The sequence below is a fragment of the Pseudidiomarina sp. genome (assembly GCF_048267825.1).
Taxonomy (GTDB): Bacteria; Pseudomonadota; Gammaproteobacteria; order Enterobacterales; family Alteromonadaceae; genus Pseudidiomarina.
In genome coordinates, this window is the sequence record NZ_JBLWWR010000005.1 from 1 (window position 1) to 115,343 (window position 115,343).

At 49.0% G+C, this 115,343-nt stretch carries 106 protein-coding genes and 2 pseudogenes (1 of these 108 running past the window's edge); 46 read left to right on the top strand and 62 right to left on the bottom strand.

Translation table 11 applies throughout. The features are described from left to right. A pseudogene (locus tag ACN0UN_RS05685) lies at positions 1-234 on the bottom strand (S9 family peptidase); the annotation flags it as partial. A 117-nt stretch (positions 235-351) separates the two neighbouring features. Here ACN0UN_RS05685 and ACN0UN_RS05690 point away from each other — a divergent pair. The 3 genes from ACN0UN_RS05690 to ACN0UN_RS05700 are packed head-to-tail and all read left to right on the top strand — an operon-like array spanning position 352 to position 1,888. After that, the gene (locus ACN0UN_RS05690) at positions 352-1,149 is read left to right on the top strand and encodes a DODA-type extradiol aromatic ring-opening family dioxygenase (RefSeq protein WP_417659132.1); all 798 of its coding nucleotides are present in this window, start codon (positions 352-354) and stop codon (positions 1,147-1,149) included. 11 nt (positions 1,150-1,160) lie between these two features. Next, positions 1,161-1,439: a peptidylprolyl isomerase gene (locus ACN0UN_RS05695; RefSeq protein WP_128352736.1), complete on the top strand. Its 279-nt coding sequence runs from the start codon at positions 1,161-1,163 to the stop codon at positions 1,437-1,439. An 8-nt stretch (positions 1,440-1,447) separates the two neighbouring features. Beyond that, positions 1,448-1,888 carry a VOC family protein gene (locus ACN0UN_RS05700; protein ID WP_417659133.1) on the top strand — a complete coding sequence of 147 codons (441 nt, stop codon included), beginning with the start codon at positions 1,448-1,450 and terminating at the stop codon, positions 1,886-1,888. Between the two features lies 1 nt (position 1,889). Here ACN0UN_RS05700 and ACN0UN_RS05705 read toward each other — a convergent pair whose 3' ends face one another. The 3 genes from ACN0UN_RS05705 to ACN0UN_RS05715 all read right to left on the bottom strand — a co-directional run bounded on the left by ACN0UN_RS05705 (position 1,890) and on the right by ACN0UN_RS05715 (position 5,390). Further along, the gene (locus ACN0UN_RS05705) at positions 1,890-2,135 is read right to left on the bottom strand and encodes a DUF1653 domain-containing protein (RefSeq protein WP_417659134.1); all 246 of its coding nucleotides are present in this window, start codon (positions 2,133-2,135) and stop codon (positions 1,890-1,892) included. Between the two features lie 115 nt (positions 2,136-2,250). Then, on the bottom strand, positions 2,251-4,137 hold the full coding sequence (locus ACN0UN_RS05710; protein WP_417659135.1) for a DUF885 domain-containing protein: 1,887 nt from the start codon (positions 4,135-4,137) through the stop codon (positions 2,251-2,253). A gap of 122 nt (positions 4,138-4,259) precedes the next feature. Beyond that, positions 4,260-5,390 (bottom strand): Fic family protein, encoded by a 1,131-nt coding sequence (locus ACN0UN_RS05715; RefSeq protein WP_417659136.1) that lies wholly within the window; start codon positions 5,388-5,390, stop codon positions 4,260-4,262. Between the two features lie 257 nt (positions 5,391-5,647). Between ACN0UN_RS05715 and ACN0UN_RS05720 the strand changes: the two genes are divergently transcribed. Beyond that, complete coding sequence (locus tag ACN0UN_RS05720) at positions 5,648-5,920, top strand: hypothetical protein (protein WP_417659137.1); 273 nt, start codon at positions 5,648-5,650, stop codon at positions 5,918-5,920. Between the two features lie 46 nt (positions 5,921-5,966). Here the strand turns inward: ACN0UN_RS05720 and ACN0UN_RS05725 are convergent, their stop codons facing one another. Then, entirely contained in the window at positions 5,967-6,401 is a 435-nt protein-coding gene (locus tag ACN0UN_RS05725) for a hypothetical protein (protein ID WP_417659138.1), read from the bottom strand. Between the two features lie 132 nt (positions 6,402-6,533). Between ACN0UN_RS05725 and ACN0UN_RS05730 the strand changes: the two genes are divergently transcribed. After that, positions 6,534-7,415, top strand: a complete 882-nt coding sequence (locus tag ACN0UN_RS05730; RefSeq protein ID WP_417659139.1) for a LysR family transcriptional regulator — start codon at positions 6,534-6,536, stop codon at positions 7,413-7,415. A 192-nt stretch (positions 7,416-7,607) separates the two neighbouring features. Here the strand turns inward: ACN0UN_RS05730 and ACN0UN_RS05735 are convergent, their stop codons facing one another. The 10 genes from ACN0UN_RS05735 to ACN0UN_RS05780 all read right to left on the bottom strand — a co-directional run bounded on the left by ACN0UN_RS05735 (position 7,608) and on the right by ACN0UN_RS05780 (position 19,223). Continuing rightward, positions 7,608-9,353, bottom strand: coding sequence for a DUF2326 domain-containing protein (locus ACN0UN_RS05735; protein ID WP_417659140.1), 1,746 nt, complete (start codon positions 9,351-9,353; stop codon positions 7,608-7,610). After that, complete coding sequence (locus tag ACN0UN_RS05740; RefSeq protein WP_417659141.1) at positions 9,350-9,577, bottom strand: ABC-three component system middle component 6; 228 nt, start codon at positions 9,575-9,577, stop codon at positions 9,350-9,352. The genes ACN0UN_RS05735 and ACN0UN_RS05740 overlap by 4 nt, the downstream gene beginning before the upstream one ends. Continuing rightward, positions 9,574-10,338, bottom strand: coding sequence for an ABC-three component system protein (locus ACN0UN_RS05745; protein ID WP_417659142.1), 765 nt, complete (start codon positions 10,336-10,338; stop codon positions 9,574-9,576). Before ACN0UN_RS05745 ends, ACN0UN_RS05740 begins: the two co-directional genes overlap by 4 nt. Before the next feature lie 9 nt (positions 10,339-10,347). Beyond that, complete coding sequence (locus tag ACN0UN_RS05750; protein WP_417659143.1) at positions 10,348-11,562, bottom strand: restriction endonuclease subunit S; 1,215 nt, start codon at positions 11,560-11,562, stop codon at positions 10,348-10,350. Between the two features lie 2 nt (positions 11,563-11,564). After that, positions 11,565-13,049 carry an N-6 DNA methylase gene (locus ACN0UN_RS05755; protein WP_417659144.1) on the bottom strand — a complete coding sequence of 495 codons (1,485 nt, stop codon included), beginning with the start codon at positions 13,047-13,049 and terminating at the stop codon, positions 11,565-11,567. A gap of 3 nt (positions 13,050-13,052) precedes the next feature. Then, positions 13,053-14,828, bottom strand: coding sequence for an ATP-binding protein (locus ACN0UN_RS05760; protein ID WP_417659145.1), 1,776 nt, complete (start codon positions 14,826-14,828; stop codon positions 13,053-13,055). Position 14,829: 1 nt separating this feature from the next. Then, a complete protein-coding gene (gene hsdR, locus ACN0UN_RS05765; protein WP_417659146.1) occupies positions 14,830-17,148 on the bottom strand; it encodes an EcoAI/FtnUII family type I restriction enzme subunit R in 2,319 nt (772 codons plus the stop codon). A 233-nt stretch (positions 17,149-17,381) separates the two neighbouring features. Then, positions 17,382-18,755 carry an ATP-dependent nuclease gene (locus tag ACN0UN_RS05770; protein ID WP_417659147.1) on the bottom strand — a complete coding sequence of 458 codons (1,374 nt, stop codon included), beginning with the start codon at positions 18,753-18,755 and terminating at the stop codon, positions 17,382-17,384. A gap of 23 nt (positions 18,756-18,778) precedes the next feature. Then, the gene (locus ACN0UN_RS05775) at positions 18,779-19,000 is read right to left on the bottom strand and encodes a helix-turn-helix transcriptional regulator (protein WP_417659261.1); all 222 of its coding nucleotides are present in this window, start codon (positions 18,998-19,000) and stop codon (positions 18,779-18,781) included. Further along, positions 18,984-19,223 carry a helix-turn-helix domain-containing protein gene (locus ACN0UN_RS05780; RefSeq protein ID WP_417659148.1) on the bottom strand — a complete coding sequence of 80 codons (240 nt, stop codon included), beginning with the start codon at positions 19,221-19,223 and terminating at the stop codon, positions 18,984-18,986. Before ACN0UN_RS05780 ends, ACN0UN_RS05775 begins: the two co-directional genes overlap by 17 nt. Before the next feature lie 567 nt (positions 19,224-19,790). Between ACN0UN_RS05780 and ACN0UN_RS05785 the strand changes: the two genes are divergently transcribed. Beyond that, a complete protein-coding gene (locus ACN0UN_RS05785; RefSeq protein ID WP_417659149.1) occupies positions 19,791-20,093 on the top strand; it encodes a hypothetical protein in 303 nt (100 codons plus the stop codon). 48 nt (positions 20,094-20,141) lie between these two features. Here the strand turns inward: ACN0UN_RS05785 and ACN0UN_RS05790 are convergent, their stop codons facing one another. Together ACN0UN_RS05790 and ACN0UN_RS05795 are read right to left on the bottom strand one after the other, a co-directional pair. Beyond that, entirely contained in the window at positions 20,142-21,275 is a 1,134-nt protein-coding gene (locus ACN0UN_RS05790; protein WP_417659150.1) for a Fic family protein, read from the bottom strand. Positions 21,276-21,544: 269 nt separating this feature from the next. Then, entirely contained in the window at positions 21,545-22,408 is an 864-nt protein-coding gene (locus tag ACN0UN_RS05795) for a YicC/YloC family endoribonuclease (RefSeq protein WP_417659151.1), read from the bottom strand. Between the two features lie 122 nt (positions 22,409-22,530). Between ACN0UN_RS05795 and rph the strand changes: the two genes are divergently transcribed. Together rph and pyrE are read left to right on the top strand one after the other, a co-directional pair. Continuing rightward, entirely contained in the window at positions 22,531-23,244 is a 714-nt protein-coding gene (gene rph, locus ACN0UN_RS05800) for a ribonuclease PH (RefSeq protein WP_128352607.1), read from the top strand. 53 nt (positions 23,245-23,297) lie between these two features. Continuing rightward, positions 23,298-23,942: an orotate phosphoribosyltransferase gene (pyrE, locus tag ACN0UN_RS05805; RefSeq protein ID WP_417659152.1), complete on the top strand. Its 645-nt coding sequence runs from the start codon at positions 23,298-23,300 to the stop codon at positions 23,940-23,942. Positions 23,943-23,959: 17 nt separating this feature from the next. Here the strand turns inward: pyrE and ACN0UN_RS05810 are convergent, their stop codons facing one another. Next, positions 23,960-25,645: a cyanophycinase gene (locus ACN0UN_RS05810; RefSeq protein WP_417659153.1), complete on the bottom strand. Its 1,686-nt coding sequence runs from the start codon at positions 25,643-25,645 to the stop codon at positions 23,960-23,962. A gap of 126 nt (positions 25,646-25,771) precedes the next feature. Here ACN0UN_RS05810 and ACN0UN_RS05815 point away from each other — a divergent pair, with 126 nt between their 5' ends. Beyond that, entirely contained in the window at positions 25,772-27,196 is a 1,425-nt protein-coding gene (locus tag ACN0UN_RS05815) for a hypothetical protein (RefSeq protein WP_417659154.1), read from the top strand. A gap of 3 nt (positions 27,197-27,199) precedes the next feature. Here ACN0UN_RS05815 and ACN0UN_RS05820 read toward each other — a convergent pair whose 3' ends face one another. Beyond that, a complete protein-coding gene (locus tag ACN0UN_RS05820) occupies positions 27,200-27,667 on the bottom strand; it encodes a tRNA (cytidine(34)-2'-O)-methyltransferase (RefSeq protein WP_417659155.1) in 468 nt (155 codons plus the stop codon). A gap of 77 nt (positions 27,668-27,744) precedes the next feature. Between ACN0UN_RS05820 and ACN0UN_RS05825 the strand changes: the two genes are divergently transcribed. Next, complete coding sequence (locus ACN0UN_RS05825; protein WP_417659156.1) at positions 27,745-28,725, top strand: cation diffusion facilitator family transporter; 981 nt, start codon at positions 27,745-27,747, stop codon at positions 28,723-28,725. Here the strand turns inward: ACN0UN_RS05825 and ACN0UN_RS05830 are convergent. From ACN0UN_RS05830 to ACN0UN_RS05885, 12 genes are all read right to left on the bottom strand, one after another. Beyond that, a complete protein-coding gene (locus tag ACN0UN_RS05830; RefSeq protein WP_339878303.1) occupies positions 28,649-29,632 on the bottom strand; it encodes an alpha/beta hydrolase in 984 nt (327 codons plus the stop codon). The two genes, ACN0UN_RS05825 and ACN0UN_RS05830, sit on opposite strands and share 77 nt — an antisense overlap. Next, positions 29,633-31,021: a sensor histidine kinase gene (locus ACN0UN_RS05835; RefSeq protein WP_417659157.1), complete on the bottom strand. Its 1,389-nt coding sequence runs from the start codon at positions 31,019-31,021 to the stop codon at positions 29,633-29,635. 7 nt (positions 31,022-31,028) lie between these two features. Further along, on the bottom strand, positions 31,029-31,706 hold the full coding sequence (locus tag ACN0UN_RS05840) for a response regulator transcription factor (protein WP_417659158.1): 678 nt from the start codon (positions 31,704-31,706) through the stop codon (positions 31,029-31,031). A 123-nt stretch (positions 31,707-31,829) separates the two neighbouring features. Further along, positions 31,830-33,227, bottom strand: coding sequence for a nitrogen regulation protein NR(I) (gene ntrC / locus ACN0UN_RS05845; RefSeq protein ID WP_417659159.1), 1,398 nt, complete (start codon positions 33,225-33,227; stop codon positions 31,830-31,832). Next, entirely contained in the window at positions 33,224-34,381 is a 1,158-nt protein-coding gene (gene glnL / locus ACN0UN_RS05850; RefSeq protein WP_417659160.1) for a nitrogen regulation protein NR(II), read from the bottom strand. Before glnL ends, ntrC begins: the two co-directional genes overlap by 4 nt. After that, positions 34,365-34,970, bottom strand: coding sequence for a DUF4124 domain-containing protein (locus ACN0UN_RS05855; protein ID WP_417659161.1), 606 nt, complete (start codon positions 34,968-34,970; stop codon positions 34,365-34,367). The genes glnL and ACN0UN_RS05855 overlap by 17 nt, the downstream gene beginning before the upstream one ends. A gap of 14 nt (positions 34,971-34,984) precedes the next feature. After that, a complete protein-coding gene (glnA, locus tag ACN0UN_RS05860; protein ID WP_220445678.1) occupies positions 34,985-36,397 on the bottom strand; it encodes a glutamate--ammonia ligase in 1,413 nt (470 codons plus the stop codon). A gap of 291 nt (positions 36,398-36,688) precedes the next feature. Continuing rightward, a complete protein-coding gene (locus ACN0UN_RS05865) occupies positions 36,689-39,817 on the bottom strand; it encodes an efflux RND transporter permease subunit (RefSeq protein ID WP_417659162.1) in 3,129 nt (1,042 codons plus the stop codon). Then, a complete protein-coding gene (locus ACN0UN_RS05870) occupies positions 39,810-40,760 on the bottom strand; it encodes an efflux RND transporter periplasmic adaptor subunit (protein ID WP_417659163.1) in 951 nt (316 codons plus the stop codon). The genes ACN0UN_RS05865 and ACN0UN_RS05870 overlap by 8 nt, the downstream gene beginning before the upstream one ends. Before the next feature lie 110 nt (positions 40,761-40,870). Next, positions 40,871-42,541 carry a 2Fe-2S iron-sulfur cluster-binding protein gene (locus tag ACN0UN_RS05875; RefSeq protein ID WP_417659164.1) on the bottom strand — a complete coding sequence of 557 codons (1,671 nt, stop codon included), beginning with the start codon at positions 42,539-42,541 and terminating at the stop codon, positions 40,871-40,873. After that, positions 42,538-43,281, bottom strand: coding sequence for a PepSY domain-containing protein (locus ACN0UN_RS05880; RefSeq protein WP_417659165.1), 744 nt, complete (start codon positions 43,279-43,281; stop codon positions 42,538-42,540). Before ACN0UN_RS05880 ends, ACN0UN_RS05875 begins: the two co-directional genes overlap by 4 nt. Positions 43,282-43,351: 70 nt before the next feature. Beyond that, a complete protein-coding gene (locus ACN0UN_RS05885; RefSeq protein ID WP_417659166.1) occupies positions 43,352-46,054 on the bottom strand; it encodes a TonB-dependent receptor in 2,703 nt (900 codons plus the stop codon). Between the two features lie 420 nt (positions 46,055-46,474). On the opposite strand from ACN0UN_RS05885, the gene ACN0UN_RS05890 reads away from it, so the two are divergent. Together ACN0UN_RS05890 and typA are read left to right on the top strand one after the other, a co-directional pair. After that, positions 46,475-47,506, top strand: a complete 1,032-nt coding sequence (locus ACN0UN_RS05890) for a CNNM domain-containing protein (protein ID WP_417659167.1) — start codon at positions 46,475-46,477, stop codon at positions 47,504-47,506. A gap of 158 nt (positions 47,507-47,664) precedes the next feature. Beyond that, positions 47,665-49,506 (top strand): translational GTPase TypA, encoded by a 1,842-nt coding sequence (gene typA / locus ACN0UN_RS05895; protein WP_417659168.1) that lies wholly within the window; start codon positions 47,665-47,667, stop codon positions 49,504-49,506. A 65-nt stretch (positions 49,507-49,571) separates the two neighbouring features. Here typA and trhA read toward each other — a convergent pair whose 3' ends face one another. Together trhA and ACN0UN_RS05905 are read right to left on the bottom strand one after the other, a co-directional pair. Beyond that, positions 49,572-50,228, bottom strand: a complete 657-nt coding sequence (gene trhA / locus ACN0UN_RS05900) for a PAQR family membrane homeostasis protein TrhA (RefSeq protein ID WP_417659169.1) — start codon at positions 50,226-50,228, stop codon at positions 49,572-49,574. 11 nt (positions 50,229-50,239) lie between these two features. Beyond that, positions 50,240-50,524 (bottom strand): DUF3081 family protein, encoded by a 285-nt coding sequence (locus ACN0UN_RS05905; protein ID WP_417659170.1) that lies wholly within the window; start codon positions 50,522-50,524, stop codon positions 50,240-50,242. 148 nt (positions 50,525-50,672) lie between these two features. On the opposite strand from ACN0UN_RS05905, the gene ACN0UN_RS05910 reads away from it, so the two are divergent. Next, positions 50,673-51,296 (top strand): TetR family transcriptional regulator, encoded by a 624-nt coding sequence (locus ACN0UN_RS05910; protein ID WP_417659171.1) that lies wholly within the window; start codon positions 50,673-50,675, stop codon positions 51,294-51,296. Positions 51,297-51,308: 12 nt separating this feature from the next. Here the strand turns inward: ACN0UN_RS05910 and ACN0UN_RS05915 are convergent, their stop codons facing one another. Genes ACN0UN_RS05915 through ACN0UN_RS05925 form a run of 3 tightly spaced genes read right to left on the bottom strand, consistent with a single transcriptional unit; the run spans position 51,309 to position 53,226 of the window. After that, complete coding sequence (locus ACN0UN_RS05915; protein WP_417659172.1) at positions 51,309-51,821, bottom strand: NADPH-dependent FMN reductase; 513 nt, start codon at positions 51,819-51,821, stop codon at positions 51,309-51,311. Continuing rightward, on the bottom strand, positions 51,821-52,474 hold the full coding sequence (locus tag ACN0UN_RS05920) for a DUF2959 domain-containing protein (protein ID WP_417659173.1): 654 nt from the start codon (positions 52,472-52,474) through the stop codon (positions 51,821-51,823). Before ACN0UN_RS05920 ends, ACN0UN_RS05915 begins: the two co-directional genes overlap by 1 nt. 59 nt (positions 52,475-52,533) lie before the next feature. After that, positions 52,534-53,226, bottom strand: coding sequence for an SDR family NAD(P)-dependent oxidoreductase (locus ACN0UN_RS05925; protein ID WP_417659174.1), 693 nt, complete (start codon positions 53,224-53,226; stop codon positions 52,534-52,536). 133 nt (positions 53,227-53,359) lie between these two features. On the opposite strand from ACN0UN_RS05925, the gene ACN0UN_RS05930 reads away from it, so the two are divergent. From ACN0UN_RS05930 to ACN0UN_RS05945, 4 genes are read left to right on the top strand one after another with little or no spacing between them, the layout of a single operon-like run. Beyond that, complete coding sequence (locus ACN0UN_RS05930; protein ID WP_417659175.1) at positions 53,360-54,256, top strand: virulence factor BrkB family protein; 897 nt, start codon at positions 53,360-53,362, stop codon at positions 54,254-54,256. Next, complete coding sequence (dtd, locus tag ACN0UN_RS05935) at positions 54,253-54,702, top strand: D-aminoacyl-tRNA deacylase (protein WP_417659176.1); 450 nt, start codon at positions 54,253-54,255, stop codon at positions 54,700-54,702. The genes ACN0UN_RS05930 and dtd overlap by 4 nt, the downstream gene beginning before the upstream one ends. 2 nt (positions 54,703-54,704) lie before the next feature. Beyond that, positions 54,705-55,610, top strand: coding sequence for a YiiD C-terminal domain-containing protein (locus tag ACN0UN_RS05940; protein ID WP_417659177.1), 906 nt, complete (start codon positions 54,705-54,707; stop codon positions 55,608-55,610). Between the two features lie 13 nt (positions 55,611-55,623). Further along, positions 55,624-55,872, top strand: coding sequence for a TraR/DksA family transcriptional regulator (locus tag ACN0UN_RS05945; RefSeq protein WP_417659178.1), 249 nt, complete (start codon positions 55,624-55,626; stop codon positions 55,870-55,872). Here the strand turns inward: ACN0UN_RS05945 and hutH are convergent. The 3 genes from hutH to hutC are packed head-to-tail and all read right to left on the bottom strand — an operon-like array spanning position 55,869 to position 59,806. Next, a complete protein-coding gene (hutH, locus tag ACN0UN_RS05950; protein WP_417659179.1) occupies positions 55,869-57,410 on the bottom strand; it encodes a histidine ammonia-lyase in 1,542 nt (513 codons plus the stop codon). The two genes, ACN0UN_RS05945 and hutH, sit on opposite strands and share 4 nt — an antisense overlap. Further along, a complete protein-coding gene (gene hutU, locus ACN0UN_RS05955; RefSeq protein ID WP_417659180.1) occupies positions 57,410-59,086 on the bottom strand; it encodes a urocanate hydratase in 1,677 nt (558 codons plus the stop codon). The genes hutH and hutU overlap by 1 nt, the downstream gene beginning before the upstream one ends. A 21-nt stretch (positions 59,087-59,107) precedes the next feature. Next, on the bottom strand, positions 59,108-59,806 hold the full coding sequence (gene hutC / locus ACN0UN_RS05960; protein WP_417659181.1) for a histidine utilization repressor: 699 nt from the start codon (positions 59,804-59,806) through the stop codon (positions 59,108-59,110). Between the two features lie 126 nt (positions 59,807-59,932). Here hutC and hutI point away from each other — a divergent pair, with 126 nt between their 5' ends. Next, complete coding sequence (hutI, locus tag ACN0UN_RS05965) at positions 59,933-61,126, top strand: imidazolonepropionase (RefSeq protein ID WP_417659259.1); 1,194 nt, start codon at positions 59,933-59,935, stop codon at positions 61,124-61,126. Here hutI and ACN0UN_RS05970 read toward each other — a convergent pair. From ACN0UN_RS05970 to rpmE, 9 genes are all read right to left on the bottom strand, one after another. Further along, positions 61,108-62,154 carry a formimidoylglutamase gene (locus tag ACN0UN_RS05970; RefSeq protein WP_417659182.1) on the bottom strand — a complete coding sequence of 349 codons (1,047 nt, stop codon included), beginning with the start codon at positions 62,152-62,154 and terminating at the stop codon, positions 61,108-61,110. The genes hutI and ACN0UN_RS05970 overlap by 19 nt on opposite strands. Positions 62,155-62,160: 6 nt before the next feature. Continuing rightward, positions 62,161-62,646 carry a ribonuclease E activity regulator RraA gene (rraA, locus tag ACN0UN_RS05975; protein WP_417659183.1) on the bottom strand — a complete coding sequence of 162 codons (486 nt, stop codon included), beginning with the start codon at positions 62,644-62,646 and terminating at the stop codon, positions 62,161-62,163. Between the two features lie 92 nt (positions 62,647-62,738). Continuing rightward, entirely contained in the window at positions 62,739-64,076 is a 1,338-nt protein-coding gene (gene hslU / locus ACN0UN_RS05980) for an HslU--HslV peptidase ATPase subunit (RefSeq protein ID WP_339880463.1), read from the bottom strand. Beyond that, positions 64,069-64,605 (bottom strand): ATP-dependent protease subunit HslV, encoded by a 537-nt coding sequence (gene hslV, locus ACN0UN_RS05985; protein ID WP_417659184.1) that lies wholly within the window; start codon positions 64,603-64,605, stop codon positions 64,069-64,071. Before hslV ends, hslU begins: the two co-directional genes overlap by 8 nt. A gap of 68 nt (positions 64,606-64,673) precedes the next feature. Next, the gene (locus ACN0UN_RS05990; RefSeq protein WP_417659185.1) at positions 64,674-65,225 is read right to left on the bottom strand and encodes an SPOR domain-containing protein; all 552 of its coding nucleotides are present in this window, start codon (positions 65,223-65,225) and stop codon (positions 64,674-64,676) included. A 2-nt stretch (positions 65,226-65,227) separates the two neighbouring features. Next, entirely contained in the window at positions 65,228-66,970 is a 1,743-nt protein-coding gene (gene argS / locus ACN0UN_RS05995; protein ID WP_417659186.1) for an arginine--tRNA ligase, read from the bottom strand. A gap of 150 nt (positions 66,971-67,120) precedes the next feature. Then, positions 67,121-69,295, bottom strand: coding sequence for a primosomal protein N' (priA, locus tag ACN0UN_RS06000; RefSeq protein WP_417659187.1), 2,175 nt, complete (start codon positions 69,293-69,295; stop codon positions 67,121-67,123). 85 nt (positions 69,296-69,380) lie between these two features. Then, positions 69,381-70,625: a malic enzyme-like NAD(P)-binding protein gene (locus tag ACN0UN_RS06005; RefSeq protein ID WP_128352647.1), complete on the bottom strand. Its 1,245-nt coding sequence runs from the start codon at positions 70,623-70,625 to the stop codon at positions 69,381-69,383. 258 nt (positions 70,626-70,883) lie between these two features. Continuing rightward, on the bottom strand, positions 70,884-71,105 hold the full coding sequence (rpmE, locus tag ACN0UN_RS06010; protein ID WP_128352648.1) for a 50S ribosomal protein L31: 222 nt from the start codon (positions 71,103-71,105) through the stop codon (positions 70,884-70,886). A gap of 291 nt (positions 71,106-71,396) precedes the next feature. On the opposite strand from rpmE, the gene argC reads away from it, so the two are divergent. From argC to argH, 5 genes are read left to right on the top strand one after another with little or no spacing between them, the layout of a single operon-like run. Beyond that, positions 71,397-72,428 (top strand): N-acetyl-gamma-glutamyl-phosphate reductase, encoded by a 1,032-nt coding sequence (gene argC / locus ACN0UN_RS06015; protein WP_417659188.1) that lies wholly within the window; start codon positions 71,397-71,399, stop codon positions 72,426-72,428. Further along, complete coding sequence (gene argB, locus ACN0UN_RS06020; protein ID WP_417659189.1) at positions 72,425-73,189, top strand: acetylglutamate kinase; 765 nt, start codon at positions 72,425-72,427, stop codon at positions 73,187-73,189. Before argC ends, argB begins: the two co-directional genes overlap by 4 nt. A gap of 43 nt (positions 73,190-73,232) precedes the next feature. Continuing rightward, positions 73,233-74,147 (top strand): ornithine carbamoyltransferase, encoded by a 915-nt coding sequence (gene argF / locus ACN0UN_RS06025; protein WP_417659190.1) that lies wholly within the window; start codon positions 73,233-73,235, stop codon positions 74,145-74,147. Next, a complete protein-coding gene (locus ACN0UN_RS06030; RefSeq protein ID WP_417659191.1) occupies positions 74,144-75,367 on the top strand; it encodes an argininosuccinate synthase in 1,224 nt (407 codons plus the stop codon). The genes argF and ACN0UN_RS06030 overlap by 4 nt, the downstream gene beginning before the upstream one ends. Before the next feature lie 3 nt (positions 75,368-75,370). Further along, positions 75,371-77,212: an argininosuccinate lyase gene (argH, locus tag ACN0UN_RS06035; RefSeq protein WP_417659192.1), complete on the top strand. Its 1,842-nt coding sequence runs from the start codon at positions 75,371-75,373 to the stop codon at positions 77,210-77,212. Between the two features lie 23 nt (positions 77,213-77,235). Here the strand turns inward: argH and metJ are convergent, their stop codons facing one another. Next, complete coding sequence (gene metJ, locus ACN0UN_RS06040) at positions 77,236-77,565, bottom strand: met regulon transcriptional regulator MetJ (protein WP_417659193.1); 330 nt, start codon at positions 77,563-77,565, stop codon at positions 77,236-77,238. A gap of 218 nt (positions 77,566-77,783) precedes the next feature. Between metJ and metL the strand changes: the two genes are divergently transcribed. Then, positions 77,784-80,234 (top strand): bifunctional aspartate kinase/homoserine dehydrogenase II, encoded by a 2,451-nt coding sequence (metL, locus tag ACN0UN_RS06045; RefSeq protein WP_417659194.1) that lies wholly within the window; start codon positions 77,784-77,786, stop codon positions 80,232-80,234. 21 nt (positions 80,235-80,255) lie between these two features. Here metL and ACN0UN_RS06050 read toward each other — a convergent pair whose 3' ends face one another. Then, positions 80,256-82,718: a penicillin-binding protein 1A gene (locus tag ACN0UN_RS06050; RefSeq protein ID WP_417659195.1), complete on the bottom strand. Its 2,463-nt coding sequence runs from the start codon at positions 82,716-82,718 to the stop codon at positions 80,256-80,258. A 214-nt stretch (positions 82,719-82,932) separates the two neighbouring features. On the opposite strand from ACN0UN_RS06050, the gene pilM reads away from it, so the two are divergent. The 12 genes from pilM to ACN0UN_RS06110 all read left to right on the top strand — a co-directional run bounded on the left by pilM (position 82,933) and on the right by ACN0UN_RS06110 (position 93,414). Continuing rightward, entirely contained in the window at positions 82,933-84,000 is a 1,068-nt protein-coding gene (gene pilM, locus ACN0UN_RS06055; protein WP_417659196.1) for a type IV pilus biogenesis protein PilM, read from the top strand. Then, positions 83,988-84,581 carry a PilN domain-containing protein gene (locus ACN0UN_RS06060; protein ID WP_417659197.1) on the top strand — a complete coding sequence of 198 codons (594 nt, stop codon included), beginning with the start codon at positions 83,988-83,990 and terminating at the stop codon, positions 84,579-84,581. The genes pilM and ACN0UN_RS06060 overlap by 13 nt, the downstream gene beginning before the upstream one ends. Before the next feature lies 1 nt (position 84,582). Beyond that, positions 84,583-85,173, top strand: a complete 591-nt coding sequence (locus tag ACN0UN_RS06065) for a type 4a pilus biogenesis protein PilO (RefSeq protein WP_417659198.1) — start codon at positions 84,583-84,585, stop codon at positions 85,171-85,173. After that, positions 85,170-85,706: a pilus assembly protein PilP gene (locus ACN0UN_RS06070; RefSeq protein WP_128352658.1), complete on the top strand. Its 537-nt coding sequence runs from the start codon at positions 85,170-85,172 to the stop codon at positions 85,704-85,706. The genes ACN0UN_RS06065 and ACN0UN_RS06070 overlap by 4 nt, the downstream gene beginning before the upstream one ends. Continuing rightward, positions 85,706-87,853, top strand: coding sequence for a type IV pilus secretin PilQ (pilQ, locus tag ACN0UN_RS06075; RefSeq protein ID WP_417659199.1), 2,148 nt, complete (start codon positions 85,706-85,708; stop codon positions 87,851-87,853). Before ACN0UN_RS06070 ends, pilQ begins: the two co-directional genes overlap by 1 nt. 124 nt (positions 87,854-87,977) lie before the next feature. After that, positions 87,978-88,496 (top strand): shikimate kinase AroK, encoded by a 519-nt coding sequence (gene aroK, locus ACN0UN_RS06080; RefSeq protein WP_128352659.1) that lies wholly within the window; start codon positions 87,978-87,980, stop codon positions 88,494-88,496. 31 nt (positions 88,497-88,527) lie between these two features. Further along, complete coding sequence (aroB, locus tag ACN0UN_RS06085) at positions 88,528-89,628, top strand: 3-dehydroquinate synthase (RefSeq protein ID WP_417659200.1); 1,101 nt, start codon at positions 88,528-88,530, stop codon at positions 89,626-89,628. 14 nt (positions 89,629-89,642) lie between these two features. After that, positions 89,643-90,512 carry a Dam family site-specific DNA-(adenine-N6)-methyltransferase gene (locus ACN0UN_RS06090; protein WP_128352661.1) on the top strand — a complete coding sequence of 290 codons (870 nt, stop codon included), beginning with the start codon at positions 89,643-89,645 and terminating at the stop codon, positions 90,510-90,512. Next, positions 90,509-90,955, top strand: coding sequence for a GNAT family N-acetyltransferase (locus ACN0UN_RS06095; protein ID WP_417659201.1), 447 nt, complete (start codon positions 90,509-90,511; stop codon positions 90,953-90,955). Before ACN0UN_RS06090 ends, ACN0UN_RS06095 begins: the two co-directional genes overlap by 4 nt. Further along, positions 90,952-91,737: a class I SAM-dependent methyltransferase gene (locus ACN0UN_RS06100; protein ID WP_417659202.1), complete on the top strand. Its 786-nt coding sequence runs from the start codon at positions 90,952-90,954 to the stop codon at positions 91,735-91,737. The genes ACN0UN_RS06095 and ACN0UN_RS06100 overlap by 4 nt, the downstream gene beginning before the upstream one ends. Further along, the gene (locus ACN0UN_RS06105; protein WP_128352663.1) at positions 91,730-92,215 is read left to right on the top strand and encodes a peroxiredoxin; all 486 of its coding nucleotides are present in this window, start codon (positions 91,730-91,732) and stop codon (positions 92,213-92,215) included. Before ACN0UN_RS06100 ends, ACN0UN_RS06105 begins: the two co-directional genes overlap by 8 nt. A gap of 8 nt (positions 92,216-92,223) precedes the next feature. Continuing rightward, positions 92,224-93,414 (top strand): NAD(P)/FAD-dependent oxidoreductase, encoded by a 1,191-nt coding sequence (locus ACN0UN_RS06110; RefSeq protein ID WP_417659203.1) that lies wholly within the window; start codon positions 92,224-92,226, stop codon positions 93,412-93,414. Between the two features lie 176 nt (positions 93,415-93,590). Here the strand turns inward: ACN0UN_RS06110 and ACN0UN_RS06115 are convergent, their stop codons facing one another. From ACN0UN_RS06115 to ACN0UN_RS06145, 7 genes and pseudogenes are all read right to left on the bottom strand, one after another. Further along, complete coding sequence (locus tag ACN0UN_RS06115; protein WP_417659204.1) at positions 93,591-96,047, bottom strand: endonuclease; 2,457 nt, start codon at positions 96,045-96,047, stop codon at positions 93,591-93,593. Between the two features lie 359 nt (positions 96,048-96,406). Continuing rightward, the gene (locus tag ACN0UN_RS06120; protein WP_417659205.1) at positions 96,407-97,147 is read right to left on the bottom strand and encodes a DsbA family protein; all 741 of its coding nucleotides are present in this window, start codon (positions 97,145-97,147) and stop codon (positions 96,407-96,409) included. A gap of 11 nt (positions 97,148-97,158) precedes the next feature. Beyond that, complete coding sequence (locus ACN0UN_RS06125) at positions 97,159-97,653, bottom strand: protein disulfide oxidoreductase (protein WP_417659206.1); 495 nt, start codon at positions 97,651-97,653, stop codon at positions 97,159-97,161. Beyond that, a complete protein-coding gene (locus tag ACN0UN_RS06130) occupies positions 97,650-99,722 on the bottom strand; it encodes a protein-disulfide reductase DsbD family protein (RefSeq protein WP_417659207.1) in 2,073 nt (690 codons plus the stop codon). The genes ACN0UN_RS06125 and ACN0UN_RS06130 overlap by 4 nt, the downstream gene beginning before the upstream one ends. Before the next feature lie 73 nt (positions 99,723-99,795). Continuing rightward, positions 99,796-100,149, bottom strand: coding sequence for a hypothetical protein (locus ACN0UN_RS06135; protein ID WP_417659208.1), 354 nt, complete (start codon positions 100,147-100,149; stop codon positions 99,796-99,798). 26 nt (positions 100,150-100,175) lie between these two features. Beyond that, a pseudogene (locus ACN0UN_RS06140) lies at positions 100,176-100,946 on the bottom strand (SDR family NAD(P)-dependent oxidoreductase). Positions 100,947-101,043: 97 nt separating this feature from the next. Then, on the bottom strand, positions 101,044-101,601 hold the full coding sequence (locus ACN0UN_RS06145) for a TMEM165/GDT1 family protein (RefSeq protein WP_417659209.1): 558 nt from the start codon (positions 101,599-101,601) through the stop codon (positions 101,044-101,046). A 163-nt stretch (positions 101,602-101,764) separates the two neighbouring features. Between ACN0UN_RS06145 and ACN0UN_RS06150 the strand changes: the two genes are divergently transcribed. After that, the gene (locus ACN0UN_RS06150) at positions 101,765-102,361 is read left to right on the top strand and encodes a hypothetical protein (protein WP_417659210.1); all 597 of its coding nucleotides are present in this window, start codon (positions 101,765-101,767) and stop codon (positions 102,359-102,361) included. A 73-nt stretch (positions 102,362-102,434) separates the two neighbouring features. Beyond that, positions 102,435-103,349, top strand: coding sequence for a surface lipoprotein assembly modifier (locus ACN0UN_RS06155; RefSeq protein WP_417659211.1), 915 nt, complete (start codon positions 102,435-102,437; stop codon positions 103,347-103,349). Positions 103,350-103,359: 10 nt separating this feature from the next. On the opposite strand, the gene ACN0UN_RS06160 is transcribed toward ACN0UN_RS06155, so the two are convergent. Further along, positions 103,360-104,721 carry a S8 family serine peptidase gene (locus ACN0UN_RS06160; protein ID WP_417659212.1) on the bottom strand — a complete coding sequence of 454 codons (1,362 nt, stop codon included), beginning with the start codon at positions 104,719-104,721 and terminating at the stop codon, positions 103,360-103,362. A 158-nt stretch (positions 104,722-104,879) separates the two neighbouring features. Between ACN0UN_RS06160 and ACN0UN_RS06165 the strand changes: the two genes are divergently transcribed. From ACN0UN_RS06165 to fnr, 4 genes are all read left to right on the top strand, one after another. Beyond that, positions 104,880-105,416 (top strand): RNA polymerase sigma factor, encoded by a 537-nt coding sequence (locus ACN0UN_RS06165; protein WP_417659213.1) that lies wholly within the window; start codon positions 104,880-104,882, stop codon positions 105,414-105,416. Then, the gene (locus ACN0UN_RS06170; protein ID WP_417659214.1) at positions 105,406-106,116 is read left to right on the top strand and encodes a hypothetical protein; all 711 of its coding nucleotides are present in this window, start codon (positions 105,406-105,408) and stop codon (positions 106,114-106,116) included. Before ACN0UN_RS06165 ends, ACN0UN_RS06170 begins: the two co-directional genes overlap by 11 nt. A 29-nt stretch (positions 106,117-106,145) precedes the next feature. Beyond that, positions 106,146-106,664, top strand: a complete 519-nt coding sequence (locus ACN0UN_RS06175; RefSeq protein ID WP_417659215.1) for a CC0125/CC1285 family lipoprotein — start codon at positions 106,146-106,148, stop codon at positions 106,662-106,664. Between the two features lie 131 nt (positions 106,665-106,795). Continuing rightward, positions 106,796-107,500, top strand: a complete 705-nt coding sequence (gene fnr / locus ACN0UN_RS06180; protein WP_417659216.1) for a fumarate/nitrate reduction transcriptional regulator Fnr — start codon at positions 106,796-106,798, stop codon at positions 107,498-107,500. Positions 107,501-107,528: 28 nt separating this feature from the next. On the opposite strand, the gene ACN0UN_RS06185 is transcribed toward fnr, so the two are convergent. Beyond that, the gene (locus ACN0UN_RS06185) at positions 107,529-108,065 is read right to left on the bottom strand and encodes a hemerythrin domain-containing protein (protein WP_417659217.1); all 537 of its coding nucleotides are present in this window, start codon (positions 108,063-108,065) and stop codon (positions 107,529-107,531) included. Positions 108,066-108,229: 164 nt separating this feature from the next. Between ACN0UN_RS06185 and norR the strand changes: the two genes are divergently transcribed. Together norR and ACN0UN_RS06195 are read left to right on the top strand one after the other, a co-directional pair. Continuing rightward, positions 108,230-109,786, top strand: coding sequence for a nitric oxide reductase transcriptional regulator NorR (norR, locus tag ACN0UN_RS06190; protein ID WP_417659218.1), 1,557 nt, complete (start codon positions 108,230-108,232; stop codon positions 109,784-109,786). A gap of 44 nt (positions 109,787-109,830) precedes the next feature. After that, positions 109,831-110,235 (top strand): YbaN family protein, encoded by a 405-nt coding sequence (locus ACN0UN_RS06195; RefSeq protein WP_417659219.1) that lies wholly within the window; start codon positions 109,831-109,833, stop codon positions 110,233-110,235. Here ACN0UN_RS06195 and ACN0UN_RS06200 read toward each other — a convergent pair. Genes ACN0UN_RS06200 through ubiU form a run of 3 tightly spaced genes read right to left on the bottom strand, consistent with a single transcriptional unit; the run spans position 110,232 to position 113,326 of the window. Then, positions 110,232-111,437, bottom strand: coding sequence for an NnrS family protein (locus tag ACN0UN_RS06200; protein WP_417659220.1), 1,206 nt, complete (start codon positions 111,435-111,437; stop codon positions 110,232-110,234). The two genes, ACN0UN_RS06195 and ACN0UN_RS06200, sit on opposite strands and share 4 nt — an antisense overlap. Before the next feature lie 12 nt (positions 111,438-111,449). Then, on the bottom strand, positions 111,450-112,328 hold the full coding sequence (locus tag ACN0UN_RS06205; RefSeq protein WP_417659221.1) for a U32 family peptidase: 879 nt from the start codon (positions 112,326-112,328) through the stop codon (positions 111,450-111,452). A gap of 2 nt (positions 112,329-112,330) precedes the next feature. Continuing rightward, positions 112,331-113,326, bottom strand: a complete 996-nt coding sequence (ubiU, locus tag ACN0UN_RS06210; RefSeq protein ID WP_417659222.1) for a ubiquinone anaerobic biosynthesis protein UbiU — start codon at positions 113,324-113,326, stop codon at positions 112,331-112,333. 87 nt (positions 113,327-113,413) lie between these two features. On the opposite strand from ubiU, the gene ubiT reads away from it, so the two are divergent. Both ubiT and hemN read left to right on the top strand, forming a co-directional pair. Then, a complete protein-coding gene (ubiT, locus tag ACN0UN_RS06215; protein WP_417659223.1) occupies positions 113,414-113,920 on the top strand; it encodes a ubiquinone anaerobic biosynthesis accessory factor UbiT in 507 nt (168 codons plus the stop codon). Between the two features lie 125 nt (positions 113,921-114,045). After that, positions 114,046-115,343, top strand: the 5' portion of a protein-coding gene (gene hemN / locus ACN0UN_RS06220) for an oxygen-independent coproporphyrinogen III oxidase (protein ID WP_417659224.1). 82 nt of this gene lie beyond the right edge of the window; only the first 1,298 of its 1,380 coding nucleotides appear in the window; its start codon is at positions 114,046-114,048; the stop codon falls past the right edge of the window.

Consider the following 115,343-nt stretch of genomic DNA (forward strand, 5'->3'; position numbering starts at 1 on the left):
CGATGCGTCACTGGTTACCAAAACTGCGGTACCGTCGTGATTAATGGATGAACCATACAACGTGATGGTATCGAAAAATGTCTGGGCGCTGTATTGCGGTACCGTCACTTCTGACGTGGTTTGCTGCACAGGCTCCGCAGCTGACGATGTTGGCTCTGGCGCTGGCGCTGGCTTACCGCACGCCACAAGCAGCAGGCTGCCAATAGTCGCTTGAAGGAGTAATGAAGTTCGCATGTTGAGTTCCTTGTTGTATTATCTCTTCGATATGGCCTGTTTTACTGCTTCAACAGAATTTAAAAAGTGTAGTCTAAATTTACCGGTCAACAAGGGTGTCGATAAGGAGATTCATAAATGAAACAAATCTTGTATATTGCTCACGGTGGCGGACCCATGCCGTTGCTTGGTGACCGGAGCCACGACGATTTGAACAATGCGCTGCGCAAAGCTGCTACCCGCATGTCGAAGCCCACAGCCATTATCGTGGTCAGCGCGCACTGGGAAACCGACGTACCCCACGTAACTACGGGATCGCAACCTGAGCTTATTTATGACTATTACGGTTTCCCGCCTGAGTCTTACACCATTCAGTATCCAAGCCCTGGCGCCCCCGAGCTCGCCGAAAAAGTGCTGAGTGCAATAACCAACCAAGGCCTGAAAGCCGTCGGTGAACCCCAGCGTGGGTTTGATCATGGCCTGTTTGTACCGTTGAAAATTATGTATCCAGCCGCCGATATTCCGTGCGTTCAATTATCGCTGCAAAACACATTGAACGCTGAAGCGCACATTAAACTAGGTAAGGCGCTACAAGCAGTTGACCACGACGGCTTATTGATTCTGGGTTCTGGCTTATCATTTCACAATATGCGCGCGTTTTTTGCGCCCGATACCAGCGATGCCGATAATAAAAATGCCGAGTTTCAAGCGTGGCTGCAGCACACCTGCTGTGCAACGGACATTTCAGAGCGAGAACGCCAACAGTTGCTGATTAACTGGCAACAAGCTCCCCATGCGCGATTTTGCCATCCACGCGAAGAGCATTTATTACCATTGCACGTGTGCTATGGTGCTGCCGAACGCGCTTGCGACCAAGCAACCACGGTATATGCGTTGAATAAAGAATCACGTATGTTTTACTGGCAAATTAATTAAGGTAGAAATTCATGGCACGCGCCCACGCATTGCATATTTTGGTGAAAACTCAGGAAGAAGCCGAAGCGTTGAAAAAACAACTCGCATCTGGCAAGAAATTTGGTGACCTTGCGCGGAAGCATTCGCTTTGCCCTTCAGGCAAAAAAGGCGGCGACTTAGGTGAGTTTGGGCGTGGCCAAATGGTACCGGCGTTTGACAAAGTAGTATTTGGTAAGCCCACGCTGGAAGTGCATGGGCCCATAAAAACCAAGTTCGGGTGGCACTTAATTAAAACGCTTTCGCGTACATAGGAAAAACCATGAAACACGTAGTCATCATTTTTATTTTATTAGTAGGCCTAGGCTCTGCTATGGCAGCTGACCGCGAAAGCGTACTTGGTTTTGGCGGCGTATTTTTTAAAGCGGAAAACCCGGCCGTACTAGCCAAATGGTACGAAGAACACCTAGGCGTGAAGCAAACACCCACCACTTATGAAGAACAACCGTGGGTGCAAGCTGGCGGTAACACCGTATTTGGCGTGTTTAATGCGAAAACCAGTTATTTTGGTGCAGACGATCAGCAGTTTATGTTCAATTTTCGCGTGCGCGATCTTGATGCCATGGTGGCGCAATTGCGCCAAGCTGGCATAGAGGTTGAAGTTGACCCAGAAACCCACCCCAACGGGCGTTTTGCGCGCCTCGCTGACCCAGAAGGCAACCCGATTCAACTGTGGCAAGAGATGACGCCTGGCGCTCATTAATTTATTCTGAAACCTCCTGCTCGTCACCCCATTCTTCGCCTAAGTATTTAAAGCGCGGTACCTCTAGGCCATCTACGCTAACTGACTGCAAGAACATGTCATAGGGGCGTACCCACAAACCCTGCTCGTCGCCGTATAACGGCCGATACAGCACCATCCACTCTTCAGTTTCAGAATGCCTGACGGTATCAATCACTTCATATCGGGGGCCTTTATAGTGTTGATAAGTGCCAGTCTTAATTTTCATTTCGTTCCACCCATAAAGAGTTTCATTAAAATTGGGAATAAAAAAATCCCGTCCGTTGCAGCTACCAAGCTTCAACTGAACGGGATTTTTTATGCGGTTATACGATCAACCGTAATTACATAGCTTGGTTTTCAGCAAGCGTTTCGCTGATGTATTCATCAATAAACTGCTCGAGAATATTCAACGGCACTGGGCCATTTGCAAGCACAGCGTCGTGGAATTCACGAATATCGAACGCATCACCAAGTTGAGTTTTGGCTTTTTCACGTAGCTCAAGAATCTTCAGCATACCAATTTTGTAAGCTGTCGCCTGGCTTGGCATAACGATATGACGCTCAACCATTTTCTTCGCATCCGCTTCAGCGTTTGGCGTGTTGGTTACGTAGAAATCGATACCTTCTTCGCGCGTCCATTTCTTCGCATGAATACCCGTATCAACCACTAAGCGCACTGCACGCCAAAGTTCCATCGCTAAACGGCCGAAATCAGAATATGGGTCTTCATAGAAGCCAATCTCTTTTGGCAACAGCTCGGTGTAAAGTCCCCAACCTTCGCTGTACGCGGTGAATCGGCCAAACTTGCGGAACGACGGAATGCCTTCAAGCTCTTGCTGAATAGCAATTTGCATGTGGTGACCCGGAATACCTTCGTGGTAAGCCAAGGCTTCCATTTGGTAAGTTGGCATAGATGCCATGTCGTACAAGTTCGCGTAGTAAACGCCTGGACGTGTGCCGTCCATTGACGGTTGCTGATAGAACGCCTTGCCAGCTGACTTCTCACGGAAAGGTTCAACCGCTTTCACAATCATGTCGGCTTTTGGCTTGGTGATAAACAGCTCGTCTAAGCGCTCGCGCATAGTGTCGATAAGCGCAGTGGCTTCATCTAAATAACGCTGACGGCCTTCGGCAGTGTCAGGGTAGATAAAGTCCTTGTTGTTACGCATGTGCACGAAGAACTCTTGCAACGTACCTTCAAAACCTACTTTTTCCATGATGACACGCATTTCGTCGTGAATACGCGCCACTTCGCTTAAACCAATTTCGTGAATTTCTTCAGCGGTTAAGTCAGTGGTGGTGGTGCGTTGCAATGCGTTATTGTAGAAGGCTTCACCATCTGGGAATTTCCAGGCACCGTCTTTGGTGTCAGCTTGCGCGGCAATGTCTTCAACCGTGCTAATCAAGTTCTCATAAGCTGGTTTAACGGATTCAACCAAAGCTTCTTCAGCAGCACTCATCAGTGCGTTGTATTGGTTTTCATCAATGTCTAGGTTATCCACTTTCTTGGTGAAATCTTCTAAGAATACGCTTGGCTCACCGTCTTCAAACGGCGCACCCGAGATGATGTTTTGGCTGTCGCTAATAACATATGGGTACACAAACTTCGGTGCGATAATGCCCTTCTCAGCACGAATTTTTAAGTTCTCACCAAGTTGCTCAAACAGTTTTGGTAAACCATTTAAACGCGCAACATAGGCTTCAGCGTCAGCCACTTCACTAATGCGGTGTTGATTGATGAGCAACGACGCAACACTTGAGTGCATGCCGAACATCTGATTTACCGGATAGTTATAATGACGCCATTTGAAGTCAGCAATCTCTTGCTCCAAATTTTGCTTCATCAGCAACCAGCTCACCTTGGTTTGATCATCCAGCTTGGCTTCGTCAATTTCCATAACGCGCGCCAGCTGTTCTTTTTGTAGGGCTAAATCTTCTTCAGCGCGTTGCTCAGAAATATCGTCCCACTTGTCTTGGTCTTGTTTGATTCCCAAGTACGACTGGTACATTGGGCTGCGCATAACATTTTCCATGAAAATGTCTTCAAACAGCTTGTTGGCTTTTTCCGATTCCGCTTGAATTTCAGCTTGGCTAACGGCTTGATCAGTCGTTGCCGTTTGGCTCTCTGCGACAGGCGCTGTCGCATCTTGTTGTTTCGGTGCTTCTGAGCACGCGGTGGTCATTAATACCAGCGATACCGCCAGCGCAATGCGTTTATACTCAAACATGTATGTTCTCCTGTAGTTCGTATTTTTATTTTTTGAATGGATTTAGATTAGCACGTATTGGCGATTTTGTGCTGCAGCTTGACCCTATCGCCTGTGCAATTCAGCTGTTTTGTTAGCTGCGGTTAACGAATGCTGGAAGTTAATTGATACCGCGTACTGCGGCCGCCACCGGGCAATCTTTCCAAAATACCCTGTTCTACCAAATCACTCAAATGGCGGGTGGCTGTCGCTTTGCTGACTTTAGCAACCGACTGGTAGCGGTTTGCATTGATGCCGTTTTCAAAGTCGCCATCGAGTAGTCTATTGAGCACTTTGCGTTGCGGTTCTGACAATTGTTTGTTGGCATGTTGCGCCCAGAACTTGGTTTTAGATATCGTGCGCTCAATTTTTGCCAGTGCACCGTCTATTGATAATGTCAGTGTTTCGATAAACCAAACGAGCCAGGCGGTGATATCGGTGTCGTGCTTTTGGGTATGCTCTAGAATGTCGTAATAGGCCTTGCGGTGCTCCAGAATTGCCTCAGACATAGCAAACAGTCGAATGCTGTTTTGGTCCGCTTGCGCCAGCGCTCGGTCAGTGAGCGCACGGGTGATGCGCCCGTTACCGTCTTCAAATGGGTGAATGGTCACAAACCAAAGGTGTGTGATTCCAGCACGAACGAGCGGATCAACACCGCTATTCGCGGTGTCGTTGAACCAACTTAGAAATCGCTCAAGCTCACTTTCGATAGCCGCTCTTGGTGGCGCTTCAAAATGTACCTTTGGTTTTGAAATGGGGCCTGAAACAATCTGCATCGGCGCATCACCGCGCAGCTCTTCAGGCAGCACTTTTCGAAGAAGCGAATCCTGCCCTTGAAATAGCCACCGATGCCACTGCAACAGCGTATCGGTGGTTAGCGGTTGTTGCCAAGATGTCACTGCATCGCGCATTAAATTGGCAAGACCTTCACTGCGCTCTGAAACCTTAACGGGGTGTTGGTCAGCAACACCAAGCTGTCGCGCAAGTGAAGAGCGTACGCCATAAACATCAACCTTCTCGCTTTCAATAGCCGATGAAGCAACTATATTGGCTAGTAGAGCATCGAGCGTAAATTCCTCATGTCCGTCAACCAAAGTCATGCGACCTTTAAGCTGACCCAGCAGATCATAGGCACGCCGAAGTAATGGCTGCAGCTTGTCTTGCTGCCATTGAAAATCTGGCCACTGCGGATGCTGCCAAAGCCATTTTTGTCCGTAATTTTCCGAAGTTGTCATAAGTGCGCCATAGAGATTGCTTCGTGATGAGCCGAATGCGATGGATATTTGGCTCACTATATGAGCCAAATAATAGGTGTATTCGGCTCATTATGCAAATATTGAACGACTAGAGCATGCATCTAACTTTAGCCAAGTTGAATCAGTTTACGCGGATGCGTTGAAGTAAAATCGTTTTTAGTTAAAAATTTGTTGACTAACTTTCAATTACAAAGTCAAATCAATTTTAGTTTTCATAACAAAAAGGCAAAGGAAAGATGTCTACTCGTATCCAAGGATCGTTCGCTTCACTAATTACTGTACTTCTCCTTTCGGGCTGTAACCCAAGTATGGATTCCATCTATCAGCAAGTTATCGATGATTCGGTACGCCAATACCAATTAGCTAAAAAGGGTGGTGATAAAATCGATATCTGCGTAATGGCCAGCGTTGTAGTTGCTAGCTATTTACAAGCCAACGATGAGGCAAACTACCTTAAATGGAAGCGCATCGAAAAAAGTGATTGTAAGCAAGCTGGCATAAGCTATTAATTCGCTCGATTGTTACGGCAATAGGAAATAGCATTCGTCACCACAGTTACATCCGATAACCATGGTGGCTGACCAAATCAACAAACACTTTATTCAAACCTGACCAAAATGATGAGCGCGATGTGTTTTCAGCTTTTGGCTCTGCAACACACTCTTGGCATAAACGTACATCGGAATGGCCTGGCACCCGCAAGCGAACGGGCAACTCACAATTGCGTGCCGCACCTAATACGAACTGATGGCTGAACAAGCCGCCATTGCGCTCTAATGCTGAAAGTAAACGCTTACTTAATGGTAAGCATTTTGCTGACCGGTCAATGACACTCGAAGCCGAAGATGAGCAAAGTGCTAACCGTGAGTCATCGGCTAACTCAAACTCAGCACATTGTGAATTTTGCGAAACCAACGGCAAACGAAGTTGGTTTTGAACATAATGAATACTTTCAGATAACTGACGAACAACTAGTGAATAGGTTTTCATGATCAACACTCCCAATGGATTAGATTCAACTCGATGTAGGGAGTATACTGTTTCCTAAATAAATGATTAGATAGCCAAAATAGAATTCATTGTTTCCACAAAGAAACAGTTAAATATTTAAAGGGGGCTTACATGTTGAACCGCTTAGCCGATATGGCCATTTACGCCACCGTGGTCGAACAACAATCGTTTACAGGAGCGGCTGAGCATCTTGGTATTTCTAAGGGCGCCGTGAGTAAAGCAATTAAGAAGCTTGAGCAGGAATTAAATTTAAGGCTGCTGCAACGCACCACGCGAACCATGACGGTTACTATTGAGGGGCGCGCGTTTTACGAATATTGCCGCGAAATGATGACCCAAGCAGAAGCAGCTGAGCAGCACTTAGGGAGTTTGCGGGATACGCCCGGCGGACTAATCCGCATCACCGCACCGGTTACATTCGGCAGCGTACAAATTGCACCGTTAATTCCTGAACTACTTCAGCAATATCCTGAGATAAACGTTGACCTGCTGCTTGATGACAAACGTGTCGACTTAGTGACGCAACAAGTTGATATTGCCATTCGATGTGGCCAGCTTGAGAGCTCTTCACTTATTGCCAAGCGATTAAATGACTTACCTCTGGTGGTGGTTGCCACCCCAACGTTTCTAGCCAAACACGGAACACCAACACACCCGCACGAGCTTGCTAACTTACCGTGTTTAAGCCACAGCTCACACGCAGTTGATAGACGATGGACATTTCTAGAAAACAACCAAGAAATAACGGCGCGCATTAAGGGGCCGATGAACGCCAACAATAACTTTGCTCTGAAACAAGGTTTGTTGGCATCACTCGGCATTGCTTACTTACCGAGGTACCAAGTGACGGAGCAGCTTGCCAACGGTCAGTTGGTGCCACTACTGGAAGATTATTTGCCCACGCCAACTCCAGTGCATGCGGTTTATCGCCACCGGCAACACCTGAGCGCAGCGATGCGCGCCACGCTTGAGTTTTTTACGGCGCGGTTGTGAAGGTTATTCGATGTTTTGGATCTGCTTGTTGAGCACTTCGTAATTTATATTAAAATCAGGGACTTGCGATTTTTTTGTCATGCTTGTTGAATGAGGCTCACCGATCAACCCACCCAACCTTCTTTGACTGAAAATTCGATTATTACGGCTCTTAAACCACGTTTTTAGGCGATGACTATCATTCAGTCAATTTTAACCTCTATTTTTCACTAATTCAAAATGGAAGCCTAGCGCTGCGTCTTTTGGCTTCTGATCCTTCAAAATTAATCGCACAAAATTAGCAATTTCAAACCCTTCTTTGAAGTCATCACTTGGAATCATGTCTGAATTCAGCGCACAAATATACTGAAAGTTATTCTCAAGTGCTTTTTCGTGCGCGAACATTAATGCTAAGGCTCTTTGTCGAGAATCAACACCATCAAATATGCTGCTATCATGAAATAGAAAATCTATGCCGCCTCTTTGTCGCATCAACTCAACAAGCATCAAGTCATAGCAAAATATTTTCATTTTACCGACTCCCTCACTACTACTCTTGTTAATTTCAACTTCAAACTTATAGCCATTATCAGTGGTATTGATAATCAAATTTCCCGGTTCATCATACAATGCCTGCGAATTCTCACTGAATAGTGAAACTGCCTTTTCCCACTCAGATCGATTTTGTTCATAATCACGCTGCAACTTAGTTTCTAATTCTATTCTCGATGCTTTGATATTCTTTTTATGCAGAGTCACATCGCGAATATCTGCGATCTTATTTTTAATTCCCTCAAGCTGCCCTTTTTTTTCAACAGTACGTTCTTGGAGGACCGAAAATTCTTCCAGCGCCCCATGAGCTTCTAATAGGCTCAAGAGCTCTGCTCGCGTGTCGCATGTTGTCTTCATGATTTCTTCATTGGAAGAGAGCTCATTTTTAAGTTGGGATATTTCCACCTCAAGAAAAAATTTTCGATTACGTATAATTGCCTTATGAAAGCCTTTCGCCTCTTCAAGAGATCTTCTAATGTTTTCAGCGAAATGAATACCAGCTTCTGAAAAAAGCCTCTCAACCGATTCGCTGTCAGGCGCTTTTTCTTCCGCTACCGTTTGTTCATATCTTTCCAACTTACGTCTAAGCACTAGATTTTTGTTGGTAAGATCGTGCGCTGTCATAGTTAGTTGATTTGCCTGATCTTGGAGTTCTTTATACTGCGGATGAACATTGAATTTTTTTAAAGCATCAGATTCGCGCTTAAGCTCTCGCTCTATTCGAACCCTCTCTGCTTCAAGTTCCCCCTGTGTCGCTGCGATACCCACTTTGATTGCAGAGTCTAACGCTTTAATAGCACTTTCTTTATCCCTGATCTCTTGTGCCTCTGAAGCCAGCACCCAATTCAAGCCAAGAAGATAGGCATTGTGTATTTGCAAATCATATATCTTCTGATTTCTAAAATGCTTGAAGGGATCTGTATAAGCATCCGCCCCTTTCCTTGTAAAATATGAAACTAAGCTTCTGAACGAAGGCACATACTTTGTTGACGATTCCCCTCTTATCTTGAATAGACACTTTCCTAGTAGATTTTTCCAATCGTCATTCTTGTAAAAGGTAGTGCCCTTAGAATCGACTTCTGGAGGTAAAGCAAGCTTGGACACGTCGCCCATAATCTCTATTATCTTAGCGTTCGAAATACTGCGCTTGGCAGTAAATGTTTCTCCACACAGGTCAAGGCTGATATAAAATACCCAATCCTCCAACTCATCTTTTGGCAAACTTAAACGGTGGAGATCAGCTCCAAGACAAAAATGCATAACATTCAGTAGCGTAGTTTTACCTGCCCCATTACGAGTATCTTTCTGACCAGACTCAAGAGTTCTTTCTGCAAGAATCACATTTAGCCCAACTGAAAACTCAACGCGCTTAAACCGTTTATCATTTGACCAGATTTTGTGAATCATTCCTGTACTCTCACTATTTTATCATTGTGCAAATCGACGAGACCCAGCAGATACAAAAAATCTAGCGCTAAAATAAATCGTTCAAAACTTCCGATAGTATCAATTTTTTTTGCCGACTCCCAAAGTGCCGTTAAATTGTCATTTTTTTGGACAAGCGGTAGCAATGCTGCGCTAATCCCAACCAAAGCTTCGTCTTCACGTAGATACTTTGATGGCATGATCATTTCTCAAATACCTCACACAAATGAAAAAGATGGCTCAATATTGCCAACCCAGCCGCCTGCTGTCGAAAGCCCTTCTTCCCCGCTTGCGCAAATTCCAACATTGAAGCAAAAAGCTCATCACCAGATAAGGACTGTTTCAATTCAAGGTACTTTTTCTTGAATCCATTTTTAAGCCTGTCAGGAAATTCTCCATCCACATTGGTAGCCATATTCGCAAGAAACCTTTCTACCTCATGACTCTTACTCAATCCCATAGCAATATCTGAACGCACAGCATCAGAGAGTCCATTTTTATGTATTTTCTCTTCTGGCGGGAGAACTTCAAAACTATCGTTACTTGAGGAGTGTTTACCTGACGCCAATGCGGTAGCTGCAACCTCAAGCTCCGCGAAAGATATTTCAGACATACATTGGTCAAGCTGCTCTGCAACCCAGGATTCATGCTCTTTTTTTAAAGAGAACAGAAATTCTGGGGGGTAATCCTTCTCCTGCTTATCTATCTTCGTATGGCAGGTCGGACATAAATAAATCAAGTTTTCGCAATGGTTTCTTTGCTCATCAGTCATATCCGAGCGATAGCGAGCAGAGGCAGGCTTGGTTTTTGTGCCAGGGCTTTCACCATAAATATGAGCGGCCTCCCCAATGACAGCAGGGTTAGAGTTCTCCCCATCCGCTGTCAATGCCTTATGGCAGTCCTTGAACGCACAAACGTTGCCGCTTTTCATAGCAAGAATGACTTTGGTTGGGTAGGTTGCGCTCATAAACTTTCCTCAGAGCTCGCCTTTAAAGGCGGAATCGAGAATCGAACTTTTAAGAGCAAGTAACTCATTCAGCTGGCTTTGGATTTCAGAATTCATAGCCTCAACCTTTTGTACCAGCATATTGACTCGTCTAACCACGTCAGTCTGCTCATCCAGACTTGCCAGTGGAATTTGCATTTGATCAATGTGTTTGTTGTTCACTTGCGGAATCGTGCTTGCGTCGACAAAGTTCGCCAGATCTATGATGCGCATAAAAGCGAAAAGGTAGTCATCAGTAATTTTAGATTCGTCAGCCTTTAATCCCATGATATTGCTGTCATAAGAAGCATCCTCTAACAACATTCTTTTTTTATTGGTCAGAATAGCACCGCCCCTTTTGGGAATTAAAGTACTGCCCTTTGGGAATAATTTTATTTTATGTTCTTTGGCGATCTTTTCATTAAATTTGATTTCTGGTGCGACCATGTTTTCATGATGGTTATTCATTTGTGCCACTTTAAAAAATGGAATATCTCCATCATTAAAGCCATTTTTAAACAGCTTCGGTAGAGAAGTGCCGCTGTTAATTTTAACAACAGATGACAGTGGTACAACTTCATGATTCTTTTTTAACTCCACAAATATTTCTGAAAGACCGCTTTTCGAAAACGCATCAGTCAATTCCACGCTTTCCTGCAAATACTCAATGGCCGTGTCGATACGAGTGAGCAGCGCGTCAAGTTTTCCGACGATACGCTTTTGTACCTCTTGGGGTGCCACAGGAACAATAAATTCAGAAAGCTTGGTGCCGTTGATATTAGGCTGAGCCGCTCCAGCGGCATTCTGGCTAACGACCTCCCAATAGGCTGGTGTTAAAAAGAAGTAGCTCAGGTACTCAGGAAAGATTTTCTCTTGATTTGGAACAACCCGAATCAAGTAAGATGCGAATACGGCATCTTTGGGCGCATTCTTGATTAGAATAGATTTTCCGGCAGTTGCACCACTACGGGCAAAAATCAAGTCATCATTATTCAGCGCGTACTTGCTGATTTCTTTCTCTTGAAGAGATACTGTTGGAACGCCCTGCCAGTCGATCTTTCCGCCTTGAATATCAGTGATACGCAAGAACTTTGCGTTACCGTTACTTGCTGCTTTAGCTGTGTGTCCATACTGGATATTATGACTAAGTTTCTTGACTGGGTGCCATTCCCAGCTATCCGGCAATTGATACAGAACTTGATCCATCGCTATTTCTCCGCCAACAGATCTTCAATTTCATCCAACAGGCCAGACACTAACTTTTCCTTAGTACGGATCTGCTTGAGAATTTCACTTGGCGCTAAATGCTCGGCATCTTTTTGCTTGGCTGGGTTCTTGGCCGATAGATCATAGTCTTCAGCCAATTTACTGGCTGAAACTGTCCAGGAACGCTCAGTGGTTTCGCGGCTGTTATACAGCCCAACAAACTCTTTTAGGTGATCATCGGTGATCGGTTTGTTTTTGGTGAGCTTTTGCTCGGGCTCACATTCGTAATACCACACATCGCTGGTGCCGCCGCTACGTTCAAAAAACAGCACATTGGTTTTAACGCCTGAATACGGCAAAAATACTCCGGCTGGTAGGCTTAGAATGCTGTGCAGGTTAAAGTTTTCCAGCAGCTCTTGTTTGACTTGCTTGAAAGCGCTGTTGGTCTGGAACAGCACACCTTCTGGCACTACGATGGCTGCCTTGCCACCACTTTTTAGAGTTTTCATAAAGTGTTGCAAAAAAAGCAATTCTGTTGCATTGCTTTGGATAGGAAAGTTTTGCTGGATTTGCGACTTCTCTTTTCCACCGAATGGTGGATTCGCGAGAATTATGTCGTAACGATCTTTTTCCTGAATATCGCGGATATTTTGAGTCAGTGTATTACCACGAAACAGGTTGGGCGACTCGATGCCATGCAAAATCATGTTCATCATACCCATGACATACGCCAGCGAGGTCTTCTCGAAGCCAAAAAAAGTATCGCGCTGAATAAAATCCCACTGTTGAGTTGAAAGATCGTTTCTCTTTGCTTTTAGGTGCTCAAAGGCTTCCACTAAAAAACCACACGAACCCGCGGCAGCGTCGTAAATCGTCTGACCAGCCTGTGGGTCAATAACTTGAAGCATCGCTCGGACAAGTGGGCGAGGAGTGTAGAACTCCCCCGCGTACCCTCCAGCATCGCCCATGTTCTGTAATAGGCCCTCGTATACTAATGACAGTTCAAACAGGTCTGTCTCTGACTGAAAATTCAAGTTATCAACAATATCTAACACTTCTCGCAACGTGTGACCAGAAGCGATCTTATTATCCAAATACTGAAAGATGGCACCTATTTTATAAGTAAACGATTTCGGGTCGGCCGCTGCGCCCGTCGCCGTCGCATTCGCAAATCCTTTTAAGTACGGAAACAGTTCATTATTAACGTAATTGGTCAAATCATCGCCAGTACGAGCTTTATTAATATCCGGTTTCCCATTGTCTGTTTTCGGACAGGCCCAGTTAGACCAACGGTGCTCGTAATCAAGAACTGGTTGATACTCTTTACCGGATAAGACCGCCTCGTCCTCTTTTTCAGACTCATAATCATCCAGAAACTTTAAGAACAGAACCCATGAGGTTTGCTCTGTATAGTGCATAGCACCGCTGATGCCATCATCGCGACGTAGTACGTCGGTAATACGATCGATCTTTTGCTGTAATGACATAATTTACAGTTTTCCAGTAATAAAATTATACATATTTGTGATGTCTTCACTGATCTCTTGAGGTGGAATCAGGTCAATGTAGGCTTGGAGCTTTTCTGGATCTAAGCCTTTACCCTCGGTATTTATCAGCTCATCTATAATAGATTTCGCATTAATACGGCGAATTGAATCATTATCACCTGCCTCACCTGCAACTAGATGGTCAACCGCGGCTAAGTTCGGCCCGTTGATTTTATCTAGTTTGCCGAAATGATTGAGTGCAGTGTATGAAAGTAAATAATTCTTTATTTCGCGTCTCTTCCAGGCAAGCAAAAAAGTTTTAGCGTTTAAGCCATGTGGCCAGCGAATTGTTTTCAGCAATTCTTTATAAGGTTTTCCCGCTAACTCAACTCCATTTTGATTCCAGGTTGGATTAGCTTCATCTCTATCACAAATCAGAAATATTTTAGTCGTATTTATCAGTGAACCCGACTGGCTGAGGCCTTTCACCCACTCTACTTTTGCTTGCCCTAGACGCTCTGCGTCACTTGCACAACTTGAAGTCTTCTTTATTGCATGAACTTGGAGCAAGCGGTCGGCATTCAAGCCTTTTCGCGCTGCGAGCTTGCTAAAAATAACCCAATCATTGTAATCATCTAATAAAGCAATATTTGGAAGCTTACTGCAAACTTCAAACTCCACAGATTTAGCACGTGATAGTACACTCAGGCGATTTATCAATTGTTTTATCTTGTTGTCGTCGTTAATACGACCGTTCTCCACGACTTTTAGGTGTTCTATACGGTTTTCTTTAGCAGAAATAGAATCGAGCAAATGCGTAGTGGTAATTGCATACCCTTGTATACTGTGTAGTAACGACCAGAGCTTCTCGACGTTTTGATAGTGGAGGTGTGAGTCAGCTTCATCTAGCAAAAAAAGCGTATTTTCGGCATCAAAAAGATCTATTAAGGCGTACAAAAACAATAGCTGGTATTCACCATCGCTTAGGTCATCTAGGTCTAAGCCATTTTTGAATGTCAATCCTATTCTAGCTCTGGGTATAAAGCTATCCGTCCTCGCCGCTTGCGTAAAAAAGTCCACCGCAGGAAGCTCTCTGTAGACATCTGGTATAGGCTCCTCTCTTGTCGGATCGTCAAATAAGTTTGATAAGAAATGTATACGAGTAATCTTTGCCGATTTTAGCTGCACCGTGCGGCTTCTCATCGTCTCTTCAAAATCGTAATCCTCGTCGATACACTCCTCTATGAAATTTGCCAAATTGCGATGAAATACCGTTTGCCGAAATGTGTCTTTTTCACCTAATGCTTCTCGTTTCAACGCTTGTTGAATCTGAGTTACATACGCGCTTTGAATTCGAAATTGGATAGAAAGAGTTGAATGCAGGTCATCTTTAAACCCATCCTGGCTTTCCTCTGTATACCCATTTTCGATCAAGAACTCTCTGACCTTACCTGTTTTCATTAATGTGCTAGCAAGGAAAATAAGTATCTTAGACCAGGATTTATCGTAAAAATACGCATAAACTTGCTCCGCATCATTCGTATTCTTCAGCTTCTTCAAATACGACGAAAACTCTTTTGAGAACGACTCGTTTTGTCCACTAGAAAAGCAAACGACTCGATAGTCACGAGCTTGGCCTGCTTTGATGCGGTCTTCAAAAACAGACTGTAAGATACTTGATTTACCGCTACCATTTTCACCAATCAACGCCGCCACTTTGTCGATTGTCAAAGTTTGCGTCTGATCATGGAGTGGGTTCGGGGCTAAAGTTAATTCCATTTTAACTCACGTGATATAGCTGTTGCTGTAATTGTTTAAAAGCGGCCAGCAAGTATGCTGGTTTACCGCCGAACGCTTTGGATGCATCTTTTGTTGTGCCCAACCCCGACAGTTCTATCAACGCAGGTAGACGTTCACGAGATAACTCTGCGCTGCCGCTTTGTTCATATCGGTTGAGTACAAAGTGCAAAAATTTCTGGGCTTTTTCATGCTGGTATTGGCTAAAGAATGCACTGTTAGTACGTACGTTATCGGCTCGTGCTTTTCTGGTTTCCATTGGCTGCTCAAAAGCAAGAAACGCTAATAAATCAAAGATGTCGCAATCTTCGGCTTCAAACATACGTCGAAGAGTAGCTAACTGCTCTTTGTCGAACCCCGCTTGCACCAGTTTCTCAAGCAAAGTCTCGCGTTCATCTGGATCAGACCAAGTTCTTCTCAGTTCGTCAGCTGACTTAAACAACCCAGGTAACTGATTGATTAGACGTTCGACAAACTCCTGTACGGTGAGAGGTTTCCCGTTTTCATCAATGTAACGAGTCTCTACATCAATGACTTTAATCTCACGATGTTTGCTCAGTTTTACCTTTAATCGCGTTTTAGGCTCTTTTCGTTCAGTATCTGAAGTGTTACCACTTTCGTCAGCTTCTGATGGTGGATAGGGAGTTGGTGTCGGTTCACGCGCTTCATTTGGCTCAGGAGGCTCTGGCTCGCCATCCCAATCTTTGTCATAGAACTTATTGGTCGCACCACGAAAATCGATAATAGTGAAATAATCTTTACCATCAAAAACACGGGTTCCGCGACCAACAATTTGTTTAAACTCAACCATTGACCCAACGGTACGATCAAGCACCACGTTTCGGACGTTACGTGCATCCACGCCAGTGGTAAGCATCTGTGACGAAGTGAGAATGGTTGGAATGTCTTTATCGTTGTCTTGAAATTTTTCCAAAAGCTCCCGACCAACCTTTCCCTCATCGCTGGTCACTCGAACGCAGTAGTGCGGATCTTTTATTTTTTTATATTTATTAATCATGTCGCGCATGGTGAGTGCATGGTTCTGGTCTTCGCAGAAGACTATGGTTTTATCAAGTGGCTTGATATGGTCAACAATTGCTTTTGCGACTAAATCTGTTCGATCATCAACAGTGATTTTTCGATCGTAATCTTTTACTTCATAGACGTCTTGTCCCGACTCACCCTCGATAATCTGATCTTCTTTTGTCAGAACCAGCTCATCTAAATTAGTACGTATTCGTTTCACCCTATATGGCGTTAAGAAGCCATCATTTATGCCTTCTTTTAGCGAATATTCAAACGCTGGCTTGCCGAAGTAATCATAAGTATCAACGTTCGCTTCACGTTTTGGGGTAGCAGTTAAACCGACATGCACGGCATTGCTGAAATGGTCAAGAATTGCACGCCAGGAGCCTTCTTCATTGGCGCTGCCTCGGTGGCACTCATCTATCATGATGAGATCAAAAAAGTCACTTGGATAAGACCTGTAATAGCCTTCAATGTTTTCACGCTCGGCAATCGCTTGATAGATCGCGAAGAAAATATGCGCATTAGTTGGGACAACGCCTGACCGTTTACGAACCTCTTCTCCGTTAATTTTAATGAGATCTTTTTCGTAGGGATTAAAGGTGTTTATTGCTTGGTCAGCGAGTATATTTCGATCAGCTAAGAATAAAATTCTGGGGCGTCTCGAACCCGGGTCATCTTTATTCCAGCGAGACTGAAATAGCTTGTGAACAATCTGGAACGCGATGAAAGTTTTGCCGGTTCCTGTAGCCAACGTCAAAAGTACTCGGGATTTACCTTGCCCTATTGCGTCGGTAGCGGCATGTACAGCAAGCTCTTGATAATATCGCGGCTGCATAGCGCCTTCTAAATGAAAAGGCACGTTCCGAAGCTCTTGGCCTAGATTGGAGTTTTTACCAGCGTAACGTTTCTCCAACTCCTCAGGTGTCGGATAAAACTCGACATACTCACCTTTTCCCGTTTCGAGGTCGAACTCATACGTCTGTTTACCGTTACTTGAGTAGACGAAACGCACCAAAAGTTTGTTGGCATAATCTATGGCTTGTTGAAGACCTTTAGTGGGGTGCTCCGACTCCTTTTTAGCCTCGACAATGGCGAGATAGCGATTGTCTTTATGAAGCAAATAATCGACGAAACAACGTCGTCCACGAACACCTCCGGCAAGTTTTCTGCCGTCGGTAAAATAATGTTCGCGAATTACGTTCACGGGCTTCCAATCTGCCGCCGCAAGAGCGGGGTCAATATAATTTGCCCTAGTATCAGCCTCTGACTGCATCCCTGTGCTCCATGTTCACTAATCCAAGTCGGACCTGACCTTTCCCAAACTGCCTTGATTGAAGAAACGTGATGGTTTTAAAAATTGTAAGTTATGACGTACATTACCAGAGTTTGTTGATAATTTGGATCTGATTCAAAAGTGTGCACGAGTCATCGCCCATAAGACAGGCTGATTACTTTTAAAAAGCTGTATATCTGAAGGGATTAATCTTCTGGCACTAGCTACCCTAATCAGGTTTGTTTTGAAATAAATTGGTTAAGTTCGGTAAGTAAATTTACGGTTGATTCTCTATGTTCATCCCTAATTCGTCGTTTGGAATCAAGCAAGCCTTCAACGCCGCGGGTCTCCTTCCGAGGCTGTTTTGTGCGAATATCATCAGCAGAGATATGTGCAAAATAATAGTTGGGAAAGTCATCTCTAAGCTGCGGAATCTCATCAATTTTGTCTCCATCAAGTATACCGGCGACTTTTTTGAATCCTAGCTCATTCAAAAAATAGCAGATGTAGCTAATATTGGATGCGCCTCCAGCTCCCCAGCCAAAAAAAGAGGCAGAAATCGACGTGCCAAGTTGATTAGCGATATCCGGAAAAAGCAGAACATCTTCCTGACCCTCAACTACGATGATTCCGTCTTCTTGGAAAAACAACTCTCTAGCGTCTAAACCGAAAGTGTGCGGGTTGTACAAGTTACCTTTTGACAATTTATCTAAAATTGTCCGACCAGTGTCAGATAGCTGGAAAATTTCTGTTCCTTTGCCTGTATTAACGACTCTAGCAAGGTTTGCTCCATTTATAATCGACGGAATATCTACAAAGTACGGAGAATGTGTCGACAATATTATTTGTCTATCTTGCGAGTATTCTTTTAGTAAGTGGAAGACTCTCTTTTGAAGAGCGGGGTGCAATGATAGCTCTGGTTCATCAATTACGATTACGTCATTTGGCTTCGAATCATACAATGAATCTACAATGGCAAATATGCTCACAACACCTTCGCCCATGCCGTCGCTGGTGTGTGAAAATTCGCCATTATAAAACTTGAGAAAATACTGGCCTTGATCTGACTGGTCAATCGCCCACTCAGGCTTAAAGGTTAATACTCTATGCAATATTTTATTAAACGCTTCCTGATTTTCGAGAATATTGAACAACCGATATTGAAAATCGCCAAGCATTGCACTTCGCTGCGGAGACAGATGGCTATTACCTAAGTGCTGTTCTCTCGAATGGCTTCCTCTTCCAAAAAACGGCTCAAACGCTCTGCGGGATGGAAGAACAAAGATATGAAAGTTACCATCAACATCGACTTTTTTTGATTCACTACTACCTTTTTTGAGTGAGACAACTCGCTCCTCTGTTCCATTAATGAAATACTTAATTTCAACATGGTCAACAGCTGCGTTTCGCGCCCCTACAGTAAAGCTTGGTGATTGATAGCCTCCTCTTGCTTTTAAGCATTCGATGATGGATGACTTTCCCGAATTGTTCGCGCCTGTGATTATTGTCAGACCACTTCCAGGATCACCATTCGGCACCGAAAAGCTCAAAGCTTGACGTGTGCTGAACCCTCTAAATCCTACAATTTCCACCCTTTCTATAGCCATGCCTTCCTCTAGCTAAAACCAGCTCACACATTTATTCCAGTTATACGCCATTGTAAAACCTCCGACAACAACCACCGTTTCATCTGCCCAATCCGATAAACCGGTGGCATTTTGTCTTGACGCTCTAGCCGCCACCACGTTGTCCGGCTGGTGCCGGTTATTTCCGCCCGCATCTTTTCATCGATGTATTGATCAAACGGCGCTGATAGTGATGTTTGAGTCTGCTTTTTACTTTGTTGGGACATAGCTCTTTTGAATCCATGCATCAACTTCAGAGCGTTTGAACATGACACGCTTGCTGGGCTTTAAATGCAGTATCTCTTTTCGATGCGTGAGCTTGTAAATGGCCGAGCGTGATAGCCCGTTTGGGAACGCCGCCAAACTTTGATTACTCGTAAATTGTCTATGTAGTTGAAACCAACTGACGCGAGTAGCCAGCTTTGTCAACGATAAAACTCGCCAAACCAACCAAGTATATAAATCGAATGCGAACGGCGTGTCAATAAGAGCGTCATAAGCAGCCTTAATCTACTGCACAAACAACAAGCTCGGCTGCTAAAGCTAATGCAACGTTGAAGAGCATTGCAAACTAGCTTAAAACAGCGATTCAGCGTCGCTTCCAACCTGTCACCATTCGCGTATAACAGCCCAAAAACCGGCAATACCTCCATCGCAAACACACTAAAACCTATTGCAGTCCAAGAGAAGTCAACCATATCACTCTCCGTTGAAAAATAATTGTGAATAAATCTGTTTAAGTGTTGAATTTTTAACCCGAAAACCCCACTTAATCCACAAGGCAAGGATCTGGTTTGTACCTCGCTGATACCTTTAGTCTAAATTTCCATGAGGATGATCGCATGGCTAAGACGACAAGCGGCAAAAAGAAGGTTCACGTTCCTGCGCACACCAAAAAAGATGGCACGAAGGTTCCTGAACACTATCGCTCGACGCCGAACTAACGTTATCAGGGGCAGTTTGCAGTCGCCCCTTCCTTAACCCCAGTAAATAGCAAATCTATTACAAGGAAGGGCAATGATAAAAGTCATAATCAACGAGCAAGACCGAATTTGGGATAGCAGCCAAGCAGGGTGGCTTAACGGCACAATAAATGAGTTACAAAAAGCAGGTAAGCCTGTCTGTGTAAGAGTACTAATCGAGTATGGTGATATCAACTTATGTCTCAGTGCCGGAACTTGCAATAAGTCAGGTGGTGGTGGCGGTCGCCCATTAAATACTCACGAGGACGATATTGTTGACTACTGGAACAAACTGGACGTTGACGCTACTCCTTTGAATAGCGGTAAGCTTGTTGCTTTTTTGAATTCTATTAAGTAAAGGCGTGACAGCAACCATGCGTAACCATGTGGTTGCTGTTAAGGTTATTTAACTATTAATCGACGGGATGAAATCTTCCCTCTCAAGCACCTGAATCAAGCTTCTCATCAAATAATTATTCATAAAGCTAACGCTGTATGTGCGACCGTTGGGTTTTAGTGGCCTAATAAAGCCAGCGTCCTTCATTTTTGCTATCAAATGTGTTCTCTGTCGCACGGTGAGGCTATCCAAAGTATCATCGAGTTCACCAGCTTTAAAGTGCTGCTTTTCAATTCCGATACTGAGCACCCTAGCCTCTTCCTTTGTAAGGTACCCGCGCTCCTTCGCTAAATCTAACGTTGGAACAAGAATTTTCCCATATAGAAACTCAAAATCGAGTAACTTGTTTACTTTAGTGACCTCGTGCAAGATCCCCGTTAACACATAGTCACACCAATTGAGTACTGACTCATCTGTTCCTTGGTCAGCATCAGCTAGCCGTTCATAATAATAGTCGCGGTCATTACAAAAGACTGCGGTCGGATTCAAAATTTTACCGTCCTTCACATTGAACCCATACTTAATCAGCAATGCGTAGGTGAGCAAACGAACAACTCGCCCATTGCCATTTCCAAATGGGTGTATCCACGTGAATCGGTGGTGTGCAATGGCGGTTTTTAGTAAGTCATATTTTTCCGAACTCTTTTCATTAATAAAAGCAAGCAACTCGTCCATGTAGGTTTGTACATTAATTGCATCCGGAGGCAGGTGAGCAGACTGAGATATAGCAACATTCCAAGATCGATAAGCACCAGGAGTTCGATCACCCTCTACGGTCAAATCTCCAACAACCAATTCATGTAGTTGTCGAATAAAGTGATGCGTAATATCAGAACCTTCTTCGATGGTCTCTTCAATGAAATCCATCGCTGCTTCAACATTAGCTATCTCGGAAAATCGCTCAGAAACGTGCTCATTTTTCTCTATTTTGCGTTCAATATATTCCGATATGGTTGTCCGATTTCCTTCGATGCGAGCCGAACCCACACTCTCAAGGATGTGAAATATTTCTTTTAACTGAAAAAATATCCATGGCGCTGTGGTTCCGTGCAACCGAAGCTTCCTTAGATGGTTTAATTCCATCAAGGTATCGGTCAAGGCAGAATCGAAACTTGGACTCACAACACGAAGCGGGAACTCCATAAGATAAATCCTTTATTTACAAAATAAATTAAAATTATTAAATAATTCAAGTTTTTGGCGATTACACTAAAAACAACTAATTACATTATAGCTGTTATATTAATTACACAAAAGTTTTTATAGAAATACAATTTAGAATCACATACTAATCATTTTCGGGAACGGAGGGCTTACCAAGAATTAGTTACTAGAAAAGAAAAACCGCCAAGGTTTCGCGTTACTCTCTCGAGCACTAAGCGTGGCGGTTGTGTTACGGAGAGAGCGACGGGCTATTCGATATTCTGGATCTGCTCCCGCATCTGCTCAATCAGCACCTTCAACTCAACCGCTGCTGCAGTGATGTCCGCATTAATCGACTTCGATCCCAAGGTATTCGCTTCGCGGTTAAATTCTTGCATCATGAAGTCTAAACGGCGGCCGCAAGCGCCGCCTTTGCGCAGAATTTTGCGGGTTTCCACAACGTGGGCGTTTAAGCGGTCTAGCTCTTCGGCTACGTCCACTTTCTGCGCCAGCATGACCATTTCTGCTTCAAGGCGGGCTGGGTCAAGCTCTACTTTCGCCTCTTCGAAGCGTGCGAACAGCTTGTCGCGCTGCCATTGCAATACTTCTGGCATATGTCCGCGCACGAAAGTCACTTGCTCAGAAATGCCCTCTAGGCGCGTTGCAATCATGCTTTCTAACGCCTTGCCTTCGCTGCCACGGTTGGCAATAAACTCTTGTAGGCAGGCTTCAAACGCGCTCAAAATGTCGGCTTGAATGGTGTCCATGTCTTCTTCTTGCTGGGCCACCACGCCAGGCCAGCGCAATACGTCTAACGGGTTCAGTTGGGCGCTTGAACTTTGGTTCGCCACCCAATTGGCCGATGAAATGACGCTGCGCGCCAGCTCTTCATTTAAGTTCAGGCCGCCTTCGGCTTTTTGTTCAATCTGTAAGCGCAGGTTGCACTCTACTTTGCCGCGTTGCAGTTGCTTACGCAGCCTGTCGCGCAGGCTGTTTTCCATAGAGCGAATTTGTTCTGGCAAGCGAAAATACGTTTCTAAAAAGCGTTGATTTACCGAGCGCATTTCCCACGTTGCTGTGCCCCATTCGGCTTTGAGTTCGTGACGCGCGTAGCCAGTCATTGATTGAATCATTGGTATTCCTCTAAATTTTAATTGCGGCTAGTTTAGCACCTCTCGCATAGCAACGGAATTTCGCCAGCACTTCTGATATAATTGCCGCCACAAATTTAGCGCCAACAGCAGAGGAATACATCATGCGTCCAAGTGGTCGTACAGCTCAACAGATTCGTCCAGTAACTATTACTCGGAATTACACGCGCCACGCCGAAGGTTCGGTGCTTATTGAGTTTGGTGACACCAAAGTGTTGTGTACCGCCAGTGTGGATAAAAGTGTGCCGCGCTTTTTAAAAGGCAAAGGGCAAGGCTGGGTCACTGCTGAATACGGCATGCTGCCACGTTCTACCCATTCGCGCATGGACCGTGAAGCGGCGCGCGGCAAGCAAGGTGGCCGTACCGTTGAAATTCAGCGCTTAATTGGTCGCTCGCTGCGTGCCTGTGTCGACATGGCGGCATTGGGCGAGAACACCATCACCATCGACTGTGACGTGTTGCAAGCCGACGGCGGCACGCGTACTGCGTCAATTACCGGCGCTTGTGTTGCACTCGTGGATGCGCTGAACTGGATGCGCAAGCAAGGCATTGTTAAAACCAACCCGTTGAAGGGTTTGGTGGCTGCGGTTTCTGTGGGCATGTACAACGGTCACGCAGTGGCTGATTTGGACTACCCAGAAGATTCAAAAGCACAAACCGACATGAACGTGGTGATGACTGAAGCTGGCAAATTTATTGAAGTTCAGGGCACCGCAGAAGGCGAGCCTTTCTCAAGCGAAGACATGACCGAAATGCTGGACTTGGCCAAGCACGCCATCCGCGAGCTCATGGACTTGCAAAAGCAAGCCCTTGCATAACGAATAACGAAGCGGACGAACAGCGCAGCGCACGAATAACGAGAAACGTACTTATGAAAGCTTATCAAAAAGAATTTATTGAATTCGCCATTGAACGTGGCGTACTGAAATTTGGTGAATTTACGCTGAAGTCGGGCCGTACAAGCCCGTATTTCTTTAATGCGGGGCTGTTCAACCAAGGCTCTGACTTAGCCCGCCTTGGTCGGTTTTATGCTGCCGCGCTGCAAGACAGCGGCGTGCAGTATGACCTGCTGTTTGGTCCAGCGTACAAGGGCATTCCAATTGCCACCGCAGCGGCAATTGCGCTGTATGACACCTACCAGAAAGACGTGCCGTATTGCTTTAATCGCAAAGAGAAGAAAGACCACGGTGAAGGCGGTAACTTGGTGGGTTCACCACTGAAAGGCCGCGTGATGTTGGTTGACGATGTGATAACGGCCGGTACTGCAATTCGCGAGTCGATGGAAATTGTGCAAGCCAATGGCGCCGAGCTAGCGGGCGTATTGATTGCGCTCGACCGGCAAGAAAAGGGCCAGGGTGAGTTGAGTGCCATTCAGGAAGTTGAGCGTGATTACAATGCCACGGTTATTAGCATTGTGAAGCTCAATGACGTGATTGCTTACTTACAAAATTCAGCAGACTTTGCTGAATACTTGGACGCGGTAACTGCGTACCGCGCCCAATATGGTGTTGCATAACCAAGTAAGCGAAAGGCTTACCAGGTTTCGGGTTGCCAAGACACGCCGATGCGCGCATCGGTAACTTGGCATTCCCCGCCGGCTTTTTGGCGCTTGGTGCTCTCGTCACCCACCACCATTAAGCGAAATTCGTTTTGTACCAAGTTAAAGCTGTCGCGTTTTTGGCACAGCAACCGCAGTGAATCAACCATGCCGCGATTGTTTAAGAAACGCGTAGTTGGTTGTTCTTGCACCACCCCTTCACCTTTGGCAAATTCAATGTTACGCACGCTATTGTCGGTTATTTCGCCCGACGCGCCGCTCACTAAATAGTGAAAGGTTGCGGCAACTGCAGTCTCGGTTTGCTGCGCGCCAATACCGAAGAACACGCCACGCTCACCAAGCACCTTAAATTTCCCATTCAACACGTTCACGGCTAACGCTGTGCGCGTATCAATGCCGATTGCCAGTTGGGTATTGGTGGTTGCTGCAACGCGCAACAACCGGCCGTGGCGACCTAACTCTGCGAATTGCCCGTCAAGCGTTGCCTGGCTCAATAAGCCCACGCCGCCAAGCGGATGATAAGTGGTGCTTTCGGCATTCATGTTGCGCGGGCAGCTGTCGTCTTTGTCACAGGCAAACGGCGGTGCTTCGCCAGCAATCGCACCGGCACGCAGCGCTTCAGCACTGGTACCGCTGGCCACCATAGACCGCCCAGCCATGGCATTCATGGCATCGCTGGTTGCGCCCACCACCAATTTGTTGGCGCGCATTTTCAGATAAATGCTGGTCATCAAATCCGTTGGTTGGCTAAGCGGGTCTAAAAAGGCTTTACGCACTAAGTTGGGTTCGTTACCAACAATCAGTACAGCGTCGGCCCAGTCGACAATTTTTGCACCTTGCAATGGCGCCTTGCAGAACTCAACTTGCTGTTTATGTTGGTTCGGGAATACTCGCGCCCGCTTCCAGGTGCCAAGTTCTTCTTCACGAATCTCATCCAGCTCGTCGCACTTACCGGTGCGCTGCGCGGTATTTACCGCTGCGTCTATCGGCAACCAACGCACTTCTGCGCCTAAGCTGACAAAGGCACTGATAAACGGTTCTACAGCGGTAATCGGGTCACGTGCGCCAGCAGCGGCAATCGCAATGCGCGGCATGTCGTCACCACTGCGCACTTGGTCAGCTTGCACCAGCATGGCCTGCAAAATATCGCGCTTAGCACGTACTTTGGTCAGGTTAATGCGCGCGGTGTCATGCTTACCTTTTGGCTCCGGCATTTCTAAATGATCAACAATCAGGTTCCATTCGCGCTCCGACAAGCTGTCGTACAAATGTCGTGTGGCGCGGCGTGTAAACTCTTCTTGAAAGCTTCGCTCAGGCACTACTTCCGAGCGCATACGTTCATACAATATCTCTATCGCCATTTTCACGTCGTCACGGGTTTTGCGTCGGTGCGCTGGCCATAGTTCGTCATCAAGCATGGGTTTTACGTAGTTATCGCCCAAGTTAATGTAGCGATCGGTCCGCATGCTTTCACCGTCTAGCCAGTCGGTGTCGTTACAATGGGTCCAGGCCATGCTTGAGCACAGCGCCATTTCATCGCCCATTAAAAACAATTGATAGTCTGGCCCGCTCGCTTTCGCAGGTTCTGATTCCTGCGCCTGCGCTGAATTGGCAATAACGGCGCCACCCACTATGAGTGCAGCAAAAATGGAAGCTTTCATGGTTTACTCCTACAACTTAAGGCGCTCAACCTAACGGCATTAGCCGCTACAGTCAATTCTAGTTTAGTTTCATAAGTTGTACGACCTGATATACTGCTAAAGGTTTAAAGCGAAAGGAACGTTGTATTGCGTAACCTGATAAAACAACTTGTTTATATACTTGCAGTGGTGATTGCAGCCAGTCCCCTTGTGCCTGCGCAAGCACAAGAAACCACCCTGACCTTCCGCGAGCCTGACGCAGGCCCAGTTGTTTACGCGGTACAAGAAATTCTTGAAGAAGCCTATGCGGCGCTGGGCATTACCCTGCGCTACGTTGATATGCCACGTAACCGTAGCTTGGTAGAAGCCAACAACGGGCGTATAGCAGGTGAGTTGGGGCGCTATGGCGAGCTCGATGACGCCTTCCAAAACCTGAAGCGCGTACCCTTTCCGTTATTTGCGTTTGAAATTGTGCTGGTCGCCGACCGACGCAACTGCGGTTTGTGCAGTATCAACGACGTTGAAAATCTGGCGTTTATCAGCGGTATGCAAACCGTCATGCAACTGCTAAAAGACAACAACTTCACCCGTCCAACGGTGCAAGCACTCGATATTCAGCAACTGAACCTAATGTTCATTAATAATCGAGTTAACGCGGTACTCATGAATGACTTTGAGGCGCGCCAACTCGGTTACTACGACAATCCGCACCTTATTATTACGCCCATGCTGTCGTTAATTGGCTACCATTATTTGCATGATAACTATGCGCACTTAATTCCAAAGTTAGATGAGGAACTTGAACGCATGCATGCCGAAGGCCGGGTAACCACTATTTATCGTGAGCACGGCGTAGCGTTTGAGCGCATGAGCTTGTTTGAAGAAACACCATTTTATCCGACAGTTTCCATCACTGCCGGGCTGATGCGTGATCGCACCCATGTTGACGGCAGCGGCAGCTACTGGGCCTTGATGAAACGTGTGTTTGAGCCAGTTACCGACACGTTGGAATTGCATACCAACAGTTATCAGCGCGCGGTATTGGGTTTAAATGAAAACCGCTTTGATGTGTTAGTGGGTGGTACCCAAACACAGTCATCCATTAAAGGCATCGCGTCGTACACGCACTTTGACTATGACCGCGACGTGCATGCGTTTACGCTGACACAACAAGCCATGGATGACCTGTTGATGGCACGTTTGGAACGCCCCGTCTGTTTTGTTGCAGGGTATGAGTACGACACTTTTTTTCAGCAGGGCCTAACCTACTATCGTGCCAACAACACGCTAGACTGCTTTGCCATGTTGGATATGAAACGGGTGGGTGCGGTAATTACTTTTCATGACAATACGCCGGACTGGAACACCACGCCATACGTAGAACACAAGTTGCGTGAAGCCTACCCGATTCACGTCATGTTTCACGACACCCCGCGCGGTCGCGAATTGCGCGACTGGTTCGATAAACGCATGCGTGAACTGGTGCACAGCGGTGAAATTCGAGAACTATTCGACGAGACAATGCTGCGGCGTTCGTACCTTTATCGCAGTTTACCTGCCAGTTCAAACTAGCCGTTACAGCGGCTCAGCAGCAAAGCTTTGTTGACGCCACGCTTCATAACTCACCAACGCCACGGCGTTGGATAAATTCAGTGAACGGTTATTTGGCATCATGGGAATCAGCAGGCGCTGACCGGGTTCTATTTGTGCCATCACATCGGGGTCGAGCCCACTCGTTTCAGAACCAAACAACAACACATCGTCCGGTTGAAACGCAACGGAAGCGTAACTGCGCGTGCCTTTGGTGGTAATGGCGTAAATTGTCCGTTCGCCCATCGCTTGCTTGAAGGCGTCAAAATTTGGATAGCGTTGCACGCGGCTTAGGTCATGATAATCCAACCCTGCACGCCGTAACTTCTTTTCTTCAAAATCAAAGCCCAATGGTTCAATTAAATGCAACACACAGCCGTTATTTGCACACAAACGAATGATGTTGCCGGTATTTGCGGGCATCACTGGATTGAACAGCGCTATATGAAACATCCAATTTCTCCATCGGTTGTAAAGGGTGTATTCTATCTTATTAACACGGTGAATACAGAGAGAAATCAAGGGTAGGTATGTCGACCGCACAGCAAGCAAAACAAGAAAATTATGCGTTTTGGGTAAAGCTGGCGACGCGCGCGTCGGTGACTGTTGCGTTCGTATTAATCAGTGTGAAGGTTGTGGCATGGCTGATAACAGATTCGGCCAGTATGATGGCCTCACTTACCGACTCTATGCTCGACAGTCTGGCCAGCTTGTTTACTTTTTTTGCCGTACGCTACGCCATACAGCCTGCCGACAACGAACACCGCTTTGGTCATGGCAAGGCCGAGTCGTTAGCCGCAATGGTGCAGTCAGCATTAATTACTGGCTCAGCTATGCTGCTGGTTATTCACAGTGTGCAGCAATGGATACAAGGCACACCGGTACGCCAAGCTGAAATTGGGGTGTATGTGTCACTGCTCGCCATTGCGCTTACGTTAGCGCTAGTGATTTTGCAACGCATTGCCATACGCAAAACGGGTTCGCAGGCAATTGCCGCCGATGCGCTGCACTTTTCCTCCGACTTGCTACTGAACAGCGCGGTTATTGTGGCACTCATTTTAAGTGCTTATGGCATGCTGTGGGCCGACAGTGTGTTCGCAATCTTAATTGCGATATTCTTGGCCCAAGGTGCCATTCGTATTGGTTGGGATGCGTTTCAAAGTTTAATGGACCGCGAGTTGCCGGATGCTGAAAAGCAATTGGTGATTACCACCATTAAAGAAGTGCCTGGCGTACGTGGCTTGCACGGGTTACGCACCCGCTCTGCTGGCCCCATGCGCTTTGTGCAAGCACACATTGAGCTTGACGATCATTTAAACCTGCGCCAAGCACATGACATTGCCGATATGGTTGAAGTGCGGGTTGAAGCCTTATTTGACCATACCGATGTGATCATTCACATGGACCCACTGTCGGTGGTGCCGCAAGAGCTTCCTACTGAGACGCGTCCGGCTGAAACCAGCGCAATACCGCATCAAGAGCCGGCTGACGGTAACGATCAGACTCCATAAATAGCTCGTGCCTTGCACCGTCGATGCATTTTATCTGGCTGCGTTGGTCTTGCAGACGCGCCACGAAACGCTGATGGCTGTGATTATCCACTACGCTATCTGCACCTGACTGCAAGACCAATACCGGTATCTCAATTTTGTCGGCCTGCTGCTGCGCTGCACGCATTGCTGCGAAGGCCTGCGCCAGCCAATTAAACGTTGGGCCACCCAATTGCACTTCGGGATTTTGTTCGTAGGCGTCACGAAACATTTGATAGCGGGCTTCACTGTGAGTCAGTTCATTTTCATCAAAAGGCACGTACCGATAGTCAGTCATGCCGAAGAAATACCACGGCTTGCGTGGGCTAAATAAACGGTTCAACAGAGCGCCTGCAACGACCATGGTTTGCGCATACCACTTAGGCTTATTGCCGGTTAGCACGCCCAGCATGGGCGACGATAATACGGCTTTTTCAATGCGGTGTTCATGCTGCGCTAAATATAAGGCGGCAATCGCGCCTCCCATTGAGTGGGCAAGCAGATATTGGGGCACCTTCGGATAATAGCTGGTTACTTGCTGCACCACGGCATCCAGGTCATCCACAAAGTCCTGAAATTGGTCAATGTGACCATGATGCGGATTATTACTGAGCCTATCTGAGAAGCCTTGCCCGCGATGATCAACCACTGCGACCGCGTAATTAGACTGGGCCAATTGCCAGACTAATTCTTGGTATTTTAGTGCAGCTTCAATGCGGCCTGGACAAATCAATACCAGCCCTTGCGGATGCACCGGGCGGTGCAAGTACCAATGCAATAATACGCCGTCGGGGCGCTCTAACTGATGCGACTCAACGTGGTCGCGCCAAAAGGGTTCAATTTGTTGGGTGTAAAAACGAATCCACTGCGGATCATCATCCGTGTACATCTAAGCGGGCTCCTGTTGCTCCTGTTGCAACGTGTCAATGGCCACAACTGGCAGGTGTATGGATACCTCGAGCCCTCCCTCAGGATGATTGCGCGCTGTAACCGAACCGCCAAGTACGTTTGCTGCCCTTAAGCTTAATGCCATACCTAAGCCAACGCCAGCTTTGTGATGCCGCGACGGGTCACCACGGAAAAAGGGTTCAAATAATTGCACCAGTTGGTCTTCTGGCACGCCGTCGCCATGGTCACGCACAATAATTGTGAAATTGGCGTCATCGTGACGCTCACAGCTGAGCTCGATAATTCCGGCGGTATACTGCAGTGCGTTGCGCACTAAGTTTTCCATGACCAATCGCAATAACTCTTCGTCAGTACCCGTGACCAGCCAACCGCCATCCATAACAATCACGCGTTCGCCATGCCTGGCGTCGGCATAGGCCAAGTCGGCCGCGAGTGTGTTGGCAAGGGCGTGGGTATCAACCGGTTGCGGGTTCATTTTCACCAAGCCGTTTTCCAACCGCGACAGTGACAAAATGCGTTCAATGATGGTGCCCAGGCGGTCCACATCGCGGCTCATTTGCACTAAGTGCGGGTTGGCATCAAGGTTATCTTCGTCCTGGCTAAGCATTAAGGCCACTTGCATACGGGCAAGCGGTGAGCGCAGCTCATGTGACACGTCGCTCAATAAGCGGCGCTGGGCGTCGCGGGACACTTTTAAGTCATGGGCGGCAGTTTCTAATGCACGTGCGAGTTCACCTAACTCGTCAGTGCGGCGTGGTAGGCGTTTCAGGTGCAAGTGATCAGCGCCTGCGGCAATTTCTCGCGTCGCGCCAATAAGGCGTTTTAATGGCAGCACCAACCAAAAGCCGAGCAATACTGCAATCAGCAACGAGCCAAACAACAGCGTCATGGTTTGCGCTTTATCAGACTGTTTCTGCGAAATAATTTGCTGCTGGCGTTCGTCATCGGTTAACGGTCGAATCAGCAAAATACGCTGCTCGCCCAGCACGAACGGGCCGAGCAACATACCATTGGGCATCCGCAACTGTTCCGGCTGTTCGGCGTCGAGTTGACGCATCAGCTCGCGCCTGTGGGTATTGGCTAGGTTGGGTTCTAACTGTAACCGGCTTGGCCCTTCTTCAGGCGTAACGGCGGCAGCAACGCGATAATTGCCCGCCAGTAAGCGACCAGGAGTTAAAGAGCTGAAGGTGATTTGGTCAGTCAGTAGAGGCGATAGGGTTTCACGCACATCTTCCGAGAGTGGTTTAGCTGTTTCCGGCTGTGCATACCAAATCGCCAACAGGAAACCGCTGCTGGCTACTGCGAAAAGCAGCGCCCAAAACAGCAGCAACAAACGAAGCGTTAGCGAATGGTACCAGCGGATTTGCATGCATCCCTCAAGCTAACTGAAGTAGGCGATAACCTCGACCGCGCACGGTTTGAATACGCTCTGGATTATGATTGATTTTTTTGCGGATGTTGCTGATGTGCACGTCTAAGCTGCGATCGAATGGCGCTAATTGGCGGCCAAGAGCTGCCACGGACAATTGATCTTTGCTGACGACCTGACCTTTGCCCTGCACCAGGGAGCGCAGAATATCGAATTCAGTTGGGGTTAGTTCCAATACCTGCTCGTCGCAGCGTACTTCGTTTTGCAACGGATCAACGTGGAAGCCGGCAAATTCTAGTGGTTCTGGGCGTACTGAGGTATTCGGGGTGCGACGCAGTAGAGCGCGTACGCGCGCAACCAGTTCACGTGGGTTAAACGGTTTCGGCAGATAGTCATCGGCGCCTAGCTCAAGACCTTGCACCCTATCTTCGTCATCGCCACGCGCGGTTAACATTAATACTGGTGTGCTGCGGGCTTGTTGGCGGAGGCGTTGTAACAGCTGGAAGCCGTCAATACCTGGTAACATCACGTCAAGTAGAATCAAATCAAACGAGCCGCTTAACGCGCGTTGTAAGCCAATTTCACCATCCGGCGCCAAGGTAAGTTGGTAGCCTTCTTTGGTAAGAATTTGTTCCAGCATACTGCTTAGTTCTGCGTCATCATCTACAAGTAAAAGCTTGGTCATTTGGATGTTGTCCTGCGTCATTCGTTACAGCTTATATTAGGTGGTCTTGATTATGTAAAGATCCGCTGCGGCTGCATACCCTGTTTACTGAACTTTTACTTGAAGTTAGTTACTTGAAATTAGTTACTTAGATTCGTTCAGTTTTCGGGCGAGGGTATTGCGTCCCCAACCTAATAATTCGGCTGCTTTTTGTTTATGCCCGTCGGTATGCTCTAAGGCAATCTCAAGGGCTAAATGTTCAATGGTGGGTAACAGGTTATCTAAGATGTGGGTGTCACCTGTTTCGCACCGGTTTTTAATTTCGTTACGTAACAGTGTATACCATTGGGCGGAATTTGCTTGGGTATTTTTTACCTCGTCGTTTGATAAATCGTGAGGTAAATCAGCAACATCGATAGTTTGCCCCGGCGCCATGACAGTCAGCCAGCGGCACGTGTTTTCAAGTTGTCGGACGTTCCCCGGCCAGGCGGCGTTCACCAGTATCTGCTCTGCGGCAGCAGTAAGTCGCTTCGGGCTGCCTCCTAATTCTTGGGCCGCGCTTTGTAAAAAGTGCTGCGCCAACTGCGGGATATCTTCACGACGCTCCGCCAAAGTCGGCAGTTGCAGCCGAATCACGTTCAGCCGGTGGAATAAGTCCTCACGAAAGTCGCCCTGACTTACCCGCTGCTCCAGATGCTGATGGGTGGCGGCGATAATACGTACATCAACTTTCACTGGCTGGTAGCTACCTACTGGGTAGAACTGTCCTTCAGCCAACACCCTGAGCAAGCGCGTTTGAACAGCTAATGGCATGTCGCCAATTTCATCTAAAAATAAGGTGCCGCCATGAGCTTGCTCGAAGCGCCCTTGGCGCTTTTGCGTCGCGCCGGTAAACGCTCCTTTTTCATGACCAAACAGCTCTGACTCAATCAAGTCGGCAGGAATTGCGGCCATGTTCAGTGCAATAAATGGCTTCTTCGCGCGCGGGCTGTGTAGGTGCAATGCGCGGGCAACCAGTTCTTTACCACTGCCCGATGCGCCAGTAATTAATACGGTAACGCTGGAATGTGACAAACGACCAATGGCGCGAAACACGTCCTGCATGGCAGGCGCGTTGCCGATAATTTCTTGCACGTCGTTGGCTTGCTCAGCGGCATCAGCCGGGCTAGCTGTGTGTTCGGTTTCACGCGCAAGTGCGCGGCTGACGGTATGCACCACTTCGTCAATATCGAACGGCTTGGCCAAGTACTCGAATGCACCGCCTTGAAAGGCGCTTACAGCTGAGTCTAGGTCAGAATGTGCCGTCATCACAATCACCGCTATATGCGGGTAGTCGTGATTCAGTTTGCGCAGCACAGCTAAGCCGTCATCGCCCGGCATACGAATGTCTGTCAGCAATACTTTGGGTTGCTCTTCGGCAAGCGCAGCATACAGGCTTTGTGCATCCGCAAAACTGGTGCAGCTTAGCCCGGCTCGCGCCAAAGCACGTTCCAGCACCCAACGAATCGAGCTGTCATCGTCCAGAATCCAAATCGAGTTCATGCTTTGTCACCGTTTGCTTTATCCCCGTTTGCTTTGTCACCGCAAAGGGTTTCACTATAAGGCAGGTACACGCAAAATTCGGTGTGGCCTGGTTCAGATTGCACTTCAATTTTACCGGCATGTTGGTGCACCAAGTTTTGCACAATCGACAGCCCTAAACCTGTGCCGCCAGCGCGGCCACTTACCATTGGATAAAACAAAGTGTCACGCAATGCTGCTGGAATGCCGGGGCCATTGTCCTGAATAACCACCACCGCGCACTGACGGTAGCGCTTGCCATGAATGGTCTGCTGGTGGGCGATGCGCGTGCGCACCGTGACGGTTGGCTTGCTGATATTTTCGCTCTCCAGAAGCGCATCACAAGCGTTCATCACTAAATTCAAAAACACCTGTTCCAGTTGTTCAGGGGCCATGGTCAGTTCGGGCAGACTGGGGTCGTAGTCACGCAGCCATTCGATACCCGTACCGGCACCTAAACGTGCCACTTTTATCACTTGCTCAAGCAGCGCGTGCAGGTTGGCTTCTTTGCGCTGTGGCAATTGATGCGAGCCGAGCATTCTGTCCACCAAAGTGCTCAGGCGGTCAGCTTGGCGAATAATTAAATCGGTGTATTCCTGCAGGGCGCTGTCGTTTAATTCACCAGCCAGTAACTGCGCGGCGCCGCGCAAACCACCCAGCGGGTTCTTAATTTCATGAGCCAGCCCACGCACCATACTTTGCGCAGCTTGCAGTTGTTGCTGCTGCGTTGTTTCCTGATTAATACGGCGAATTTGGTCAATTTGGCGCAGCTCAAGCAGAATACTCAAACGCCCGTCCGGTTGGCGCAGCGGCTGTGCGATAAACTCAATGGTAATGCGTTGACTGTCGTGCAACACCAGCGTTACATCGCTGTCGGAAACCGACTGCTCGTCGCGCAATGCGTGTTGTATTACCATGGGGTCCAGACTGCTGAAATGGAATAAACTAAAAAACGGCTGCAACTGAAAACGCCGCAGGCTGCCATCTAAAATAGCTTCAGCCGCAGCGTTCATATATTGAATTCGAAGTTGGTCGTCCAGCAGTACAACCGCAGTAAGCAATTGGTCAAGGTGCGGTTGCACCAAGTTGGTGCAATCGCTGAGTGGCGTTAGTTCGCGATCAGGCTCCGCCGCCATTGCCACCACTACCTGCGCCTACACCATTGATGGCGACACGCAATACAAACACGACAAAGGTATCCGAACGTGCAACTTGATTGCCTTGTGCATCAACAATACGCACATAAATACGCCGCTCGCCGCGACTAATTTCTGCCAAAGTGACCTGATTGCTATCGCTGCCACGCCATGCCGGTTGCCCGTCAACGAACAACTCATACACGTAACCTTCGGGTAGACGCTCAGGATCAGACTGCCACAACACATCGAACTGACCGTTGTTGGCACGAATCGGTTGTTGCTGCTCAGGCGAGGTAATCGCTACCGAAAACTCAGTGGGAATCGCCTTAGCTTCGGCGACGCTGTCACCGCCAGTCGCTGAAACTTCAGGTTCATCCGGCTGTGTGGCCACAGCCGGCTTCGCAAACTCAGTCACCGGCGCCTGCTCAATCTCTACCTGTTCAGCGCCTTCCAGCGGCTTGTCCGTGTAGGTGATTGAGCCATCGGCATTCCGCTTCTTGTAAACTTGCGCATCGCTCGGTTCAACGTGCAACGCAGTGCCTACCAAAAAGATTAATAAAATTGCCAATAACGCCAGTGGTTTCATCGTTGCTCCAAACCTTACACGCTGTAGTACAAGTCAAACTCAATTGGGTGCGTGGTCATTTTCAACTTCATCACTTCTTGGTGCTTCAGTTTAATGTACGCATCAATCATCGCGTCAGTCATCACGCCGCCCGCAGTCAAGAACTCACGGTCTTTGTCCAACGCTTCCAACGCCATTTCTAACGAGTGACATACCGTCGGAATTTCTTTCGCTTCTTCCGCTGGCAAGTCATACAAGTCTTTGTCCATTGCATCGCCAGGGTGAATCTTGTTTTTAATACCGTCAAGACCAGCCATCAACAACGCCGCGAAACACAAGTACGGGTTTGCCGCCGGGTCAGGGAAACGCACTTCAATACGACGTGCTTTTGCACTTGCAACAACCGGAATACGAATTGACGCAGAGCGGTTACGCGCCGAGTAGGCCAACATAACTGGCGCTTCATAACCTGGCACCAAACGCTTGTACGAGTTGGTGGTTGGGTTACAGAACGCGTTCAGCGCACGTGCGTGCTTGATGATACCGCCAATGTAATACAACGCCATTTCGCTCAAACCACCGTACTGGTCGCCAGCAAACAGGTTTTTACCGTCTTTGCTAATCGACATATGCACGTGCATGCCTGAACCGTTATCGCCAACAATTGGCTTCGGCATAAAGGTAGCCGTCATGCCGTATGAATGCGCGACGTTGTGCACTACATACTTATAAATTTGGATTTCATCCGCTTTTTTCACCAAGGTGTTAAAGCGTGTTGCCACTTCGTTTTGACCCGCAGTTGCAACTTCATGGTGATGCGCTTCAACAACTAAGCCCATGTCTTCCATAACCGTACTCATGGTGCTACGAATGTCGTGCGCCGAGTCAACTGGTGGCACTGGGAAGTAACCGCCTTTCACACCTGGACGGTGCGCCAAGTTACCTTCTTTGTATTCTTTTCCTGAGTTCCATTTCGCTTCGTCTGCTTCGATTTTGTAGAACGAGCCGCTCATATCAGTATGAAAACGCACATCGTTAAACAAGAAGAACTCTGGCTCTGGGCCGAAAAACGCCGAATCACCAATGTTCATGCTTTGCAGATATTCTTCCGCACGACGCGCAATTGAACGCGGGTCACGGTCATAACCTTGCATGGTGTCTGGCTCAAGGATGTCACACACCACGTTCATGGTGATTTCATCCGTGAACGGGTCTAAAACCACAGAGTCACAATCTGGCATAAGCACCATGTCTGACTCGTTGATGCCTTTCCAACCGCCGATGGACGAACCATCAAACATTTTGCCTTCTTCGAAAAACTCTTCGTTGATTTGCGAAACCGGGATGGTCACATGCTGTTCTTTACCTTTAGTGTCGGTAAAGCGTAAATCCACGAATTTGACATCGTGTTCTTCAATGTAAGCCATAACGTCTTGTGGTGTTGCCATGTGATCCTCCGCGATCGTGCATGTACTAGGTTCAGAATGAGTATAGCAAGCATCGAATGAAGTGCTTGCTTCTTTGCACCAAATTAAAGCAAAAACGATGCCAAGATTATATTTGACACATTTTTCAATAGGTTAACTTGTTTTATATGCATTGAAGGTGCTGGCTAATGACTCAATTTGCACCATTATAGTGCAAATTAATGCACCACGGAAGTGCAAAGGATTTGAAGGCGTTGTTCGTTATTGGTTATTCGTTATTCGGAACAACCAATAACGATTAACGATTAACGATTAACGCTCTTCAGCAATTCGGCGTCGCAGAAGCGACGCGTACAACAACGGAATAACCACGAGCGTCAACGCCGTGGAAACCGCGATACCGAAAATCAGGCTGACGGCAAGGCCGTTAAAAATGGGGTCGTCGAGTATAAAGAACGCACCCATCATAGCGGCAATTGCGGTTAGGGTAATCGGCTTGGCGCGCACCACTGCGGCTTCGATTACGGCGGTATTGAGATCTTTGCCGGCGGCGACTTCTTCCCGAATGAAGTCCACCAGCAAAATCGAGTTACGCACGATAATGCCTGCCAGCGCTATCATGCCAATCATGGAGGTGGCTGTGAATTGCGCTCCCAATAACGCATGGCCTGGCATGATGCCAATTAACGTTAGTGGTATTGGCGCCATGATCACCAAGGGCGTCATGTAGCTGCCGAAGTGGCCGACCACAAGCACATAAATCAGCAGCAATCCGACCGCATAAGCCAGGCCCATGTCGCGGAAAGTCTCATAAGTAATTTGCCATTCGCCATCCCACTTCAGTGCAGTTTGATCCCAGATATCGGGTTGCGCAATGAAGGTTTGGGGAATATCAATATCACTGGCGGCGTCGAATAAGCCGTACAGTGGGCTGTCGAGTTCACCGGCCATGTCGGCGGTTACATACACAACAGGCCGCAGATCTTTGTGATATATCGGCTGGGCATAGGCCAGCTTTTCTCGGTCAATCAATTCAGCAATAGGAATCGCTTCACCGGAGGTTTGGCTGGTCACCGACAGGCTTTCCAGTTGTGCTAACTCCCCTTGCCAATCGGCCGGCAAACGCAGTTTTACGGGCACCGGCTGGGTTTGTCCGGGTGTCGCCAAAAAGGTGACATCCATACCGGCCAGCGCTGTTTGTAGAACCTGTACCACTTGCCCCGCAGATACGCCAAGTTGCGCCGCACGTGCGCGGTTTACTTGCCAGATTTCTTGCGAGGCATCGGCGACGAGGGTGCTGTCAATGTCCACCACACCTTCGGTAGCGCGCAACTGTGCAAGCAAGTCACGCGCACCCTGTTCGCGGGCATTGGCCGATGGGCCATAGAGCTCGGCGACAATCGGTGCCAGCACGGGCGGCCCCGGTGGCACTTCAACAATCTTCAACGAAGCGCCTACGGCATCCGCAATAGGTGTCAGCATGGGGCGAAGGGCCAAGGCAATGTCATGGCTGGCGCGGTCACGGTCGCCAAGGCCAGCAAGGGTGACTTGTATGTCGCCCATATTGGCGCCTTGCCGCAAGTAATACTGACGCACTAAGCCGTTGAAACCTATCGGTGATGCCGTTCCCGCATAAATCTGGGTGGCGACAACTTCGTCCACTTCATCGAGCTTCTGCGCTAATTGCATCAATACGGCATTGGTGTCTTCTAAGGTGCTGCCTTCTGGCATATCCAGCACCAGTTTAATTTCGCTTTTGTTATCAAACGGCAGCATTTTCATAACCACGGCTTGCACAAAGGCCAGCCCCATCATCAACACAATCAGGGCAATTAAGCCAAAGCCCATAAAGTAGCGCCGCTTGCGGTGGGTTAGCAGTGGCTGCATGATTTTTTCAAAAAAGTTATGCAGCTTGCTGCTATGTGCTTCGCCTTCGTGGTGTTCGTCTTTCAATAAATGACGGGCCAGCCACGGTGTAACGGTTAACGCAATAATCAGCGAGAGCAACATACCCAACGACGCATTAATCGGAATTGGGCTCATGTACGGGCCCATCAGCCCGCTCACAAAGGCCATCGGTAGCAATGCGGCAATAACGGTGAAGGTGGCCAAAATCGTCGGCCCACCCACTTCGTCAACGGCAGCTGGAATTGCTGTTTTTAATGACTTCCCTAAGCCAAGGTGGCGATGTATGTTTTCCACCACAACAATGGCGTCATCGACCAAAATACCGATTGAAAATATCAGTGCGAATAACGACACGCGGTTCAGGGTAAAACCCCAAGCCCAGGATGCAAAGAGTGTCATGGCCAAGGTCAGCACCACCGCACTACCCACCACAACGGCTTCGCGCTTGCCCAGCGTTAACAGCACCAAGGCAACCACCGAGATGGTTGCAAAAATGAGCTTTTGAATCAGCTTGGAAGCTTTATCATCGGCGGTTTGCCCGTAGTTACGGGTCACGTCGATGGTGATTTCAGGGGGTAGCCACTGCTGCTTGAGGGTGTCTAATCGGGCCAGCACTTCTTGGGCCACCACCACCGCGTTTTCACCGGTTTTTTTGGTCACGGCCAAGGTCACTGCAGGTTGTGCTTCACCGCCTGCGGGGCGCGACCATACATAGCGCGACGGCACCACTGCGCTGTCACTTATTTCAGCAACTTGCTCCAAGCGCACGGGCTTGCCGTCAACGTTAGCAACAATCAAGTTACGCAAGGTGTAAACGCTGTCGATAAAGCTACTGGCTTGCACTGGAATTTGTTGCCCGTCTTGCAAGCGATAGCCCGCTTGAGCACTTTGATTTTGTCCTGATAGCGCTTGGCTGACAGCATTAAAGTCGAGGCCAATACGGCTTAGTGCGGTGTTATCCAGAGTCACATTGATCTGTTCTGGCTCGGCACCAATAACGGCCACTTCACGCACACCGCTCACATTTTGGAGCGGTTCAATTAAGGTGTCAGCTACCGATTTTAGATCAAGCCCATCTGAGGTAATGGTTAACCCAAGTATAGGAACATCGTCAATGCCGCGCGCTTTCACTAAGGGCTGAGAGAAGCTGGGGTGGCGTACTTGCCAGCTCGATAAACTGTCGAACAGTTCAACCAGCGCTTTTTCGCGCGGTACGCCCACTTCAAACTGAACCGTCACCAGTGCTTGGCCCGACTGAGATACCGAGTAAATGTGTTCAATGCCCTGCATGCGGGAAAAATGCTGCTCTAACGGGGTAGCCAGCTGCGCTTCAACTTGGCTTACATCGGCGCCGGGAAACACCACCATGACATCCGCCATGGTCACGTCAATTTGCGGTTCTTCTTCACGCGGCGTGATTAACGCGGCCATGATGCCGAGCAAGAGACCAAAGATAGCAAGCAGTGGGGTAAGCTGAGAACGTTCACCCCACGCCGCAATTTTACCTGCGATGCCGAGGGGTTTGTTACTCATAGCTGATCACCTCGCCCGCTTGTAAACCACTCACGATTTCGATGTGTCCGTCTTGCTGCAAGCCCAAACGCACTGCGCGCCAGGTATTGTCTTGCATTCGCACCATGGTCAACTCACCTTGATGGTACACCGCTGCTAATGGCACTTGTACGCCTTGATGCTCACCAACTTTTACCAGCACTGGCTGCCATTGCCCTGGCATTAGCCCACTGTCATGGGGCAATATCAAGCGCATGCGCACGGTGCTGGACTGGCTGTGTACGGTTGGAAACACTTGCTGCGAGGTCGGCTCCAAGCCATTAATACGAGCCCATTCAAAGTCTTTTGCCGCTTGGGCATAGCTCGCTGGCAGGTCGACATGCAAACGCAGTTCGCTTGGGTCAAAGCCTGATAGTAACGGGGTGCCGGGTTGCACCAATTCGCCCGGCTCTACCATGCGCGCGCTGACAATGCCGGCATAAGGCGCTTTCACTTCGGTGTATGACAACTGCTCTTCAGCGCGTTCAACGGCAGCTTCAGCCGAACGCCGTTGTGCTTTGGCATTGTCGAGCCGTGCTTTGGCACGATCGCGCTCAGCAACCGGCACCAAGTCACGTTCAACCAGGCTTAGAATACGGTCGTACTCTTGCTGCTCGGCAATCAAGGTGGCCTGGGCTGCGGCAACCTGCGCTTGCGCTTGGGTCAGCATTTGGTATTGCTCAACGGAAGTAATCGTCAGCAAGGTTGTTCCAGCTGGTACTTCATCACCGACATCTACCAGCACCCGTTCAACACGACCAGATACCTGTGCCGATACCGTGGCGCTATTGGTTGATTCCACCAAGCCTTGTAAGCGCAGATACTCTGCAATCGTTGATTGCTTCAGCGACAATTCGGCGGCAGTAGCGCAGGCCACTCCAGCGATACAAATAACGAGTAGATAGACCCATTTGTAGACAGACATCATCATCTCCAGACTTATCGTTGCCAAACTTCAATACGGTATTTATTGAAATTATAGAGCAAAAAATAAGTCTGTTAATGATTTATTTCGTATTTATCTAAAATAACGTTTTAAATGCCAAAGTCATCGTAACGAATATGCTCTTGCGGAACCCCTATTGCGCTCAGCATGGCTTGCGTTGCAGCTAACATAGCGGGCGGACCGCAAACATAAACATCGAGCGATTGCACATCTTGTGTTTGAACCCAAGCTTGTGCAATTTCATGTACAAAACCGCTCAGACCCCGCCAATTATCATCTTGCTCAGATAAAACTGGATGATATTGCAAGCGTTCTTCGCTTTGCAAAGCCATAAAGTCGTCGTAATAACACAGCTCAGATTTATTACGTGCGCCGTAGAAGAACTGAATTGGACGATTTGACTGTGCCGATTCCAATTCCGCTTGGATCAGTGCACGCAATGGCGCAATACCCGCGCCACCGCCGATAAACACCTGTCGCCGTTCATTCGCCGCTTCATTGTTGAGCAAGAAATCGCCCATCGGCCCTATAGCATCTATCGTATCGCCAGTTTTCATGCTGCATAAATAAGTCGACCCGAGTCCAGGCTGACAACTGGTATTCGGCGCTGGCATTTTACGAACTGTAAACGTCAGTTCCGGTTGTCCTGGTGCGGTTGCGAACGAATAGTTTCGATGTAACACCACAGCTTCATTGCCGGTTCTGCACGGGATAAGAAACTGCATAAACTGTCCCGCTTGATAGTTGAAGTCCGATTCTGTTTGAGGCAGAAACGTCAATTCATGAATGCTCGGGGTTAATACGCGATTATGCACAAGCTTAAGTTTGATCTGACGCGCGTCGGTGGCAGCAATATCAACCTCGTGACCCTTGCTGATACGATGTTGACAGCTTAAGCGCAGTCCATCATTCAAATCGGATTCCGTCAGCATGGCGCGTTCGTTTTTCGTTGGGCTGGGCACTAAGCCCCGAAAGCGTACTTTGCACAACCCGCACGTTCCGCCCCCACCGCATCCGCTAGCAATTGGCTGTTGCTGCGCTTGGTAAAACTCTAGGTAAGTTTGCTTACGGCGAGGATTCATATCACCGCGTGCAAGGTTACGCCCTAACAAGATCAAACCTGATAAGGTAAACCAAAGTGTTACAACACCGGCACTGACAATAAGTAGATGGTTAAAATTGCGCTCACCGCTGTAGTCCATAAAGTGCAACTTGAACGCCCAATCCGCCAATAACCATGGGGTATTGCGATGCTCAATCACTGTGCCCGAAGCTGCGTCGACATAAATCCGTGTATTTAAATCGTCGCGCATATCAACGCGATACCCCGGCTCGCGCCAGCCGTTAACTTCCGTGCTTCCATCGGTAAGCGGTGTGACGCTTTCAATGGCCCCGGGGCCTGAATAGGTTGCTAGTGCCAAGCCAGTCGCCATAGCTTCCGAAGTTGACCACAGCTCACCCGTAGTTGCATTAAGGTAGCTAACGCCATCATCGTGCGTCACCACGTATTGTGGAACCTCACCTACGGTACGCAAATCAACACCGCTGATACCAGAAAATTGGTTTACTATCTGCGGCCAGTCAAGTGCCCGCGAAGAAGCTAGCGGTGCATGACTATGGTCCATTTGGTGATATTGATGACCCGACATCGCATGATGGCCGGATAATGAAAAATAAAAACCGCTGATTACCCACAACAATACTTGGATAATAATAATGAGGCTCGTCCACCGGTGAAGCCATTGTAAAAAGCGCATCATGCTGAACCCTCCGTGGTGGTTTTCAGTGATGGCTTAGGCTTACGCAAGGTGTAAACCAACAGTACTGCACCGGTTATTAAGAAAATAAAATTGGCAATAATAAATCCGCGCAGCAACCAACTTTCAATATCCACACGCTCTTCGTAATCCATAATGTGCAACATCCACATAATATCGAAACCACGCCAAAACGTGTGGCGCTTGGTTACTAGTTCGCCTGTTGATGGTGAAAAATAAAGGCTGGTGCTACCAAAGTCATCGAAATCGACCCGCCACACAGGCAAGTGATCAGGGTTAAGCTCACTCGGAGGGTTTTCGGTTAACCATTGCACTCGGCTTGCTGGCTGCTCACCCAATGCATACATTTTTTCCGCAATAGCTTGTACGTCTGACTGGCTAAGCTCAACGACTGCTATACTTTGCGCGTCAACGAGCTCAGTCATACCATGGTGGCTAATACGATACACAGGTTGCCACTGATGATTTAACCACTGTGATGTAAGTTGAATCTGCGACGCTTCCGGATACGCCTTTAAGACATCATTGAATGACGCCACATGGTTCCCATGTTGAATAACAGCATCATGTTGATGAACCAAATGATCACCGTGAATAAATGGTAATTTAAAGAAAACCATGTATGCGCCGCTGATACTCCAAACTACCATTTGTAAGCCGACAATCAACGCCAACCAGCGATGCCACACACGCCAGCGGCTACTGGCTATTTTTACAGCCATAAAACTCTCCACAAAATTCTATAAAAAACTGCGGGAGAGCCTAAGCCCTCCCGCAATTAAACGTCCAGAGTTAGAACGTATAACGCATTTTAACGAACAACTGACGTCCCAAAAGGTTGTAAGTCATGGTATCCGTATTCGCATCAGTCCAGCTTTGTATAAATGGAGGTTTCTTATCAAATACGTTGTTAATACCACCCACTAAGCTCATATTTGAATTCACAAAATAAGTGCCTTGTACGTTGTGGTAGAACACACTTGGCGCATGGTCACCTACATCGCCTGGTGCCGCATTGATATCATCTGCGCCGCCAATATACTGAACGCTCCAATGTGCCTGCCAGTGGTCATGGTCGATCGTTACCGAGGCATTTGAGCGCCAGTTGGTGTAACTACCACTGCCACCGGTGATTTTCCCAGCATATGCGATAGGTGTTCCGCCAGCGAATGGCGTCACAGTGTATTCATCTAAATAGCTAACTGTCCAGTTCATGGTTGTTGCAAAACCAGAAAGATCCGTTTTATAGAATACGGCCGCATCTACGCCCGACACTTCTTCCGTTGCTGCATTCGTTGGCTGTGCCGAGAGAAAGTTAATCTCCCCCGTTAAACTGTCCCGGGTGAACTGACTGTCATTACAGAACGGATGCGATAAGTTTTCTGAGTTGTAACATACCGATAACTTGGTTGACCCAGGAATACGCTGAATCGCGTTCTCAATGTCAATTTTGTAATAATCGACCGTGAACTGCAGATTATCTGCAAATGGCGCATCCCATACCATCCCAGCGGTAAAGGTTTTGGCATCTTCCGGTTCAAGGTTTGGATTACCGCCAACCGTCGTCAATACTGTTGAACCTAATTGGGTGTACCCAGATGGTACGCCAGCAGCCTGGCAGTTTGCCGCTACGGTTGGATCTTTTCCAGGTTGATCCCAGCCGTCGCACGGGTCAGTTGTGGTTAAGTTACCTTCAGCCACACCACCAAATAATTCAGGAATATTCGGTACACGAAACGCTGTAGAACGCGTCGCTCGCAACTTCAATGAGTCATTTAGTTGCCAGTGCAGGCTTGCTTTATAGTTACCGTCGCTACCAAAGGTATCGTAATCACTGTAACGGTATGCCAGCTCTAAGTTAACTTCCTTAGCAAAAGCCTTATCGGATAACAACGGTAGTGCAGTTTCGACATACACCTCGTCGACGCTATAGCTGCCATCAATTGGATCGGCCTGGTTGGTATTCATAACACCAGCAACAACTGCGGAATCTGGATTACGCCAGCCTTTCTCTTTTCGATGCTCAACGCCAAACGCGACTGGCACGTAACCAGAAGGCAATTCAAACAAATCACCCGTAATGCTTGCTGTTATTGAGCGCTGCTCGTTGCCGCCCTCGGAATCAATACGGAACATAATATAATCAACCGCATCTTGGCCAAAGCCGCCAAAACCAAGTAAGTCGAGGCATGGAATGCCTGCCTGTCCACATTGGTCGGGATCAATAGCGCGATTCAGTCGCTCCATATTGGCGATGTTAGTAGCACCATCAATACCTGAAGTACGACCGAAGTTGTAGGCAACTTCCCAATTCCAATTCGCAGCAATTGTGCCATTTAAGCCACCAACAAAGCGCCAAGTGTTCACGTCTTGGAAGAACTCACGAGGTCCGGCTTCAAGCAAGCGACGACTATCAAGACGAATCGCCTCGCCAGTCGGGTTGTCCGGATGATCAACGGCATACTCAATGCCACCAACAGTTCCTGAAGTTGCTAACTGGTTTGAGCGCCGGTTGTTGTACAGGACTTCGACAAAGCCGTAGGTATCACCTGTTAGGCGATAGTCTGCAAACGTCGAGAAATTCCAGTTGGTAATTGGGTTAACTGAGTTCAGTTGAGAAAAGAAATCAAAGTTATGCTTGGCTGGGTCGTACGGCTCATAGAAATCGCTATCACCACCCGGCTCTTGATTGAAGTTGATACGGCTGCCAGCATCAGGCCCGGTCAATACTGTGGCACGACCGCCAATGGTGCTTGAACTGCCGAAACAACCGAGCTCTCCTGGAGAAACCTCGGCTAATGCACAACCGGCTTGCTCTTGCATATTGTAGGCATCACTTGAGCGGTAGCCCACGGTACCCACAATTCGGGCACGATTTGTACTTGCACCAAATACCGTATTAATCGCTCTTTCTTCGGCATCACCGCTATCTGTGGCACCAACGCGAGCGTCAATTGAAAAGCCCTCATAGCTCTTGCGCGTAATAATATTCACCACACCGGCAACCGCGTCAGCACCATAAATAGCTGATGCACCATCTTTAAGTACTTCAATGCGCTCAATCATCTCAACAGGAATCATATTCAGGTCAACGCTGCTGTTGGCACCGGTACCACCATTGACGACACGGCGCCCATTAAGAAGAACCAGCGTACGGTTAATACCTAAACCACGTAAGTTGACCTGCGCGGTTCCCCAGCCATTACTGGTCCAGTATGCGTTGCTTTGGCCACCAGCCGCGCCGGCCGAAGCCGACATACGCTGTAAAATAACCTCTAACGAGTTCACGCCTGAGTTCTCAAGATCTTCCGCCGTGAAAATCTGAACCGGCGCAGCACTTTCGGCTTCGGTGCGTTGCAATCGGGAGCCGGTTACCGTAACGCGCTCTACTTTTTCTTCTTCAACTTGTTGTTGGGTGTCTTGAGCTATAGTTTGAGTGGGTAATAGCAACGCAGTTAGTGCAGTTGCCACACCTGATAAGGCGAATTTTTTCATAGTGTCCCCTGAATATATTTTCATTGTTATTTTGTGTGGTATTGATTGACCAACCCTACAGCTCAACTGAGTTGTCTATACATCTACAACATAGCTAGTTTTGGCAAGCTGTAAAGTTAAAAATCTCGCAAGTTGTCTATTTTTAAGACGTATAGCGCAGTTGTATAGTCAACTTGATGGGTGCTGGATGGCTGTTTAACTTGTTATTTTCTGCGAAAATTTCGCAAAACAACGGGTGTCATGAAAAAAAGTTGTCGAACTACCCATTAAACAGCTATGAATAAAACCAATTAATAAGTGAATAGTTATTCATACTGGCGTTGCCGTAGGTTTTGATTTGCAGAAAGTCGTTCCGTTGTTATTGTGAAATTGGCGACTCTTTGCGAGAATTTAGCCTCGAATTAACAATTTGCGAGCCTCATGTTCTTATTAATTGTTTTTGCATTTATTGCTGTAGGTATCTCGTTTATCTGCTCCATTCTTGAAGCCGCTTTACTGTCTATTACGCCAAGCTATATAGCGCAGCTTCGAGAGCAGCGCCCCAAGTTGCATGCCAAGCTAGCGAAACTCAAAAACAATATTGACCGCCCCCTGGCTGCAATTTTAACGCTCAACACCGTGGCGCACACCGCCGGCGCAGCAGGTGTTGGCGCACAAGTTGGTGTGGTGTTTGGCGACGGTTATTTGGCTGTGGCGTCGGCGGTTATGACCGTGCTTATTTTGGTGCTTTCAGAAATTCTACCGAAAACCATTGGCGCGAAATTCTGGCGCCAGCTAGCGCCTGTTTTACCTGGCATTTTGAATTTCCTAATCAATAGCTTGCGCCCGTTTATCTGGCTTTCTGATCAAATCACCAAACGCATTGGTGGCGAAGAAAACATTGATGTGCGCTCAGAAATTAAAGCCTTGGCAATTCTAGGGCATGAGCAGAAGTTAATCGACACCGACGAGCGCCGTGTCATCGGCAATATTCTCGACTTGCACACCATTCGTGTTCGCGACGTGATGACGCCGCGCACCGTGTGTCAATCAGTGCGCCCTGACGAGACCATCAGCGAGTTCTTGTACCGCGCCAAAACAATGCCCTATTCGCGCTTTCCAGTGATTGATGCCGACGAAGTGCCGCATGGAATTATTTTACGTAACGAAGCGTTAGAAGCCGAGACCGATAAAACCGTGAATCAATTGAGCCGCAATGTTGAAGTGGTGAGCGAAACCGTGAACGTTGAAAAGCTGATGACGCTACTGATTCAGAAACGCCAACATATGGCCTTGGTGTTCGATGAACACGGTACATGGATGGGTTTGGTGACGCTAGAAGACATTATTGAAACCATATTGGGGCAACCTATTATGGATGAAACCGATACCATTCCGAGTTTGCGCCGCTACGCGCAACAGCGCTGGGACAAGCGCCTCAAGCAAGAAGAGCCCCCGGAAGACGCGCAATAAAACGTTACCTGAGCCCTCTCACAGGTTACTCCACGTAAAAAAGCTAGCGTGTGAGTGCCTGCACGCGTATAATACGCCGCTATTTTAACCAATGGTGGAACACCACCCGCGGTGCTCTACTTTTGGGTACACACCTCGCGTTTTTACAGGCTTTATCAATGACAATTCAAGCAACAGAACTTTCCAAGCTGCGTAATATTGCAATTATTGCGCACGTTGACCATGGCAAAACAACCCTGGTTGATACCCTTCTGCAGCAATCGGGCACGCTCGAAAGCCGCGGTGGCGCTGAAGAGCGCGTCATGGACTCCAACGATCTTGAGAAAGAGCGTGGCATTACCATTTTGGCGAAAAACACAGCGGTAAACTACAACGACTACCGTATCAACATTCTGGACACTCCAGGCCACGCCGATTTCGGCGGTGAAGTTGAGCGTGTTATGTCAATGGCTGACTCAGTATTGTTGGTTGTTGACGCGGTTGACGGCCCAATGCCACAAACCCGCTTCGTAACCCAAAAAGCGTTTTCTCACGGCTTGAAGCCAATTGTTGTTGTGAACAAAATTGACCGTCCGGGCGCACGCCCTGATTGGGTTGTTGACCAAGTATTCGATTTATTCGACAACTTAGGTGCAACTGACGAACAGCTCGACTTCCCTGTGGTTTATGCATCAGCGTTAAACGGCTGGGCGACTCTTGATTACAACAACGTAACCGACAACATGACCGCCTTGTTCGAAACCATTTTGGACAAAGTGTCACCACCTGATGCTGACCGTGACGGTTCGTTGCAGATGCAAATTTCACAGCTTGATTACTCAAGCTACGTGGGCATCATCGGTATCGGTCGTATTAAACGCGGTACCTTGAAGCTTAACCAGCAGGTCACCATTGTGAGTGCTGATGGCTCGAAACGTAACGGCAAAGTAGGCCAGATTTTTGGTTACTTGGGCCTTGACCGCATTGAAACCGACCACGCAAGTGCCGGTGACATTGTTGCGGTAACCGGTTTGGGTGAATTGAAAATTTCTGACACCGTGTGTGCAGCAGGTGCTGTAGAAGCACTGCCTGCGCTAACCGTTGATGAGCCAACCGTAACCATGACGTTCCAGGTAAACACCTCACCGTTTGCGGGTAAAGAAGGTAAGTTCGTAACGTCGCGCCAAATTCTTGAGCGCTTGCAACAAGAATTGCGACACAACGTTGCGTTGCGCGTTGAAGAAACTGACAACCCTGATCGCTTCCGTGTTTCAGGCCGTGGTGAACTGCACTTGGGTGTGTTGATTGAAAACATGCGTCGTCAAGGTTTCGAATTAGCGGTGTCACGCCCAGAAGTAATTTTGAAAGAAGAAAACGGCGTAACGCTTGAGCCGTTTGAAAACTTGACCATTGATATCGAAGAACAGCATCAAGGTTCAGTCATGGAAAAACTCGGCATCCGTAAAGCGGAAATGACCAACATGACCCCAGATGGTAAAGGCCGTGTGCGTATCGACTTTACCGTTCCAAGCCGTGGCTTGATTGGGTTCCAAACTGAATTTATGACGCTCACTTCAGGCTCTGGCTTAATGTATAAGACCTTTGACCATTACGGCCCGCATAAAGGCGGCAAAATTGGTCAACGCGTCAACGGTGTCTTGATTTCAAATGCCACTGGTAAAGCGTTAACCTATGCACTTTTCAACTTGCAAGAACGTGGCAAGTTAATGACTGCTCACGGTGATGAAGTGTACGAAGGACAAATCATTGGCGTTCATAACCGTGGTAATGACTTAACCGTGAACTGTCTGAAAGGCAAGCAGCTAACCAACGTGCGAGCATCAGGAACGGATGATGCCTTGACCTTGTCACCGCCGATCCGCTTAACCCTTGAGCAAGCACTTGAGTTTATCGATGACGATGAGTTGGTGGAAATCACGCCGAAGTCGATTCGTATTCGCAAGCGTTTACTCACTGAGAACGACCGCAAGCGCGCTGGCCGTAGCAGTAAAGAAGACTAATCTGCTTCAAGTTCGCCATAAAAAAAGCACCCGTTTGGGTGCTTTTTTGTTTGCGCGACTGCCAATTACAGCAATTGCGGTTGCGGCAACACAAAATAGAACACCGAAAGGAAGTGTAAAACGCTGCCTGCCAACACGAACAGGTGCCAAATAGCATGGTGAAAGCGCAACGATTTCCACACGTAAAAAATGACGCCGAAGGTGTAGGCTAAGCCACCGGCCAAGAGTAACCACAAGCCACCCGTTTCAACGTTATCAAGCATGGGTTTAATCACAATCAGTGCCATCCAGCCCAAACCAAGATAAAGGCTCAGTGACAACCACTTTTTACGTTCCGAAACGGCCAGCTCTAGCACCACGCCAATAATCGCGATACCCCACACCACACCGAGCAATGACCAGCCCCAAACACCACGCAAACTGACCAGTGCAAATGGGGTGTAAGTACCTGCTATGAGTACGTAAATGGCGGCGTGATCCATTTGCTGAAAAAAAGCTTTAATGCGCGGCCATGGAAACGCGTGATAAAAAGTGGATGCGGTATACAGCAGAATCAGGCTAGCACCGTAGATGCTGGCGCTGACCACATGGTAAGTGTCGCCATAGCTAACAGCCCACACCAACATGAACACCAAGCCAACAATGGCAGCTATCGCGCCAACACCATGGGTAAGCGCATGCGCTACTTCTTCTGCTACGCTGTAACCTTTACCTTTAGTCACTGATTACCTACCTATTCTTCGCCACGCTCGGGGGTGTAATGCCCCTTGCTTATATTCTCAAGCGCTTTCATAAAGTTTTCAAACTGACGCTCGTTGTCATAGTCCAAATGATACTTGTTATGAAACTCCAGTCGCATTTTTACGCCTTGCCCTTCAAGGTAAACCGTATAGCCGTCGAAGTCGGTATAGCCGGTAATGCCATCAAGGGTGCGACGTCCTTCGTCGTCCACTTTGCCGTACTCATGGATGGTTTCAAATGCATCAAGCACGAGCCGTTGGTCAATATCATTTTTCATGGTCGACCTCCTTCGTAAATAAGAGACTTATACAGCATAACATCGTTTATTCGTGTATTTGTTGATCTTTCTTCAAACAAACATACATACATGCATGTTTGTTTAATTTCGATTATAATACAACCATTACTACGTAATGAGGTGGCTTGTGGTTCGTCGTACAAAAGAAGATGCTTTAACAACGCGTGGAGAGCTGCTTGATGCGGCCGAGCGTTTGTTTAGTGAAAAAGGTGTGTCTAACACATCGATGAACCAAGTTGCGGAAGCCGCTGGGGTAACACGTGGTGCCATTTATCACCATTTTCAAAACAAGCTCGACTTAATTGACGCGCTGATGGAGCGCGTGCGCTTGCCCGTTGATGAAATGCGCGATGAATTGGCGCAAACCTACCAAGGCGACCCGATTTCTTTGCTCCGCGCGCGTTGCCTGCACATTATTGGCCAAGTACAAGATGATCCACACACCCAAGCGCTTGTGAATATATTGCTGCACAAATGCGAATACGTTGACGATGCCCTGCCCATACATTTACGCCATTTAGGTGGCCGCAATGCATGTATTACGGAATGCATTTTGTTAGCTGATAAAGCTAAAACACAGGGGCTAGTGGACGACAAGTATGATTCTAAAGCTGCCGTAATCGGGTTGTTTAGTTTAGTCGACGGTTTGCTGTATAACTGGCTGCTTGATCAAGATTATTTTGACCTTTCCCAAACAGCCACTCAAGCTATTGATACCTACCTGGCAGGGCTAAAGCCGCGCGGCGCCTAAGTTTCGTAGTCATTAATCGCCCTGACGCAAAAACGCGCGAATTTGTTCATCGTCCAAGTTGTTAATGGCTTGTGCGCTTGCCTGTGGACAACTTAAAAACATGGGTGCCACCCAACTTTGTACAGCGCCCATAACCACCATCAGATGAGTCATGGCGCGCATGGCACCGAGCCGCCCCGGCGAAGCACCGGCCAACAACACATTTTTACCAACCCAAGGGTTTTGTTCTAAGCGCGTGGTCCAGTCGATGGCATTTTTTAACAGTGCTGGAATCGAACTGTTGTATTCCGGTGTCACAATGACAATTTTAGTGGCATCGGAAATAGCCGTTGCCAGTTTTTGCGTGTTCGACGGCACGCCATTTTCCTGTTCATCGTCGCCGTTATAAATCGGCGCATCCAACTCTTCTGCGGCATACACATAACATGCGCGGCCGTCAGCTTCTGCGACATCAGCAATGCGTTGCTGCAATTTTCGATTGAGTGATTCGGTACGGCTGCTTCCTGCTAAAATAAGTACACTCACTACGATCCCTCCTGCATGGCTTCAATAAAGGCATTGGATTCTTGAATTGCGGTTTCCATTTCACGAATCAATAAGTCAACATCGTTGCTTAAACTGCGGTATTCACCGCGAATGGCATCCACAGCTTTAGCATTTAAGTTGTGCTTTAAGTACAGCACATTGTCTTGCAGTTTCGACAACACGGGGTCCATGGTGGCAGCAGCGCGTTCCATGCTTTGCAGCAAGCTGGTGTAACGGCGCTCAGTTGCGCGCAGTGAACGCTCACTTTCGCGGCGCATTGCATCATTGCTGTACAGCTCCAGTTCATCTTGCCATTCATCAAACAGCGCTTGGGCAACATCATCAATCGCTTCGATGCGATCATACACACGCTCAGCCGCACTTTTGCTGCTTTCGTAGTCGTCATTGAGCGCGTTGTAGCGCGCCTCCAATTCGCCGCCATCGAACTGCAACAGCTCATCTAAGCGCTGCAGGGCGGACTTAAACTCTTCCTGAGCATCGGACTGTGCATCGCGCGCATCATCAACCCGGTCCACTAAAATATCTCGTTTGTGTACGCCTACTTTTTCCATGGCGCCGTAGTAAGCACTTTGACAACCAGTAAGTGCCATGGCTAGTGCAAGTGCCCACACTAAGGTTAATAGCTTTCGCATAACCACTCCTTCGCTTATTTTGCAGGTCAGTGCCTGAACTTATCAGCGGTCAGTATAGCTTAATAGGGTAAAGCCGAGCCATCCCAATGCCAAAATCCGCCTGAATTTTCAGCAGTTAGGTTATGAATAACCGCTGCAATGCGCGCTGCCGACTGCTCTGACGTATACAACTTCCCAGCTGGCAAACGTTGTTGAAAGGGTTTCGATAACTGGGTGTCGGTGGTACCCGGATGAATTGCGGCAATACATAACTGCTTATGGGTTCGCTTTAATTCAATAGAGGCTGTTTTAAGCAGCATATTCAAAGCTGCTTTACTGGCACGGTAGCTATACCAACCACCCAGGTAGTTGTCAGTGGTGCTACCAACTTTGGCGCTAAGCTGCGCCCAAACACACGGCGCTTTATTCGGTAACACCGGCAACAATTGCTGCAACAGTAGAATCGGCAATACCGCGTTAACATGAAAAGTGTGCTCCAACTGCTCCAAATTAACGTCTGCAAGGCGCTTTTCTGGCATAAATTCGCTGGTGTGCAAAACTCCGAGTGTGCTAATCACCACATCAGGTTGCTTCAACTGCGGACGAATAGCCTGCAAACTCGCCATACTATAATCAGCCAATGCGAACCACTGGCCCGGCTGGTCGCTCATGTGCTGCCTGCTTATTGCCTGCACTGTGGCGCCCTGATCTGCGTAATAACGCACAAGGGCCTGACCCAAACCACCGCCCGCACCAATCACTAATACCTGCATGACACGTCTCCTAAAGGGTGTTGCTGAAGCAATCCTTTATTGGCTAACAAATTAGAACAAGGTATGTTGTTTACGCAATTTGCAGGGTTTGGGATTATAGTGGTGGCATAGGTTGCACCAAAATGAGGATACGATGACCGAAGAATCTCCGGTACAGTCAGCACAAGAGCGTTGGTTAGAACGTGCTCGCAAGGCTTGGCGCTTTTTAAAATATTACGGCAAACGCTGCTTGGATGATCGTGTAACCATTGTTGCCGGGCATTTGACCTTTGTTAGCATGCTGGCATTGGTACCGTTGCTGGTGGTGATGTTCTCAGTGTTTTCTGCGTTTCCCATGTTTGAGCAGCTCAAAGAAGAACTCGAAAAATTATTATTTGCCAATTTACTACCTACCTCGGGTGAAGTGATCAGCGAATACCTTGATCAGTTTGTCACCAATGTTTCGAAAATGACCACTGTTGGGGTGATTTTTGTAATTGTGGTCGCGGTGAACTTAATTAGCACCATTGATGCCACCATGAACCGCATCTGGCGCAATCACAAACGCCGCCGCATGGTTGTGGCCTTGGCTGTATATTGGATGATTCTTACCCTTGGCCCGCTGTTAATGGGCTCAGGCATGGCAGTTACGTCCTACGTGATTTCATTAACCGCTGCGGCCGAAGAATACGTGTCGGGTTTGCGTACCACGTTGTTAAGTATTGTGCCCCTGATGACCTCGTTAGTTGCCTTTATGCTGTTGTACATCATGATGCCAAACCGTATAGTGCGCGCCAAACATGCCTTTTGGGGTGCGTTGCTGGCGGCAATTCTGTTTGAACTCAGCAAAAGTGGCTTCGCCGCATACATTACGGCGTTCCCAAGTTATCAAGCCATTTATGGTGCTTTGTCGGTTATTCCAATTTTGCTACTGTGGATTTTTGTGTCCTGGAATATCGTGTTACTTGGCGCCGAATTAACTGCCAGTATTGAAGAATTTTTTGACCCGCCAGAAACGGGTGAAGAGCAAATTAAAGAAGGCACTGAATGAAAGCATTGATTCAACGCGTTAGCGAAGCATCGGTGACAATTGATGCGAAGCGCGTGGGTGAAATACAGCAGGGGCTATTGGTCTTACTGGGCATTGAACGCGACGACGGTTTAGACGATGCAACCAAGCTGGCAACGAAAGTCGCAAGCTATCGCGTGTTTGCCGATGCCGATGACAAAATGAATTTGAGTGTGCACGATATTGCCGGTGGCGTATTGGTGGTATCACAATTTACCTTAGCCGCCGATACCAATTCGGGGCGTCGCCCAAGTTTCTCGTCAGCTGCGCCTCCAGACCAAGCTGAACCACTTTATCGTGCGTTTGTTAACGCACTGCAACAACAAGGAATAACGACCGCTACCGGCGAGTTTGGCGCTGATATGGCGGTCTCGCTGGTTAACGACGGCCCCGTCACCTTTATGTTGCATTCAACTCACAAGGGCTGAACATGTATCGTGTTATCGCACCGGAAACCCCGGAACAGTTTGCAACCTATTATGATTTACGCTGGCGTGTGCTGCGCGAGCCTTTTCAGCGGCCCCGCGGTTCAGAGCAAGACGAATATGATCAGGTAGGCATTCATCGCATGGTAGTAAACAGTGCGGGTCACGCCGTTGCGGTAGGCCGCTTGCACTTTAACAGCCCTGATGAAGGCCAGATTCGCTTTATGGCTTCAGCGCCCGAACACCGTGGCGAAGGCCATGGCGTAGCAATTGTTTATGAACTGGAAAAGGTGGCGCGCGCAGAAGGCGCTAAACACATTGTTATTAACTCACGCGACAACACGTTAGGGTTCTATATCAAGTGCGGTTATGAAGTGGTGGAAGAAGGCGATCGCGTCAAAAACCCACAAGCGGAACACCAACTGCGTAAAACGCTGACTGAATTTAACCGCATTATTTATCGGCCCAGCTGGTGTGCTGAACTGCAAAAAACGTGGCACGAAGAAATTCCAATTTCTGAAACCATGGGCATTCGTATTACCCAGTACACCGGGCGTGATTTTGAAACAACGGCCACTTTGTCGCGCAATATCAATGTGCACGGCACCATGTTTGCTGGCAGTATTTATTCGCTTGCCACCTTGACGTGCTGGGGGTTACTGCATTTACAATTGCGCGAGCGCCAGCTTGAAGGCGCAGTGGTATTAGCCGATGGGCAAATTCACTACCATAAACCCGTAAGTCGTGAACCACGCGCAGTAGCGCGTTTGTCCGCAATGACCGGCGATTTATCGGCACTCACTATGGGAAGAAATGCGCGGGTTACCCTAAAGTCACAAGTATTTGACGGAGATAAACCAGTCGCCGAATTTACTGGCCAGTTTGTTGTGCTAGCCAAAAACGAAAAATAAGAAGGACGTTAACATGAGTGATTCTTTATCCGCCCAGCAGTTGTTACGTATTCGCAGTAAGCTTGAAACCATCGTGACGGAACAAGTCGGCACCCGCCGCGCTGACCATTGCGAAGCCGCTTTGCAACGCATGCGCAGCGGTGAATATGGGTATTGCGTGGAATGCGGCGAAGAAATTTCCGCCGCACGTTTGGCCGCTAAACCTGAAGTGGCTTTATGTGTTGACTGCCAAGCACTGAAAGACGAAGAAGAGGACGCTTAAGCGTCCTCAAGCACTGCCCCTTCCTGCACAAGGTTGTGTAAACCACCTTGCTCAATCAAATCAGCTATCGCTTTGATATCCGGCGCAAAATAACGATCTTGATCGTAAAAGCTAACTTGCGCACGCACCCGTACATGTGCCTCTTCAATGGCTGCAGCAGCGGTTAGTGGGCGGCGGAAATCAAGTGCTTGTGAAGCTTCCAGGAGCTCAATAGCAACAATGTCGCGAATATTATGCGCAATGTCGGTCAACCGACGCGCGGCAAAAGTTGCCATCGACACGTGATCTTCCTGGTTCGCAGACGTGGGTAAACTGTCCACAGACGCAGGGTGCGCTAAAGTTTTATTCTCTGAAGCAAGCGCTGCTGCGGTAACTTGCGCCAGCATAAAGCCTGAATTCACACCACCGTCGTTCACCAAAAATGGTGGCAAGTTGCTCAAATGGTGATCGATAAGCAGCGCACTGCGGCGCTCCGACAACGCACCAATTTCACTGGCTGCAATGGCCAAAATATCGGCCGCCATGGCCACCGGTTCAGCGTGGAAGTTACCACCTGAAATGATGTCACCATTGTCACTGAATACTAATGGATTGTCGGTAACGCCATTGGCTTCACGCACCAGTATTTTGCTGGCGTGCTGCATCTGGTCAAACACCGCACCCATTACTTGTGGCTGACAACGCAGTGAGTATGGGTCTTGTACCTTTTCACAGTTCTTGTGGTTGGCACCAATCTCCGAGCTTTCACCCAGCAAATTACGGAAGGTTTGCGCTACAGCGATTTGACCCGGCTGTCCGCGTACGGCATGAATGCGGGCGTCGAACGGTGACCGAGACCCCATTGCGGCTTCCACCGCCATCGCTCCCGTTACTAAAGCGGCATTGAACACTCGCTCAATTTGGAACAAGCCATGCAGCGCTAACGCCGTGGATGCTTGCGTACCATTGAGCAGTGCCAAGCCTTCTTTTGGCGCGAGCGCCGCCAGCGGTTTCAAACCGGCTTTAGCCATGCCTTCCACGGCCGGGTAAATTTTACCGCCAACGCGCACTTCGCCTTCACCAAGCAATGGCAACACCAAGTGCGCAAGTGGCGCCAAATCACCGGACGCACCGACCGAGCCTTTACTTGGCACACACGGGTACACTTCATGGTTAAGTAAGTTGGTAAGCGCATCGATAACTTCGCGCCGCACACCGGAGAAACCGCGGCTAAGCGAATTAATTTTCAGTAACAACATGAGCCGCACAACGGTATCGCTCATGAGCTCTTGAGTACCCGCGGCATGCGACAGCACAATGCGCCGCTGCAAATCTTCAAGTTTTTCTGGTGGAATACGCGTGTTGGCCAGCAAGCCAAAACCGGTATTAATGCCATACACCACTTTGCCCGTAGCAAGCACGTTCGCAACCGTTTGCTGCGAGCGAGTAATGACTGCATCGGCGTCATTGTGCAAACTCAACTGGTAGGGCTGTTGCCACCATTGACGGAGTTGGCCAAGTGACAAAGTACCGGGTTGTAATTCAAATACGTCGCTCATTACTTGCCCTCCAACATTGGTAAGTCCAAACCTTGTTCACGTGCGCAGTTTTGTGCAATTTCATAACCAGCGTCGGCATGACGCATCACCCCAGTACCGGGGTCATTCCAAAGCACTCGGCTTAGCCGCTTGTCTGCGGCGTCAGTGCCATCTGCAACAATTACCACACCGGAATGTTGCGAGTAGCCCATGCCAACACCGCCACCATGGTGCAAACTTACCCACGTAGCCCCGCCTGCAGTATTCAGCAGCGCGTTTAATAATGGCCAGTCAGACACTGCGTCAGAACCGTCCAACATGCTTTCGGTTTCGCGGTTCGGGCTGGCAACGGAACCAGAATCAAGATGATCGCGGCCAATGACGATAGGCGCTTTAAGTTCGCCGTTTTTAACCATTTGGTTGAAGGCGCGGGCAAGGCGCGCGCGGTCTTTTAAACCAATCCAGCAAATACGTGCCGGTAACCCCTGAAAGCTAATACGCGCGCGCGCCATGTCCAGCCAGTTATGCAAATGTGGGTCGTCGGGAATCAATTCTTTTACTTTGGCATCGGTTTTATAGATGTCTTCTGGGTCACCGGACAGCGCCACCCAACGAAACGGCCCTATGCCTTCACAGAACAACGGACGAATATAGGCTGGCACGAAGCCCGGGAAGTCAAAGGCATTTTCGACACCCACATCTTTTGCCATTTGGCGAATGTTGTTGCCATAGTCCAGCGTAGCTGCGCCACGTTCTTGCAGGGTTAACATCGCGCGCACTTGCACGGCCATCGACTCTTTTGCGGCCTTCACCGTAGCTGCTGCATCGGTTTCCTGACGCGCTTGATAATCTGCAAGACTCCAACCTTGGGGTAGGTAGCCGTGCAGCGGGTCATGTGCTGAGGTTTGGTCGGTTACAACATCTGGGGTTACGCCCCGTTTAACCAGTTCGGCAAACACATCAGCAGCGTTGCCGAGTAGCCCAACTGAAATCGCGCGACCTTCGCTACGAGCCTGCTCGAGCAACGCGAGTGCTTCATCCAATGAGGTCGCTTTATGATCAAGGTAGCGGGTACGTAAACGAAAATCGATGCGTGTTTCGTCCACTTCCACGGCCAACATACTGTAGCCAGCCATAGTTGCTGCCAACGGCTGCGCACCCCCCATACCGCCTAAACCACCGGTGACAATCCAACGGCCTTTCGTGTCGCCATTGAAATGTTGGCGCGCCACCGAGACAAAGGTTTCATAAGTACCCTGCACAATGCCTTGCGAGCCAATGTATATCCACGAACCCGCTGTCATTTGGCCGTACATCATCAGGCCTTGCTTATCGAGTTCGTTAAAATGTTCCCAGTTTGCCCACTGTGGCACAAGGTTTGAATTTGCTATCAGTACTCGCGGCGCGTCTTCATGCGTTGGGAACACGCCGACCGGCTTACCCGACTGCACCAACAGCGTTTCGGTCGGTTTCAGGCGTTCTAATACTTCAACAATCTTGTCATAGGCTTCCCAGCTGCGTGCTGCGCGGCCAATGCCGCCATACACAACCAAAGCTTGCGGGTGCTCCGCAACGTCATCGTCGAGATTATTCATAAGCATGCGCTTTGCAGCTTCAATCTGCCAATTGGCAGTCGTGAGTTTGCTGCCGTGATCGGCACGAATTTTTCTACTTTTATCTAAACGCGTAAAACTCATAAACTTTTCCATCCTTACTGCTTATGGCTTAAATGTTAAATGCCCGCCCAGCACAAAGCGTGAGCCTGGGTGGGTTAGAATTGCGTAGGTCACCACGCCCGCATCACTCCAGGTTCGGCGAATAATTCGCAAACATGGCTCAGGCTTGGCTAAGTCCAGCCACTCACAAACTTGCGCGCTTGGGGTAACTGCTTCAATTTGATGACTCGCTTCGGTAAGTGGTGCCGAAGCACTTAAGTATTCATGAGGGGTAATATAGGTAAAATCCTGGCGCAAATAATCGGCAGCCACGGCTGGGTTCACATAACGCTCTTCAACCTGCACCGCCAAGCCATTTTCAAAATGGGTTATTACCGAATAGAACACCGGACTATCAGGCTCCAGCCCCAGTTGTTCGGCGACCTGTAAACTGGCTGGCACTTGTTTCAGCACATGCACATGGGCAACGTAATCATGGTTACGGGCGCGAATTTCGTCTGCAATATTGCGAATTGCCATAAACGAGGTTTGTGATTTAAGCGGCGCAACATAAGTGCCAGAACCCTTGCTTCGAATCACTAGCCCTTCATCGGCGAGTTCTTGCAACGCGCGGCGAGCCGTCATACGACTTACTTTAAATTGCGTTGCTAGGGCATTCTCAGAGCTTACCGGATGATTTTCCGGCCATTCCCCGGTGGCAATTTTGCTATAAAGATGCTGCTTTATTTTGGAAAATTTCATGGCGATCCTCACTGCAAGTGGCGCTGTCGCGTACATACTGTCGAGAGTTCTTAGATTGTGCTAAAGTGTAGGCATGTTGAATTGTATATACAAGTAGTCGCGGGGATATTTTTTATGACAATGCCTTTGCAGCGCATTCACAACGTGCGCCTCGCTACCATGACAGACGACGGTTACGGGCTCATTGATGATGGTGTGGTGGTTTTTGATCACAACCAGATTCATTACGTCGGTTCACGTGTTGCGGCGCCCGAATACCCACAGGCCGAACAGATTGATGGGAACGGCGGGTTGCTGACCCCAGGCTTGATTGATTGCCACACGCACTTAGTCTGGGCCGGCTCGCGTGCCGATGAATTCGCGCAACGCTTGCATGGTGTCAGCTATGCCGATATTGCCGCGCAAGGCGGTGGCATCGCGGCAACCGTACGCGCAACGCGTGCTGCCACTGAGCAACAATTAGTGGCAGTGACCGAGCCGCGACTAAAAGCCCTGATGCGCGAAGGCGTCACAACCGTTGAAATAAAATCAGGCTACGGCCTTAGTCTTGCTGACGAGCGCAAACAATTGCGTGCAGCACGGCAACTTGCAGTGCAACACCCCATAAGTGTTGCAACCACGCTGTTAGCAGCCCATGCCGTTCCCCCAGAATTCAAAGACCGCGCTGATGCGTACATTGATGAGGTGGTCAATTGCATCATTCCAACGCTTGCCAAAGAAGGCTTAGCGGATGCTGTTGATGCATTTTGTGAATCGGTTGGGTTCAGCACTGCACAAACAGAGCGTGTATTCCAAGCAGCAAAAGCCGCCAATCTGCCCGTTAAGTTACATGCGGAACAATTAAGCAACCAGCACGGCAGCGCGCTTGCGGCAAGCTATCAGGCGCTTTCGTGTGATCATTTAGAGTACCTTGATGAAGCTGGGGTAAAAGCAATGGCTGCTGCAGGCACAGTGGCTGTTTTGTTACCTGGCGCGTTTTATTTCTTACGTGAAACCAAGCAGCCGCCGCTTGCGCTTTTGCGTGAACACGGTGTACCTATTGCGGTTTCGACAGATGCAAACCCGGGCACGTCGCCAATTCTAAGCCTGCAGTTAATGTTGCAGATGGCCGCAACCTTGTTCCGAATGACACCGGAAGAATGTTTGCGTGGCGTAACCGTAAACGCGGCAAAGGCGCTTGGGCTGAATGATCGTGGCCAGTTACGCGAAGGCTTGCGCGCTGATTTGTGTTTGTGGAATGTGGATGACCCGGCTGCGCTTACCTATCAGTTTGGAACCAATCCATTGGCGGCATGCTGGCATCAAGGTGCGCGGCGCTGAAACCCATGCAGATAAGCAAGTACTAACTCACTCAGCAATTGAGCGCACGCCATATCGCCGGCTTCGCGGCCGGCCGGGTGCAAGCTCGGTGCTGCTTCGGCCAAATGCAGATAGCGGGTGCGCGGCAGACTCGCGAGTTTCTCGACTAAGCTATACGCATTTGCCACCGGTAACCCATTAAAGTTTATCGCACTAGCAGGAACACCGTGTAGCGCGTCGACATCAATTTCAATGCCGAGCGGTACATGCCAGGCTTCGGCTTTTGCCGCGGTTGCCTCAAGCTCTAAGGCCCAATCAGTGCAATAGAGTTCGTGTACGCTGCGATAGGTAAATTCTGCATCAACCAATTGTTTTAAACTTTCGGCGTTATTTTTCCCTTCATGCAAGCCCACCACATGATAGTGCGCCAAGGCACCGTCCACGTAGGCATAGCTAAAGCCGTTACCACTGTGACGACCTTCGCGAGCGCGAAAATCAGCATGCGGGTCAAGATTCACGGCACCAACCGGTTCGCCGGATGCTTGTTGCAAAGCAGTAAGCAACGGGTATGCATTGTTATGCCCGCCACCGATAAGTATCACATCAAAACCGCCTTCAAACAGTGGCAATAGCACTTGGCTGACCCGCTGATCTAAGCGCTCACAGAGTTCGCGTAGCAACGCTAACTCACCGCTGTCGGTGTTACGAAGTGCGTCACCCTGCTGTTGCAAATCGTCGCACTGCACCTGGCCGACCATCAACAGTTCATGGTCAGCAATCATTGGGTTCGATTGCAGTGCCAGCAACCCCTTTAGAGCCGCAGAAAACGCATGTTCAGCGCCGCCACGGCCTAAATTGGCGCGCGGCCCAATGGATTCGGGCACGCCCACGATGGCAATGCGTTGACCATTCTCCCACGCCTGCTGGATAGCTTGGTGATACGCGTGGATATCAGCGATTTCAGGTAGACAATTGACGGTTTGACCGAGGCGAACCTCGCCGCTACGTGGGGTTACCCACGCAGCGGAATCGATAGGTGTTAGAAACATAACAGGTTATTCAATATCAAGCGGCTCTGGGGAAATAATGATACCCGTACTGTCCGCATACAAATGGTCTTCGGGTAGGAAGGTTACACCACCAAAGTTTACCGCAAGGTCCACTTCACCAATGCCATCATTGGCTGCGCCAACCGGAATTGACGCAATCGCCATAACGCCTAAATCGAGCTCGTCAATCGCGTCAACGTCACGCACGGCACCGTAGCAAATGATGCCTTCCCAGTCGTTTTCAAACGCTAAGTCAGCGACCGCAATGTCAACCAAAGCACGACGGGTTGAACCGCCACCATCGATTAACAATACTTTGCCGGTACCTTGCTGCTGCACCACTTCTTCAATGATGCCTTTGTCTTCGAAGCACTTCACGGTGACTAACTGACCGCCGAACGAAACCCGACCGCCGTAATGGATGAACATCGGTTCAACCACATCGACCATGTCAGGGTATAAGTCGCAAAGTTCTGACGTGTTGTATTCCATTGCCGTACTCCATACTGTGACTTAACGTCTTGAATGTTAAGCCACAGTATAGCCCCTTATGCGCAACTGCAAAAGCGACGCGGCGCAAGCGATTACAAAATAAACCGACTGAGGTCTTCGTCTTGTGCAAGTTCGCCTAAATAACGGTCCACATAGGCCCCGTCAATTTCTATCTGTTGGCCTTGTAAGTCACTGGCATTAAATGAAATTTCTTCCATTAGTCGCTCAAGCACCGTGTGTAAACGACGCGCACCAATGTTTTCGGTGGTTTCATTTACCTGAAACGCTATTTCTGCAATTCGTTCAATTCCGTCACGGGTAAACTCTACGCCAACCCCTTCAGTGTCCATTAACGCCTTATATTGGGTGGTCAATGACGCATTCGGTTCGGTCAGAATACGCACAAAATCACCGCTGGTTAACGCTTGAAGCTCTACGCGGATAGGCAGTCGCCCTTGCAACTCAGGAATCAAATCAGAGGGTTTGGACATCTGAAATGCGCCCGAAGCAATAAATAAAATGTGGTCGGTTTTCACCATGCCATGCTTGGTTGAAACCGTGGTGCCCTCCACCAATGGCAGCAAGTCACGTTGCACACCTTCACGCGACACATCAGGGCCCGACACATCGCCACGCTTACAAATTTTATCAATTTCATCCAGAAACACGATGCCGTTTTGCTCAACCGAATGCAGCGCTTGTTCCTTAATGTCTTCTGGGTTCAGCATTTTGCCCGCTTCTTCTTCAATCAAGTGCTTAAATGCATCTTTGATTTTCATTTTCTTCGGCTTCGATTTGCCACTACCGAGATTTTGGAACATGCTCTGCAATTGCGAGGTCATTTCTTCCATGCCCGGCGGCGCCATAATCTCCACGCCCATTTGAGCGGCACTAATTTCTATTTCAATTTCTTTGTCGTCCAACTGCCCTTCGCGCAGTTTTTTGCGAAACACTTGGCGGGTATTCGACTGTTCACGCGGCTGATCTTGCTCGTCTGCCCAACCCGCTTTTTGAGCCGGTGGCAACAGGGCATCCAAAATACGTTCTTCGGCGGCATCTTCGGCTCGATGACGTACTTTTTGCATCATCTGCTCGCGAGTTTGCTTTACCGCCGTGTCGGTAAGATCACGAATTATCGATTCAATTTCTTTACCAACATAGCCAACTTCTGTAAATTTCGTGGCTTCTACTTTAATGAATGGCGCGTTAGCGAGTTTCGCCAGGCGGCGGGCGATTTCCGTTTTACCCACACCGGTTGGGCCAATCATCAAGATGTTTTTTGGTGTTACTTCCTGGCGCAATTCATCATTCAATTGCATTCTGCGCCAGCGGTTGCGCAACGCAACGGCAACGGCCTTTTTGGCGTCGTTCTGACCAATAATGTGGCGGTTCAGTTCATCAACAATTTCACGGGGGGTCATATCAGACATTACTTACTGACTCCTGTTCTTCAATAGTTTGGAAACTGTTGGTGTAGACACAAATGTCGCCCGCAATGGTCAGGGCTTTTTCAACAATCTCACGTGCGCTTAAATCGGTGTTTTCCAATAATGCCGTTGCTGCAGCTTGGGCAAAAGGGCCACCTGAACCAATCGCTATCAGATCATTTTCGGGCTGCACCACGTCGCCATTACCGGTAATGATTAGGGAAGTGTGTTTATCAGCCACGGCTAATAACGCTTCAAGTCGGCGCAAGGCGCGATCAGTGCGCCAGTCTTTAGCTAATTCCACCGCGGCCCGCATCAAGTTGCCTTGGTGCGCTTCAAGTTTCTTTTCAAAACGTTCGAATAAGGTGAAGGCATCCGCAGTACCACCGGCAAACCCGGCTAATACTTGGTTGTTATATAGGCGGCGCACCTTACGTGCATTGCCTTTCATGACAGTGTTGCCAAGTGAAACTTGGCCATCGCCACCGATGACAACTTTGTCACCGCGACGGACAGATACGATAGTAGTCACAAATACGTCCTCTTGGTTGCTATGCTCCAGTTATGAGGTCGTATTTGTGAAATTCAATGGGGGCAGGGTTAATTCCAGTTCCAAATTTGGCAACCATGAATGTTGCCGCGCTCAAGTTTATGGCGATCGCGCTCGGCATCACGCTTCGTTTCATAGGGGCCTAATACCACACGGTGCCAGACGCCGTTACCGCCATCAGTCGTGCGGATTAATGACTCAAGCCCAATCATGGCAATCATTGCACGCATTTGTTCCGCATCACTTAAGTTACGGAATGAGCCGCACTGCATCAGTTTAGGCGGACCAATTTCGCGCTCAGGCACATCCACAATCACTTCCTGATTTTCCAGTACATCTGGGTATTGGTAACGCTCTTCTGGCATATCAGGTATGGGTTTAATTTCTTGCGCCGGCTGTTTTTCCGGCACATCCGTGACGACTGGCGCCGGATCGGTTTGATTGGATTTACCAGAAATAGTCACCAGAAACCAGACAAACCCAGCAACCAGAGCTACAGCCAACAGCACAACCCACCACGATACCGCAGGCTTCGCTGTCTTCTTGCTCTGTTTTTTAGGCGGTGTACGTTTTGGCGGACGTTTCCGATTTGCGTAATCCATGCTTACATCTTCTCGAGCGTTGGAATGCCTAATAAATCAAGACCTTGGCGCAAGGTTTTCGCGGTAAGAGCAGCGAGTTTCAGGCGACTTTGGCGTAAGTGTTCGTCTTCAGTTTGCAGAATCGGGCACGCTTCATAAAAGCTTGAGAACGCACCAGCAACATCATACAGGTAGCCACACAAGAAATGCGGCATGGCTTTATCGGATACGTTATGTATCACTTCGTTAAAGCGCACAAGAATATTCGCCAGCGCAATTTCACGCTCGTCATTCAAACTAAATTCACCGCTGATATTATCTGGGTTTACCCCAGCTTTATCAAAGATACTATTCACACGGGTAAACGCGTACAGCAAATAAGGTGCGGTGTTGCCTTCAAAGCTGAGCATGGTGTCCCAATCAAAAATATAATCGCTGGTGCGGTTCTTAGATAGGTCAGCATACTTCACTGAGCTAATACCAACTACCTTCGCCACATGGGCTTGCTCTTCGGCACTCAGTGATGTGTTCTTACGCTGCACTTGTTCCAACGCGCGCTTTTCTGCTTCATCGAGCAAGTCGGCCAGCTTGGTTACGCCGCCGTCACGGCTCTTGTACGGGCGTCCGTCTTTGCCCATAACCGTGCCAAAACCATAATGGTCCATTTGCAAATCTTCACGGGCAAAGCCTGCTTTTTTGGCGAGCGTGAAAATCTGCTGGAAATGCAACCCTTGACGCTGGTCGACAAAGTAGATCAAATGGTCGCCTTTAAGTACGTTTTGACGATAACGCACAGCGGCTAAGTCGGTCGTGGCATACAAATAACCACCGCCAGACTTTTGCACGATAACTGGCAATGACTCGCCATCTTTGTTCTTAAATTCATCTAAAAATACGCACTGTGCACCTTGATCTTCAACCAAGAGGCCTTGTGCTTTTAAGTCTTCAACCACTTGTGCCAGATCATCGTTATAGGCGCTCTCGGCCATAACGTCTGCACGTGTCAGCTTCACCCCAAGGCGATCATACACTTCCTGACAGTGGCTCAAGGACACATCGATAAACTGTTGCCATAGCGCCCGGCACTTCGGTTCACCGGATTGCAGCGCAACCACCAGCTCTCGCGCACGTTTTGCAAACTCTTCGCTTTCATCAAAACGTTTTTTTGCGGCTTTATAAAAGGTTTCTAAGTTACTCAACTCCATGTCCAGTTCGGCATTGTCGAGCTCTTCCATGTGCGCCAATAACATACCGAACTGCGTACCCCAGTCACCCACGTGATTTTGGCGAATCACCTTATGGCCAAGCAGCTCTTTAACGCGAGCAACCGCATCGCCAATAATGGCTGAGCGCAAATGGCCCACGTGCATTTCTTTAGCAAGGTTTGGTGACGAATAGTCGATAACCACCGTTTGGCTTTCGGCAGCTGGCAGCACCCCAACATGGGCATCGGTATAGGCATGCTCGAGCTGATCAATCAGCTGCTGTTGACTGATGCTGAAATTGATAAAGCCCGGCCCGGCAATTTCTGTTTTGGCCACAAGGCTGTTTTCAGGCAACGCACCGATTAACGCTTCTGCCAACGCGCGTGGATTCATTTTGGCGGGCTTAGCCAACATCAACGCCAGATTGGTTGCAAAATCGCCATGGCTTTTATCGCGGGGGCGGTCTAGCTGAATCCGAGCGTGCACGTCATTAGGCAGCGTGCCTTGTTGTTGCAGGGTGGCCACGGCGGTGGCAAGTAAGGATTCCAGCTGTTCTTTCATGAATAAAAAACCTTAAAAACGTTAGTCGTTATTGGTTACTCGTTATTAGTTGTTGGTCATTCGTGTTTGGCTCGAGCGAATAACTAATAACGATTAACGAATAACGATGAGCGAAGCGAACAAGGTCGTTATTTTATATGCTTTTGCGGACTAACTAAAGTCTTGTGGGTCGATGTCGAGCGACCAACGCACCTTTCGTAACTCCGGTAACTTTTCAAGGTGCGGCAATACGTAGCGCAATAGTTGTGCGCGTAAGCCGCGTTGCTCAGTTTGTAGCAGCAATTGATAACGGTAGCGCCCGGCGCGACGTTCCATCACCGCGGGTATTGGGCCCAGCACAATCACGTCATCACGCACTGGGAATAACTTTGCAATGCCTTCTAAAGCGGCGATAACCGCTTCGCTGTTATTTGCTTCAGCACGAAATAAAGCATGCTGACTGAATGGCGGCAAATGCGTTAGCTGCCGCTCCCGCAGCGCAGTTTCTGCAAAGTGGCTGTAGCCGTTATTGATTAGGTCTTGAATTAACTCATGTTCAGGGTGGTGCGTTTGCAGCACGACAGTACCCGGCTTGCTTGCACGCCCAGCACGGCCCGCAACTTGGGTGAACATTTGGCCGAGTCGTTCCGCCGCACGAAAATCAGCACTGTAAAGCGCCCCATCGACGTCGAGCAGCGCCGCCAAGGTGACATCAGGAAAGTGATGGCCTTTGGCGAGCATCTGGGTGCCCACCAGAATCGGATATTTATTATCCCGCGCGTCTTCCAGGTGCTGCTGCAAGCTTCCTTTCTTGCGGGTGCTGTCGCGGTCGATGCGCAATACTGGATAGTCCGGAAACTTCTCGTGCAGGGTTTGTTCCAACTGCTCGGTGCCAACACCGCGACCAATGAGCTGGGTCGAGCCGCAGTCATGGCATTGTCTTGGAATGGGCTGTTGCGCACCACAATGGTGGCATTGCAGTTGCCGTTTGCCTTGGTGTACCGTGTAATACGCATCGCAGCGCCGGCACTGCGCCAACCAACCGCATTCATGACACAAAAGAGCGGGCGCAAAACCGCGCCGATTTAAAAACAATAGAACCTGCTGACCAGCTTTAAGGTGCTCGCCCATCAACTGAATCAGTGGCTGCGAAAGCCCGGCTTTCAGCGGCAGATTTTTAATGTCCATCAACACATGCTTGGCCGCGATTGCTTGCCCCGCGCGCTGGCTCAGTTGCAGGTGCGCATAGCGCTTATTCAATGCATTATTCAGGCTTTCTAGCGACGGCGTGGCCGTACCTAAAATTACCGGAACCTGCTCTTCATGACCGCGCATCACCGCAATATCTCTGGCGTGATAGCGAAAGCCATCTTGCTGCTTGAGCGAGCCGTCATGCTCCTCATCGACAATAATCATGCCCAACGCTTTACAGGGTGTGAAAATTGCGGAGCGGGTTCCGATGATAATGGCAGCACTGCCAGCACGCGCATCAAGCCACGCGTCAAGGCGTTCGCGATCGCTCAAGGCGGAATGCAACATCACTACCGGCACTGCAAATCGCTTTTGGAAGCGGCGTAATGTTTGTGGCGTCAGGCCAATTTCTGGTACCAATACCAACACTTGTTTGCCGCGTCGCAGAACGTCTGCCATGGCTTGCAAGTAAACTTCGGTTTTCCCGCTGCCGGTTACCCCTTGCAACAAATACGTTTGTGCCTGCTTAGCGGCACCAATTGCTGCCACCGCGAGTGCTTGTTCGGGGTTTAACTGCAACGGTTCAGCAGCAATTTCAAACTGCCAGCTTTGTGCTGCTGCGGGAATGTGCTCAACCGCTTCAACCCAGCCTTTTTCTTGCAGCGCTTTGAGTGCCGATGGCGAATATTCCTGCATGCGGATATCGCGACTCAGCAATGCTTTTTGTTGCAATACGGCCAATAAACGCTGTTGCTGCGCGGCGCGTTTTAAGTCATTCAACGCAACTGCAGCACCTTGCTCAGTGACTTGATAACGGGTTGTCGCTTGGTAACTGGCGCGCTCGCCTTGGCGTAACAATACGGGTAAGGCATTTTGAATCACGTCGCCCAAGGGGTGATGATAGTAGTCAGACGCCCAGTTCAAAAGTTGCCACATGGGTGCGGGCCATACGGCATGCTCATCGATAACTTCGATAACCGCCTTACGCTGATAGCTATCATCCGGCGCACTGGCCTCACCCACGCAAACGCCAATTAACTCGCGTTTGCCGAAGGGTACGCGCACGCGAGCACCCACCACAGGTAGAGTGTCGCTGTCGTAATCAAAGAGGCGCGGCAGTGGAACGGGCAGCGCGATTTGGATAATAAATGCCATGCGCCAGAGTTTACCGCGTTAATCGTTAATCGTTAATCGTTATTCGTGATTGATTACTAGCGAAGAACGGTAACGAATAACGGCGTTAGTCTTTCATATAATTTTTGGGTAACGCGATGCGGGCGGCGCCAGAAGCTACTGCGGCTTCCGCTACTGCGCGTGAAACGCGTGTACGCAAACGCGGATCAAGTGGTTTTGGGATGATGTATTCAGTGCCAAATTCCAGTTTATCGACGCCTGCAGCTTTCAAAACCGCCTCTGGAACAGGTTCTTTTGCCAAGGTGCGAATTGCTTCCACAGCGGCAAGTTTCATCTCGTCGTTAATGGCTTTTGCACGAACATCCAGCGCACCGCGGAAAATAAACGGGAAGCACAACACGTTATTCACTTGGTTTGGATAATCTGAACGGCCGGTTGCCATGATTAAATCGTCGCGTACCGCCAGGGCAAGCTCTGGTTTAATTTCCGGATCAGGGTTCGAGCAGGCGAAAACAATTGGCTTCGCGGCCATCAGTTTTAACGCATCTGGTGACAACAGGTTAGGCCCCGACACACCAACAAACACATCGGCTTCCGTGATCACTTCTTCAAGTGTGCGCTTATCGGTGTTATTGGCAAATAACGCTTTGTATTCGTTGAGGTCTTCCCGGCGGGTATGAATCACACCTTTGGAATCGAGCATGTAGATGTGCTCGCGTTGCGCACCGCATTTAATCAATAATTCCATGCATGCAATGGCAGCAGCGCCAGCACCAAGACAAACGATTTGAGCTTTGCGTAAATCTTTGCCCTGAATCTCTAACGCATTTAAGAGGCCAGCGGCAGTTACGATGGCGGTGCCGTGTTGGTCGTCATGAAAAATTGGTACTTCACAACGCTCAATCAGCGCTTGCTCAATTTCAAAGCATTCCGGGGCTTTAATATCTTCGAGGTTTACACCACCGAAACTGTCCGCAATGTTGGCCACGGTATTAATAAAGTCTTGGGTAGTACGATGGGTTACTTCAATATCAATCGAATCGAGCCCAGCAAAGCGCTTAAACAATAATGCTTTACCTTCCATAACGGGCTTAGAGGCCATCGGGCCGAGATTACCTAACCCCAATATCGCTGTACCGTTTGAGATTACCGCAACCATATTGCCCTTAGCGGTGTACTTGTACACATCGTCGGGGTTTTCGGCAATCGCCCGAACCGGCTCTGCTACGCCCGGACTATACGCTAGCGCCAAGTCTTTGCTGGTTTCAGCTGGCTTGGTCAATTCAATACTGATTTTTCCAGGGGTTGGATACGCGTGATAATCCAAAGCTTGCTTGCGAAAGTCGGTCATAATATGAGCATACCTATTTTAGATATAGAGAAAACAGGAATAGAGAAAATAACGTCTATGAATACCCCACATTGTAGAGGGAATCCACTCAATAAGACATCTTACCTGATAATGGCTTATGAAAAGCTTTGAATATTTTGGATTGTACAAATTGACACCATCGGTTTTTTCAATAAAACCGCTGGCTAGAGAGGATATCGGAAATAAAAAAGGCGCCTTCTGGCGCCTTTCTTGTAAATCTGTGCAGAAGCGTCTGAATTAAGACTCTTTCTTGCCACCCAACACTGCGAAACGCTTGTTGAATTTTTCGATACGACCGCCAGTATCCATAATACGCTGCTTACCAGTGTAGAATGGGTGACACTCTGAACATACGTCCAAGTGCAACTCGCCGCCTTTGGTTGAATTGGTCACAAAAGAATGACCACAAGAGCATGATACGCTCAGCTCAACATATTCTGGATGAATACCTGCTTTCATGGGATTACCTCGTTAGGCTGCATCGCCATCCGATCTTTTGCCGGATACCATACAAATTGTGTTTAAAAAATGCGTTGCTTTATTAATCAACGCAGCAAATTAGGGCGCGAATTATAAGCGCCAAGGGCTTTAAGATCAAGAGCGTTACTCGTTATTCGTTAATCGTTACTCGTGGTTGCGCTTTTTCGAATAACCAATAACGAATAACCATTAACGAATTATGTATTTTTATTCTTGTTTTATGAATTTATATGCATTATTATTCAGCCATGTTATTTCTTAAATGGTTGAGTGAGTTTTTTGGTGGAGCACAGCAATACAATACCGTGTGCAGTATTTGGCGCAAGTGGCTACAGTGGCATTGAGCTCGTCTGGCTGCTGCATAACCATCCACAATTCACACTTATCCATGCATTTTCTTCCAGCGCGCGCGAAGAAGCAGAGCCTATTGCTAGTTTGTATCCCCAGTTAGCGGGACAGCTTGATGTCATTCTGCAACCTTGGCACTCGAACTTGCTGAGCCAACTCGCTCAGCAAGTTCGGGTGGTTTTTTTAGCGCTGCCCCATGAAGCAAGCGCACAGCTGGCCCCCCAATTAATTAAAGCTGGACTGGTTGTATTTGATCTTTCCGGTGCCTTTCGCTTGCACGACAACGCGGCACATGAACGTGCTTACGGATTTAAACGCACGGCTGATACGCCCACACATATTCCTTATGGTTTGGCAGAGTGGACGCCGCTGCAAGGTTCCGAGCAGCTCATTGCAGTGCCCGGCTGCTACCCAACGGTTGCCGCACTTGCGTTAAAACCGGTGATGGAGTTTATTCAGGGCACGCCGATTGTGAATGCCGTTAGCGGTGTTTCGGGTGCGGGACGAAAAGCCGCCGCTCACACCAGTTTTTGTGAGGTGAGTCTTGGTGCCTACGCCGTAGCACAACACCGGCATCAACCCGAAATTGCGCAAAGTATCGGTAGTGACGTGCTCTTCGTGCCCCATCTCGGTAATTTTAAGCGGGGCATTTTGGCCACCATTTATGCACAGCTAGCAACCGATATAACCCAGCAGATGGTTGAACAAGCTTTGCAATCGGCTTATGCAGCACATCCACTTGTGCGTATGCGGCAGCAACCACCGACTATTAACGACGTTGTGGGTACCGCATTTTGTGACATTCATGCCGTTGTTCATGGTCAGCAGCTTATTCTGTGTGCCGCCATTGATAACTTGCTCAAAGGCGCAGCAGCCCAGGCGGTACAGCTGGTCAACAATTACTTTAAATTACCGGCAACCTTAGGCCTGACTTCGCGCGGAGGTGTGGTATGAACACACTCGTACTCAAACTAGGTGGTCGTGTGCTGCAAAACGCGAAGAACTTGTCAGCATTACTCAGTACAGTGCAACAACTTGCCCAATTGCGCCCGTTGGTATTGGTACACGGTGGTGGCGACCAAGTTGAACAGTTGTTGCTGCAACTGGGGCATACCAGCTTGAAAGTTGATGGGCAACGCATCACGCCTGCTGCGCAGATGCCCATTGTGGCGGGTGTTTTAGCTGGTGATATTAACTCGCAGTTGGTTTCGCTGGCACAACAGCACCAATTAAACGCGGTGGGCCTTACCTTAGCCGACGGACTGTCCGTACGCTGCGATATTGACAACAGCCGGGGTGCGGTTGGCGTACCTCACCCGAATAATGCCGCGTTGCTCATGCTGCTATTAGCCCATAATTATGTGCCCATTTTAAGTTCTATCGGGGCAGCGGCTGACGGCCAGCGCCTCAACGTCAATGCAGACCTCGCGGCAGCTGCGGTCGCACAACTTTTGGACGCTGACTTAGTTTTACTCACCGATGTACCCGGAATTTTGGATAAACACGGTGCGCTCATTAACAGTATTTCTGTCGAGCAAGCCGACGCACTCATTGCCGACGGCACAGTGCGCGATGGCATGCTGGTCAAGCTCAACGCTGCGGTTCAAGCCGCGCAAGCATCGCGACGAAGCATCGCGGTGGCCGGCTGGCAAAACGCCAAAGCGCTAACCCGATTGGCACAGGGTAAAGCAGCCGGAACCCGCATCCACCTCTAATTAGCCGCTGATTACCATTTTCTAATAGTAGGTTATTAAACAGATGAACGATTTACTTCAATTGCAGGACATTGATCCGCAGCAAGCTACAAATTTATTGCAACTGGCGCAGTCTATGAAACAGCGGCCAGCTTCTTGGTCAACTTATTTGCAAGGCAAAAGCATTGCTCTGCTGTTCGAAAAACCGTCGCTACGCACCCGCGCCAGCTTTGCGGCAGGCATTAATCGGCTTGGCGGCCACAGTATCTATCTTGATGCCCAGCATCTGATTGGCGAACGCGAGCCCGCGAGCGACGTTGGCGCGAATTTAGCGCTGTGGCACGACGCCATTGTCGCGCGGGTTTATTCGCAAGACACGCTTACAGAGTTGGCGCAGGCTTCAAATAAACCTGTGATTAACGCCCTGAGTGATCGCTGTCACCCCTGCCAGGCTCTGGCTGACTTACTCACCCTGCAAGAGCAATTTGGCGACTTGAGCAAGGTGCATTTAACTTACATTGGTGACGGTAACAATGTGTGCCAGGCCTTAATAACCGGTGCGGCACTGGTGGGTATGTCACTGCAGGTGGTTACACCGCTGGGTTATGAGCCGGATGCCGAACAATTGCAGGCGGCACAACAATTAGCACAGCAAACGGGCGCGCAGATTACCGTGCTGCATGACTTAGCACAATTGCAGCCAACTGACGCGATTTACACCGACACCTGGTTTTCAATGGGTCAAACGCGAGACAACAATGCCGTGATGCACGACTTTGCGCCATACCAAGTGAACAACGATTTGATGCAGCGTCTGGGTGCTAAATTCTTCATGCATTGCTTGCCAGCTTCGCGTGGGCGGGAAGTTACCACCGACGTGATTGACGGTGCCAGTAGCTTGGTACTGCACCAGGCAGAAAATAGGCTACACGCCCAAAACGCTATTTTAGTTACTTTATTTGAAGGGGAGCACGCATGAGTAAGTCCGTTAACAAAGTTGTTTTAGCTTATTCAGGTGGCCTAGACACTTCGGCCATTGTGCCGTGGCTAAAAGAAAACTACGACTGTGAAGTGGTCGCGTTTGTAGCGGATGTCGGCCAGGGCGATGATGAACTGCTTGGGGTTGAAGAAAAAGCCATTGCATCAGGCGCCAGCAGCTGCCACATCGTTGACTTGAAAGATAAGTTGGCCCGCGAAGTGATTTACCCCACGCTTAAAACCGGCGCAATTTATGAAGGGCAATACCTACTAGGAACAGCGCTAGCACGTCCTATCATTGCCGAAGCTCAAGTTGCGGTAGCCCGTGAGGTTGGCGCTGATGCGCTGGCACACGGCTGTACCGGTAAGGGCAACGATCAGGTTCGCTTCGAGTCCGCCTTTGCTGCGTTAGCTCCAGAACTTACGGTGATTGCCCCTTGGCGTGAATGGCACATGCGCTCACGCCCACAGCTCTTAGCTTATCTGGCCGAGCGCAATATTCCTTGCAGTGCTTCGGCGACTAAAATTTATAGTCGCGATGCCAACCTTTGGCATATTTCCACCGAAGGCGGTGAGTTGGAAGACCCATGGAACGAGCCAACCGAACAAGTTTGGACGTGGACCGTTGCACCCGAGCAAGCACCCAACCAGCCTGAGTACCTCAAGCTTTCTTTTGTACAAGGCGAGTTAACCCGTATTAATGATAAGCCGTTTGCGCCGGTTGACGCGATTTTGCAGTTAAACCAGATAGCAGGCGCGCACGGCGTCGGCCGATTAGACATGGTGGAAAACCGTTTGGTTGGCATGAAGTCTCGAGGTTGCTACGAAACGCCGGCAGGTGAAGTGCTGTATGCCGCCCTGCAAGGTCTAGAAAGCTTGGTGCTTGATCGCACCACGCAAGATTATCGCATTCGTTTAGGCAATGAGTTTGCCCAGCTGATGTATGACGGCCGCTGGTTTACGCCGCTCAAAGACATCATGCTGGCTGCTGCAACCAAAATTGCTGAACCTCTGAGCGGTGACATTGTAGTGAAGCTGTACAAAGGGTGCGTTACCGTCACTCAAAAGCGCTCGCCAAACAGTCTATACTCCAATGCATTCGCAACCTTTGACGAAGATGACGTGTACAACCAGCAACATGCTGAAGGCTTTATTCGCCTCTACAGTTTGGCCAGCCGTATTCGTGCTTTACATGCGCATACTGACGGCGGCAAGGAGTAAACCATGAGTTTATGGGGTGGACGGTTCAGTCAGCCGAGCGCTGCTGAATTTAAACAATTTAACGACTCGTTGCGGTTCGACTATGTGCTGGCGCCGTTTGATATTCAGGCGTCCCAAGCATGGGCCGGCGCGCTACAAACAGCCGGGCTCATTTCAACGGAGGAAAACCAGCAGTTGCAGCAAGCCCTGGGCGCGTTGGCCAAGGCCGTTGCTGCGGAACCGGAATTACCGCTGCAAACAGACGCGGAAGACATTCACAGTTGGGTAGAGTCACAACTGATTGCAAGCATTGGTACTACAGCCAAAAAGTTGCACACCGGGCGCAGCCGCAACGACCTTGTAGCAACCGATTTACGCTTGTTCTGTAAACAGTTCGCTGAGCATCTGATTAAGGCAAATTTGGCCGCCATTGAAAACTTGCTGACCTTTGCAGAGCAGCATACAGATGCCATGTTACCTGGCTATACGCACCTGCAGCGGGCGCAACCGATTGTCGCTGGCCACTGGGCTATGGCCTACGTCAGCATGTTGCAGCGCGATGTCAGTCGGCTGCGTGAAGCAGTGCGCCGCATGGATGTTTGCCCTCTGGGCAGTGGTGCCCTGGCGGGCACGACAGCCGCCATTAATCGCGAAACCCTCGCGCATGAACTCGGGTTTCGGTATGCCAGTGAAAACAGCCTCGACGGGGTGTCTGACCGTGACTTCGTGCTGGACCTATTGAACGCCGCCAGCACCGGTATGATTCACTTATCGCGACTGGCTGAAGACGTTATTTTTTACTGCTCCGGCGAATCTGGCTGCTTCAGCATGAGTGATCGTATTAGTAGCGGTTCATCGCTGATGCCGCAAAAGAAAAACCCCGACTTGTTTGAATTGCTACGCGGCAAAACGGGCCGTGTGCTGGGCCATCAACATGCCATGCAGGTGACTCTAAAAGGGCTACCGCTGGCCTATAACAAAGACATGCAAGAAGACAAAGAGGGACTATTTGATGCCCTGCACAGTTACTTGCAATGCCTGCAGATGCTCGCGTTTGCGGTGCCGGAACTTACCGTGAACCGTGAGCATGCTGCATTGCAGGCGGCTTTGGGCTACAGCAACGCCACCGAATTGGCCGATTACTTGGTTAGCAAGGGCGTTGCTTTTCGCGACGCACACCATATGACGGGTACGTTGGTGGTAAACGCGCAACAACTTGGTGTCGCCCTGGAGCAGCTTACGCTTGAGCAGTTTCAACAGGTGTGCCCAGCTATCGATGCGGATGTGTATGCCAGCCTGGATTTGCAGTATGGCTTAAATCAACGCCAAGCCATGGGCGGTACGGCACCCAACGCCGTAAAAGTTGCGGTAAAACATGCACAAGATTGGCTGCACGCGGCCGAAGCTGCCAGCAAACATGTGCGCCAAGCACGTTTAAGCGATGCGGATAAAATCTGCGAACTGATTGCATACTGGGCTGATCAAGGCGAAAACCTGCCGCGCGATAAAGCCGACGTACTGCAAGCTATTCAAAGCTTTGCCGTAGCTGAAATCAATGACGAGGTCGTTGGCTGTGCGGCATTGTATGTGTACAGCACTGGCTTGGCTGAAATTCGCAGTCTTGGCCTGTTTAAGAATGCTCAAGGCAAGGGCTTAGGCGCTGAGTTGGTGGCGTTTTTGCTTTGGAAGGCGCGTGAGCTAGGCATTGCCCGTACCATTGTGCTGACCCGGGTGCCGGAGTTTTTTGGCAAGCTGAACTTTCGCATCACGCTGAAAGAAAAGCTACCTGAGAAAGTCATGAAGGACTGTGAATTGTGCCCACGCAAGGACAACTGCGATGAAACGGCACTGGAATATCTGCTGTAGGATTTCCTACAGCAGTATTTTGCTTATTCGACCTCGTCGAACTCAGCGTCGTCTGGAATCGGCAGGCCTCGGCGCGTTAACTCTTCGCGCACGGCTTTGGGGATTTTGTTAGGGTTGTCTTTGCGTAAGTCATCATCGGTTGGCAGTGGCTGTCCGGTGAACGCATGCAAAAAAGCTTCACAAAGCAACTCACTATTAGTTGCATGGCGCAGGTTTTTAATTTGCCGACGGGTACGCTCGTCGGTCAGCACTTTGAGTACGCGCGTGGGAATCGACACGGTTATTTTCTTCACGTGCTCACTTTTCTTACCGTGTTCAACATACGGGTAGATATAATCGCCGTCCCATTCCATACTGCGCCCCTTTACTTGCTAAGTGTTGCTGCGTGACTAAAAAACCCTGCACAATGTGGTGAATTGTACTGCCGAATTTTGCGCAGTCAACTTTATACGCATAGCTGTCTATACGTCTTTTTGTGCTAACCTTGCGTAATGGCGCTTTATTGGCACAAAAACGCACCGTATAATCGACTTCTTTTTTACTTTTTCTCACAGGAGAACGCACGCGCATCATGACGGTTGAGGTTCAAGTTACCCCAGAGCAAATCCAAGCCGTGGCCGATACGGTTCAAGTTCACAAATTTGGTGGCAGCAGCTTGGCTGATGCGTACTGTTACCGTCGTGTGGCACGTATCGTCACTGAATATGCTGGCGCCAGTGATCTCGTGGTCGTCTCGGCAGCAGGTGACACCACCAACCGCATTCTCGAAATCATTGATGCAAAATCGGATGACAAAGGTGTCGCCGAGGTTCTTCTAAAACAACTTGAAAAATATCAGCAAGGCCTGATTCGTGAATTACTTAACGGTGACGTACAAGCGCGTGTGTTGCAACAGTCGCAAACTGATTTTAAACGTTGGTACGCTTGGTTAAACGGTCAAGAAGAAATTAAGCGTCGCCCAGAACTGCTGTCGTACGGCGAGTTGTGGAGCGCGCGTTTATTGTCCGCGCTATTAGAACAGCAAGGCGTAACTGCAAACTATATTGATGCACGCACTTTCCTGATTGCCGATGATGCGCCAGAGCCGCACATTCGCGTAGAGATATCACGTGCTGGTTTGCTCAATCGCATTGCGCCGCACCCAGGCACGCGTTTCATTGTAACAGGCTTCATCTGTGCCGATCCTGACGGTAACTCACTGATTCTAGGCCGTAACGGCAGTGACTATTCCGCTACGCTGGTTGGCAGCCTGATTGACTCGAAGCAAGTGACCATTTGGAAAGATGTAGCCGGTGTTTACTCCGCTGACCCACGTAAAGTTGAACGGGTGGTAAGCTTGCCAACTATTGACTGGCAAGAAGCCGAAGAACTGGCGCGCTTAGGTAGCCCAGTTCTGCATCCACGTACTTTCCAGCCCGTTAATCGCGAGCGCATGGTAATTGCTGTGCGTTCCAGCTTGAAGGTTGAAAATCAACAAACCCGCATTGGCCAATACAACGATACTGAGCCGAAGGGTAAAGTACTCACCTCGTTAGCCGATGTGGTGCTGTTTCGGGTTGATTTAAGCGACCCGCAATTGGTTGAACAATTTGAAACGCTTGAATTAACGCCGTTAATCAGCTGGAACGAAGTTGCCCAGCACCACGCTTATTATGCCTACCACCAGAATCATTTAGAGTACATAGAGCGCTGGTTGGAGCAGGTGGATAAAGCCGACCATGTGGTGCAAATGGCAGGGTACTCGATGATTGCGCTGGTTGGTGCACGCATTCAGGAAACCGATCAATACGGCACCTTTAAAACTGAATTGAGCGCGCAGAATTTACGGCGTTTGGCATTTTCGCCAGACAGTAACTCAGTTATTGCGATATTGGAGCAAAAGCTCGATAACCGCTTATTGAATCGTTTACACAGTCAGCTCTTTAATTATCGTCGTAGTTTGGGTGTGTTGGTGGTTGGCCGCGGAAATATTGGCAGTGCCTGGCTGTCGTTATATCGTCGCCTACGTGAGCGGATTAACGAGCAAATGGACGTGCGCATTATTGGCATTTTGAACTCAACCCGCATGTGGCTGGACTATAACGGCGTTGAACTTGATGACTGGGAGGCCAGCTTTGATAAGTTCGCGCGCCCTTATGAGCTCAGCCAACTTATCCCTGAGCTACCGAATGCTCCGTATGATGAGCTGGTGATGCTTGACTTGACCGACTCCGTTGGGGTCGCCCAGCTGTATCCAAGCTTTTTTGCCAACGGGTTACATATTATCAGTGCCAACAAACGTGCTGGCGCATCCGGTGAATCGCAATATCAGGAAATACGCACTATCCAGCGCGAATATGAGCGCGAGTGGTATTACAACACCACCGTGGGCGCTGGTTTGCCTTTAAATTATGCATTGAATGACCTGCGCAACTCAGGTGACACCATTCGCAGTATTTCCGGTATCTTCTCAGGCACCATGAGTTGGTTGTTTGAAAACTTTAACGCTGATGTGAAATTTAGTGACTTGGTGCGCGAAGCAAAAATGAGGGGGCTGAGTGAACCCGATCCGCGTGAAGATTTAACCTGTCAGGATATTGTCCGCAAATTGCTTATCTTGGCACGTGAAATTGGCTTGAAGCTAGACTGGAAAGACATCGATGTTGAGAGTTTGCTGCCCGATCAGCTCGAAGATATCTTACTGGATGAATTTATGCAGCGCCTGCCAGAGCTAGATGATGCAATGCATCACTTATATCTGGATGCACAGCAAACCGACAAAGTGCCGCGTTTGCTGGCCAGCTTCGCGGTGCAAGATAATGATCAGGTACGCGCTCGCGTTGGAATCGAATACATTCCAGAGGGCGATATGCTGGCGAATCTGATTCCAGGGGAGAATATTTTTGTCATTTATACCGATTGGTATCATGAAATGCCGCTGGTTATCAGCGGCCCTGGTGCCGGTAAAGAAGTGACCGCAGGCGGCGTACAATCTGACTTGAACCAGTTACTGAGTCGCCTCAGCAACCGGCATCAAGGTTAACCACGCACGGGCTTCCAACACTTAGAATATGGAATCGTCTTCTGAGAAAATATCCTTTGAAGACGATTTTTCGTCAGCGTATTCAGTTGGTGCAGTGCCCGGCAAGAAGTACTCAAACCGTGTGCTGTAATCACTCTTACGACTCAGCTTACCGGTTTCTAAATCAATGCGCGCCATGACGAGCCCTGGCGGCACTTGAAACGGCTCAATGGTTGCATCTTCAAGTGCGGTTTCCATGTAATTTATCCACATTGGCAGCGCCGTTTTTGCGCCGCCTTCAGCACCACTGATCGGCTGTTCGCTACTATCCAGGTTTTCATTCATGGTCGTACTACCCAGCGCACGCTCTAAGTTATCAAACCCAACCCACGCCGTTGTCACTAAGCCGCTGACGAACCCTGAGAACCAGGTATCTTTACTGTCGTTGGTGGTACCGGTTTTACCGACAATATTGCGCCCTGCTAAATCAACAATCGGCTTTGAGCGTTGAATACGCCATGCAGTACCGTTCCAGCCCGTGCGATGCTGCCAACTGCCGCCACCCCACACTGCTGAATTCATTGCTTGGGTTACCAAATACGCATTTTGCTCCGTGATCACTTGTGGCGCTTGCACCACTTCGCGCTCTTCATTTTCACACAATACGCAGGCAACGGCTGGGCGTGCGGTGTAAACCACTTGTTCATTGTTATCCACAATGCGTTCAATAAAGTACGGGTTAACCAAATAGCCGCCGTTGGCAAACACTGCATACCCGCGCGCAACTTCGAGAGGCGTCATGGACGCAGAGCCAAGCGACAAGGATTCATTGCGCGGTAATTCATCAATCGCAAAACCGAATCGCGTCAGGTACTCCACGGTGGTATCAATACCCAGTGAACGCATTAGGCGCACAGATACAACGTTCTTCGATTTCGCCAGAGCTTGGCGCACTCGTATCGGCCCTTCGTAAACATCGGGCGAGTTGCGGGGGCGCCAGGCGATACCGCTACCGGGGTTCCATTGGTTAATTGGCGCGTCATTGACCAAGGTTGCCAAAGTGAACCCATTTTCTAAGGCTGCTGAATAAATAAACGGTTTAATATTTGAACCCGCTTGGCGTTCCGCTTGAATAGCACGGTTGTATTGGCTAATGGCAAAACTGTATCCGCCAACAGCTGCAGCAATGCTGCCATCTTGCGGGCGCAGTGAAATAATCGCGCCACTGGGTTCCGGCACTTGTGCCAAGCGTAAGCCGTTCTCTGTAGCACGCACACGAATCAATTGACCCGGCGCCAGTACTTCCGCGGCAGTGCTCGGCGCAGCACCTTGACGATCCGCATGCATGTAAGGGCGAGCCCAGGCAATACCTTGCCACGGTAATTCACGCGGGCTGCCACTTGCAGTTAGCACCAAAGCAGCCCGTTCGGTCACACCGAGTACAACGGCCGGCACTGTTAAACCAATAGCCTCTTGCTGACGCAAAAATTCGCGAATGGCGTCATGCTCCCACGCGCTTTCTTCGGGCTGCCACAACACTTGTTCAGCACCGCGATAGCCATGGCGTTCGTCATACTCATGCAAGTTAAGTTGCACTGCACGTTGCGCCGCACGTTGTTGTTTCGCATTAACCGTGGTGAATACTTTAAAGCCACCGTTATAGGTTGCGTCTTCACCATAGCGAGACACCATATCTGCGCGCACCATTTCTGCCAAATAAGGCGCGCTCATGGTTACTTCAGCGCCGTGCAGTCGTGTGTCGATTGGCTCAGCCAACGCATCACGGTATTCCTGCTGGTTGATAACGCGCTCAGCCAGCATACGCCCCAACACCACAGCACGGCGCTCACGCGCACGCTCTGGATTCGAAATGGGGTTCATGGTTGAAGGCGCTTTCGGTAACCCAGCAATCATCGCCATTTGCGCCAAGCTCAAATCGGCAACATCTTTGCCATAATAAACCTGCGCAGCCGCACCAACACCGTGGGCACGGTGCCCGAAGGTGATTTTATTCAAGTACAACTCAAGAATTTCGTCTTTGGTAAGCTCTTTTTCCATGCGCAGCGAGATAAAAGCTTCTTTTATTTTCCGCGTCCACGTTTGATCAAAGCTCAAATAAAAGTTTCGCGCCAACTGCTGGGTTATGGTGCTACCGCCGCCTTGAATTTCGCCAGAACTCACCATTAAAAAGAAAGCACGTGCCACGCCGATAGGGTCGATGCCGAAGTGATCATAGAAACGTTGATCTTCGGTGGCTAAGAAAGCGTTGATTAATGGCTGGGGTATTTCTTCTAATTGCAGCGGAATTCGACGAATCTCTCCGAACTGGGCGATCAGCTCGCCGTCTGATGAATACACTTGCATAGGGGTTTGCAGGCGCACTTCTCTCAGCTCGGCAACACTCGGAAGTTCGTCTTCCCAATAAAGGTACAAGCCAGCAACGATTATCGTCCCGAAAATAGCTAGCGCTACGGATACTCCAAGCACCCACTTAAAAATTTTCAATGAAAAACCCCTTTTTTTCCTTTCGACTATACTGTTTTACAGGTTGCGCATTTTACGCTCATATTATAGAAAGATAAGGTAAGAAACGTAATGTTTATTTAGAAAGTGCAAAGAACTTTGCACAATGCTTACCTTTCTGCTTAATATGAGGTTCGGCATAGAACAATTTTAATAATATAATGCCGTGCAAATCGGTCCACTTCAGGGGAGCATTATGGGGCTATTTGGTCTGGGAAAAAAGCCAGGTCTTGGAATTGATATTGCTTCGGATGCAGTCAAAGCCGTTGAGCTGATGCCCAGCGGGGATACTTACGACATTACACATGTGGCGGAAGCATCACTACCGAAGAATTTAATTACCGATGACGAGATTACCGATATCGAGAAACTTGCTAAGACGATTACGCAGGTGCGTAAGCGCATGGGCAGCACCCGTGTTGCCGTTGCAGCGGTATCTGGTAACCAAGCAATTTCAAAACAAGTACCGATGAGCCTCGACCTTGATGACGAAGCTATTGCGGAGAAAATTGAAAGTGAGGCCGAAGCACTTATTCCCTTCCCCATTAATGAAGTGCGTTACGACTTTGAAAGCTTAGGTGAACACCAAGCTTTACCGGGCCAACAACGTGTATTGGTTACCGCCACACGCACTATAAGTGTTGATAGCCGGGTGCAAGCGCTTGAAGGTGCCGGTTACAAAGTGGGCATTATGGATGTGGATAATCAGGCTATAGCCCGAGCCTGCGGCCATTTGTTGCCGCACATGCATCCTGAAATTCTAGAAAGTAAGCTACCGTATTTAATTCTCGATATCAGCACCAGCGCCATTCAAATTGTCGTTATTCATCATGGCGAGGTTGCCTTTAACCGCTTCCAGTCGGGTGGGTTAGCACAATTGCTTACTGCGCTTGACGAGGACGGCACTATCGACCATGGCGAAATTATGGCAAAGTTGCGGTCCGGCGATATCGACGATTTTCCATCACTGATTATTCAAGACTTTTTAAGTAATTTGTGGAACCAGGTAAGTCGCGGTGTGCAAATGTACCAAAGCAATGCCGCCGATAAAGGGTTTTCTGCAATTCTCTTAATCAACACCGGAGCCATGCTACCGATGGTTGCTGAAGCACTGAGCGATCAAGTTGAGTATCCGGTACATGCGCTAAATCCGTTTGAGCATTTTATTTTGCCAAGCAAACTGTCGCACCTTCAAAATCACGGCCCGCGCTTTGTTGAAGCAATTGGCCTGGCGCTTCGGAGTTTCGCAACATGGCACATGTAAACCTACTCCCATGGCGCGAAACGGCGCGCCAACGCGCAAAAATGCGATTCGGCATTCACATCGGAATTGCCATTGGCATTGCGGGCGTTTTGTTCGGTGCCGCTTACATGGTGATTGGCGACTATAAGAGCTACCAACAACGTCGCAACGGCTTTTTACAGTCACAAATTCAGGTGTTAGATAGTCAGATTGCTGAAATCAGCGCCATTAACAAGAAAAAGCAAGAAATCTTAAATCGTATTAAGTTGATTCAGTCTTTGCATGAAGACCGTAACACGGCAATTACCATTTTTAATGAGTTAACCGAACGCACTCCTGATGGCGTTTACCTGCACTCACTTGAAAAGCGTGATCTGCAACTCATTGTCAGTGGTCGCAGCATTTCAAATAATCGCGTGTCTGAGTTTTTACGTGACTTGAAAAATTCACCGGTGTTTGAAAACCCAGAATTACGCAGTGTTACCTCAGCCACAGTCGGCAACCGTAACCGCAGCGGCTCACGTGAAGCGAATTCCGATTACGATGCATTTTCTTTAGTGGTTACGATTGTGCCACCAACAACCACGGAGGCAGAGAAATAACATGAGTATGGATAGCCTACGTGAACTCGACATTAACGAGCTGCCGTTCTGGCCGCGCCCGTTTCGAATGGCGATACTTGCCATCATTGGTGTTGCGGTGTTGGGCTTAAGCTATCACTTTATTTTGGCAGACGAATGGGCCAACTATAAACGTGAAGTGGCACGCGAAACGCAGCTGAAGCAAGATTACCAAACCAAGTACCAAACCGCGGTTAACTTGCCACTATACCGAGAGCAGTTAGCACGCCTTAACAGCGACCTTGAAACGCTTTTAAACATGCTACCCAACGATGACGAAACGCCGAAGTTACTTGACGACATCAGCTTAATTGGTACGCGTAGCGGGCTGCGTTTTGACCGCATTGAATGGCTTAACCCGCAGCCGCGTGAATTCTATACAGCACTACCGATGCGGATTGAATTGCGCGGCGCCTACCATCAAATTGGTGATTTCGTTGGCCAAATGTCTGGGCTTGATCGCATTATCAGCGTTAAAAACTTCAAAATGCAGTTGCAAGATGACGAAGGTACGTTGAACCTGTCTGTGAATGCCGAAACCTATCGTCAACAAACCTTGAGGGCACAACCATGATGCGTTTTATGCTCTCAATTGCTGCACTAAGTTTGTTGGCTGGTTGCGCGCCAACCGGCCATCAAGATCTGGAACAATTCACTGCCGAGGTACAGCAGCGCGCCAAGCCGGGCATTAGCCCGCCACCCGAGCTGCCGTTACTGGAACGTATTGAATATACGGGTGCGGACATTCGTAACCCATTCCAGCCAACGCCATTGCGTGGCGATGCGGCGCAGGCTACGGGACAGAATTGCCCGCAGCCAACTCTAGGGTCACCCCGGGGTGGTTTAGAAGGCGTCGCGCTTGATCAGCTTGCTTTAAGCGGCACCATGCGCTCAGGTAACGGTCAATTAATTGCCTTGTTAGTTTCAAACGAAGGCAAACTTTTCCGGGTAGAACGTGGTGATTTTGTCGGACTCGACAACGGCCGCATCACCTCTATTACTCCACAACAAATTTCGATTCGTGAATGGCTAGCTACCGGCGACGGCTGCTGGCAACAACGTGACGTATCGCTAACCTTGCTGAACTCGCAAAGGAGCTCGAACTAATGAAGCACTTAATCCGTACCCTATGTCTCCTGCTCTTGATGCCGCTAACGGTATCTGCCAACGAGCTCTTACGGGTTGAGCAGATTGCGTTAAATAAAGATCGCTTTAATTTAGAGGCGCACTTTTCGAAACGTGTCGAGTCACCCGTTGTCCGTCGCAATAATGACGCTAACCTGCATGAGTTCTTGTTATTAGGCACCCGTGCCAACATGCCTGATGGCCGTTTAAACTTGAGCGAACACCCACTCTTGGATTACGTTGAAATTGAGCAACAACGTGAAGACTTGCTCGTTCGCGTACACACCAAGAAGCCATTGGAAAACCTGATGAGCCGCTTTGGCGAAGTTATGGTGATGGTGTTTGTTGCCAGTAAAGATGAAACGACGCAAACAGCAGCCACAAAGCCTGCTGCCAGTACGCCTGCGGCGCCAAAACAACAACCGGCGAAGCCCACTCCGGCCAAAGCTGATACGGTTGCTGAAACCAAGCCCGAGCCCGCTCCGGAGAAAGCAAAAAGCGAGCCGACTAAACGTGCCGAAGTTCGCACGGACAGCCAGCAGGTTTCAGACAAAACAGCGGTAACAAACATTAATTTCTTCCGCTTACCCAATGATGTCGGTCAATTAAGCATTGCGTTGAATAAAGACAACGTTGAGCATGAAGCACGTGTGGAAGGTAATAACCTTGAGCTGATTCTGTATGACACGCAGTTGCCTGAAGATCTCCTCTATGTGCTTGATGTCAGCCAGTTTGCGACGCCTGTTGCCTACGTTGAAACCTTCCGTGAAGGGCGCCACAGCCGGATAAAAATTGCCGGAAAACGCAAGTTTAAGCATCAACTTGAGCAAATCGATGGGTACCTGCGACTCAACCTTGCGGAAGCGCCGCAGGTTGATGCTGCCGAGGCTCAAGCGCAATCAAGCCAAAAGCCAATTTCATTGAACTTCCAAGATGTTCCTGTGCGCCAGTTACTGCAAATTTTGGCCGATGAAAACAACCTCAACCTAGTCGCCAGTGAGTCCGTAACAGGCAATATCACGTTACGTCTTGAGAATGTGCCATGGGAGCGTGCGCTGGAGACTATCTTGCGCGTTAAAGGTCTGGATAAGCGTTACGACGACAATATTTTGATTGTTGCGCCAGCCTCAGAACTCGCCCAGCGTGAAGCGGAGCAGCTCGAAAGCCAGCAGCGCATGCAAGACCTGACACCACTGGAAAGCTCATACATTCAAATTAATTATGCCAAAGCTGACGAAATTGCACAGATTCTGCGTACCGACAGTTCTGATTTACTGTCAACACGCGGTGCTGTAACCGTTGATGAGCGTACCAACACCCTGTTAGTACGTGATACGCCGGAGCAAATTGCAACCGTTAAAGCCATGGTAGAAGTGCTGGATGTACCGGTTAAGCAAGTCATTATTGAGGCGCGTATGGTTACCGTACGTGACAATATTAGTGACGAGCTGGGTATTCTTTGGGGCATCAGCGAGCCGAGCGTGGACACATCAACACCACCGCCTTGGGGTGCAGGTTCAGGTACCAGTGTAACCGGCGACTTCAATGTGAACTTACCGATTGCCTCACCAGCTGCAACCATTGGTTTTCAGGTCGCTAAACTGGCTGATGGCCGCTTGCTTGACCTTGAACTGTCCGCTTTGGAGCGCGAAAACAAAGGTGAAATTATTGCTAGCCCGCGCATCACCACAGCGAACCAGAAAGAGGCCTACATTGAGCAAGGTACTGAAATTCCATATGTGGAAAGTGCCTCGTCGGGTGCCACTTCGGTGCAGTTCAAAAAGGCCGTATTAGGCTTGAAGGTTACGCCACAAATCACCCCAGACAATCGCGTTATTTTGGACTTGGTCATCACCCAAAATACTCGTGGTGAAACGGTTAGCACGCCGACCGGTCCGGCTGTTTCAATTGATACGCAAGAAATTGGTACGCAGGTATTGGTTGAAAATGGCGAAACCATCGTGCTTGGTGGTATTTACCAACAGCAAATTTTGAATGATATTTCAAAAGTACCGTTGCTTGGCGATATTCCATACGTTGGCGTATTGTTCCGCACCGATAGTCAGGTGAACGAAAAACGTGAATTGTTGATATTCGTGACGCCAAGAATTGTAACGAATAATCCGTAAACCTTGCTTATATAGCTGTGACTTGCGATAATCGCGCATCTTTTTGGTTGGGTAAAGGAAGGTCTTGAGACACTCCGGATTCCGTGAGTCACAGCTAGTTAAATAAGTGAAGTAACACATCAATATGGCTGAAAAACGTAACATTTTCTTAGTTGGCCCTATGGGGGCCGGCAAAAGCACAATAGGGCGGCAACTTGCCCGCCAACTCCACCTCGAATTTTTTGACTCTGATACGGAAATAGAACGCCGTACCGGTGCAGATATCGCCTGGGTTTTTGAGTTAGAAGGCGAAGAAGGTTTCCGCGCACGCGAAGAAAAAGTTATTGAAGAGCTGACCGAAAATACCGGTATCGTGCTCGCAACAGGTGGTGGTTCTATCTTAAGCAAAGAAAGCCGCAACCGATTATCTGCGCGTGGTGTTGTGGTTTATCTGCAAACCACTATCGATAAGCAACTTGCTCGAACCCAGCGCGACAAACGTCGGCCTTTAATCGCTGAAGCCGAGAACCCGCGTGAAGTGCTTGAAGAGCTGGCTGACGAGCGCAATGCACTGTACGAAGAAATTGCCGACATTATTGTTCGCACGGATGAACAAAGTACGAAAGTTGTGATTGACCAAATTATCGAGAAAGTGGGTATATAAACATCACGTTTATCGTAAACTGGAGGCGCTCATGCAGGAAACCACACAACAAATCATCGTGGGCTTGGGTGAGCGCAGCTATCCGATTGATATCGGTGCAGGCTTATTAGCGCGCACCCCCCTTTTTGACAACCTTCCTAAACAACTACTCATTGTAACCAATACGGTTGTGGGGCCTTTGTACGAAGCAAAGGTTCGCGCACAGCTAACTGCGCATGACGTTGTGACACACACCATTGACGATGGCGAAAGCGCCAAAAGCCTGGTTAATTTCGGGGCTATTATCGACACGCTTATTGCGCACAATTTTAATCGCGACTGTGCGGTTATTGCGCTAGGCGGTGGTGTAGTTGGCGATTTAGCCGGATTCGTTGCGGCCACTTATCAGCGCGGTGTGGATTTTTACCAAATACCCACCACCTTACTGGCGCAAGTTGACTCATCGGTGGGTGGAAAAACTGCCATCAATCATCTCGGCGGTAAAAACCTTGTTGGTGCCTTTTATCAGCCGCAAGGCGTACTTATCGATACGCAGTGCTTAAGCACCCTTAACGATCGCGATTATGCCTGTGGCCTTGCGGAAGTGGTCAAATACGGCATCATAGCCGATGCTGATTTCTTTGCCTGGCTAGAAGCCCACCAACATGACTTGAATCAGCGCAATGCTGCGGCATTAACCTACGCCATTCGACGCAGCTGCGAGATTAAAGCGGACGTTGTTGCGGCTGACGAGCGCGAGCAATCGGTACGGGCATTGTTAAACTTGGGGCATACCTTTGGCCATGCGATTGAGGCGGCCCACTACGAATCGTGGAAACACGGTGAAGCCGTTGCTGCAGGCACCATGATAGCAGCAACCTTAATGCACCAGTTGGGTGAGCTCAGCGCCGCCGAGTTAACCCGTATTGAAACCCTTCTGAGTGGACTAAAACTGCCCGTGCGTGCGCCGAAAATGCCATTGGAACGGTGGCAGACGTTTATGCAACGTGATAAAAAAGTAAAAGGCGGCACACTGCGTTTTGTGCTGCCTACCGCCATTGGCGCAGCTTGTTTGCGGCCCATTTCCGATTGGCAAGCCATTGGCGCAGCCATTGCTGCAATGAGTCATGCTGACGCACGTAGCCCCTTGTAAAATGAGCACGCAACATGAGTAAGCAACGCGCCTTCCTAAAATGGGCTGGCGGTAAATACAACCTCATCGAACCGATTACCGCTGTGTTGCCAGAAGGCAACAAGCTGATTGAGCCTTTTGTCGGTGCGGGCTCGGTATTCTTAAATACCAATTACCCCAGTTACTTACTGAATGATGTAAACCCGGATTTAATCACTCTATTCAAAACCGTGAAGCGCCGGCCCATGCGCTTTATCGAAGACGCACGCAAACTGTTCTCTACGGCCAATAATACGCCCGAGGCCTATTACGCGTTGCGTAAGCAGTTTAACGCCACTACCGATGGCTATGAACGCTCGTTATTGTTCCTGTATTTAAACCGCCATGGTTACAATGGGCTCTGCCGCTATAATTTATCAGGCCAATTCAACGTGCCGTTCGGACAATACCTACGCCCCTATTTTCCACGCGCTGAAATCGAGTTCTTTGCCGAAAAAGCGCAACGCGCAACCTTTACCTGCATGAGTTTTGAAAAAGTATTTCGACGGGCTCGCAAAGGCGACGTAGTGTATTGCGATCCGCCCTATGCGCCACTGAGCTTGACGGCTAATTTCACCAGCTATTCCAGCGGCGGCTTTAGCATTGCTCATCAAACCGAGTTGGCGCGCCGCGCTGAACAGACAGCGCGTAAACGCGGCATACCGGTACTAATTAGTAATCACGACACTGACTTTACCCGTTTACTGTACAAGAAGGCGCAGTTGGAAACTTTGCAGGTATCACGGTTTATTAGCCCGAAAGGCGAAAGCCGTGGCAAAGTTGCCGAACTGCTGGCTTTGTATCAATATGACAACCGCGCCAATGTGGTCGTGCTTAATCCCCAACTTCGGAAGCGTGCACAATGAACTGGCAACTAAAAACCTTTGCTGCGTTGAACACCAATGAACTGTATACGCTACTGCAGCGCCGTGAACAGGTGTTTGTGGTCGAGCAAGCTTGCCCCTATCTCGATGCGGACGGTGCCGATACCCAGGCATTGCACCTTTGGGCCGATAGTGACCACGAGGCAATGATTGCCTACGCGCGGATATTTCTTGGCCAGGGTGGCGATGCCTACAGCCGTATAGGTCGCGTGTTAACAGTGCAATCGGTACGGCGCACGGGCATTGGCCGTGAGTTAATGCAGCGCGCAATTGATATCTGCCGTGAGTACACGCCTGAACTGCCAATTCGTCTCGGCGCGCAAGTCTATTTGCGTGCGTTTTACGAGAGCTTTGGTTTTGTCGCAATCAGTGCCGAATACTTAGAAGACGACATTCCACACATTGATATGGAATTGCGCCCGTGAGCGAAGCACTTGCCGATAGCTTGCTATACGGCTTGGTGGTGTTGGATGCGTCAACAACCGATGCCCAACGCGAGGCCATTCTCAGCCAAGGCATTACCTTGTGTGAAGCAGCGCAGTGTAACCATCGGTTTCACCTCGAGTTGAGTACTACCGGCTTGCAATTACGTTGGCTTGAGCACCCCAAGATGCTACCGTTGCGGATTGATTTTCAAACCGGTAAGCATGCCTTTCGTGCCGCACAAGCGCGGATAAAAGATGAAGCCATTGCCCGCGCTTGTGGTTTGCAGAAAATGAAGCAACCACACATTCTTGATGGTACCGCAGGGCTTGGCCGCGATGCTCTTGTGCTGGCCCAGCTTGGTGCCCGTGTTGGCCTTAATGAGCGTCATCCCGTTGTCGCTTTGTTGCTGCAAGATGGGCTGCGTCGTTTATATCAAAACGCCCAAGAATGGCAACAGCGACTATACTTTGCGGGTACAGATTGCTTTTCAGCAGTCTCCGCCGATGTTTATGACGTGATTTATTTGGACCCAATGTATCCAAAGAGTGATCGCAAAGCCAAAGCGGCCGTAAAAAAAGACATGCAAATGTTTCAACACCTTGTAGGTAGCGACACTGACGCTGATGCGTTGTTAGCCGCAGCAATGCGCATGGCAATTCATCGCGTTGTTGTCAAACGCCCACAACACGCCGATTTTTTGGCCGGGGTGAAACCCGATGCCCAAGTGATCAGTAAAAAACATCGATTCGACATTTATTTTCCGGAGCAACATAATGATTAAAACTAATGACCGTATTCCCGCTGGCACACTCACTGCACTTGGTGAAGTGGGTATGCAGCAATTCAACCCAGCTGAACTTTTTGACAAGGGCACGCACATTTTGTTTGCTGTACCTGGTGCCTTTACCCCAACTTGTTCAGAAAAACACTTACCTGGTTTCGTTGAACACGCAGCCGAACTGAAAAAACACGGCGTACAAACCATTGCCTGTGTTGCCGTAAATGACGCTTTTGTGATGAAAGCTTGGGGCAAAGCGCTGAATGTTGGCGATAGCGTGATGTTATTGTCTGACGGCGATGCTTCGTACCATCGTGAACTCGGTTTAATTAAAGAAACCGGTAGCTTTGGTGGCACCCGTGCTGAGCGTTACGCCATGGTGATTACCGATGGCGTTATCACGCATCTGTTTGTGGAAGATGAAAAATCCTACGGCGTTAGCAGCGCTGAACATGTGTTAGAAGCATTGAAAAAAGGCTAAGCACATTCATGGCTGACTCAAGCACACTGGACGTGATTGTGATTGGGGCCGGCGCTGCCGGCCTCCATTGTGCAGCCACAGCCGCCAAGCGAGGCAAACGCGTACTGGTGTTAGATCACGCCAAACAGGCCGGTAAGAAAATACTTATCTCCGGCGGTGGCCGCTGTAACTTCACCAATATGTACGCCAGTGCTGAAAACTTCCTGTCAGAAAACCCGCATTTTTGTAAGTCTGCACTAAGCCGTTATACCCAATGGGACTTTATTGGGTTAGTAAATGACTATGGCATTGCTTACCACGAAAAAACGCTTGGCCAACTTTTCTGTGACCACAGCGCCAAAGATATTGTGGCGATGCTCATGGCGGAATGCAGTAAACATGGCGCCAAAGTTCAGTTGCGTACTGAAGTGCAGCGCGTGGAGGCAACGGCTGATGGTTATGTGGTGCATACCTCTAGCGGTATGTTGCAAGCCAGCAAACTGGTTGTCGCCTGCGGTGGGCTTTCCATGCCCAAACTCGGCGCCACGCCGCTGGGCTACCAAATAGCTGAACAGTTTGGCCATCGTATTGTGCCAGTGCGCGCGGGTCTTGTGCCCTTCACCCTGCATGAAGCAGATAAAGAACGTTATGCTGAGCTCTCTGGCCTAGCCGTTGATGTGGTGGCTGAAAACGAGCGCGCCAGCTTTAAAGAAGCCTTATTGTTCACGCATCGCGGCGTATCCGGCCCTTCCATGCTACAAATTTCATCGTATTGGTTTCCCGGTGAAACGGTTTCCGTGAACCTGCTACCCGATGAAGACTGCTTTGCACGCTTAAATGAACTGCGCCAAAGTAGACCGCGCATGAGCCTGCGCAGCGTGATTCAAGAATGGTTCCCAAAACGCCTTGCGCTAACACTATGCGACCAATACCAGTGGCCTGATAAGAACCTAGCCGACTGCACCAACAGTTTGTTGCAGCGCGTCGCCGACACCCTGCATGCATGGCAGCTTAAGCCGAATGGCACCGAGGGCTATCGCACCGCTGAAGTTACTCTTGGCGGCGTAGACACCAATCAAGTGAGTTCAAAAACGATGGAAAGCCGACTGCAACCTGGCTTGTTTTTTATCGGTGAAGTCATTGACGTGACTGGCTGGTTGGGCGGCTACAATTTCCAATGGGCCTGGAGCAGCGGCTGGGTTTGCGGCGAAAGCGTTTAAGCACTCAATATACTTTTAGAATCCATCCTCAGCTTAAACTTATGAAGCTCTGTGCATGCTTTGATTTGGTAATATAAAAAATCCGTAGCTAGAATTAACTAACTACGGATTTTACGCCATTTGCAATGCTCACTCGGTTGCTTGCTAAACTATTTAGTCAGCACTCGGTGAGCATATTAGTAGCCAAATGACTGACTTTTATTTACATTGCCTGGCGTACTTGGAGCTGGATTTTTCCATAAGAAGTCACTGTATTGGATGCCCGAGCCACTTAACTGCAAGGACGTATTTACCGGTGAATCAGCCGACTCCGTAACGCCAACTTGTTCAGCTTGCATGCCGGTTGCCGGCCCTGATGTTGCCGTTAATGAGCCTTCGTAGCTTATAAATTGCACCACTTGTCCTTGCGCATCAATCAACGCAAGACCATCTGGGGAACCATTTTGCATACCAACAAAATCAAACGCTAAAGTGCCAAAACCACCTTGTTTGTCGCTGATAACACCAGAGAGCGAAACCGTTGCGTAAACCTCGCCGTTACTACCGTTGTATCCCAGAACCGACCAACCAACAAGATCACTTCCGGCAGTGCCAGCTAGTTCAACAAACTCATTACGATCACCACCTTTATTGTCGTAGTGAAATTCATTGATCCATACCACAGGCGTTACTGGTGGCGCAGTGACATTAACTAGCGCAGAGCTTTGGTCCGTCCCAGTCGCGTTATCGGTTACGGTTAGTATTACAGTATATTCACCCGCTGTCGCAAAGGTATGGGCCGTCAAAGCTCCGGCTGCTGTATTACCATCACCAAAGTCCCATTGATGCGACACCACGCTGCCATCCGAGTCACTGCTACTCGACCCATCAAACTGGCATTCCAAGTGCGTACAAGTCGTGGTAAATACCGCATTTGGTAAAGTATTAACTGGAGCACTACTTACAATACTTTGCCCCGCATTAATGTTTCCTGCTGTCGCAACTTGCGCCGTTTGCCAAGTGAAGTCACTGTATTGGCTACCGCTACCCGATAACTGAAGAGAATAACCCACAGGCGTTGAGCTCGTTTCACTGACACCAATGTCTTGCGATGATTGTCCCGCAGCAGGGCCGTCCGTTGCCGTCATTACGCCTTCATAGCTTAGAAACTGTACTACGCCGCCTTGCGCATCTATTAACGCAACACCGTCTGGCGCACCATTTTGTAAACCACTAATGGCAATACTGATGGTACCAACACCATTACTTTCATCCGTCAGAACACCGTTCATGTTGGCAGTTGCGTATGCAGTGCCTCCATTACCGTTATAAGCTACTATCTGCCAACCGGCCAAATCGGTCCCCGCACTACCGGCAACTTCAACAAATTCTCCAGTATCAGTTCCGTCATTGTCATAATGAATTTCGTTAATCCAAACGCTGGCCACTTGCGTGCCGCCATTGGCTGTTGCGAAAGCTTCCGCACTTAAAGCTGATTCATTTCCTGAACTATCAACTGCAGTAACCACATAGTAATAGGTGGTTCCGCCCGAAATACTATAATCATCATACGCTGCAGAACTAATAACTGCGCTAGTTAGACGACTATAACCATTACCAGAGGTTGTGCTGCGGTAAACATGGTAACCCACCAGATCAGTTTCGGCATTTTCGTTCCACGCTACAGCAACTAAACCGTTCCCGGCTGAAGCACTGACATAAACAGGAGCCGCGGGCGCTGTCGTATCACCACCACTGCTGCCACAAACATTTTCAAAAACACAGCTGGCATATTCTGGGTGATCGATAAACGGGTTACGATTGCCTTGAAATGAATACACTGTGTCATTACGCCGGCGCTCGAAATCATCAACCGGGTCTTCTTTGTGCCACTGTAAAAGAACTGTTTTAAGCCCCATATATGCAACAGAGATATTACTGCCCTGGTTTGATTGTGCAATCAGAGTGCGATCGTCGGTAAGAACCAAATCCGGTTCGCTATGGCCTGTTACACCGTGGACGCCACCTTCATAGCGCACCGCCATATACATTAAGGCACGAGCAACATCACCTCGACGCCCCGACCAAGTTTCCCAACTGCCGGCATCAAACGAACCTTCAGTCCAATTAGACTGACTTGAACTACCGCCTCGCCCATTATTAAATTCGGTCGGCTTTTCGATACATGTCGACGTGCAATTAGCGTAGGGTTTATTACTGCGACTGGAGTTATAACCGCTATCAGAAATAAATAAATGGTGTGCGTCGGTGTAGGCGTAGTTGGAACTACCATCATTTGGAAATCCATAAGACTTCGGCCAGCTGTGCTCGCGGTTATACAGCGTATTTCCACCGCCGACTTTGCCGTAACTGGCATTTTTATAAATATCTATAACGTTATTCGGATTATCTGGATTTTCATCGGCTGCCTCTAATATATCCCACGTATCTGTGCTACTTGATGTGTATGGAAAACGTTGATGGTCATCGATAATTTCGTGAAGTGATTGCTGTAATGCTTGTGCGCTAGTTTGGTCTACTGCATTATAATAACCGGTAGGAGGGGCTGCAGCAGTTGTAAATGAAAAGAATGAAAAACAAATTACTGCCAGTATGCTCTGCTTTATAACGTTCTGTTTTGAAAAGTCGCTCATCGATTTACCCTTATAGTTTTTATAGGTAATTGGTGTATACATCGAATGCTTATTGCAAATTAAGCTTAATCAAGAATGAAAACACTGCTCATTAATTAACCTAACCTTTGCAAAGGCAAGCGCATTAAATCATGTATTTATTAATTTCCAATGACATATTTGAGAAATAAAAAAGGCACCTAATGGTGTAATCCCGATCAGTTAAGGAATTCTCTAGCTCATCGGCTGAGGAAGCTTATAGGTATGAAAAAACTGCAGAAATTAGGTCGGTCAAAAAATATTCGGAAAAAAGCCGCAATGCGTTGCTTGTCCTGTCAAACGAGCGAGTATCGGCATTAACGGCTTATTCATCATTACGTTTATTGAGCCTTAAGCTGCTGTAGGCTTTCTTCAACAACAGCTTTTAACTCATTGTATTCCACATAGCCCGGAATCGTGCGGCCGCCAACCATAATTGCTGGCGTTCCGCGCAATTGGAAGTCGGTAAATACGCGGTAATTACGCTCAATGATAGTCGGCGTAGCATTGGCGCTGTTCAACTGTGAACGGGTACCTGTTTTACGGGCAATCTGTTCCAGTGACGTGCCGGTATGCAAACCATTTTTCGCATACAGCAATTCATGCACATCCGCGAACTGGGCGGGCTGATTTTGCCATACGTTCAAGGCGAAATTGGCTGGGTTTAACTTGCCGCCTTGCACATTTTGCTGACGCAATGGCACCAGCACATTAACCACTTTTACCTGTGGGAATTCTGCAATTAACTTCTGCAAATGTGGCTCTAAACGTTTGCAAAACGGGCAATCGTAATCGGTGAACACAATAATACTCAACTCTGCGTTTTCGGCACCGAACCATGGGTGCGCATCGTCGTTATCGAATAACCACTTGCCATGTTCGCGCTGTGCGTTAAGCGTCGATTTTTTGCTGGCAATGTATTGTTCAAGACTGGCCAAGACACTTGGGATTACTTCAGGGTTTTCAGCCAGAAGTTCGCTGATTTGTTTCAGTTGCTGCGCTTGCTGATCGCCTTGCTGGGCGTTTGCTGGAACGCTGAATACCATCATAACTGTGAATACTGTGCTTAAAAGGTACTTCATAACTTCTCCAATTAATGTGTGAGCCGCGCCCACCAAAGGCGCAACCACAAACCTACCGGCGTTGATGCACCGGTGGTGTAAGAAACAATTTCGCCGTTGGCAATAATCGCAACTGTTGGGGTTGCCGTTACTTGCCAGCGACGCGCAAGCCCGCCCGTATTATCGTTTACGGTAACGAACTGATAGTCGTGTTCGCGCAAAAAATGTTGTACCCGTTCATCGGTTCCAGAGCGGATAGCAACGGTGAACACCTGATGGCTGTCTGACAGCCAATTGATTGACGGTGAAACCCAATCACAAATTGGGCACCAGGTTGCCCAAAAATAGACCAATACTGGCTGCTCATGGCTAAGCGCAACAACATCGGTTTGCTGTTGCTCTAACGTCACTAAGGTTAACGCATCAATTTCACCTGATGGTAACCCACGACCGCGCCAGCTATCTACCGCGTAGCTTATTGCGATAAACAAGACTAAGTAAATCAGAACCGACTTGATAATCTTCATTCGCGAGCCTGCTCAATGGCCGACAATACCGCATTATCGGTCAGTATGACCGGTAGCGGAATGCCCTGCGGAGCGCCCGGCCCATAAACTTGATTGAACGGCACGCCATAACGCCCGTAACTGTGCAGATAATCGGTAATGGCCTGATTTGGGCGGGTCCAATCGCCTTGCATCAACACCACGTTATCAGCGCGTAACGCGCTGGCCACAGGGTCTTGCAGTAGTACGCCTATTTTATTGGCTTGGCAGGTCACGCACCAATCAGCGGTTACATCAACAAACACAACCTGCCCTTGTGCCACGGCTGAAGCAATTGCACTTGGCTTCAACGGTTGCCAAGGATGCTGCTCAAGCGCCTTAGGGCTGCTGGTCCAGCTGCTTGCAACTAGGGCTACACCGCTTAAGAGCAACACTGTGGCAAGGCTTATAAGCACGCCTTTACCACCATGGCGGCGATACGCTAACCAAAATGCAAATGCGACGAAGCTTATTAGCAGCGCTACGAATACCGCGCGGGTTAAATGATTGGCGAGCAAACTTACCAGCCATGCCGTAGTAAGCAACAGTAGGCCGGCAAATACGCGATTCACCCATTGCAGCCACGGCCCTGGTTTTGGCAGCTTCTGTGCAAGCCCTGGCCACACTGCGACCGCCAACCACGGCAGCGCCATACCGACACCCAAGGTGATAAAAATAAGCAGTAATTGTACATTTGAAGCGGCTAACGCAAAGGCCACTGCGGTACCTAAAAATGGTGCCGTACAGGGTGTAGCTAATAACGTTGCAAACATGCCTTGTACAAAATAGCCTGTTGTTGACTGGTTGCCGCGCGCCGCAACCCATTGCCGCATGCCGTGCGGCAATTGCAGTGTCCATAAGCCGCTAACTGATAACGCGAAGAGGCCGATTACCAGCGCCATGCCCCCAATAAAATATGGGTTCTGGAACTGAATGCCCCAACCAATCGCATGGCCACCCAGCTTGAGCGCCATAATCATCAACGCCAGCAATACAAACGACGTGATAATACCCAGCGCTGATGCAACAAACTGGCGGCGAATTTGGCCTCGTGCTCTGTCAGCACCAACAAGCCCTTGCATTTTCAAGCCTAAAACCGGAAGCACGCAGGGCATAATATTTAGAATTAGGCCACCTAATAAGGCCAGCGGCAACATATACCAGAAACTGGTTGATACAGCGGGTTCGGAAATTGTCCCGGCCGTTGCAACCGCCGTTTGCTCCCCTCGCACCAGATTATCGGCAACAGTCACGTGCAGCGTTTCACCCACCAAATTCGGCTGCTCCAACCAATGTGAGATGGCAAAGTGTGCGGTAAGACGATTGCCATCGTGCTGCTGATACACCTGCTCAATCGTTAAATCGGTTAACTCTTGTTGCAAGCTATCCACAAAAATACGCGGTTGTTGCCAGCCATCAGCGTTTTCAACCGTCACCGATAGTTGTTGTTGGCTTGCTGACCAAATCAACTGCTCGACCCGCAGTAATGGGTGATCACGATGGGGGAGTCTGCTCTGCGCCTGCTCTAGTAAGAACATGGCATCCATGTCCGTACGCAGCTCACTGGGCGTAAAGTTCAGTGCAATTGGGTAGTCCGAAATGACACAAATATTGGTGCAACTCGCCAAGGTTAGCGTGCCCTGTAAAGACACCGGTTGCTGCCAATTTTGCACTTCAATTTGCAGTGGAAAGTTAACATCCCCCTGGTAACCGACAGTTTCAATACCCTGCACGCTAAAACGCTCAGGCACGGGGAAACGCCAATTCACTGCAGCAATATTTGCTGATTCCGCTTGCCAGGCTAATTGTGGAGGCACGCCACCTTCACCGGGAGTTCGCCAATAAGTTTTCCAGTCGTCTGCTAATTTCACTTGTAACAGTGCATCAACTGTCAGGGCATCACGGTCAATTTTACCTGGCACAACAAGGCGCACTTGCACAGGCTGATGCGACTCAAGCTGCTGCCAGTCGGTTGCGACTTGCGCCTGCACTGAACTGCTTAGCAGCAGAAGCAAGGTAACAAGCTGCCAAATTACTAAATGCTGTTTCATAAATTTATCTCATGTATTCAGTTACTTCACTGCCACTAGCTATGGCAGCACAACGTATGCACGACGTGTTGCGTTATTCGTTGAATACACAAAAAACAAGGTGGGGGCGACATCGCCTCCGCGCGGGGGGCGTTTGAATAGATGCTTTGGTGACAAGGCCAATACTGACAAGAATTAAAAACCCAACAAAAAGTGATGTTGCTGCAGCGCTGTCGAGAATATTGAGGTGAGCTTGCTGCAACAGCTGTGATGAGCTGTCACATTCAACCAAGCTTGTTCCAGCTTCAGTTTGATGCTGGCTGTGCTGCGCTTGCGGACATTGCGTTGGCACCCAAGTGCTTTGCTGCCCCCAACATAAGAACAGCACGCAAAATACCGCCACTAAGGCGGTATACGCACGTTTTCTGTCAGCTTGACTGCGTTGCATCGTTACTCGTTTTATTCGTTATTCGTTCAACTGGCGCCCATGCCACCGTCGACACGATATTGGCATCCAGTAATAAAGGTGCTTTCATCAGACGCCAAAAACAGAAGTAAGTTCGCGACATCGATAGGCTCACCATAATGCTGCATTGGGATGATTTGTTCAAACTAGTTTTGTACTTCTTTGCCATGTCCAGGATTCATCGCCTCTTCAATGGCGCGCATCATGCGTGTGTGGATTGGTGACGGATGCACAGAGTTCACCCGAACGCCAAATGGGGCAACTTCAACGGCCGCTGATTTGGTTAAGCCAACCACCGCATGTTTGGATGCCACATAGGGACTCATATTGGCGAAACCGTCTAGTCCCGCCACGGACGACATATTAATCACGCTACCTGACTTGGCCTTAATTAAATGCGGAAGCACGTATTTCATACCCAGAAAAACACCACGCACGTTTACGGCAATGACGCGATCAAAATGACTGGATTCTTGCTCGTGCGTTGGGGCGGGCTTGCATTCAATGCCAGCGTTATTTACAAGCACATCAATTGCACCAAAATGGTGCAAAGCAGCATCGACATATTTTTTGGTGTTGTCTTCATTAGACACATCCGCGGCGACACTGAACACGCGCTCCGGATGCCCTAAATGCTGTTCAGCCTGCTCAAGATCGGCTTCTTTTAAGTCCACCAGCACAACTTTTGCGCCCTCGCGCAGAAACAGTGCGGCCGTGGCAAGACCAATACCTGCCGCACCACCTGTAATAACAGCTACTTTATCTTCAAGACGGGGCATCGCACACCTCCAATTAACTCATGAGTGTGCGATCAACTATAGATTATATTTTGTACTGTTTTATGATCTCGGGTAAGTTTTTTGCTAGCCCCAGCGCCTACCAAAGTAATGCAACGATACCCAGCACAATAAATACAGTGGCAGCAACATATCGTGCTAAGTCTAGGGGCAACTTCTGCATTAATTTGCCGCCCAACAATACGATTGGCACATTGGCAATCATCATGCCGATAGTTGTTCCCATCGTCACTGCGACCACACTGCTGTATTGCGCACCTAATACAACAGTTGCCACCTGTGTTTTGTCACCTATTTCAGCCACAAAAAATAGAATGGTCGTTGCAATAAATGCACCATATTTACGCACTTCGTTGTGTTCCTCGTCGTCGAGCTTGTCAGGAATTAGCACCCACAAGCCCACCGCGATAAAACATGCTGCAACAATATAGGTGGCAATATCTTCTGGCAGCACGCCAACAACCCAGCTGCCAAACCAGGCTGATATGAAATGATTGAGCACTGTTGCCACAAAAATACCCGCAACAATCGACCATTTATGCCGATAACGTGCGGCTAAAAATAAACTGAGCAGTTGAGTTTTATCACCTATTTCAGCCAGTGCCACAGTGAGCGTTGAGGTAAGAAATGCGTCCAAATCGGGCTCCTCAAGAAAGTAGGCGCGCAGTTTATCGGCAATTCCCTCAATCGGCAACCGAGCCTCAAAGTTAGCTTTGCTATCTCTTTACAAACCAGATGGGAATAATCTGCATTGTCGCAGCGTTATCGAGGTGTCACTACGACATAACGGAGGAATCATTATGAAAAACGTATTTAAATTTAACGTAATTGCTTTATCACTTGCTCTCACATCAGGTGCTGCTTTCGCACAAGAGGCATCAGTAAGCGCTAACGCCTCTGTTGCAGCACAACAATCGGTTTCGGCCAATGCAGAAAATGATCAAGCCGAGGCAAATACTGATGTCTCTGCAAGTGCAAATGCATCTGCGCAAGCGCAAGCTTCAAGCGAAGGTGCTCCGGCTGACCAAGAGCAGGCCGACCCAGGTCAACCTGATACCTCAGAGTCTGAAGACGAAGGTGGCGAGCTGGTTACCAACGCGCAGCAAAGCCTATCAAGCCAAGCTGACGCTTCTCTCGACACAATGAACAGCGTCCAGTCTGAGGTTGATGGCACAGTTAGCTCGGCAATTGATGTGGCGCAAAGTGCCGCAGGAAGCGTTTCCGCAACCGTCAATGACACCGTGGATTCAACGGTATCTGGCGCCATCGAAACAGCCTCTGAAGCTGCAGTAACGGATAGTGTGAATGGCACCATCAACGACACCATCAATAGTTCAGTGGAGTCGACTGTTGATACAACCGTTCGCAATACCATTCGCGGCAACATTGGTAACTAATCCAGTCTGATTGGCGTTGATAACGTGGGGCTAGCTATGTGGCTAGCTCCACATTTTTCGAGGAGGAAACACCATGAAAACGACATCGCTTATTTTTGGTTGCACCCTGGTAAGTTTGCTGCCAAACCTTGTGAGCGCTGATGAACAACGATTCAGCTGGCAGGGTAAGTTGGAAGCGGGCTACGTTTACGACAGCAATGTGACCGTGCGTGAACTTGACGCCACCACCAATCAATCCGACCAAGCAGCTCTGCTGGACGGGAGCCTTTCATTAAAGTGGAACCCGTGGGCAAATTTGCAGGTGAATGCCGGGGTAAACCATAGTGAAACCCTATATCGCGACCAAGATGATTTTGATTTGGCCATTACCACCGTGCATGGCGATTTATCTTATGACTTTAGTGCATTGACAGTGGGATTAAGCCGTCACGATGCACAAGCGGATCTGGCTAATCGAGCATTTATGGATTACCAGCAAGATGCGTTTTATTTATCCCGTTTGTGGGGAGCGCACTGGTACACTCGATTCGCGCTACAAGACATTGATAAAACCTTTGCGCAAGTACCGGAGCGTAACGCCACCGCGCGCGCTTATACCGGTGACATCTACTGGTTCACACCCTCAGCTGAAAGTTATATTTTGGTGGGATACACCTATCACGACGAAACTGCCGTTGATCCCGAGTTAAGTTATCAGGAACCGCAGTACCGCCTGACTTGGCAAACACAAACATCGGGTTGGGGCGGCACGCATCGCTGGCAGTTGGCCTTGCAGTGGCAGCAACGCGATTATGCCGCACCCATGCAACTGTTGGATGGCGAAGCACGTGAAGAACAACGCTTCAGTGTACGCGGCCAATGGGATATTCCGCTTACCGCATCCGTAACGCTAACGCCAACACTTGAATATGTTGATAACCAGTCAAACTTTGATGCCGTTGACTATGATGAAACACGGGCGGGCGTTCGGCTTGGTTTTTCGTTTTAAGCGCCATGCATCATTTTGGCACTAATAGGCCGAACCCAAACACGGAATCACGTCCTTTCCCACCCAAATCCACCACCCGTTGCTGCAACAAATCACGCACGTCAGTAGCGGGTGCGGTGGACTGCTCAAACCACAAACACGCTGCTGCTGCCGCAACAACGGGTGCCGCCATGGACGTTCCTGTTTCATATCCAACGTTGCCGTCGCGCCTTGCAGTACTTACCTGCACGCCTCGGGCAGTAAACTCAACATAGTCACCTTGATTTGCCCACCGGTAAATCTGCCCTTGCGCATCAGCGGCGGTTACCGCAATTACATCATCATAGGCAGCTGGGTAATTCGCCGGTGCGGCGGGGCCATTATTGCCAACCGCGGCAACCAGCAAAACATTGCGTTCAGAGAGTCGCTTTACAGCTTGCTCCAATAACGCATTAGCGGGCCCAGTGAGGGACAGATTAATCACTTTAACATGCTGCTCCGCAAGCCAATTCATTGCTTCCAACAACGGCAACAAAGCGGCACCTTGCTGCATGGCATTATGCCGATGAAAAATTGCCGCGCTATAAAGCTTAGCCCTTGGAACGAGGCTGATATAGTCGTCATGCGCTCCTATTAATAGCCCTGCAACTGCTGTGCCGTGGGCGGTTGGCTGCGCAATGTCTGCTTGAAGAAAATCTTTCTGCACAATAGTCTGCTGCGCAAATGCCGGGTGTGAGGTATCTATTGCTGTGTCAATCATTCCAATTGTTACGGGCGCTTCGCACCATTGCTGCTGAGTAAATTGCGCACGCGAAGTTCCGGCATCGTTGCTTTGTGCATCGTAAACAAAATGGCGCACTAACGATGCAGCAGCAGCTTTGGAAAATTTATTTCGCAGTAATGTTTCATCATTCATTTCGGCGGGCACCTTAAAGCGCAACACCGTTACATCCAGTGCCCCCAATGTTTGTTTGGCAAGCACTTGCGCACCTATTTGCTGCAGCGCATGTTCGGCTTCGGCAGACGCCACAATCAGCCATTCCCGCTCAAGTACACGGTTGCCATTGGCCAGTGTCACTTCTGCAAATAGCTCCTGCTGGTTCGAGTCCAGTACCGCTAAGCGCTCGGTAACGTCGGGCAGCACCGTGATTGCGGTTGAGTTGATGTCTTGCGTAAGACGTTGCGCTGACTCCGGAACCTGATCTTGCACCCTTTGTTGAACGCGGTTTTGCACTTCATCACGCACCGTTTGGGTGGTGCGTTGAATATCTTGCAGCGCAGGCTGTATCGTATTATCAATGACTTGCGCATAACCAACCGTTGGTAAAACCAAGGTTAATAATGCCAATTGCAGTAATCGCGGCGTGACATTTTGTGCTAGCTTTATAGTCATAACGTTGTACCTCGTGCAGAAGAACCGATGTGTACTCGGTTAACGGTTCCCAGCAAAAAAAATTCCATACCCATGGAATAAATCATACGTGCCGTTCGTTACCAAGGTAGCACAGGATGAATTTTCTCTGTTTTAGCTAACGCAACTTGGGAATAACGATGACAACAACACAAGTTAAACAACAGCTTAGCTCACTATTGCCAGCATTGCGGCGTTTTGCGTTATCGCTGTGCGGTAACCTTGCCGATGCCGATGACTTACTTCAGTCTACCGTCGAGCGCATGCTAACACGCCCAATACCGGACGACGTTGAGCTTCTTGCTTGGGCTTTTAGAGTATGCCGCAACGCTTGGATTGATGAGCATCGCGCACGTAAAGTTCGTGAAAATGCGACGCAGCGTGAAGAATTACAGCAAACGACGAGCCCGGACGATGCCCAACGTGTGCATGACCAGATGGAATTGCATGAAATAGATGCAGCACTTGCTGGGCTACCTGATGATCAGCGCGCTGCGTTGGCATTGGTCGCAATTCAAGGCCTGAGTTATCGCCAAGCCGCTGAGATTCTTGATGTTCCCACCGGAACGGTCATGAGCCGACTGGCCCGTGCCCGCATTAAACTCGTTGAACTATTGCAGCAGCCGAGTCCTTCATCGGGCGATAACGGTTCAAAGGGAGCACCTTATGTTCATTGATGACGTTAAATTATCAGCTTTTCTCGACAATGAACTTGAACCCAGTGAAGCTGAAGCCATTCGTGCGCAACTGGAAATAGATGACACTTTGGCAGAACGTTTATCCGCCTTAGCGATGGTTGATTTACAGGTTGGTGAGCGCTTAGACGCACAACTGCAACAACCCATTCCAGCACATATTTATGCGTTGCTTGAGGAACCTGCAGAAGCTCCCAACGTCGTTTCAATGGGCCGCTGGCAGCAGGTTCGCAATGCGCTGAAGGAGCACGTAGCTATGGCAGCTGGCGTGGCATTAATGGTGGGGTTCGGTTTCGGACAGTGGTTACCTGGCTCAACGGACTCAGGCGTCAATCATGACGTGGCCTTCGCACTTGAAACGCAACCAAGTGGCATTCCGTATCAGCTTGATGCGGATACCACACTGACGGCACAACTCACCTTTAAGGATGACCAAGGCGATTACTGCCGCCAATATCAGCTGACTCAGGCGCAACAAACCACCGTGGCCATACAATGCCGCCGCAGTGAGCAATGGCACGAAATTGCCAGTGTTCGTATGGTCACGCAAGCAAACAACGCCACATATCAAACGGCGTCAGGGCAACACGTACTTGACCCGTTACTTGACCAAATGATGCGTTCGGCGCCATTAACGCCAGCGCAAGAAAAAGCAAAACTTATCGCGGCTTGGAAAGACTAAAAGCTGCATAAAAACGAAGGAGAACGACCATGAAAACACTGAATGTTATGTTGTTCGCAGTATTGGCTCTGGTACTTTCTGGCTGTAGCTCACAGCCCGACTATCGCAAAGCTGAAGGCTCGGGCTACGGCTACCAAGAAACCAAAATTTCCGATACGCAATACCGTGTAAGCTTCAAAGCGCGCGGTACCGACAAAACCAAAGCCATGGATTATGCCTTACTCCGCGCTGCCGAAGTCACACTCGAAAACGGGTATGACTGGTTTGTAGTGACGCATCGCGAAACGCTTGTTGATCGCGAGCGGGTGCAACCCGACACCAGTTTAGGCTATACCAGTTCACGCGATATGGTCACCCGCTGTGGCTTAGTCACATGCACCACCACCAGTTACCCGCGCACCAGCATGAGCGCTGGTGTACACATTGGTGGCAATGAATCGAGCGAAATTCAAAGTATTCTAGAAGTTAAACTCGGCAAAGGCATGCGCCCAGATACTGACTACAGCTTCAGTGCGCAAGAAGTAAAGGATAATCTTAGCCCGAAATAATAACTAGCCAGCACAATATACCCCTAGAGAGGGATCTCGGGGGTACTCCATCAGCGCAAGGTTAATTTATAAACGTAGCGCGTATACTGCATGCATCACATATCGATTTTGATCTGCATCAGGAAAACGTTATGACGAACATGACCTCACACATTCATTGTCAAAATTGCAGCATGGCAACGCTGTGTTTGCCATATCAACTCGACCAAGAGGGTATGGCGCGCTTAGATACAATTATTCAGCGTCACAAACCGCTGCAAAAGCGCGATATATTAGTTAACGCCGGTGCGCCATTAAAGTTTTTATATGCTGTACGCAGCGGTTCACTGAAGTCATACACCATTGATGATAATGGTGTTGAACAAATCATCGATTTTCACCTTCCTGGCGACTTGATTGGCTTTGACGCGTTAGCGAATAGCGAGCATCGCAGCTACACGCAAGCACTTGAAACAGCGATGTTGTGTGAAATACCAATTAACGCATTGGATGATCTGGCTGAGCAAATGCCCGGCCTACGTCGGCAAATGTGGCGCTTGATGAGTGGCGAAATATTTTCCAGCAAACAACTGCTGGGCACTCTCAATAATCGTTCTGCACAACAACGCCTTGCGCAATTCCTCGTTACTTTAGCTGACCGCTTCAAGGAACGTGGCTTATCAAACCGTTCGTACCGTTTAACCATGACCCGTGCCGATATTGGCAATTATTTGGGGCTCTCGGTTGAAACAATCAGTCGCATTTTGTCGGCACTGCAGGTTGAGGGTGTCATTGAAGTACAAAACAAGCTCGTTAACGTACTTGAACCAAACCGTCTGCGCGAGCTGGCTCAATAATTGAGCCAGCTTTTTGAACACTCCAACTTTACTGACAACCGCCACAGCAATGGCCGTTACCATGACCTTTACTGGCTTGTTCTGGCTGTTTAAACAATACGGCGTTTTCTAACGCGATATGCTGGTGCAAGTCACTGACAAATTCGTTAATTCCTTCATACAACATAATCCAACTGCCGCAAGCGCCACGTGGCGCGTTACCTTGATTGGTCAGGTCCAGTAACCGCGCAACCATTTGCTCATGCTGATCGTGCTCTTCTTCCATGACCGCTATTGGGCCTTTTGGAAAAATATCACCCGCCAACATTGGGAAAAGAATTTGTTCTTCTTTCATCATGTGGCTTTCTAATTCTTGATACATCGCCTGTAAATGCTCGGCCAATCCAGCTGGGCATTCGTCATGATCGTTGTGCACGTCTTCAATTTTACGGGCAAGATTGATGAGGTTTGGCAATTGGGCACGGTGTTTTTCATGAAAATGTTCAATCACGAATTCGGTCAGTGCTTTCTTTGGCATTGCCTGATAAACGGCTAAGGCTTCATTGTGAATAGTGTGGGTGGTCATGGTCACTCTCCTAAAATGGGTGATATAAATTGCTGAACACCTCGTAACTACTGCAAATTAGATGCCAAAACTACCCACTTTGATTTATATCGGGTTTTTAGCCGAGATGGTAAATTAAACCCATATTTAATCGGGTCATTAGGCCCTAAAGGGTTGTTTATACCATGCAAGATGTCACGTTACTCGAAACGCTTATTGCTGATTTGGTAACCGATTTACCGGCTGTAATTCGGCTGGAAAAATTGGTTAAAGCACTACGAGCCCATTTTAACTGTGGTGCTGTGGTTATCTTGAAACACGATCAAGACATGCTACGACCCATTGCGAGCATCGGGCTACGACGCGAAGCTTTGGGCCGGCGATTCTTAGTACAGCAACACCCGCGCTTGGCACGCATTTTAAGCAATCGCGAAACTGTTCGTTTCGAACCGGACAGTGCGCTTCCCGACCCTTATGATGGCCTTATTGAAGATAGCCCGGACGGCCACCTTGCCGTGCACGACTGCATGGGAATTAGTTTACACATTGAGGGCAAAATATGGGGCGTGCTAACACTGGATGCCCTAGAACCAGGTACCTTTGATGCGCAAACCATGCAAGCTTTGCAACGGGCAAGCTTACTCGTTGAAGCGGCGATTCGTATGGGCTTAATCGAGCAGAACATTCGTGCGCTCCGCAACAACCGTCGCGATAGCGAGTATTCACTAACCAGTAATGGTACCGACAGTCAGGATATTATCGGTCATAGCGCGGCGCTGATAGCCGTACTGCAAGAACTAGACGTTGTGGCCGGCTCCGATCTGCCCGTTTTATTACTCGGCGAAACGGGTGTTGGTAAAGAGCTTTTCGCACGCCAGCTGCACCGTTTGTCGCCGCGTAGCAATAAGCCTATGGTGTACGTGAATTGCGCCGCGTTGCCTGAAACACTCGCCGAAAGCGAACTGTTTGGGCACACCCGAGGCGCGTATTCTGGTGCTACCGGTGAGCGCGCGGGAAGGTTTGACAGCGCCGATGGTGGCACTATTTTCCTTGATGAGGTTGGCGAGCTGCCGTTATCGATTCAAGCGAAACTGTTGCGCGTATTACAGAACGGCGAAATTCAGCGACTCGGCAGTGATAAATCACACACTGTAAATGTTCGTATTGTCGCCGCGACCAACCGCGATTTGAAACAACAAATAAAGTCTGGTGATTTCCGCGCTGATTTATATCACCGCTTGTCCGTTTATCCGTTACCGATTCCGCCGCTGCGTGACCGGCAAGATGATATTGCCGTGTTGGCCGGGCACTTCCTGGAGCTTAATCGGGCTCGTCTTGGTGTGCGGGCATTGCGTTTGTCAGCCGCAGCCGAACAAGCCCTGCATCGGTATGACTGGCCGGGTAACGTCCGCGAACTCGAGCACACCATCAGTCGCGCTGCCATAAAAGCACTAAGCTTAGGCGCTCGGCGGGATGATATCGTCAGCATTGATGCCGAATTGCTCGACTTACCAAACGCGGTGATCCAGACCGTTTCAACGCAAGACTTACCCTTACCACGCGTGACAGGTTCACTTGCGGCCGGTTCGCTGAACCTGAAAAACGCCATTCAAACGGTGCAACGTGAACTCATTCAACAAGCACTTGAGCAAACAGACTATAAATGGACGCAAGCAGCTCGTATACTGGACCTTGATCCGAGTAACTTGCATAAACTTGCAGGGCGCTTAGGGCTCAAGTAAATATCTCCACTGTTGGCATAACTTGCAAGCGAGCTGAATCTGGCATGACTGTATTCCTGCGCATCATTTTATGGCGGACTATCGCTGTTTTATCATTGCTGCTGGGCGTTATCGGGCTGCTGTTGCCGATAATGCCCACTGTACCTTTTTTGCTGGCAGCAGCTTGGGCTGGCGGCAAAGGCTGGCCTGTAGTGGAGCAAAAACTACTGGAACATCCCAAATACGGCCCTCAGATTATCGCCTGGCGTAAATATGGTGTGGTGAAGCGGCAACCCAAAGTGATTGCCAGTATTATGATGACCGGTAGCGCCATCATGCTGACGTTCAGCCCCGTTCACATCGCCTTTAAATTTGGCATTATTGGCATTATGGCAACGGTTGCGGTATGGCTGTGGCTGCGCCCAGAAGCTGCACCCACGAAGCCACCTGCTAGCCAATTTAACGATTAACCTGGGCGTCCGTCTGGTCGTGGGGTAATCAAAATTGGCAAGTACACAACCACGTAAATCAAATACGCAAGAATCCACGCGGCAGCGCTAAACATAAACCATGACATGCTAAGTTCTGGCGCCAGCCAGGTTAATAGAACCCGCGAAAGTGCCGCAACGGCCACCAACAAAAACGCCAATGACATAATCGCTTTCGGCTGCAATGGTCGGCCGCTGTGCCCTAACGAAACTCGGGCAATCATGGCCAAAATCATATTGCCCATAGCACCAGCGGTTAGCGCATGCAGCGCAATCGAGTTGCTGATATTGAAACCCAACTCACGCAGCGCGAACAGCGCTAAACCCAATGGAATAAACCAATACGCGATATGCAACGACCACAGGAGCGGAACCCGCAGCGTTATCCAGATGCGCCAGCGCAAACAACGAACACCCAAAGCAACCGCACTGATCGCGTAAATTGCAGCCATAACCACATCAGGTAATTGCGCACTGAACAATGTGATATTCAAAATGAAAACTAACCACAGGCTGCCGAGGCCAATTCGGTCGAGCCATACGATAGGCTCAGCTTTGGTGGTCATGGTGCCATTGGCGGTAAACATTGGAATAACGCGGCCACCAACAATTGCCATCAACAACGCCACCAGCCAAACGGCATTCTGACTACCGAGCTGTTGTATGTCGAAACGCTCGCTCACCAAACCGTAGTGCATCAGGGCATTACAAAATGTGAGTAAAAATAACACTGGCACGAAAAACAGATTGCGCTGTTGTTTTACTTTTATCAATGGCACCGCCAGTAAAATGGCAGACAGCGGCAGAAACAGCAAATCAACGCCGGCCACCAGCCAAACCGGTAAGTTGGCCCCAAACAGAAATGCCAAACGCCCCAATAACCACACTGTAGTAAGAATACCCAACGCGCGACCATGGGTGGCGCGCATACCGGTCCAGTTCTGCACCGCAGTTAGTAAGAAGCCCACCACGATGGCAGCCACAAAGCCGAAAATCATTTCGTGGGCATGCCAGACCAACACATTGCCGTACACGGGCAGCGAAATAGTCCCCGCTAGTGCCAAAATCCACAGCAGCATGGCAATGGCACTAAAACTGGCGCCGAGTAAAAACATGGGACGAAACGCTTGGCGCAATAACGGCCACATTTTTTGTTCAACCTGAAGATCGGTAATTTGTAGCATGATGAATCCTTTTTAGTCGAGCTGTTGAACCAAACCAGCTAGTGCCAGCCAATAGCCGTTACTATCGTTCTGTTCGAGTTTTTGTGGTTGATTGCCCGTGGTATTCGCTCGGAATTTTTCCAACCAATCAAAGGTTCCGGTCAATTGCGGGCTTAGTCGCACAACGTCAACCAGCCCTGCCATATTTGGTAATTGATTAATCAGGTTGTAGCGGCTTCCCGACTGGGTTTGAATGCCGTTCAAGATAAACACCTGTTGTCCCTCTTGGCTCGCCACCGGCCGCCCTTCGGGATAATTGATACACACCAGTTCACATTGATCTTTGGGGCGATTTTCAGAGCGCGCGGTAAAGCACCGCCCGGACCAAGCCAACGGCATATGGCCCAAGGCAAATACTTCCACTTCAAGGCAATCGCGCACGTCGTGCACCATGGGCTGCTGCAGTAACTTTGCGAGCCACTCACGCGACAGCTCAACTGGCATCACCCAGCGGCTCATACCCAAACTCATTAGTTTTCGCAGTGTATGGTGGTTGTAGCAGTTAATTGCAGGCCCTGCAACGAAGGGTAATTTTTGCTCCTGCAAATACGGAATCGCGCCCACGTCATTGGCTTCGACCAGAAAATCGCCATTGTCACAATATTTGCGCAGCTCACGTAATTCAGATGGCGCCTCTAACAACGTCATGGTCGAAAGGCACACCTGCTTACCGGCTTCACGCAGCATATGAGCTATCGCCATATAATCTTCAAATTTTAGTTCACGGCGTTTGCTGCAAACCGTTTCGCCGAGGTAAACAATATCAACCGCTGAGTCGGCGGCTTGTTTATAGAAGTTTTCGACCACTTGTTTCGGCCAAAAATATTGAATTGCTCCAAGTGAAAATTTCATAGTTACTTCCATTTCCGATGGTAGGCACCTAAGGTTGTTTGACTGCCTTCTGAAAGCCCAGCTAGCACGTGGTCCCATTGCTGCTGAACTGTAAATTGCTCGCTATCGGCCATGACTGCGTCGATAGCCTGACGCCACACTTGGGTTATCTGTGCAACATACGCAGGGCTGCGTTGCCGCCCTTCAATTTTCAGCGAGGCAATTCCCTCTTTGTAAAGCTCAGGGAGCAAACTCAAGGTATTCAAACTGGTGGGTTCTTCTAACGCATGATAGGTATCGTCACCAACTTTGAAACGCCCCTTGCAAAGGGTTGGATAGCCAGCGGTTTCATTGGGCGCGAACCGATCAATTAGAATGTTATTTAGGCGTGACTCTAACGTGCCGTCGTCGGCTTCGTCCCAACGTACGTATTTTGCTGGCGAACAGGCGCCCGCAGTATTTGGTGATTCACCCGTCATATACGAACTTAAATAGCAGCGCCCCTCCGCCATAATGCATAGGCTACCGAACGCAAACACCTCCAGTTGCATGTCGCTGGTGCGGGCAATGGCCCGCACCTGATTCATCGACAATACGCGCGGCAACACCACACGGCTTACGCCAAATTGTTTGTAAAACTCGATGGCCGCGGCATTGGTTGCTGACGCTTGTACGGACAAGTGCAACTCAACTTTTGGATAACGTTCAGCGGCATAAGCTAAAACCGCCATGTCGGCTAAAATCAGCACATCAGCACCCGCTTTAACTGCCATATCGACCGCCCTGCGCCAGGTTTCAAAGGTATCAACATGGGCAAAGGTATTTATCGCAACGTGCAATTTTTTACCATGCTGGTGCACATAACGTGCAGCCTCGGTTAAACCGGCTTGATCAAGATTTAAGCCCGCGAAATGGCGCGCGTTGGTTTCATCCTTTAAGCCCACGTACACGGCGTCAGCACCATGTTCAATAGCTGCTTTGAGGGCTGGCATACTGCCAGCAGGGCACAGAAGTTCCATAATTATTGATCCCGTCGATAAACATGCATTCGTAATGAGTATTATAATGAGTTGAAAAATTTACGGGACATTTCTGGACGGCAACTTATGGTTATCCCCAAAGTAGTAGATTACTGGTCACACGTTATTTCAGGGTTACATCGAATCAGCGTAGTGGTCCCTAAACCCATTTCAGAACAAATACTTAGCAGTATGCTGAATCACGTTCTTGAGCCCGAATTACGTGCACATAAATTAGATTTTCTACAGCAACAATGGGTGCGTATTGAAGTGCCTGACCTTGACTTGATGTTTTCGGTAACCGTGGTCAACGGAGCTAGCCGCGCGCGCTTGCGGGCGTCCATGCAACCGCAGCCAGCCAGTGTCACCATGCGCGGTAATTGTGCCTCGCTGCTACTTATGGTGAGCGGTCAGGTGGACCCTGACACCCTGTTTTTCCGCCGCAAGTTACTGATAAAGGGCGATACTGAGTTGGGTCTCGAAGTAAAGAACCTTCTTGATACCATTGAACTGGAAGGGCGTTTACCGGCACCGATCTATCGCGCCACCCAACAAACGGCGGCACTGATTTTGGCGAAACCTGAATTGCGCTAGGCGGTGTGATCAGCCACCAATTGCCTCGCTCTTATACCCCTTCAGGTGTATCAATTTTCTGATCTGCATCATATAAACTGCGCTTAGAAATTCACAGGTAAGGGGTTTTTCCTCGGGGTGTCAGCATGACCAATAACGCAAACCAGATTGTTTGGAGCCAAGCGCTCATCGACAAGTACAACATCAATGGACCTCGCTACACGTCGTATCCGACAGCGTTGGCACTGCACAATAAGTTTCCATTGAGTGCCATGGAGCAAACGCTCGCAAACGCCCCAGACGAACTGAGCTTATACATTCACTTACCGTTCTGCATTAAGCTTTGCTATTACTGTGGTTGCAATAAAGTCATCACCCGCCACCAGCACAAAGCCGACATTTATTTAGATTACTTAGCCAAAGAGATGGCCATGTACAAAGCGCTATTGGGCAACCGTAAATTTGAGTCGGTGCACATGGGCGGCGGTACACCAACATTCTTGAGTGAAACGCAGTTATCGCGTTTGATGGATTTATTGCACGAACATTTTAGTTTCACGGATAACACGGAATGGTCTATCGAAATTGACCCACGTAGTTGCAGTGATGATAAATTACGTCACTTGCGCAAGCTCGGTTTTGACCGCGTGAGTTATGGTGTGCAGGACTTCGACGCCAAAGTACAGATTGCGATCAACCGGGTGCAGGACACCGACATGATCAAGCATCAAATTGCCTTAAGCAAAGCGCTTGGTTTTCGCTCAATCAACCTCGACTTGATTTACGGCTTGCCGTATCAGCGTCCAGAAACATTTGCGGCTTCGATTGATCAGGTCATTGAATTAAACCCTGACCGTGTGTCGCTGTTTAGCTATGCCCATTTGCCATCGCGTTTTGCCGGGCAGCGTAAAATTGATGAGTCAAGCTTACCTACAGCGCCGATTAAACTTGAATTACTGCAGTTAGGCATTACCAAGTTTACTGCGGCTGGCTATCAGTTTATTGGTATGGACCACTTTGCTAAAACTGACGATACCTTGGCGCAAGCCCAGCAACGCGGTGAGTTACAACGTAACTTCCAAGGCTACACCACTTCCGGTCAAGATGCTTTGTTGGGTATTGGCGCATCATCAATTAGCCAAATTAACGGGGTGCTGTGGCAAAACGTGAAAGAGTTGCCTTCTTATTACAAAGCAATCAATAGCGACACCCTGCCGATTGTGAAAGGCTTTGAATTGAATGCTGATGATAAATTGCGTGCGGCGTTAATTTCGCAAGTAATCTGTCATTTCGATTTAGATATTCAAGAATTTGCCAACCGTTGGACCATTGAGAATTTTTGGGACTACTTTGCTGATGCCAAACGCAAGCTGGAACCATTTATAGAAGATGGTCTGGTTGAGCTTGATGCCAATCAATTGCGCGTCACGACCCTTGGTCGGCT

Bases quoted from the DNA above. Each gene is read 5' to 3' on its own strand.
- ACN0UN_RS05875 (WP_417659164.1), bottom strand. From the start codon at position 42,541: ATGATGCGCTTTTTACAATGGCTTCACCGGTGGACGAGCCTCATTATT.
- ubiT (WP_417659223.1), top strand. From the start codon at position 113,414: ATGGTTATCCCCAAAGTAGTAGATTACTGGTCACACGTTATTTCAGGG.
- ACN0UN_RS05970 (WP_417659182.1), bottom strand. From the start codon at position 62,154: ATGTTTCTAACACCTATCGATTCCGCTGCGTGGGTAACCCCACGTAGC.
- pilM (WP_417659196.1), top strand. From the start codon at position 82,933: ATGGGGCTATTTGGTCTGGGAAAAAAGCCAGGTCTTGGAATTGATATT.
- ACN0UN_RS06030 (WP_417659191.1), top strand. From the start codon at position 74,144: ATGAGTAAGTCCGTTAACAAAGTTGTTTTAGCTTATTCAGGTGGCCTA.
- ACN0UN_RS05760 (WP_417659145.1), bottom strand. From the start codon at position 14,828: ATGGAATTAACTTTAGCCCCGAACCCACTCCATGATCAGACGCAAACT.
- ACN0UN_RS05930 (WP_417659175.1), top strand. From the start codon at position 53,360: ATGACCGAAGAATCTCCGGTACAGTCAGCACAAGAGCGTTGGTTAGAA.
- hutU (WP_417659180.1), bottom strand. From the start codon at position 59,086: ATGAGTTTTACGCGTTTAGATAAAAGTAGAAAAATTCGTGCCGATCAC.
- argF (WP_417659190.1), top strand. From the start codon at position 73,233: ATGAACGATTTACTTCAATTGCAGGACATTGATCCGCAGCAAGCTACA.
- ACN0UN_RS06175 (WP_417659215.1), top strand. From the start codon at position 106,146: ATGAAAACACTGAATGTTATGTTGTTCGCAGTATTGGCTCTGGTACTT.
- ACN0UN_RS06090 (WP_128352661.1), top strand. From the start codon at position 89,643: ATGAGTAAGCAACGCGCCTTCCTAAAATGGGCTGGCGGTAAATACAAC.
- ACN0UN_RS05715 (WP_417659136.1), bottom strand. From the start codon at position 5,390: ATGACAACTTCGGAAAATTACGGACAAAAATGGCTTTGGCAGCATCCG.
- ACN0UN_RS06155 (WP_417659211.1), top strand. From the start codon at position 102,435: ATGAAAACGACATCGCTTATTTTTGGTTGCACCCTGGTAAGTTTGCTG.
- ACN0UN_RS06070 (WP_128352658.1), top strand. From the start codon at position 85,170: ATGATGCGTTTTATGCTCTCAATTGCTGCACTAAGTTTGTTGGCTGGT.
- ACN0UN_RS05705 (WP_417659134.1), bottom strand. From the start codon at position 2,135: ATGAAAATTAAGACTGGCACTTATCAACACTATAAAGGCCCCCGATAT.
- glnA (WP_220445678.1), bottom strand. From the start codon at position 36,397: ATGGCAACACCACAAGACGTTATGGCTTACATTGAAGAACACGATGTC.
- ACN0UN_RS05725 (WP_417659138.1), bottom strand. From the start codon at position 6,401: ATGAAAACCTATTCACTAGTTGTTCGTCAGTTATCTGAAAGTATTCAT.
- hsdR (WP_417659146.1), bottom strand. From the start codon at position 17,148: ATGCAGTCAGAGGCTGATACTAGGGCAAATTATATTGACCCCGCTCTT.
- ACN0UN_RS06110 (WP_417659203.1), top strand. From the start codon at position 92,224: ATGGCTGACTCAAGCACACTGGACGTGATTGTGATTGGGGCCGGCGCT.
- ACN0UN_RS05855 (WP_417659161.1), bottom strand. From the start codon at position 34,970: ATGAAACCACTGGCGTTATTGGCAATTTTATTAATCTTTTTGGTAGGC.
- ACN0UN_RS05925 (WP_417659174.1), bottom strand. From the start codon at position 53,226: ATGCAGGTATTAGTGATTGGTGCGGGCGGTGGTTTGGGTCAGGCCCTT.
- typA (WP_417659168.1), top strand. From the start codon at position 47,665: ATGACAATTCAAGCAACAGAACTTTCCAAGCTGCGTAATATTGCAATT.
- ACN0UN_RS06120 (WP_417659205.1), bottom strand. From the start codon at position 97,147: ATGAAGTACCTTTTAAGCACAGTATTCACAGTTATGATGGTATTCAGC.
- ACN0UN_RS05835 (WP_417659157.1), bottom strand. From the start codon at position 31,021: ATGCAAATCCGCTGGTACCATTCGCTAACGCTTCGTTTGTTGCTGCTG.
- ACN0UN_RS06005 (WP_128352647.1), bottom strand. From the start codon at position 70,625: ATGACCGACTTTCGCAAGCAAGCTTTGGATTATCACGCGTATCCAACC.
- ACN0UN_RS05905 (WP_417659170.1), bottom strand. From the start codon at position 50,524: ATGAAAAATGATATTGACCAACGGCTCGTGCTTGATGCATTTGAAACC.
- ACN0UN_RS06130 (WP_417659207.1), bottom strand. From the start codon at position 99,722: ATGAAACAGCATTTAGTAATTTGGCAGCTTGTTACCTTGCTTCTGCTG.
- ACN0UN_RS05830 (WP_339878303.1), bottom strand. From the start codon at position 29,632: ATGTACACGGATGATGATCCGCAGTGGATTCGTTTTTACACCCAACAA.
- priA (WP_417659187.1), bottom strand. From the start codon at position 69,295: ATGGCATTTATTATCCAAATCGCGCTGCCCGTTCCACTGCCGCGCCTC.
- ACN0UN_RS06065 (WP_417659198.1), top strand. From the start codon at position 84,583: ATGAGTATGGATAGCCTACGTGAACTCGACATTAACGAGCTGCCGTTC.
- ACN0UN_RS05735 (WP_417659140.1), bottom strand. From the start codon at position 9,353: ATGATTCACAAAATCTGGTCAAATGATAAACGGTTTAAGCGCGTTGAG.
- ACN0UN_RS06115 (WP_417659204.1), bottom strand. From the start codon at position 96,047: ATGAGCGACTTTTCAAAACAGAACGTTATAAAGCAGAGCATACTGGCA.
- rpmE (WP_128352648.1), bottom strand. From the start codon at position 71,105: ATGAAAGCAGGTATTCATCCAGAATATGTTGAGCTGAGCGTATCATGC.
- ACN0UN_RS05870 (WP_417659163.1), bottom strand. From the start codon at position 40,760: ATGTCTGTCTACAAATGGGTCTATCTACTCGTTATTTGTATCGCTGGA.
- ACN0UN_RS05885 (WP_417659166.1), bottom strand. From the start codon at position 46,054: ATGAAAAAATTCGCCTTATCAGGTGTGGCAACTGCACTAACTGCGTTG.
- ACN0UN_RS05945 (WP_417659178.1), top strand. From the start codon at position 55,624: ATGAGTGATTCTTTATCCGCCCAGCAGTTGTTACGTATTCGCAGTAAG.
- ACN0UN_RS05785 (WP_417659149.1), top strand. From the start codon at position 19,791: ATGATAAAAGTCATAATCAACGAGCAAGACCGAATTTGGGATAGCAGC.
- ubiU (WP_417659222.1), bottom strand. From the start codon at position 113,326: ATGGAACTTCTGTGCCCTGCTGGCAGTATGCCAGCCCTCAAAGCAGCT.
- ACN0UN_RS05820 (WP_417659155.1), bottom strand. From the start codon at position 27,667: ATGTTTCATATAGCGCTGTTCAATCCAGTGATGCCCGCAAATACCGGC.
- ACN0UN_RS05710 (WP_417659135.1), bottom strand. From the start codon at position 4,137: ATGTTTGAGTATAAACGCATTGCGCTGGCGGTATCGCTGGTATTAATG.
- metL (WP_417659194.1), top strand. From the start codon at position 77,784: ATGACGGTTGAGGTTCAAGTTACCCCAGAGCAAATCCAAGCCGTGGCC.
- ACN0UN_RS05770 (WP_417659147.1), bottom strand. From the start codon at position 18,755: ATGGCTATAGAAAGGGTGGAAATTGTAGGATTTAGAGGGTTCAGCACA.
- pilQ (WP_417659199.1), top strand. From the start codon at position 85,706: ATGAAGCACTTAATCCGTACCCTATGTCTCCTGCTCTTGATGCCGCTA.
- ACN0UN_RS05790 (WP_417659150.1), bottom strand. From the start codon at position 21,275: ATGGAGTTCCCGCTTCGTGTTGTGAGTCCAAGTTTCGATTCTGCCTTG.
- glnL (WP_417659160.1), bottom strand. From the start codon at position 34,381: ATGGCGGCGGAGCCTGATCGCGAACTAACGCCACTCAGCGATTGCACC.
- fnr (WP_417659216.1), top strand. From the start codon at position 106,796: ATGACGAACATGACCTCACACATTCATTGTCAAAATTGCAGCATGGCA.
- ACN0UN_RS05880 (WP_417659165.1), bottom strand. From the start codon at position 43,281: ATGGCTGTAAAAATAGCCAGTAGCCGCTGGCGTGTGTGGCATCGCTGG.
- ACN0UN_RS05940 (WP_417659177.1), top strand. From the start codon at position 54,705: ATGTATCGTGTTATCGCACCGGAAACCCCGGAACAGTTTGCAACCTAT.
- ACN0UN_RS06105 (WP_128352663.1), top strand. From the start codon at position 91,730: ATGATTAAAACTAATGACCGTATTCCCGCTGGCACACTCACTGCACTT.
- rph (WP_128352607.1), top strand. From the start codon at position 22,531: ATGCGTCCAAGTGGTCGTACAGCTCAACAGATTCGTCCAGTAACTATT.
- ACN0UN_RS05810 (WP_417659153.1), bottom strand. From the start codon at position 25,645: ATGAAAGCTTCCATTTTTGCTGCACTCATAGTGGGTGGCGCCGTTATT.
- ACN0UN_RS05920 (WP_417659173.1), bottom strand. From the start codon at position 52,474: ATGCGAAAGCTATTAACCTTAGTGTGGGCACTTGCACTAGCCATGGCA.
- ACN0UN_RS06185 (WP_417659217.1), bottom strand. From the start codon at position 108,065: ATGACCACCCACACTATTCACAATGAAGCCTTAGCCGTTTATCAGGCA.
- ACN0UN_RS05690 (WP_417659132.1), top strand. From the start codon at position 352: ATGAAACAAATCTTGTATATTGCTCACGGTGGCGGACCCATGCCGTTG.
- ACN0UN_RS05750 (WP_417659143.1), bottom strand. From the start codon at position 11,562: ATGGATCAAGTTCTGTATCAATTGCCGGATAGCTGGGAATGGCACCCA.
- hutC (WP_417659181.1), bottom strand. From the start codon at position 59,806: ATGAAATTTTCCAAAATAAAGCAGCATCTTTATAGCAAAATTGCCACC.
- ACN0UN_RS05795 (WP_417659151.1), bottom strand. From the start codon at position 22,408: ATGATTCAATCAATGACTGGCTACGCGCGTCACGAACTCAAAGCCGAA.
- ACN0UN_RS06160 (WP_417659212.1), bottom strand. From the start codon at position 104,721: ATGACTATAAAGCTAGCACAAAATGTCACGCCGCGATTACTGCAATTG.
- ACN0UN_RS05990 (WP_417659185.1), bottom strand. From the start codon at position 65,225: ATGGATTACGCAAATCGGAAACGTCCGCCAAAACGTACACCGCCTAAA.
- ntrC (WP_417659159.1), bottom strand. From the start codon at position 33,227: ATGAACTCGATTTGGATTCTGGACGATGACAGCTCGATTCGTTGGGTG.
- ACN0UN_RS05745 (WP_417659142.1), bottom strand. From the start codon at position 10,338: ATGAGCGCAACCTACCCAACCAAAGTCATTCTTGCTATGAAAAGCGGC.
- aroB (WP_417659200.1), top strand. From the start codon at position 88,528: ATGCAGGAAACCACACAACAAATCATCGTGGGCTTGGGTGAGCGCAGC.
- ACN0UN_RS06195 (WP_417659219.1), top strand. From the start codon at position 109,831: ATGACTGTATTCCTGCGCATCATTTTATGGCGGACTATCGCTGTTTTA.
- hslU (WP_339880463.1), bottom strand. From the start codon at position 64,076: ATGTCTGATATGACCCCCCGTGAAATTGTTGATGAACTGAACCGCCAC.
- ACN0UN_RS05740 (WP_417659141.1), bottom strand. From the start codon at position 9,577: ATGATCATGCCATCAAAGTATCTACGTGAAGACGAAGCTTTGGTTGGG.
- ACN0UN_RS06135 (WP_417659208.1), bottom strand. From the start codon at position 100,149: ATGCAACGCAGTCAAGCTGACAGAAAACGTGCGTATACCGCCTTAGTG.
- hutH (WP_417659179.1), bottom strand. From the start codon at position 57,410: ATGAGCGACGTATTTGAATTACAACCCGGTACTTTGTCACTTGGCCAA.
- argH (WP_417659192.1), top strand. From the start codon at position 75,371: ATGAGTTTATGGGGTGGACGGTTCAGTCAGCCGAGCGCTGCTGAATTT.
- ACN0UN_RS05890 (WP_417659167.1), top strand. From the start codon at position 46,475: ATGTTCTTATTAATTGTTTTTGCATTTATTGCTGTAGGTATCTCGTTT.
- ACN0UN_RS06150 (WP_417659210.1), top strand. From the start codon at position 101,765: ATGAAAAACGTATTTAAATTTAACGTAATTGCTTTATCACTTGCTCTC.
- ACN0UN_RS06095 (WP_417659201.1), top strand. From the start codon at position 90,509: ATGAACTGGCAACTAAAAACCTTTGCTGCGTTGAACACCAATGAACTG.
- ACN0UN_RS05695 (WP_128352736.1), top strand. From the start codon at position 1,161: ATGGCACGCGCCCACGCATTGCATATTTTGGTGAAAACTCAGGAAGAA.
- ACN0UN_RS06170 (WP_417659214.1), top strand. From the start codon at position 105,406: ATGTTCATTGATGACGTTAAATTATCAGCTTTTCTCGACAATGAACTT.
- ACN0UN_RS06200 (WP_417659220.1), bottom strand. From the start codon at position 111,437: ATGCTACAAATTACCGATCTTCAGGTTGAACAAAAAATGTGGCCGTTA.
- rraA (WP_417659183.1), bottom strand. From the start codon at position 62,646: ATGGAATACAACACGTCAGAACTTTGCGACTTATACCCTGACATGGTC.
- ACN0UN_RS05840 (WP_417659158.1), bottom strand. From the start codon at position 31,706: ATGACCAAGCTTTTACTTGTAGATGATGACGCAGAACTAAGCAGTATG.
- ACN0UN_RS05825 (WP_417659156.1), top strand. From the start codon at position 27,745: ATGTCGACCGCACAGCAAGCAAAACAAGAAAATTATGCGTTTTGGGTA.
- ACN0UN_RS06125 (WP_417659206.1), bottom strand. From the start codon at position 97,653: ATGAAGATTATCAAGTCGGTTCTGATTTACTTAGTCTTGTTTATCGCA.
- dtd (WP_417659176.1), top strand. From the start codon at position 54,253: ATGAAAGCATTGATTCAACGCGTTAGCGAAGCATCGGTGACAATTGAT.
- pyrE (WP_417659152.1), top strand. From the start codon at position 23,298: ATGAAAGCTTATCAAAAAGAATTTATTGAATTCGCCATTGAACGTGGC.
- ACN0UN_RS05865 (WP_417659162.1), bottom strand. From the start codon at position 39,817: ATGAGTAACAAACCCCTCGGCATCGCAGGTAAAATTGCGGCGTGGGGT.
- argB (WP_417659189.1), top strand. From the start codon at position 72,425: ATGAACACACTCGTACTCAAACTAGGTGGTCGTGTGCTGCAAAACGCG.
- argS (WP_417659186.1), bottom strand. From the start codon at position 66,970: ATGAAAGAACAGCTGGAATCCTTACTTGCCACCGCCGTGGCCACCCTG.
- aroK (WP_128352659.1), top strand. From the start codon at position 87,978: ATGGCTGAAAAACGTAACATTTTCTTAGTTGGCCCTATGGGGGCCGGC.
- metJ (WP_417659193.1), bottom strand. From the start codon at position 77,565: ATGGAATGGGACGGCGATTATATCTACCCGTATGTTGAACACGGTAAG.
- ACN0UN_RS06165 (WP_417659213.1), top strand. From the start codon at position 104,880: ATGACAACAACACAAGTTAAACAACAGCTTAGCTCACTATTGCCAGCA.
- ACN0UN_RS05730 (WP_417659139.1), top strand. From the start codon at position 6,534: ATGTTGAACCGCTTAGCCGATATGGCCATTTACGCCACCGTGGTCGAA.
- ACN0UN_RS05700 (WP_417659133.1), top strand. From the start codon at position 1,448: ATGAAACACGTAGTCATCATTTTTATTTTATTAGTAGGCCTAGGCTCT.
- ACN0UN_RS06060 (WP_417659197.1), top strand. From the start codon at position 83,988: ATGGCACATGTAAACCTACTCCCATGGCGCGAAACGGCGCGCCAACGC.
- norR (WP_417659218.1), top strand. From the start codon at position 108,230: ATGCAAGATGTCACGTTACTCGAAACGCTTATTGCTGATTTGGTAACC.
- ACN0UN_RS06205 (WP_417659221.1), bottom strand. From the start codon at position 112,328: ATGAAATTTTCACTTGGAGCAATTCAATATTTTTGGCCGAAACAAGTG.
- ACN0UN_RS05775 (WP_417659261.1), bottom strand. From the start codon at position 19,000: ATGTCCCAACAAAGTAAAAAGCAGACTCAAACATCACTATCAGCGCCG.
- ACN0UN_RS05755 (WP_417659144.1), bottom strand. From the start codon at position 13,049: ATGTCATTACAGCAAAAGATCGATCGTATTACCGACGTACTACGTCGC.
- ACN0UN_RS05720 (WP_417659137.1), top strand. From the start codon at position 5,648: ATGTCTACTCGTATCCAAGGATCGTTCGCTTCACTAATTACTGTACTT.